Below are 114,928 nucleotides of genomic sequence, written 5' to 3' on the forward strand. Positions count from 1 at the left end.
TCAGCCTGTTCGGGCTGGTCCGTCTTGCTGTCAGACGGGTGGAGGCCGTACTTCCTGAGGAGCTTGTAGAAGTCGGCCCGGTACCGGCCGGCGATCTGTGCCGCGCGCGAAATGTTCCCGCCGGTGAGGCGCAGGATCTCCTTGAGGTAGTTCTTCTCGAACTCCTCCTTGGCCTCCGTCAGCGGCTTCGGCCCGGATTCGCCCTGCGCCGGGGCATAGTCGGGGATCAGGTCCGGCACGATCTGATCCTGCGTCGTCATGATCACGGCCTTCTCGATGGTGTTCTCCAGCTCCCGCACGTTGCCGGGCCAGGTGTGGACCATCAGCTTGTGCATCGCGTCCGGCAGGAAGCCGCGCACCTGCTTGTTCAGCCGCTTGGCGCTTTGCTGAAGGAAATGCTGCGCCAGAACCGGGATGTCGTCTCTCCGCTCGCGCAGCGGGGGAATCGCCAACGGGACGACCTGGATGCGATAGTACAGATCCTCGCGGAAGGCCCCCCCCTTGACCGCCTGGCCGAGGTCTTTGTTCGTGGCGGTGATGATGCGCACGTCCACCTTGGTCGGGCGCGTCGAGCCCACCTCAAAGACCTCGCGTTCCTGGATGGCCCGCAGGAGCTTGACCTGCAGGGACAGGGGGGTTTCCCCGATCTCGTCGAGGAACAGCGTGCCCCCGTCCGCGCTCTGGAACAGCCCGCGTTTCGCCTGGATGGCCCCGGTAAAGGCGCCCTTCGCGTGGCCGAAGAGCTCGCTCTCGATGAGCGTCTCCGGGATCGCTCCGCAATTGACCGGAACGAAGGGGCCGCGGGCGCGCCGGCTGTTGCAGTGGATCACCCGCGCGATGAGCTCCTTGCCGGTGCCGGTCTCGCCGGAGAGCGAGATCGTGGCGTCCGTGTCCGCGACTCTGGCCACCTGCTGGAGCAGGGTCTGCATCGGCGCGCTCCGGGCCACCACGTTCTCGAGCCCGTAGAGCTCCTTGACCAAGAGCTTGAGCCGCTGGATCTCCCGGCTCATCCGTTGCTGGGTCAGGGCCTTCTCGAGGTAGACCTTCAATTCCTTGTCGTCGAACGGCTTCGTGAGATAGCCGAAGGCGCCCTTCTGCATCGCCTCGACGGCGTTCGGGATGGAGCCGTGGGCGGTCAGGATCAGCACGGGCAGGTTGGGGTGGAGCCGGAGCAGCTCCTCCATCACCGTGAGCCCGTCCATGTCCCCGAGCCGCAGGTCGGTGATGGCGAGGTCGAAGACCGTGCGGCGCGCCTCGGCGAAGGCTTCTTCACCTTTGGTGCAGGCCGTGACCGAGAACCCCATAGCCGCCAGCCTCATCTTCAAGAGGGGCAGGAGGCCCTCGTCGTCGTCAACCAGAAGAATGCGTTCCCGTTCCGTCATAGAGGCCCTTACGGGAGACCGTCCTTCCCGGGATGGGGATGGAGGTCCGGCTTGGTGGACGGCTTTTTGGACCGGGCCTTTTCCTTCAGCTCCTGATCGATTTGTTTGAGGGCTTCGAGCTGCCTGGTCAGGTCTTCCACCTTTTTCTCCCTCGCCTTGACCTCTCGCTGCAACGTCTGCGCCGACGCGGCATCCGCCTCCAGGAAGTCCCGGACCAGTTGCTCGGTAGCCCGGCCGTAGGGGGTGTCCGGCCTTGCCATCGATGCTTCTTTCAGCAACCGCAACCAGGTCCGGCTCGAGTCGGCGAGAGGTCCGTTGGGGGCAATGGCCAGGACCTCCTGGAAGTGGCGTGCCGCTGACTCCCGGCTTTCATGGAGCGCGACCAGCGCCCGTGCGAAATGGGCCCGGTCGCAGGACCTGGTCTTGGCGCAGGTCGCGAGCCTGGCGTCCTGCTCGTGGGCGGCGGCCTGGTAAAACGCCGCCTCGCGCTGGCTGGGTATGAGGAAAGGCGCATTCGGGCGAGGAACGGTCTTCACCTCGCAGGCCGGGAGGCTGCCGGTCGCGGCTGCCAGCATGAACAACCAGACCACTCGCACCGGCTTCGCGCACCCCGGCTTTGCGTAACGGATCATGCAACGCTCCGCGGCTGGGTCAACGGCAGGGTAAACGTGACGGTCGTGCCCTTGCCGGGCTCGCTCTCGGCCCAGATCCGTCCCCCGTGCGCCTCCACGACCCGCTTGGCAAAGGCCAGCCCCAGTCCGCTGCCGGCGAGCTGGCTCCTGGCGGACGTGCGGCCCTGGTAGAACCGGTCGAAAATGTGGGGGAGGTCCTCCGACGGGATGCCGGCGCCCGTGTCCGACACGGACACCAGAACGAGGTTCTTTTTCCTGTCCATCTCGATGTGCAAACCCACGCAGGCCCCGTCCGGACTGAACTTGAGGGCGTTCGAGAGCAGGTTGTCCACGACCTGCTCGATTCGGGCCCCGTCCATCGGGACCCAGGTCCGCTCGTGCGGCGCCTCCGTGAGCAGTTGAATCCGCTTTCCCTCGGCCAGCAGGCGCACCTTGCCGACCGAATTCTCAGCCACCTGGGCCAGGTCCGTGAGCACGATCTGGTACTGCATCAGCCCGGCCTCGATCTTCGACAGGTCGAGCAGCGTGGAAATGAGACGGATCAATCGCTGGCTGCTGTCCTGCATGATCTGCAGGGTCTCGCGCTGGTTGGGGCTGAGCGGGCCGGGGATCTCGTCGAGCAGCAGATGCGTTCCCTCCCGGATGGAGGCCAGCGGGGTCCGCAGCTCGTGGGAGATATGGGCGAGGAAGTCGGCTTTCATGTCGTCCAACTCCTGCAGCTTCTTCCCCATCCAGTTGACGGTCTCCACCAACTCGCGCAGGTCGCTCGGGGCCTCGACCTGCACGGTCTCGCCGAACTTGCCCTGGCCGATCTGCCTGATGTGGTCCTGGACCCGGCGGAGCGGCCGCAGGATGCTGTAGCTGGCGACGGCGGCCAACCCCAGCCCCAGCAGGATGGCGACGACGACCAGCCGGCGCATGATGGCCTCCGCCTGAGCGGACCTGGTGCGAGACTCGTTCACGACGGTGCGCATCAGGGCCTCGTGCAGGCCCACGTAGGCGTCGAGGCTGTCGGCGACGCCGTCCACGAGCGCATCCCGGCGGCTGGTATACCGGTCGTCGGGCAAGGAGGCACGGGGCAGGGGCCGCGGCGTCGCTTCGCGCAGGAGGCGCCGGTAAGCCTCATACAGCCGTTGCGTCTTGCCGAGCAGTTGCTGGCCCTCTTGCGCCGGGTCCTGCTGCAGCAGGGTTGAGAGGTTCCTGGTGAACTCCGCCGCCTCCTCGTCGAATTCCCTGAGAAAGACCTCGTCGTGCAAGACCCAGAACTTCTTCTCGCTCCGGAGCTGAGCGTACAGGCTGGAGGTGAGGCGCTTGGCCGACTCGATCGCTGGCGTGTGGTAGGCGACCAGATCCGTGCTCAAGGAGGTCAGTTGCCGGAGTTGGAGCAGGGCGTAGACGTTGACCCCTGCCACCACCAGAATAATGGTCAAGGAACCGAGGGCCAGACGCCAGAAGAGCGAAAGGCGCATCACGTACCCCCGAACGGCAGCGAGAAGGGGAAACAATCTGACTGTTCCGCTCTCCTTGATGTAGGAAAATCCATACATTCCATCGCCTTTGGAAATCAAGTGGTTCCTGTTTCTCGAATCGAAAGCACTGTAGGCTTTGACCTTCATAATCCCTTCAGTCTTTGGAAGTATCCCGATGAGGGATTACTCAACAAACAGCATAAACATCAAATACTTGAAGAATTTTTCTCCCTGCATGAACCATCGGCATCTCACTTGCTGACCACTAGGAAAGCGCATGCCCAGACCATGACGGTCATCCACAATAGACCCGATTGGCAGATGTTTGATAACCGCCCAGAATAAAAAGCGGATGAGTCGAAACAAGCAGCGGGCCAGCTGTCGAGGAATGGTAGCGGATGTGCCTCGCTACCCGGATGCCGCCTCCTCCTGGGGCATTCCCCCGCACAGCCTGGCTGTGAAGGGAGGAGAAGGATGAAGCTCGCGTCCATCATGATGAGCGTCAGCCTGTTCCTGCACGTGACCCTCCTGGGGCTGTTGGGATTCGTGGTCGTGCCGGACGGTCCCTGGCCCGATGCGGCCATCGCCGGATCGCCGGCGGAAAGGTATCTGGCCGGCCTGAACCCGGAGGCTCAGGAAACCATGTTCGAAGGGACGATCGAGGCCGTTGATTGGGACAGCCTGAGCATTACCGTGAAGACGGACTTCGGGCGGGTCCTTGTCCTCTCGGCCACGAGCACCGAAGCCCTGGCCCAACTGAGCCAGGGAGACCGGGTGCGGCTCGAAGTGGACCTGAAGGGAAGCCTGCAGGTGAGGAAGCTCGAGCCAGCCACAGGCCACAGGTCCCAGAGGGCCGGTCCCGTGAGGCGGTCATCCGTGGTGGTGATGCCCTGCGAAGGGGCGGTGGCATGACCGTCGAACAATGGATCACCGTCGGCCTGCTTGGCTGGATGATCTTGCGGGCAATCCTGATCGGCCTTGATCTCTGAAAGACGGTGCGGCCCATTCCTGCCGGTCCGATCAGGGTCCGTGGTGGGGACATGGGTTTTTTGAGGAAACGGAGGTGATGAGCATGAGAAGAGCTGGAAGGCTCTCAGCGTGGTTCCTTGTCATGGGGCTGGCGGGCTGGCTCCTCGCACCGTTGGCTCATGAGGCGGCTTTAGCCGCCGAGGAGCAGGCTGGCGCTCAGGCGCAAGGTCCAATCAAAGAGTGGTCGGGAGGGGCGGCGATCGGGGTCATGGGCGGAACGCCGGACGGTTCCGCCTTCGGGCTCAATTTCAACGCGGATCGGTTCCTGGATCGTAACGTGTCGTTGGGGCCGCTGCTCCAGATGGGGTTCACCGGGGACATGACGCTCGTCGGGTTGTCCGGTCAGGCCAAGTACTGGGCGGACCTTCCCGATGTCTCGGACCGGCTGAAGCTCGTGCTGCAGGGAGGGGTCGGATTCGCCCACGCAGACCTGCGAGGGTCCGATACCTCTTGGCTGATCCCGCTCGGTATCGGGGTGGACTATCAGTTGGACGAGAAGGTCTTCCTCACGAGCACGTTCATGCTCAACTTCACGGACCTGGACCTGGGACGAGGCAACACCGCGACCGTGATGCCGGCCTGGACGGTCGGGGTGCGATTCTAGTCCGTGCATGAGACGACGTGGAGCTGTGCCGCGGATACGGTGGCTCGCGGTTCCGCCGGAATTTCCGCTGATCCTGGCTGGCCCGCTCCCGTGCCGGGGCGCCGACGGGGATCGCGCTGGCTGCGTGCCTCCTCCTGGGGCCGTGGGTCTGGCCGGGCATCTTCCTAGGCGCGTTCCTGACCAACGTCACGACCGCCGGGTCGGTCTTCACCTCCCTCGGCATCGCGACCGGCAACACGCTGGAGGGGCTCATCGGCGCCTATCTGGTGACTCGGTTCGCCAACGGCTGCCGTGCCTTCGAGCGCACGCAGGACGTCTTCAAGTTCGTCGGGCTGGCCGGCCTCGCGAGCACGGCGGTCAGCGCCTCCGTGGGGGTGACCAGCCTCGCGTTCGGGGGCTATGCCGACTGGGACGAGTTCGGCATCGTCTGGCTGACCTGGTGGCTGGGCGACGTCGGGGGCAGCCTCGTCGTGGCACCCCTCCTGATCCTCTGGAGCCAGTCGCCGATCGTTCGCTGGGGCCGGGAGCAAGCGCTGGAAGCGGCGGCCATCCTTGTCGCGCTGGTCGCGGTCGGGCTGGCTGTGTTCGGCGGGTGGTCTGGCGGGAGCGTCTCAAAGGATCCGCTCGAATTCCTGTCAATCCCGATCCTGGTATGGGTGGCCTTTCGCTTCGGCCAGCGCGAAACCGCCGCGGCCACCGTCCTGCTCGCCGGCATCGCCGTCTGGGGGACGTTGCAAGGGGTCGGACCGTTCACGAGACCGTCGGTGAACGAGTCTTTTCTGCTGCTGCAGGCGTTTCTGAACGTGGTCGCCGTGACCGCCATGGCTCTGGCCGCCGGTATCTCGGAGCGCAGACTGGCCGAAGAGGGACTGCGCGAGAGCCGGGAACGGCTGCAGTTGGCCCTTGCCGCCGGCCGCATGGGCATCTGGGACTTCGACTTCGCGAGCGGCGAGGTCCTCTGGCCGCCGGGCCTGGAGGCCATTCATGGGATGGAGCCCGGTACCTTTGGCGGGACGTTCGCTGCCTATGAAAAGGACATCCATCCCGAAGACCATGACCGGGTACTGGAGGCCATCGCCCGCAGCATCGAGCACAAGCAGGAATACGACGTCGAGTATCGTATCACCAGGCCGGACGGGGCGACCTTGTGGGTCAACGGGAAAGGGCACGTCGTCTGTGACCGGTCGGGACGACCCGTCCGGATGACGGGCGTGTGCATGGACGTCACGTCCCGCAGGCTGGCCCAGGAGGCGTTGCGCAACGCGCACGACGAGCTCGAAATGCGGGTGACGGAGCGGACCGAGGAACTGACGGAGGCGATCCGGGCGTTACGATCGCAGATCAACGAGCGCGATCGGGCGGAGCAGGACTTGAAGGCGAGCGAGGAGCGTTTTCGCCTGTTGATGGAGGGCGTCGAAGATTACGCGATCTTCATGCTGGATCCGGGCGGCTGCGTGACGACGTGGAACGTCGGCGCGGAGCGGATCACGGGCTACCGGACGGACGAAGTCCTGGGGCGCCACGTCGCGTGCTTCTATCCCCCGGAGGGCGTCGCTGCCGGCAAACCGGATCTCGCGCTCAAGATGGCGGCGAGTCGCGGCCGCTTTGAGGATGAGGGCTGGCGGGTCTGCAAGGACGGCACGCAGTTCTGGGTCCAGGGCGTGATCACGGCGCTGTGGGACCAGAGCGGAGAATTGCGCGGGTTCGTTCAGATCACACGGGACATCACGGAGCGGAAGCGGGCCGAAGCGGTCCAACGTCAGCTCCTGGAGCAGGTGCTGAGCGTCCGGGAGGAGGAGCGCAAGCGGATCGCCCGCGAGCTGCACGACGGTCCGGGACAGACGCTCACCTCGCTGCTGGTGGGGCTTCGGGCGGCCGAGGAGATGCCGACCCGGGAGGCGATGCGGGCGCGCGTGGAGGATCTCCGGAAGGTCGCCGCGCTGGCGCTCACCGAGATCAGGCGGCTCGCCATGGGGCTCCGCCCGAGCGTGCTGGACGACCTCGGCCTCGACGCGGCGCTCAGGCGTCTGGCGGCCGATTTTACCCAGACGCACGGGCTCTCGGTGGAAGTCTATGCGGACGGCCTGGCTTCGCGTCGGCTGCCGAGTCCGGTCGAGACCGCCCTGTACCGCATCGCGCAGGAGGGGTTGACGAACGTCGCCAAACACGCGGCCGCCAGGACCGTCAGTCTCCTGCTCCGTTCTTCCGGGTCGGATGTCCAGATGATCATCGAGGACGACGGGGCCGGTTTCCAGGTCGAGGCGGCGTTGCAGTCAGCGGACGGGAGACGGCATCTGGGGCTGCACGGAATGAGGGAACGCACCGCGCGGCTGAACGGATCCCTTGAAATCGAGTCCAGGCCGGGAGGCGGGACCAGCCTGTACGTCAAGATTCCGCTCTAAGGAGGGATGGACGTGAAGATTCGCATCGTCATCGCGGACGACCATGCGGTCCTGAGGGCCGGTCTCCGGCTGCTCATCAACGGCCAGCCAGACATGGAGGTGGTGGGGGAGGCGGCAGACGGAAGCGAGGCGGTGATCAGGGCTCGAGAGACGCAGCCCGATGTCATGCTGCTCGACCTGTCCATGCCCGGACAGGGCGGCACGCAGGCGATCACGGGAATCCGGCAAGCCGCACCCAACACCCGGGTCCTGGCCCTCACGATGTACGACGATCCGGCCTATCTCCGTTCCGTCTTGGCCACGGGGGGCGCCGGCTACGTGGTGAAGAGCGTGGCGGACATGAAGCTGTTGACGGCCATCCGGGCGGTCGCGAACGGGCGCACGTTCGTGGACCTCCCGGGCTTGGACCGGTCGCCCGCGGAGCAGGGCGTGCAGGGATCGGACGGAGGGGCGGCGCAGACCGAACGTTCATTGAACCTGTTGAGCGACCGGGAGCGGACGGTTCTGAGCCTCGTCGCCCAGGGCTATACGAACCAAGAGGTTGCCGACCAACTTGAAGTGAGCGTCAAGTCCGTGGAGACCTACCGGGCCCGTCTCATGGACAAACTCGGATTGCAGAACCGCGCGGACCTCGTCCGCTATGCGCTGGAGTGCGGACTGCTCATCCCGCCGACTCCGCCGATCCCTTCTCCCTAAAGCAAGCGAAGAGGAAATGTCGTCAGGATTACCCCGACGGTAACGGAAGCCACTTCAGGTATTCTCCTGATTCCCTGACCGTCTCCCCCGATGATAGAGGACTGATCGGATTCATCTCTCACGGTCCGATGATTCAAGGCACCGCTGTTGCAGTAACTCCTTTCCGTCTGTTGCTACTCGAAGACATTGCCGGACGGTCCGCAAGCGGCTAACTGACCAGTGCGGTGGAGCTTTGATCGGGCATCCGCTCAATCGAGGATCTTCGTGACGGAAAATTGTCTTCCCTCAGGACGGACGTCGGCACTTTCGGCCTGCTCAAGGCCATGCTCCTCGCACAGGCCGGCATGAGGATGCACCCATGGCGAACCCAACGATGCACATCCCGCCATCGTTTTCGGGCGCGGCGTGGCGTCTTCGCCCCCTGGCCCGATTCGGGCTGCTCGGTTTGGGGCTCGGACTTGCCGCGGTGCTGTTCGAGCCCGCTGTCTGGAGGACCGATTTCGCCTCCGGGCTCCTTTCTCACGGCCACTGCTACCTGTGGAGGCCGGGTCTGGTCTGGCTCCACGTGGTGTCCGACAGCCTGATCGGGTTGTCCTACTTGGTCATCTCCATCACGCTCACCTATCTGGTCTATCGCGCGCGCCAAGACGTCCCGTTCGGCTGGATGCTCCTGGCTTTCGGCTTCTTCATCGTGGCCTGCGGCGGCACGCACCTGATGGAGGTCTGGACCGTCTGGAATCCGCTCTACTGGTTGGCCGGCAACGTGAAGGCGTTGACGGCGGCGGCCTCGGTGGCCACGGCCGTCGTGCTGCCTCCCGTGGTGCCGAAGGTTCTGGCGTTGATCCATGAGGCCAAGCTTTCCGAAGAGCGGCGCAGGCAGGTTCAACAGGCCAACGCCGAACTGAGGGCGCTCAACGAGAAGCTCACCGAGTACAACCGGCTCAAGACGGAGTTTTTCGCCAACGTCAGCCATGAGCTTCGGACGCCCCTGACCCTGGTGCTGGGGCCGACCGAGAAGCTGCTGCGATCCGGCGGGCTGACCGAGCCCCAACGTCAAGACCTTCAGGTCGTCGAGCGGAACGCCCGCATCCTGCACAAGCAGGTCAACGACCTGCTCGACGTGTCCAAGCTGGATGCCGGGAAGATGAAGCTGGCCTACGTCGAGACCGACCTGGCGCGGCTGATCCGCGCGACCGCCGACGATTTTATGGTGCTGGCTCGGGAGCGGCAGGTTGCGTTTTCGGTTGAGACCCCGCCGACCGTCATGGCTCAGGTGGACATCGAGAAGGTCCAGCGCGTTCTGGTCAACCTCCTCTCCAACGCCTTCAAGTTCACCCCGGCCGGCGGGTCCGTGATCGGTCTCCTCCGGACGGGCGGGGATGAGGCGGTCCTGGAGGTCCAGGACGGCGGGCCAGGAGTACCTCCGCACCTCCGCGAGGCGATCTTCGAGCGATTCCGTCAGGGGGAGGGAGGACCGACCAGGACGTTTGGCGGTACGGGGCTTGGACTGGCCATCGTCAAGGAATTCATCGAACTGCACGGCGGCTCCGTCTCGGTCGGCGACGCGCCGGACGGAGGCGCGCTGTTCACCGTCCGGTTGCCGCTTATGGCGCCGCCGGGAGCCGCGGTGCGTCGCGCTGCGGATCGGCCGGATGAGGCCGACGCGCTCCTCCGCGCGGCGGTCGAAGAGCTGCGGCTGCGGGCCGAGGCTGCCCCGGCCGTTTCGGGGGCGGATCGTCCGCTGGTCCTCGTCGTCGAGGACAACCGGGACATGAACCGGCTCCTCGTCGAATGGCTGGCCCCAGACTACCGGACCGTGTCCGCATTCGACGGTCTGGAAGGGCTCGAGAAGGCCCTCGAGCTGCGTCCCGATCTGATCCTGAGCGACGTGATGATGCCGAAGATGAGCGGCGGTGAACTGATGCGCGCCGTCCGGGTCTCCCCCGAGCTCTGCGACGTTCCCATCATCATCCTGACGGCAAGGGCCGATGATGAGCTGCGCGTGGGGCTTTTGCGCGAGCGCGCCCAGGACTATCTGACCAAGCCGATCCTGATGGAGGAATTGCGGGCGCGGGTCGGCAATCTGGTCGCCGTCAAACGCGCGCGGGACCTGATGCAGCGGGAGCTGTCGAGCCAGGAGCAGAACGTCGCCGCCCTGGCCAACGAGATCGTGCTGGGCAAGCGCCAAATCGAGCGCTCACTGCAGGCCTTGAAGGAATCCGAGAAACAGCTCGCGGAGGCCCTGAGAGAAAAGGAGGTGCTCCTGAAAGAGGTCCACCATCGGGTCAAGAACAATCTCCAGATCATCTCCAGCCTGCTCAAGCTCCAGGCGGCTTCGATCCAGGACCGGCAGGTCCTGGATCTGTTCCGGGAAAGCCAGCGACGGGTCAAGGCCATCGCGCTGCTCCATGACATGCTGTGCGGCGGTCGGGAAGGCCAGGTGGACATGGCCCTGTACATCCGCCAGTTGGCGCGTCACCTCCGCGAGGCCTACGGGATCGGAGCGGATGGGCCGAGAATCGGCATCGAGGTGGACCAGGTTTCCTTCAACATGGACATGGCGATGCGGTGCGGGCTCATCATCGGGGAGCTGCTCTCCAATTCCCTCCGGCACGCTTTTCCAGACGGTCGAAGCGGGACGGTCACGGTCGCGCTGGCCGTCGAGGCCGGTGGGCGTTTGCGGATCAGCGTCGGCGACGACGGGGTCGGATCGAGTCAGCCGCTCGATCCCGCCCAATCTCAAACTCTGGGGCTCCAACTGGTCTCCATGCTGGTGAGGGACCTGGAAGGAACGGTGGAGATGCGCAGCGCCCGCGGGACGACGATCACGATTCTCCGTCCGTTCTCCAAAGGGGAGGGCGCCGGCCATGCCCAAGAAACAAATCCTCATCGTTGAGGACGAACCGGTCATTGCACTGGACATTCAGTACAGCCTGACCAAGGCCGGCTATTCGGTGACGGGGATTGCGGTCTCGGTTGACGGCGCGCTCAGCAAGATCACCGACGATGCGCCGGACCTCGTGTTGATGGACATCGTGATCAAAGGGGACACGGACGGGATCGAGGCCGCCCGCCTGATCAGGGAGCAGCACGACATTCCAGTGGTCTTTCTGACGGCCTACGGCGACGATGAGACTCTGCAGCGGGCCAAGCAGGCCTGCCCGTTCGGGTTCGTGCTCAAGCCGTTCGAGGACCGGGACCTGCGTGCGGCCGTCGAGGTGGCGTTGTCCAAGCACGAGGCCGACCAGCGGGTCAAGGAGCGGGTGCGGTGGCTGGACGCCACGATCCGCGGCCTCGGCGATGGCGTGATCGCCACGGACCGGCAGGGGCGCGTTTCGTTCATGAACTCCGTCGCGGAGGCCATCACTGGCTGGTCCCAGGCCGAGGCCGTCGGAAGGGCGATCGCGAGCGCATTTGATGTCCGGCGTGCCGGATCCCGGATCGTGGTTGAGGCGTTCGTCGCCGAGGCTGTGGAAGAGCGTCGCCCGGTGGGGTTGCCCGGCCGGACCTCGCTCATCGCCAGAGACGGCGTCGAGCATCCGATCTCCGGCAGCGTCACCCCGGTTTGGGATGCGCGGGGAAACGTCGTCGGCGCGGTCGTCGCGTTCTACGACGTCCTGCTGCGCAGCCAGGGAGAGGGGAACGTCGAGGGCCAGACGCGGGAGTTGCAGGACGCGATGCGCGTTCTCAGAATCCTGAAAGGCCTGCTCCCCATCTGTGCGTCCTGCAAGAGGATCAGGGATCAACACGGTGACTGGAAGACGATCGAGACCTATTTTGGCGAACGCTCGGAGATCCAGTTCAGCCACGGGATCTGTCCGATGTGCCTCGACAGACTGTATCCGGGAATCGGGCGAGAACCATGAGGGCGCTCGCCGATCAAAAGGGGAATCGGCCTCCCTTGCCCGCGGGGACGGATTGTGCTTTGATTCGCGCCGAGTCGGTTGGCCGCCACGTGCGCGCGCCCTTTCGATCGGGAAGCTTTGTAGGACGAACACCGATTCTCAACGAGCCGGTTTTGGCGGATTCTATGGGGTTGTTATCCGTCGGGTGTACGGACTGCGGACGACCGGAACGCGATGTTCAAGATACTCATCGCCGACAGCCACGAGGTGTCACGCCTCGGGTTAAGGCAACTCCTCTCGCACGAACCTGACCTGACAGTCGCGGCCGAGGCGCTCACGGCTCAGGATCTCCTCAAGCTGGCCGCGAAGCAGGACTTGGACGCGGTCGTGCTCGATTTGAACCTGGGGAACAAGGGCGGACTGGATCTGTTGAAAGAACTCAGGCGCGTCCGCCCGGACCTGCCGGTTCTGGTTTTCACGGGGCATCCGGAGCAGCAGTATGGCCTGCGCGCGATCAAGGCCGGCGCCAGGGGCTATGTTTCCAAGGCGAGACCGGCCAAAGAGATCGTCAAAGCCCTCAGGACCGTCTGTTCAGGCGGCAATTCCGTGAGCGAGTTGCTGGCTGATCGCCTGGCGATGGAGCGGAGGGCGGGCGCCTACGAACACCTCCATGACGGACTGTCCAACCGAGAGTTCGAGGTTCTCCTGTTGATCGCCTCGGGCTACACGGTCACCGAGATTGCCCGTCGCCTGGCCCTGAGCGTCAAGACCGTGAGCACGCACCGAACCAGGATTCTGGAGAAGATGGGGATGAAGAGGAACCAGGAGCTGATCCGGTACGCGTTCAGCCAAGGCCTGGTGAACTGAGCCGGCTTCGTTCGGCGTGGTAGCGCCAAAGCGGGGAGTCCGAGGCCTGCGCAGGGACGATCCGGGCGGGGAGGCCGCGCGAGCGGCTAGGTGCTGTACCGGAGGCGGGTGCCGAGCTCCACGGAGAGCTTGATCTCCTCGGCAGACAGACACTTGGGAAAGTAGGCGCCGGAAACCTGAGCCCCGTTGAGACTGGCGCCTTCCAAACAGGCGCCCCGGAAGTCGATCCCGCGAAGATCCGCCTGGCGGAAGTAGCAGTCGCTGAAGTCCAGCCCGTCCGCATCAATCCCGCGCAGGTCCAGGTTCCGGAAGTCGCAGGCCGTCAGGTCCGGCTTGTCGCCAGCGGCCTTTTTTCTGTTGAACTCCGCGAGGTTTCCCGCCCGGAGCAGCTGGTACATCGGGTCGTCGGAGATCCGCAGTTTCTTCGGTTCCATGGGGCACCCTCCGCGAGCGGCCGTACACCGCGCACGTCCTCTATCGGAGGAATCCAGAAATTTCTTGAGGCGCGCCGGGCAGGCCCGTTGATTTGCACGGACCGGCGGCGGTATCGTGTGGCTCGGTCATAACGGGCTGAGAACCAACACCGCCAGCGTCCCGGAGGTGTCCCATGGGACCGACCAAGGTGATCGTGAAAAGCGGCGCCCTCTACGATGCCAACACCGGCAGGCTGATCAAGGACGGTCTGGCGACCCCGCAGGCGGTTCGGGACTACGCGGCCCGGCATTACGTCGCCGTCCCCGAGACGGATCAGGCTGGCCGGCCTTGGGAGTTCGAGGGCCAACCGGTCTACTGCCTGCGTGGAACGCAGTACGAGACGCTCGACGGTCGCCGGCTGCCCCTCGCCCGCTGTCCGGACTGCGGCGGGATGGGAGTGCGGATTGAGGAGGCGACGGTGGATTCGGATTGCATCCGGTGCACGGCCTGCGGGCATGAGTTCGACGCCAGGCTGGAGATGATGGAGAGCTGAACGGCCGATGGCTCGGCGAAGAGGCGCGACCCTCAAATCGGCCAGGCGGGCAAAGGCCGGGAAGCGAGCGGGGCGCCAGGCGCCCGTCTCCATCGAGCCGGGCCTCAAGCGCCGGTTCCAGACCAGGCTTCTGAAGTGGTACCGGCAGCATGGCCGCGACCTGCCCTGGCGCAAGACGTCCGATCCCTATGAAATCCTGGTCTCCGAGGTCATGCTTCAGCAGACCCAGGTGGACCGGGTCGTCCCCAAGTATCACGAGTTCCTTGAGCGTTATCCGAGCTTCCGGCACCTGGCCGAAGCGCCGGTGGAGGAGGTTCGGGCTGCCTGGTATCCCCTCGGGTACAACGTCCGGCCCTACCGCCTTCACAGCATCGCGCGAGAGGCCGTGGCCCGGTATGGAGGGACGCTGCCGAGGGACCCGGATGCGCTGCTCTCATTCAAAGGGATCGGCCGCTACACGGCCGGGGCGGTCCGGTCCTTCGCCTTCAACGAAGACGCACCCATCCTGGACACGAACGTCATCCGGGTGCTGCATCGGGTGTTCCTGGGAAGCGGGGACCCGAAAACGCAGAAGTCCCGTCTCTGGGCCCTCTCCGAGGCCTTGATCCCGAAGGGGAAGGGCTACGACTTCAACCAGGCCATCATGGACTTCGGCGCCATCGTCTGCACCGCCCGCCATCCCTACTGCCTGCTCTGTCCCATGCGGGACTTCTGCAAGAGCTACCCGTTCGATTCCGGACGTGACAAGTGACGGGTGACACGTGATGAGACGGAAATGAGCAGGATGAGACAGACCGATCACTCGTCACGTGTCACGCGTCACGACATCATTCAAGTCGCGGCCGGCTTGATCCGCCGCGACGGCCGGTACCTCATCACGCGCAGGAACCGGGAGGCCCACCTCGGAGGGCTCTGGGAGTTTCCCGGCGGCAAGCGGGAGCCGGACGAGTCGCTCGAGGAATGTCTCCGCCGGGAGCTGCGCGAGGAGCTGGGGATCGAGATCACGGCACCGACTCTTTTTCGGGTCGTCCGGCATGACTATCCGGAGAAGCGCGTCGAGCTGCACTTCTTTCTCTGCTCGATCGAGACCGGCCTGGAACGCCCGCTGGGCTGCGCCGACCTGCGCTGGATGACGCCGGCGGAGATGCCCCGGTTCGACTTTCCGCCCGCTGACCGGCCGGTGATCGAGTCGCTGCAAAAAGACGTCGTGCGTCGTCCGCAAAGGCAGATCCGACCCGAGTGACGAGCGACGAGTGGCGAACGACGAATAACGGATGACGGCGTTGCGATGCTGCGCTTTCCGCTGGATGCGAAGCTCAAGGACGGGACGCCCATCCAGCTCGTGCTGGCCGATCAGGACGACGTGGAGCCCTTGCGGAGCCTGTACCGGATCATCGTGGCGGAGGGCACCTCCTATCCGCACGAACGGCCGCCGGATCGCGAGGACTTCCTGGACTACTGGTTCCGGGGGAAGAGCACCGTCGCCGCCTACGTCCGGACCGGAGGCCGGAACGGCGAGAGCGAGCTGATCGGGGCCTTCTATCTCAAGCCGAACTGGCCGGGGCGGGCCAGGCAGGTGGCCAACGCCGGATTCGTCGTGGCGCCTCAGTGGCGGAACAGGGGGCTGGGCTGGCTGCTGGGCGCCACCATGCTGCAGTATGCCAGGGATCTCGGCTACAAGAGCGTCATCTTCAACCTGGTCTTCTCCGAGAACCTGATCGCACGGCACCTCTGGCGGAAGCTGGGATTCGAGGAACTGGCCGTGATTCCCGGGGCCGTCCGCAAGGACGACGGGACCTACCAGGACGCGGTCGTCATGTGGAGATCGTTGCTGGAGCGGTGATGGGTGAAGGGTGATGTGTGATGAGTAGCAAGGGATCAAGCTCCTCCAGGAATTTGCCCCCCATCACTCGTTGCCCATCACCCATCACGAAGCCTCTATGAAAGTCGTCCTCGACATCGAGACCGTCCAGCCCTCCCGCGAGGAGTGGGCGCGGCTCGTCGGGCTCGGAGAGCCGGGCGAGGCGCTGCTCGAAGCGGCGGACAACCTGTTCGACCGGGCCGAAGCCTCGGAGAAGAAACGGCTGGAGGACGAGCAGTATGCCCGCTCGGCCTTCGACGGGACCTTCAGCCGCATCGTCTGCATCGGACTCGTGCTCCTCTCCGACTCGCTGGAGCCGCAGGGGGCCGTGGCCTGGTACGGGGGCAACGAAAGGGAGTTGCTCCAGCAGTTCTGGGCCAGGCTGGGGCAGGCCAGGCCGGTTCTCTACGTCACCCACAACGGGCTCGGGTTCGATCTCCCGTTCATCAGAAAACGCTCCGTCATCCATCAGGTCAAGCCGAGCCTGGAGATCCCCCTGGCCAAATTCCGCACCGACCCGGTCTACGACACGATGGCGGTCTGGAGCAACTGGGAGCAGCGGGGGTGGGTCAAGCTGGACGTGCTGGCCAGGGCGCTGAACGTGGAGACGAAGTCGGGGAGCGGAAGGCAGGTGGCGGACATGTGGGCGAGGGGGCAGGGGCGCGAGATCGCGGAATATTGTTTGCAGGATACCTACGTCACCTATGCCTGCTATTGCCGCATGAACTTCCGTGAGCCGCTGTCCCGCGAGGTCGTGCTGGCGAAGAAAGAGTTGATCGAAACGCGGTGAGGCGGACCGGTCTGCAGGGCGTCACCGGGCCTGGGCTGGCGCCGGCTGCTTTTTTCTCTTCTTGTCCTTCTGCTGGTCTATCTGGCGCTGCGCGTCCTGCTCGGCCAACTGTTTCTTGATCGTCTGCAGCTCCTCCTTCAGCGCCTCCATCTCCTTGTCCTTCTTGAGCATGAGCTCCTTCACCGACTGGATGTCCTGGGCGGGCGTCCCCTGTGGAGCCGGCCTCTCTTGAGCCCGTTCAGGGGTGGGCTGAGCCGGCGCGGGCGCCGGGGGCTTGCTCCCTTCCCGGTCTGGCGGCGGACCCGGCTGGGGAGCGGGCGGGAGGCGGACGGGCAGTTTGGCCAGGAGCTCGTAATCCAGGATGATCGGCGTCAGGTGAGGCTCCCCGAAGAACCCCCGTTCCTGGTAGGACTCGGGACGCAACGCGGCCTTCGGGGCGAAGAGGAACTCCACCCGGTCGAGGCTGCTCGCGTCGGGGAGACGGCGGTTCGGCATGTTGATGTTGTCGGGGCGGATCTGCTTCTGTCGAAACTCGGTGACGGTCAGGTGCAGAGAGAGGCCGTAGACGAAGAGCGCGGCGGAGGTGCTCTCCAGCTTGGGGCCGTACGTGGGGAGTTCGGACGAGCCGACCGCGGCTCCGCCGGTTTCCGAGAAGGTCAACAGCTTGCCCGGGGATCTGGGGCGATGGGCGACGCGGAAGCGGACCTGCTGGGTCGGCTTCGCCTGCGAGAGCGCCGTGACGATCAGCGGGGCAAGGAAGGCGACGTCCTCGTCAGAAAAAACCCGCTGGATCTTGTCTTCGGATTCGAAAAGCGTCTGCACCGTGGTCTGACGGCCCTGCACCAGAACCCCGCGCAGGGCACGGGCGATCGTCTCTTGCGGCATTGAAACCGGATGAGCCGCCTCGAGGTAGGGGTTGGCCATCGGCTCCAGGTAGACGCCTCCCCGCTGGCTCTCGTGGACGACGAGGTCAGGGCGGGGAGACGTGGCGCAGCCGGCGACGAGGAGGCAAGCCGCGACGGCCAGGCTGAACCCCTTCCAAGCCGGTGCGGGTCTGTCCATTCCTTGCTTGTTCACGTGAGGCTCGCGCCTGAGCTCCGGACCTGGGAAAGGCCGACAGTGTATCACAAGAAGCGAGGGACACAAACCGGGGGTTGACAGAGGGGCGGGTTTTGCTCTACAAACATCGCCATTGAGCTTGGCGCGGGGACGGTGCGACAACGGCGTCGCGTCCCGCTTGGCGACTTAGGACAACGGCGTCCTCTTGGTCCGGCATTCGGACCGGGAGGGCGTTTTTTTATGCTCGGAGAGCGGCCCGAAGGGTCTTTTGCAGAGGCCGCCGCGGAGCATCAGTGGAGAGCAGGCAATGAGTCCCAGGATAGCGGTGATCCTGTTGCTCGCAGGGTTGCTCTGCGGCTGTGCCGCGTCATTTCGCGATGAGGCTCTGGTGAGAGACGCGATGCGGGAACGCGAGGCGGCCTATGCGGAACTCACCCAGGCCATGACAACCTATTGCTCGGCGAGACATGCCTCGTTCGAAGCCAGACAAGCTTGCGAGATTGATAAGCGCCTGGAATTCTCGCGCTTCAATCCGGTGGAACGGAAGGCGGAAGAACCGCTCCCGACGGCTTCTGGCCTGAGGGGGAACGGGGCCCTTCCGTTCGTCAGATGTGAGCATGCCGGGGGGCGGGTGACCTGCCAACGGCTCTTCGCGGCATCACCGGGCGACCTGCACTAGCCATCCGCCCCGTCGGGCAATCCCTCAGTACACCTGGTTGTGCGGCAGTTGGCTCCGATACTCGCGCGCCATCTGGTCCGCTTCGTCTGCCGCCGAACGCATCTCCTTGGCCATCTCCCGGCTCCGCTTCGCCTGCTCGGAATCCTGCCCGCCCTGCTTGGCATGCCACCCGGCCTCCAGTTCCAGGCGCGCGGCCATGTTCCGAAACATCGCCGCCTGCCGACGATATTCGAAAGCCAGGTCGGCGGGCGACTTGGAGAGAGAGACATCCGGCGTCGCCTTACGCTCCGGCGGTCCTGCCGGACAGCCGGCCACGATCACGGCGCTGAGGAGCAAACCGCTTCCCAGGAGGAAAGATAGGGGCTTCATGGCATGACCCTCCTTTCTGGGCAGGCTCAAGGTTCCCCGATCCCGGCGATCTACTACGGAAATAATAGCATTATACTCCTGCGGTTCCCCAAAGGGGTAGCCAGCCGGGAGGACCGCCTTTCGGCTGAACCGGGGACGCGCCGAGAGATCCTGCGAAATCTCCCTTGACATGCTCGAAGCAGGAGGATTATAAGCGGTTCGTCGCGCAGGGCCGACGGGCGGAGACAAGGGCGTCTCCGTTCGGAAGCGCGGCATCACAGAGGCACAAGGACAATGGCGTCCTTTTGGTCCAGTGGAGGACCGGAAGGGCGCCTTTCTTTTTTCTACAGGCCGCCCGCCGGTCGTGGTGTGCATTGGGGCGATGTTTGCCCAAAGACAGGAGGAGGGCGGCGAAATGGAACGGGAAGGATGGAAGGGCAGCCGGGTGTGGCTGCTCGCCGTCGCGTTGGTCCTGCTTGCGGGACCGGTCGTTGCGGCGGAGAAAAGCGCGGAAGAGGCGGAGGGGGCCGGGCGGCTGCTGCGGAAGGAGCAGTCCCCGCCCAGCGGCCCGCAGCCGGGGGTTCCCGCAACGGGACAGGAGGTCGCGCCGCAAAAGGCGGAAGGAGCCGGGCAGCTCATCCGGGAGGAGGAGCACGGCCAGCACCTGTGCGCCGGCTGTTTGAGCACCCTGTACGAAGAGGGCAGCAAGGGGTCGCTCGAACCCTACGGCCGCGTCGAATTGGACGGGATCTACAGCAGCCGGAACAACAACCCCTTGGACCCGGGACAGTTCAACGGGTACGCCACCGCGGCGGGCAAGAACGCCAACGCGTCGAGCACGCTCAATCCCCGTTACAGCGTGTTCGGCGTCAAGGCCGAGCGGACGGACGGGAAGCACAGCCTGACCGGCGTGGTCGAAATCGACTTCTACGGGCAGACGGACAACGCCGGCAACCTCCCGCCGCGTTTGCGCTTGGCCAACGTGAGGTACACCTACGACAAGACCAGCGTCACGGCCGGCATGGACTGGACGCCGATCATGTCGCTGCACCCGGATCTGATCGACTTCTCGATCATGGGCTACGGCGGCAACCTCTGGCAGCGTCTCCCGCAGGTCACGGTGCGGCACCAGTTCAGCGAGAACGTCGAGGGGTTGCTCACGGTCCTGCGGTTCGAGCGCGGCCTGTCCGCGATCCAGACGAACCAGCAATCGAGACCGAGCCCCGGCGGGCCGTCCTGCACCGCGGGGAGCTTCGCGTCGAGCAACTGCGTCTTCAGCGATCCCGTGCAGCATCCCTACTATGGCGGCCGGTTGGCCTATACCGGGACTGGGAACATGCAGGGCTTCATGATCGCCGGCAGCGTAGCCTACCGGTACTACCGGTCCGCTCCCATGCCCAGCAATGCGGCGTTTCAATCGGGCCGGGACATCAACTCCTACCTGATCGGCGGTGAGCTCGTGGTGCCGATCACCAAGACCTTGAAGTTCTCCGGCGAGATCGCCTATGGCCAGGCGCTGGGGGTCGAGTTCTTCCGGTACAACCAGGAGCTGAACCTGACGACCGGCAAGCCGATCCGGGCGATGATGGGCTGGGGCCAGCTCAGCTACGCGCCGGCCAAAGGCTATACCTTCCTGGCCGGCTACGGATTCGACAATCCGAACAAGGACGACCTGCAGGGCAGCACGACCAGCGTCGACGTCCAGTACCTCTCGAACCAGCGGATGTACGCGACGATGGTCAAGCAAATTTGGGCCGACTTCTACCTGGGCGCCGAGTTCCAGAACCTCTGGACGCAGTGGGCGGGCACCTTCGAGCGGTTCTCGGGACAGCAATACAACCTGTCGGTCTGGTACAACTTCTGAGCCGGGCCGAAGGCCTGGAAGGAGCGACAACCATGAGCGAGATGGAACCGAAGAGCGCGAGCGAGCGAAACGACGGGCAGGGCGAATCCCACGGGCAGGGCCAATCCCGGCGCGAGTTCCTGGTCGCCGGCACCAGGACGGCCGCGGGCCTGGGCGTGGCGGCCCTGCTAGGGAACCTCGGAAACTGGGCCCTGTCCTACGCGGCGGACAAGGCGCCGATCAAGATCGGCGTGCTCCACTCGCTGAGCGGGACGATGGCGATCAGCGAGGTCTCGCTGCGGGACGTGGTCCTGATGGCGGTGGAGGAGATCAACGCCAAGGGGGGCGTGCTGGGCCGCAAGATCCAGCCGGTCGTGGTGGACCCGGCCTCCAACTGGGATCTGTTCGCCGAGAAGGCCAAGCAACTGCTCCTCGTGGACAAGGTGGCGGTGGTGTTCGGCTGCTGGACTTCGGTGAGTCGGAAGTCCGTGCTGCCGGTCTTCGAGAAGAACAACGGGCTGCTCTTCTACCCCGTGCAGTATGAAGGGGAGGAGTGCTCCCACAACGTGTTCTATACCGGGGCGGCGGTGAACCAGCAGGCCGTGCCGGCGGTGGAATACCTGATGAGCAAGGAGGGGGGCGGGTACAAGAAGTTCTACCTCCTCGGCAGCGATTACGTGTACCCGCGCACGACGAACAAGATTTTGCGGGCCATGCTGCTGGCCAAGAAGGTGCCGCCGGCCAACATCATGGAGGAGTACACGCCGTTCCACCACCAGGATTACCAGACCATCGTCGGGAAGATCAAAAAGTTCGCGGCGGGCGGCGGGGCCTGCGTGATCAGCACGATCAACGGCGACAGCAACGTGCCCTTCTACAAGGAGTTCGCGAACCAGGGGCTGCGGGCGGAGGACGCGCCGATCATGGCCTTCAGCGTGGCGGAAGACGAGCTGCGCGGGATGGACACGACCGCGCTGGTCGGGCACCTGGCGGCCTGGAATTACTACCAGAGCGTGGACACGCCGCAGAACAAGCAGTTCGTGGCCAACTTCAAGGCCTACTGCAAGAAGAACAACCTGCCGGACGGCGACAAGCGGGTCACGGACGATCCGATGGAGGCCGCCTATTTCGGCGTCCATATCTGGAAGCAGGCGGTGGAGAAGGCCGGCTCCACGGAAGTGGACAAGGTCCGCAAGGCGGTCTACGGGCAGAAGTTCCTGGCTCCCGGCGGGGAAATCAAGATGGATGAAGCGAACCACCACACCTGGAAGCCGGTGCTGATCGGGGAGATCCTGAAGGACGGCCAGTTCAAAATCGTGTCGCGCTCGAAAGGCCTGGTGAAGCCGGAGCCCTGGAGCGAGTACACGAATCCGGACAAGGGGTGCGACTGGATCAAGCACCAGGGAACCTATCAGAAGAAGAAGTGAGTCATGGGGACGGGGGCGCCTCGCCTCGGCGGCGACGGCGCCCCGGGTCCTTTCGCTGCGCGGACCAGGCGATGACACGCATTTTCAGCACGTTGTTCGGAATGCTGCTCCTCCTCCTGGCCTGTTTCCCGGCCGGGGCGGAGGAGACGGCGACGGAGACGGAGATCGAGCAGGCCTTGGCCGACCTCTCCGGCCAGGACCAAGTCGCGCAGGAAGCGGCGGTCCGGACCCTGGTCGAGAGGGGGGAGGCAAGCCTCCTGCCGAGGCTGGAGGAACTCCGGCTCAGCGCCGACCGGAGCCTGCGGCTTCTCATCAAGCCGGTCATTGATCTGCTGAAGAGCCGGGCCAATCTCGCGAGCGAGGATCCCGACACGAGGCGTTCCGCTGCGACCGACCTGGGGATGATGGGGAAGCCGGCCGCCATTCCCTGGCTGGAGGCGGCGCTGAAGACGGAGCCGGACCGGTGGGTGCGCTATACGATCGAAGAGGCGATCGGTCTGCTCAGGCTGGCGAGCGACGATCCGGCGACGAAGGTCGCGGCGGCCACCAGGCTGGGCGAGCTCCGCAGCCAGAACGCCTTGCCGGCCTTGAAGGAGCTGGTGAGCGCGTCGGCGGTTCCCGTCGAGGGCCCTGCGCTCGGCGGGCAGGCAGCGCCACAAGGGCAAGGGGAAGTGGCGAAGGCCGCGGCCCAAGCGGTCGAGCGGATCGAAACCTGGGGAAGCTGGGTCAGCGCCATCGAGACCCTGTTCCGCGGGATCAGCCTGAGCTCGATTCTCCTGCTCATGGCCCTGGGCCTGGCCATCATCTTCGGCCTCATGGGCGTGATCAACATGGCCCACGGCGAGCTGATGATGCTGGGGGCCTATGCGACCTTTCTCACCCAGGAAGGGTTCAAGGTCTATCTTCCGGCCGGTCTCTTCGACTATTATTTTCTCGCGGCCATGCCTTGCTCGTTCCTCGCGGCGGGGCTGTTCGGCCTGTTTCTGGAGGCGACGCTGATCCGGTTCCTCTACGGTCGGCCGCTGGAGACGCTGCTCGCGACCTGGGGCGTGAGCCTGATCCTCATTCAGGCGGCGCGGGTGATCTTCGGGGACTTGACGTCCGTGGTGGCGCCGAGCTGGCTGAGCGGCGGGGCCCAGGTCCTCGTGGGGGTGCAGTTGCCCTACAACCGGCTCTTCATCATCGCGCTCTCCGCGCTGTGCGTGGCCGGGATCTACCTGTTCCTGTTCAAAACCGGGATCGGGCTCAAGGTGCGCGCCGTCATGCAGAATCGCAGCATGAGCGCCTGCCTGGCCATCCCGACGAGAAAAGTGGACGCGTACACGTTCGCCTTCGGCTCCGGCCTGGCCGGTCTGGCCGGCTGCGCGCTGACGTTGATCGGCAACGTGGAGCCGGGGCTGGGCCAGAACTACATCGTGGACTCGTTCATGGTGGTCGTTACCGGCGGCGTCGGCAAGCTGGCCGGCACGATCGTCGCCGCGCTGGGCATCGGGGGGCTGAACAAGCTGCTCGAGCCCAGCTTCGGGGCCGTGTACGGCAAGGTCCTGATCCTCGTCCTCGTGATCCTGTTCCTCCAGCGACGGCCGTCCGGTCTCTTCACGATCAAGGGACGGCAGCTCGAAACGTGATCGGCAGCGCTGGTCATGCGTCATCCGTCACTGGTCGTTCGCGGGAAAGCGACGCTCTGATTTGCGAATGACGGATGACGCATGACGATTCCCCCGAGAACGGCATGACACAGTCGGATCTGAACGCCCGGGCCCAGGATGGCGAACGGCACCGAGAAGGCCTGTCCTTCTGGCTGGCCGGCTTCCTGCTGCTCCTCGTCCTGCCCCTGTTGAACGTGCTGCCCGGACCGGACTCCTGGCTGTACGTCTCGGATTTCACGCTGAACCGGTTCGGCAAGTTCCTGGCCTTCGCGATTCTCGCACTCGGCCTGGACCTCATCTGGGGCTATACGGGCATCCTGAGCCTGGGGCACGGAGTGTTCTTTGGGCTGGGGGCCTACGCGATCGGCATGCACCTGATGCTCTCGATCGGCACCGAGAGCGTCTACGGCAGCACGTTGCCGGACTTCATGGTCTGGAACCAGGTCAAGGATCTGCCGCTCTTCTGGAAGCCCTTCTACAGCTTCGGGGTCGCCGCAGTCGCGGCGATCCTGCTGCCGACGTTGTTCGCCCTCGTCTTCGGCTTCCTGGCCTTCCGCAGCCGCATCCGCGGCGTCTACTTCTCGATCATCACCCAGGCCCTGGCCCTCTCGGCCTGGCTGGTGTTCAACCGGAACGAGACGAACTTGGGCGGCACCAACGGGCTGACCGACTTCAAAACCGTGCTCGGATTCCGTCTGAGCGATCCGGGAACGCAGCGGGCCCTCTACGTCCTGACCGTCCTTTGCCTGGGCGCCTCGTATCTCCTCTGCCGCTGGATCATCCGGTCCCGGACCGGCAAGGTGCTGGTGGCGATCCGAGACAGCGAGCAACGGGTGCTCTTCTCCGGGTATTCGCCGGCCAACTTCAAACTGTTCGTCTTCGTGGTTTCGGCGGCGCTGGCCGGTCTGGCCGGCGCGCTCTACGTGCCGCAGGTGGGAATCATCACGCCGGCTCAGATCGGCGTCCTCCCGTCGATCGAGATGGTGATCTGGGTGGCGGTCGGCGGGCGCGGCACCCTGGCCGGCGCGGTGCTGGGCGCGGTCGGCGTGAACTGGGCGCGGAGCGTGCTGACCAACTCGTTCCCCGACCTCTGGCCGTTTTTCCTGGGCGGGCTCTTCGTCGCGGTCGTCCTCCTGTTTCCGGAAGGGCTCGTGGGGGTGATCCGCAAGCTTGGCGCCGGCTGGATCGGCTCCAGCCGTTCGGTGGTGCCGGCCGCTGAACGGCAGTCATGAGTGAAGGGTCGGTAGCGTTTAGTTGCCCGACGACTCAAAACTGAGAACTGACAACAGAAAACTGAAAACCGCCCATGACCGAACGGGGCTCGATCATCTATCTGGATGGCGTGACCGTTGATTTCGACGGCTTCAAAGCCCTCCGGGACCTGAACTTCATCGTGAACTATCACGAGCTCCGCGTCGTGATCGGCCCCAACGGGGCCGGCAAAACCACGCTGCTCGACGTCGTCTCGGGCAAGGTCAAGCCCGTCTCGGGCCGCGTCATCTTCGGGAAGGACACGGACCTGGTTCCGCTGCGGGAGCACGAGATCGCCGGCTTGGGGATCGGGCGCAAGTTCCAGACCCCGTCGGTCTACGGCAACCTCACGGTCTGGGAGAATCTGGATCTGTCCCTCCGCCGGACGAGCAGAGGGGTCTTTGCGACGCTCTGGGCCAGGTCCAGCCGGGCGGAGGGCGAAAAAGTCGAGGAAGTGTTGGAGACGATCGGGCTGACCGAGAAGCGGCACGTCCGGGCCGGGGCCTTGTCGCACGGGGAGAAACAGTGGCTGGAGATCGGCATGGTGCTGCTTCAGGACCCGGCGCTGCTCCTCGTGGACGAGCCGGTGGCCGGCATGACCGACCAGGAGACCGAACGGACCGGGCAGCTCCTCCAGTCGCTGGCCGATCGCCATTCGATCATCGTGATCGAGCACGACATGGAGTTCGTGCGGCAGATCGCCAAGACCGTCACGGTCCTGCACGAAGGGGCCGTGCTGTGCGAGGGGCCGGTGGAGACGATCCAGTCGGACCCGCGGGTGGTGGAGATCTACCTGGGCCGCCAAAAAGAGGCGCATGCCCGAGCGTGAAACGTGACTCGTGAAGCGTATCTCGTCCTCGAATTCTGACGCTTCACGAAATACGAGATGCGAGCGACGAGAGCCCCGTGCTTAAACTCGATAACCTGAACGTCTATTACGGGGAGAGCCACATTCTCCGGAATGTCTCGCTGGGGGTCGGGCCGGGACAGGTGGTCTGCCTCATGGGACGAAACGGGGTCGGCAAGACCACCCTGCTCAAGACGATCATGGGGCTCCTGCCATCCCGGACCGGACGCGTCCAGTTCGACGGGACGGACGTTTCGCAGGAATCCCCGGATCGCCGGGTCCGACGGGGCATCGCGTACGTTCCGCAGGGGCGCGAGATCTTCCCGCACCTCACGGTCCGTGAGAACCTGCGGCTCGGCTACGAAGCGGGCGCGACGAAGAACGGGAATCAGGAGAAGGACGCGTTCGACGAGGTCTTCGCCCTGTTCCCGGCCCTGGCCTCGATGCTGGACCGGGCGGGAGGCGTCCTCAGCGGCGGGCAGCAGCAGCAATTGGCGATCGGGCGGGCCCTGCTCTCACGGCCCAAGCTGCTCCTCCTGGACGAGCCGACCGAGGGGATCCAGCCCTCCATCGTCGAGCAGATCGAGCAGGTGATCGAGGGCTTCAAGGAGCGGCGGCGGTTCGCGATCCTGCTGGTCGAGCAGTACATGGAGTTCGCGGCGCGGCTGGCCGATTCCTACGTCATCATGGCCAAAGGGGCGGTGGTGGCGTCGGGGCGGACGTCGGAGTTGAGCGAGGAGCAGGTCAAGCGGCATTTGATCGTGTGATGGCGGTGGGTAGCTGACGAAGAAAACCGGAGGCAGAATCCATCTTCACATTGACCGCGAATGTCGCTATGATCCCGTACCGTATTGCTCCGAACCGCCGTTCGCCATCAGCCGATTGCCCTTGGTGAGCCCATGCACCTGACGCCGCGTGAACAAGAAAAGCTGTTGATCTATGTGGCCGCCCAACTGGCCAGGGAGCGGAAGGCGAGGGGGCTGAAGCTGAACCATCCGGAAGCGGTGGCGTATTTGACCGCGGCGATCCTGGAGGGGATCAGGGACGGCCGTTCCGTGGCCGACCTCATGAGCCACGGAGCGACGCTCCTGACCAGGGACGACGTGATGCCAGGCGTTCCCGAAATGCTGCCCGAGCTGCAGGTGGAGGGGACCTTTCCTGACGGGACAAAATTGGTCACGGTTCACCAGCCGATTCGGTAGGAAAGTTCCAGTCATTCTTTAATTTAGGAGCGACCGTGGCGGCGAGACGAGGGCGAAGAAGTTCCGGCAAGGTCAAGGCCCGGCCGAAGGCCGGTGCGAGGTCGAAGGTTCGGGTTCGGAAAGCCGCCCTCTCCCGGAGCTCCCTCCAGCCTGCCGCGGTGATCCCAGGCGAGCTGTTCCTGGCCAAGGCCGACGTCGTCGCTTTCGAAGGTCGTGCCACCATCGAGCTGACCGTTGCGAACGCCGGCGATAGGCCGGTCCAGGTGGGCTCCCACTGTCATTTCTTCGAAGCGAACCGGGCGCTCAAGTTCGATCGGGAAAGGGCCTACGGGTTCCGGCTTCAGGTGCCGGCCGGCACGGCCGTGCGGTTCGAGCCGGGCGAAGAAAAGAAGGTGACGCTCGTCGCGATCGGCGGGAACCGGATCGCTTACGGGATCAACGGCCTGGTCAACGGCCCGCTGGACGATCAGCAGGTAAAGACGGCCGCGTTGCGCCGCGCCGAAGAGCAGGGATTTTCCGCTCAACCGTGAAGCGAAATACGCTTCACGAGCGACGATTCACGGGAGCACCATGAAGATTCCGCGCCGCCAATATGCGGACCTGTACGGTCCGACCGTCGGCGACCGGGTCCGGCTGGCGGACACGGAGTTGATCGTCGAGGTCGAGAAGGACCTCACGACGCCGGGCGAGGAGGCCAAGTTCGGCGGAGGCAAGGTCATCCGCGACGGGATGGGCCAGTCCCCTGCAGCGACCAGGGCCGGCGGAGCGCTCGATCTGGTGATCACCAACGCGGTCATCCTGGACTACTGGGGAATCGTCAAGGCGGACATCGGGATCAGGGACGGGCGCATCGTCGGGATCGGCAAGGCGGGCAATCCCGATTTGATGGCGGGGGTGACTCCCGAGCTGGTGATCGGCCCAGGCACCGAGGTCATCTCGGCCGAGGGCAAAATCGTGACGGCCGGCGGGATCGACAGCCACATCCACTTCATCTGTCCCCAGATCATCCATGAAGGGCTGGCTGCCGGCCTGACCACGTTGATCGGCGGCGGCACCGGTCCGGCCACCGGCACGAACGCGACGACCTGCACGCCCGGCACCTGGAACATCCACCGGATGCTGGAGGCGGCGGACGGGTTCCCGATCAACCTCGGCTTCCTCGGCAAGGGGAACGCGGCGCTCCCGCTCGGGCTCAGCGAGCAGGTCGAGGCCGGCGCGATCGGCCTCAAGCTCCACGAGGATTGGGGAACCACGCCGGCGGCCATCTCCACCTGCCTCGACGTCGCCGAGCGGTACGACGTGCAGGTGGCGATTCACACGGATACGCTCAACGAGGCCGGGTTCGTGGAGGACAGCATCAAGGCCTTCGCCAGCCGGACGATCCACACCTTCCACACCGAAGGAGCCGGCGGCGGCCACGCGCCCGACATCCTTCGCGTCTGCGGCGAGCCGAACGTCCTGCCCTCCTCCACTAACCCCACGATGCCCTTCACCGTGAACACGATGGACGAGCACCTGGACATGCTGATGGTCTGCCACCATCTCAACCCGCGGGTGCCGGAGGACATCGCCTTCGCCGAGTCCCGCATCAGGCGGGAGACGATCGCCGCGGAGGACATCCTCCACGACATGGGGGCGATCAGCATCATGTCCTCGGATTCGCAGGCCATGGGCCGGGTGGGGGAGGTGATCGTCCGAACCTGGCAGACCGCCCACAAGATGAAGGTGCAGCGGGGGCAGTTGGCCTGGGACGGAAAGACCCTCTCCAAACAGCCCAACGACAACGTCCGGGCCAAACGCTACGTCGCCAAGTACACGATCAACCCGGCCATCACGCACGGCATCTCGCACGAGGTCGGCTCGGTCGAGAAGGGCAAGCTGGCCGATCTCGTGCTCTGGCGTCCGGCCTTCTTCGGGGTGAAGCCGGAGATCGTCGTGAAGGGCGGTTTTCCCATGGCGGCCGCGATGGGGGACCCCAACGCCTCGATCCCGACGCCCCAGCCGGTCCTCACGCGCCCGATGTTCGGCAGCTTCGGCCGCGCGCCCTATGCGACGAGCCTCACGTTCGTCTCCCAGGCGGCCCTGGAGCGGGAGGTGCCGCGCAAGCTGGGCCTGCAGAAGCGGGTTTCGGCAGTGAAGCGCTGCCGCGGGATCGGAAAGCTGGACCTCAAGCTGAACGACGCCTTGCCCAAGATCGAAGTGGACCCGGAGACCTACGAAGTGCGCGCCGATGGCCAGTTGCTCAAGTGCGAGCCGCTGGCGGTGCTGCCGATGGCTCAACGGTATTTCCTCTTTTAATGGCTCGAGGCACGAGGCGAGAGGCTATGGGCGGGAGCAAAGAAAAGGGCCTGCGTATCTCAACCCCCTCGCCTCTTGCCCCTTGCCCCTCACCCCTTCTTTCACTTCTCCGCGGGCTCCGGTTCGTGGACAGTTTTTTCCCGTCCGGCGGCTACGCCTTCTCCTCCGGTCTGGAAGCGGCCGTGCAGGGCGGTGCCGTGCGCGACGCGCGCGAGCTGTCACGCTACGTCGAAGACCTGCTCGGGAACGGGCTGGGCCGGTGCGAGGCAGTGGCGGTGGCGAGGGCGTGGGATGCCCAGGCGCGAGGCGCGGGGCACGAGGCGATAGGGGCAGACGAAGAACTCGATGCGATGAAGCTGTGCCGCGAGACCCGCAAGGCCAGCCGGCAGATGGGCCGGCAGGTGATCCGGATCGCGGCGGAGCGGATGGTCGAATCGGCGATCCTGCGAGGCTACCGGGAGGCGGTCGCTGCAGGTCGCACGCCGGGACATCTGGCCGTGGCCCTCGGTCTGACCCTGGCTGCCTGCGGCTGGCAGAGGGAGGAGGCGGTCGCCGCCTATCTGTATCAAGGGGCGGTCGGACTCGTCTCCGCTTCCTTGAAGCTCCTGCCGATCGGGCAGAAGGAGGCCCAGCGGCTGCTGGACGACTGGCTCCCGTTGATTGACGAGTTGAGTCGGGCTTCGGGCGGCGCCGACACGATGATCTCCTGGACGCCGGTCCAGGACATCTACGCGATGCGCCACAGCCGACTGGCTTCCCGGCTGTTTCGCTCTTAGCGAAACAGCCGGGAGCGTATAGCTGATAGCCTATGGCTTATGGTAGGAGCGGAGACGGGGCCGGATTTCTTGTCATCGGCCATCAGCTTTAGCTCCGGTTGTCTGCCATACGCCGTACGCCATACGCTGTAAGCCATAAGCTCTTCTCATGCACGATCATCACCACCATCATGAAGGCAACGGAAAGCCGACCAGGGCCAGGGAGGCGGGCGTCCCGGTGATCGGAATCGGCGGGCCGGTCGGGTCGGGGAAGACCGCGCTCGTGGCGGCCCTCTGCCTGGCGCTCCGGGACAGGTACAGCCTGGGCGTCGTGACCAACGACATCTTCACGAAGGAGGATGCGGAGTTCCTCACCAAGCGCGGGGTGCTGCCGGCGGAGCGGATCATCGGCGTCGAGACCGGCGGCTGTCCGCACACGGCGATCCGGGAAGACGCCTCCCACAACCAGGAGGCGGTGGACGAGCTGGTGCGGCGGATCCCCGACGTGCGCCTGATCTTCGTGGAGAGCGGGGGGGACAACCTGGCTGCCACCTTCAGTCCCGAGCTGGCCGACCACGTGATCTACGTGATCGACGTGGCGGCGGGAGACAAGATTCCCCGCAAGGGCGGTCCGGGGATCACCAGGTCGGATCTCCTCGTCATCAACAAGGTGGACCTGGCGCCGCACGTGGGCGCGGACCTGTCCGTCATGGACCGGGACAGTCGGCTCATGCGGGGGGAGCGGCCCTTCATCTTCACCAACCTCCTGACCGGCGAGGGGCTCGCCCGCGTGGTCGAGTGGGTCGAGCTCAGGCTCCCGCAACGGGCGAGGCGACCATGATCGTCACTCGTCATCCGTCATTCGGAGCGGGCCGGTCCGGGCGACGAGTGACGAATGACGAGCAACGGGCCACGCCGTCCGATGTGGGGCGGGTGGGGGAGCTGGTCCTGGACTATGACCGGCACGGTCGGGAGACCCTCCTCGCCCGCTCCCATTGCCGCAGCCCCTGGCATCTCCTGCCTCCGATCCAACTGGACGACACAGGCGCATCCTATACGTTGCTCGTGAATCCTTCAGGCGGCCTGGTCGGCGGCGATCGCCTGTCCGTTAAGGCCAGGCTGGGGCCGGGGACCCACGTCCTCGTTTCCACCCCCTCGGCGAACCGGGTCTACCGGTCCCTGTCCGAACCCTCCGTCCAGACCGTCGAACTGACCGTCGGGAGCGGGGCGGTGCTGGAATGGGTGCCGGAGGTGACGATCCCCTTCGCCGGTTCCCGGCTCCACCAACGGATTCACGTCACGCTGGCCGAAGGGGCGACGCTGCTGCTCTGGGACGTGCTGGCCTCCGGCCGCATCGCGAGGGGGGAGCGATGGGCCTTCACCGACCTGGCCAACGAGATCCGGATCGAGACAGCCGACGGGAAGGTCTCACTGGAGCGGGTTCACCTGGTTCCCGGCGACGAGCCGGACTGGGTCGGACTGGCCGGAGACTGGAACTATGTCGGTTCGTTCTACGTGGTGGGGGATCAGATCGGTGCGGAGGTCTGGAAGAAGCTGGAAGACCGGATGGGCCTGGTTCTGGAAGAGAAAGGTCCGGCAGTTCTCGGCGGCCTGTCCGAACCGCCCGTGCCCGGCCTCCTGGTGAAGCTGGTGGCCAAGTCCGCTCCGGCCCTGACCGACACGCTCGAGCCCCTGTGGAGCGAAGTTCGATCCTGCCTGTGGAACCGGCCCCTGCCAGCCCTGCGCCGCTCCTGAACTTCAACAAGAAGCGAGGCGGTGGCAGAAAGGCGCGTGATGCGGACCTACCAGATGTCCAGGCCCATCAGGATCAGCCCGATCATCAGCCAACCGAACAACCCGACTGAAATGATCCGCTCCAGGCTCATCTGGTGACTCCGGCCACGTCCGTTGGTTGACCCATACGGAATCCCAAGCAAGGCCGGTGCCCGGATGAGTCCTACTTGGGCCTCTGCAGATCCCCAAGTAAAAACCTGGTTTGGCAGGGGTCTGAGGGAGCCAGGAGTCGGTCGGTGTACAAAGTTCGTTCGCCGGTGTTCAATTCCCGTCACTGGAAACCGGCTCTGGGGAATAACCTGACAGACGGGAATTACGAAGGGGAAGTCGCCGGCTGGCCGAATAGAGTGGTCGCCGATGCGCTTGCGATCCTGATCGGGAGGAGATCGCCCGGGCCGGTGGCCAAGCCGTTCTTGTCCCAGACGGCCGTCAGGTTTCCGTCCGTCTTCCCCATCCACTGGGCTTCCGACTTCTTCGCGTTGCCCTCCACCAGCACCTCGACGGTTCGACCGACCAATTCCCGGTTCTTCCGCAGCGAGATGGCCTTCTGGAGCTCGACCAGCCTGGCGACGCGGGAAGACTTGGCCTCCTCCGGGACGTCGTCCGGATATTTCCTGGCGGCGATCGTGTTCTTCCGCTCCGAATACTTGAAGATGAAGGCCGAGTGGTAGCCGACCTCCTCCACGATCCGGCGGGTGTCCAGGAATTCCTCCTCGGTCTCGGAGCAGAATCCGCAGATGATGTCGGTCGTCAACACGATCTCGGGGCAGCGGCGGCGGATCTCGTCCACCAGATCCAGATACTCCCGGCTGGTGTAGGTGCGGTTCATCAGCCCCAGGATCCGGTCGTTGCCGGACTGGAGCGGGAGGTGGATGTGCTTGCAGACCTTCGGATGGCCGGCCACCGCCTCCAACAGGGCCGGAGGAAAGTCCTTGGGATGGGGAGAGGTGAACCGGACCCGCTCGATGCCCGGCAGGTCCGCAACGGCCGTGAGGAGGCGGGCGAAGTCCCAGTCGCCAGATTGATAGGAGTTCACGTTCTGGCCCAGCAGCGTGACCTGCTTGTACCCTTGGGCGATCAGGTGCTCGGCCTCCCGGACGATGCCCTGCGGGTCGCGGGACCGCTCGCGCCCCCTCGTATAGGGCACGACGCAGAAGGTGCAGAAGTTGTCGCAGCCGCGCATGACGGCGAGCCAGGCGTTCACCCCCTCGGTCCGCTCGGGCAGGATGTCCTCGTAGGTCTCGTATTCGGAGAGGTCCGTCGCCAGGCCCTTCTCCGAAAGCCCCTGCTCCTGGACCTCGATCGCCCGCTTGATCAGGGAGGGCAGGCGGCGATAGGAGTCCGGCCCGGCCAACAGGTCCACGACGGACTCTGCCTCGAACAGGTCCTGTTTCAGGTTCTGGGCCATGCAGCCGAGGACGCCGACCACCAGGGCGCGCTGCCGCTTGACGGCCTTCAGATCGGCCAGGTGGCCGTAGACCCGATTGTGCGCGTTCTCCCTGATCGCGCAGGTGTTCATCAGGACCACGTCGGCCCGCTCGCGGTCTTCCGTGAAGGCGAACCCATCGGCCTTGAGCAGCGAGCGCACCAGCTCGGTGTCGTACTCGTTCATCTGACAGCCGAAGGTCTCGATGTAGACCTGATGGGGGCGCTTGCCATCGCTCATGTCACTTCCGCCGTTCCAGCGTCCAGCTCTTCTGCCCGTCGCCGCATGAGAGGGTCCCGTCCTGTTTCAGCTCGCCGGTGACCGTCCGCCAGGTCCCGTCCGGCATCCACTGGCGGGCGGTGAATCGGCTTCCCTCCTCGGAGATCAGCCGGAGAATCGGGTCTCCGTCGCGGAGGCCTCTGCCCTCGGCCTCCTGGCCCCGCACGTGGACCGCACGACCCAACGAGCCGTTCAGCTCGATGTCGTAGGGGAGCTGGGCGCTGCTCCACGTGCCGTCGAAGGTGCCGGTCGGGAGGACCGGCTGGTGCACGCAGCCTGCGGCGAGGGCCGCCGATCCCAACAGGATGCCCGCCAAAGCCATCAGGCCCGATTTCGATCTCCGGTGTGGCATTTCATTCATCGTTCAGCGTTCATCGGTCAACGTTGGGCATCTCCCCCACCGCCAGTCCGTCCATCGCGCCGGTGACGTCCACCTCGGCAAGCCGGTTGGAGAGGTCTCGATCGGCGCTGACGCCGACCCGAACGTAGTTGCCGGTCAACCCCGTCCAGAATCCGTTGGCTTCGCGGGTCTCGAAGAGGACCGAGACGGAACTGCCGATGTGCCTCTGGTAGAAGGCCAGCCGCTTGGCCCGCGAAAGCTCGGACAGGGTGCGGCTGCGGGCCTTGACCAGGGCGGGGGGCGCGGGATCGGGCAGGCGGGCCGCCGCCGTGCCAGGCCGCCCGGAATAGCTGAAGACGTGGAAGTACGAGAAGGGCAGGTCCGTCGCCACGGCCAGGGTGTTCGCGAAGGCCCGCTCGTCTTCGCCGGGAAAGCCCACCATCAGGTCCGTGCCCAGGGCGATGTCCGGCACCAGGCGAGCCGCCCGTTCGACCAGCTTCGCATAGTCCCGCACCGTATAGCGCCGGTTCATGGCCTCCAGGAGGCCGTCGTCGCCGCTCTGCAGCGGGACGTGCAGGTGGCGGCAGAGCTTCGGGGAGGAGACCAGGTGCTCCAGCAGCCCGTCCGGAATCGTGGTCGGCTCGATCGAGGAGATCCTGATCCGTTCGATGCCCGCGACCCGCTCCAGAGCCCGGATCAGGTCGAGGAGCGAGCGGCCGCCGCAGTCGTACCGGCCGATGTTGACGCCGGTGAGGACGATCTCCTGGTGTCCGCGGGCGGCCAGCTCTTCGGCCTCGCGGAGGGCGTCCTCCCACCGGCGGCTGCGCTCGCGCCCGCGGGCGAAGGGGATGAGGCAGAAGGAGCACATGAAGTTGCAGCCGTCCTGAACCTTGAGGTTGGCCCGCGTGGATTCGTAGTCCCCCGCACCGGCCAGCGCGAACTCCTCCCGCTCGATCTGTCTCGTGTGGAGGAGCTGCGGGTCCGGCTGCTTGGCGAGCGCTCGCGGCGCCGGCAGGTAGTCTGCCAGGTTCATCTTGAACTGGTTGCCCACGATCAGGTCAATGCCGGGAGTCCGGCGCAGCGCTTCGGAGCCGGTCTGGGCGTAGCAGCCGGTCACGGCGACGAAGGCGTGGGGGGAGTGGCGCAGGGTCCGGCGGACCAGATAACGACAGTCCTTCTCCGCCTCCTCGGTGACCGAGCAGGTGTTCAGGACGAGCAGGTCGGTCGGCTGCCCGAACTCGACCAGCCGGTACCCGTCCCGCTTCAGCCGGTCGGCCAGCAGCGCGGTCTCTGCCTGGTTGAGGCGGCAGCCGAGGGTGTGCACCGTGGCCCGGGGCCGTTGGAGTTCCGCTTCCATCGTCGGTGAGACCGTCATGGCGGAAGGCATTATATGAACGGGGAATGAGAAAGGGCAAGCAGGCCCGGCGATCCCTGTCCGTGACGATTGACTCCGGTTCCCCGGGCCGGTAAGATGCCTTCCACTGTGCCGGCTGCCTGGTACGGCGCCGTGCTGGTGATCTTCTCGTCGGCTTCAAGCGAGGAGGGACGGAATGAAAAGAACGGGACCGTGGCTGCTCGCGTTGCTCGGACTGACCCTCATGGTGCCCCGCGCCGCCTGGACCAAGGAAAGCCTGCCGATCGAGCCGGAACTCGGCACGCGCGTGGACGAGCTCTACGACCATGAGGCCCGCCTCTTCATCATGCTCTACTCCCTGAAGGGCGACGGCCAAGTGGATTACATCACCGGCCGGGCCGTGGTCGAGCACGCGCGGAGCCACTACGGGAACCCGGTCTATTACACCGAGCCGTTTCCGTTGTTCTACTGGTGGAACCACACGATGTGGAACGATCCGGAGCAGGACGGGGTGAACGGGAACGAGCGAGTGTATCTTGAGAACGTCGAGTTCGACCAGAGCCGCTACAAGCCGTGCCTCTTCAACGGCCAGCCCTGCTGAGGCTTGACTGGCCAGGCTGCCCCCATCTCTCAGCTCGTCTCCCGTGACGGCTCGAACCCCATGCAGACGCCCGCTCGCCGGAAGCCGCGCCGTTGCCGCAAGCCGGCCGTCGGCCTGACATGTGGCGCTCCCTCCTCGGGGTCTTTGCCTCAGGCCGCGTCGGCGTCATGCTGCCGCTGGGATTCGCTTCGGGCCTCCCCCTCGCCCTGACCTCCGGCACCCTTCAGGCCAGGCTTACGACGGAGGGAGTGGACCTGCGAACGATCGGCGTGCTCACGCTGGTGGGGCTGCCCTACACGCTCAAATTTCTCTGGGCGCCGGTGATGGACCGGTTCGTGCCGCCCTGGCTGGGACGGAGGCGGGGCTGGATGCTGCTGACCCAGGCCGGTCTCCTGGCCGGCATCCTGGCCATGGCCTGGACGCCGGCCGGCACGGTCCCCTGGCTGGTGGGGGCCGTCGCGCTGGCCGTGGCCTTCGCCTCCGCCTCCCAGGACATCGTGTTCGACGCCTACCGGACCGACCTGCTCCGGCCGGCCGAGCGGGGAGCCGGGGCAGCCCTGTCCGTGACCGGCTACCGGATCGGCCTGCTCGTGTCCGGCGCGCTGGCGCTGATCCTCTCCGACCACCTTGGCTGGCGGACCACCTACCTGCTCATGGCCGCCTGCATGGGGATCGGGCTCGTCGCGACCCTGATGAGTCCGGACCTCCTTGAGGAGGCGGCGACGCCGAAGAGCCTGGCCGAGGCGGTGCGCGGGCCCATGCGGGAGTTCTTCGCCCGTCCGGCGGTCCTCGGCCTGCTGCTCCTGATCGTGCTCTACAAGCTCGGCGACGCCTTCGCCGGCAGCCTGACCACGGCCTTCCTGATCCGGGGGGTGGACTTCTCCCCGACGGACGTCGGGCTCGTCAACAAGGGGATGGGGCTGGCGGCCACGATCCTGGGCGCGCTGGCGGGAGGCGCGCTGCTGGCGAGGATCGGGCTCTTCCGGGCGCTGCTTTTCTTCGGGCTGCTCCAGGCCCTGTCCAACCTGGCCTTCATGGTTCTGGCCTGGACGGGCAAGAACTATGCGGGCATGGTGGCCGCCGTCGCGGTCGAAAACCTTTCGGGCGGGATGGGGACCGCGGCCTTCGTGGCGCTCTTGATGGCCCTGTGCGACCACCGGTATAGTGCCACCCAGTTCGCGCTCCTGTCCGCCCTGGCCGCGGTGGGACGGGTCTTCGTCGGGCCTCCGTCCGGCTTCCTGGTGGAGGCGGTCGGGTGGCCGACCTTCTTCTTCCTGACGTTCCTCGCCGCGCTGCCGGGACTCTGGCTCCTCTGGGTCTTGCAGGATCGTCTCCTCGCGATCCAGGGAGGGGGGAGGCCGTGAGATGAAATCGTCGGGGCTGACCGAGGCCATCGCCCGCCCGATCCGGGACCGGCTCCTGACGGTCCGGCTCCTGCCGGGGCAGATCGTGGCCCTGGCCGGGATGGCCGTCATCCTCGTCGGGGCGCTCCTGCTGATGCTGCCCTTCGCGACGGTTCCCGGCGCGCACCTCCGGTTCATTGACGCGGTGTTTACCGCCACCTCCGCGGTCTGCGTGACCGGCCTGGTCGTGCTGGACACGCCCAAGGACTTCACGACCTTCGGCCAGGTCGTGATCATGCTGCTGATCCAATTGGGCGGGTTGGGCTATTCGACGATGGCGACCCTGCTCCTGCTCGCCATCGGGCAGCGGATCGGCTTGCGCGAGCGGATGCAGATGGCGGAAGCGCTGAGCACGATCGACCTGGAGGGGCTGGTCCGGTTCGTCAAGGTCATCGTCCTCTTGACCGTCAGCGTCGAAGGGATCGGCGCCCTCCTCCTGGCCGTCCGCTTCTGGGCCGACATGGACCCGGCGTCGGCGCTCTACTTCGGTCTCTTCCACTCGATCTCGGCCTTCAACAACGCCGGCTTTTCCCTCTTCTCCGACAGCCTGATCCGCTACCGCTCCGACCTGACCGTGAACCTGGTCGTCACGACTCTGATCATCCTGGGCGGGATCGGCTTCCTGGTCTTCCGGGACGTGCTCGACAATCTGAAGGGCTCGCGGTTCCGCCTCCAGACCCACACGAAGCTGGCGGGGCTCGTGACGATCATCCTGCTGGTCGTAGGGACGGTCGGTATCTGGACCCTGGAGCTGGGCAACGCAAGGACGTTCGGATCTCTTCCGCCGGGGGAACAGGGGCTGGTTTCCTACTTCCATTCGGTCTCGGCCAGGACGGCCGGCTTCAACACGGTCGACCTGTCCGGGATGCGGGACGCGACGCTCTATTTCGTCATCCTGCTGATGGCCATCGGAGGGTCGCCGGGAAGCTCGGCGGGCGGGATCAAGACGACCGCCTTCGGGATCGTCTGTCTCTCGACCTGGTCCATCCTCCGCCAGCGGGAGGACGTGGAGGTCTTCCACCGGCGGATTCCCCACGACCTCGTCGTGCGGGCCACCTGCCTGGCGATCCTGGCCATGGGGACGGTCACCCTCTTCACCCTGCTCCTGGCCCACGTCGAGGGCCGGTCCTTCCTCGCCCTCATGTTCGAGGTGACCTCGGCGATCGGGACCGTCGGTCTGTCGGTGGGGGATGGGGGCGTGCGGAGCCTCTCGGCCCTCTTCACGGACCTGGGCAAGACGGTGATCATCGCGACGATGTTGCTCGGGCGGTTCGGCCCCCTGATCGTCGGGCTCTTCGCGATCAGGACCTCGGCCCAGATCCGCTACCGGCTGCCCGAGTCCAAGGTCGTGATCGGCTAACGGAAGGCCGTGATCGGTGATGGGTGATGAGTGACGCGTCACGGTCATTTCAGCCTCCGCTGCAGGTAGAGGATGAACACCGTCAGGGTCGGGAGGGGGGCGAAGAGGAAGGGGAGCAGCCACAGCCAGACGTTCTTGCCCCTGACCCGAGCCTGGTCGATCATCCAGACGAAGACCCAGATCACGAGGCCGGTGAAGTTCAGCAGGATCCAGAAGGTCGTGTGGGCCTTGAGCAGGCTGGCCTCGGCCGGGGGCCTCTGGGCCAGAAAGAGCAGGAGCAGGAGAACGAAGGCGGCAAGCAATCCGAAGACGAGGCGTTTGCTCCAGACGTACATGGCAAGCTCCCTTAGCCGGTTCACCGCGGATGATCGGAACGGACGCAGCAGCCTAGGCGACGGAGGGTCCGTTGTCAAACCAGCCGGCATGCCGGCTGGGTGAGAGGCGCCAACCGTGAGCACCGGAACTCTCGCGCTCATCGTCCTGCTCCTGGCGGTCGCGGTCGGCCTCGCCGCCACCAACCCTACCATGGACGACTACGGACGGTTCCTGGAGACCACCCTGGGCCAGGCGCTGAGCCGGATCGAGCAGGACCAGAACCGCCAGGGGGACCTCGTCAGGGAGCTGCTCCGGTCGCGGGGCAAGCAGGTGATCGACTCCCTCGTCAAGCCCAACACCAGCCGGAGGAGCTACGGGCTCTTCACGGTCTTCGAGACCAGGGTCCTGGATTCACGGGTCCTGGTGCTCGGGGTGGCGAGGACTTTCGTCCCGCTCGAAGGGGTAGAGGAGCTGACCCTGAGGGTCGGCCGGCTGGAGCTCTGGCCGGTCCGGTAAAAAACCCTGCCCGATTTCCCCATTCCCCCTGTGCATAACCTGTTTGATCCAGACGAGGAAACCGCTCCCTGAGCGGAAAACATGGTTATCCACAGGCTGTTCATAATAACCACAACATTTAGTATTGACAAAGCCTAAAATCCGCCATATATTGCGGCCCGTCGGTCTTCAGCCCTTGCCCTTGGCACCGGTTCGAGAGGCTCTCAGATGGCCCAATCTGATCCTCAGGACATGCACGTCGGGCAGTCAGACAACGAACCATCCAACAGTCTATGAGCGGGGATTGCGGACAGTCGGTGTTCGCTTTTTCTTTTTTGTGCCAACCAGCAGGAGGGAGATGACGTGAGGATTGAGCGCCGCTTCACGCAGAAGGGGCAGGGCCCCTATGCCGGCATCAGCTTCGTGAAACGCTCCTCGGAGATCAGGAATCCCGATGGCTCGGTCGTCTTCAGGCTGGATGACATCGCGGTTCCGGAGCACTGGTCCCAGTTGGCGGTTGACATCCTGGCGCAGAAGTATTTCCGCAAGGCCGGGGTCCCCCAGGTTGGCCCGGACGGCAAGCCGCTCGTCGGCTCCGACGGCAAGCCGGTGCTCGGAGGGGAGCGGGACGCGCGGCAGGTCTTCGATCGGCTGGCCGGCTGCTGGACCCACTGGGGCAAGAGCCACGGCTACTTCAAGACGGAGGAGGACGCCGCCGCCTTCTACGACGAGCTCTGCCACATGCTGGCCAGGCAGATGGCGGCACCCAACTCCCCCCAGTGGTTCAATACGGGCCTGCACCATGCCTACGGCCTCTCCGGCCCGGCCCAGGGCCACTACTACGTGGACCCGAAGACGAAGAAGATGGTCAAGGCCTCCAACGCCTTCGAGCATCCTCAGCCCCACGCCTGCTTTATCCAGTCCATCGCGGACGACCTCGTCAACGAGAACGGGATCATGGACCTCTGGGTGCGGGAGGCGCGGCTGTTCAAGTACGGATCCGGCACCGGGACCAACTTCTCGCGGCTGCGCGGGGAGAACGAGCCCCTCTCCGGCGGGGGCAAGTCCTCGGGCCTCATGTCCTTCCTCAAGATCGGCGACCGGGCCGCCGGGGCGATCAAGTCCGGCGGCACCACGAGGCGCGCGGCCAAGATGGTCTGCCTGGACCTGGACCATCCGGACGTGGAGGAGTTCATCAACTGGAAGGTGATCGAGGAGCAGAAGGTGGCCGCCATGGTCACCGGCTCCAAGATCTGCGCGAAGCGGCTCAACGAGGTGCTGAAGGCCTGTCACGTTTCGGACGGGAACGGCGGCGCGAGGGTCGAGACCGATCCTGAGCGGAACCCCGGCTTGAAGCAGGCGATCCATGCCGCCAGACAGTCGGCGGTGCCGGAGGCCTACATCCAGCGGATGTTCGCCTACGCGCACGAGGGGTTCACCCACTTCGTCTTCCACGAGTACGACACGAACTTCGAGGGCAGGGCCTACCAGACCGTCTCCGGCCAGAACTCCAACAACAGCATCCGCGTCCCGGACGGGTTCTTCGAGGCCCTGGAGAAGGACGGGGACTGGGAGCTCAGGCGCCGGACGGACGGCAAGGTCGCCAAGAGGGTCAAGGCCCGCGACCTCTGGGATCAGATCGCCTGGGCCGCCTGGCTCTGCGCGGACCCGGGCCTGCAGTACGACACCACGATCAACGAGTGGCACACCTGCCCGGAGGACGGCCGGATCAACGCGTCGAATCCCTGCGTAACCGGCGATACGCTGGTGGCCACGGCCGAAGGGTGGCGGCGGATCGACGAGTTGGTGGGCAAGACGGCCCGGATCATCGGAGCCGACGGCCAGCCCCACCTGGTGACCAGGGTGTTCCCCACTGGCCGGAAGCCGGTCTTCACGCTTACGACCCGATCCGGCTATCGGGTGCGGATCACCGGCGATCACCTGGTCCTGACCGTGGACCGTGGCGACGTGCCGGTCAGCGATCTGACGACCGAAGACCGGCTGTTCCTCCAGGGACCCGGATTCGGCCGCCGTACGATGCCAGCCGACCTGGCGCTCGGAATCGGCGTGGCGGTCGGGGACGGATGTCTCACCCGCTCCGTCATCCGTGGGCACGAGGAAGAGAACGTCATCCTGACGATGCATCCCAACGAGTCCGCTGTGCTGGCCTCGATCGCCGGGGCGGTCAACCTCCAGAAAGCCGCGCTCAAGGCTGTCGGGTCGGGCGGGCGCAACGACGGGGTGCATGTGACGCGGAGCGCGACCGGTGCCAGGCTCTCCTTCGGTTCTCGCCCCGTGGTGGACCTGTTCCGCCAGTTCGCGGTTCTGGACGAGGGATCGGAAAACAAGCGTTTCACGCAGGCAGTCTTCGACCTGGATAAGCCAACCCTCGCACCGCTACTACGTGGGCTCTTCACGGCGGACGGGACCGTCGCCAATTACGGCGAGAAGTCCCAGGACGTCTCCCTGCACTCTACCTCGCTGGAGTTGCTCCGGCAGGTCCAACTGCTGCTCCTTTCGTTCGGGATCAAGTCCAAGTTGTACGAGAACAGGAGAGGCGGGGAAGGCGCCTCGGTCCTGCCTGACGGGAAAGGCGGGACCAAAGCCTATCCGGTTCAGGAGGTCCATTCACTCCGCATCAGCCGCTCCTCGCGTTTTCTGTTCGAGCGCGAGATCGGGTTCCACCCGGAGAGCCCCAAGTCGGCCGCGTTGGCGAAGCTGAACGCCGAGGTCGGGGCCTATCGGGACGAGTTCACGGATGCGGTGGCGTCGGTGGAGTCGGCCGGCGAAGAGGAAGTCTTCGACCTGGCCGAGGAGGCCACGCGCCACTTCGTTGCCGCAGGTCTCGTCGTTCATAACTGCTCCGAGTACATGTTCCTGGACGACACGGCGTGTCTGGCTGGAGACATGCGGATCGCGACGCGCGAGGGGCTTGTACCGGTCGCCGAGTTGTACCGTCGCCAGCAGGAAGGTGAGGCGATCTTTATCAAGACTGAGCTGGCGACCGAAGCGGCTGACCACCGCCAGCTGGCGTACCATCCGGCCATCGTCGTCAAAACAGGTCGCAAGCAAGTTTATCGAGTCAAGCTCTCGACTGGCCAGGAGTTGCGGCTCACGGACGACCATCGAGTGCTTACCGAAAATGGCTGGAAAGAGGTCCGCCATCTCGTCATCAACGAGGATGCCATCGAAATGCAGCGCGAGTCGGCCCCGATCGATTTCGGGGCATGCGGGGAGGCTGAGATTGAGCGCGCGCTTTTCCTCGGATGGCTGCTGGGGGACGGGGTCTTCACCGAGGAGTCCGGCGCGCATCTGGTCTTTGGCCCGGAGGACGTTCATGCGCGCGAGCGGCTTGGAACTTACTTCCAGCGGCTCCACCGCGAGCATGGAGGCCAGGAGCGCGGCATCCATATTCATGAACAGAAGGACGGTGTCTGCCAGATCGGAACGACCGCCAAGACAGTCGCGGGGTACCTGAAGTCGCTCGGAATGAAGCCCGCCACGGCGATCTCCAAGCGGGTGCCCGACCCCCTCTTCACGGCCCCCAAGGCTGTGCAGGCCGCTTTCATCGGCGCCCTGTTCAGCGCCGATGGCTGTGTGGACGTCAAGGAGACTCCGGATGCTTCGTTCTTCTCCGTCCACCTGGCGTCCAGTTCACGCGAGCTGCTGCGCGATGTGCAGGTCCTCCTCGCGGACTTCGGTATCCGGTCCTATATCGGCTGGTATCATCCGGCGAGCCGGAAAAATGCCCAAGGCCAACTCCGGATCTACGGATACCAGGCGTACAAGTTCTGCCATCTCATCGGGTTCCCGCTGTCCCCAAGAAAGGCCAAGGAGGCGATGACCGTTGCCGAGCAGCCCTGGCGCGGGAACGTGAACGAAGGACGGCGGGCTCGAGTGGTGGACATCGTCCAGGAAGGGATCGAGGACGTCTACGACGTCTCTGAGCCGGTGACCCATTCCCTGATCGCCGAGGGCTTGATCGTTCATAACTGCAACCTGGCGAGTCTCAACCTGGGCGAGTTCTACACGGAGGACGGGCAGTTCCTGCTCGAGGACTTCCGCCACGCGGTGCGGCTCTGGACGATCGTGCTGGAGATCAGCGTGCTGATGGCCTCCTTCCCGAGCAAGGCGATCGCGGAGAAGAGCTACGTCTTCCGCACGCTGGGGCTGGGCTATGCGAACCTGGGCACGATCCTCATGCGGCTCGGCATCCCCTACGACTCGCCGAGGGCGCGGGCCATCTGCGGGGCGCTCACCGCGATCCTGACCGGGGAGTCCTATGCGACCTCGGCGGAGATGGCGGCGGAATTGGGTCCCTTCGAAGGGTACAAGAAGAACCGGGAGCCCATGCTGCGGGTGATCCGCAACCACCGGCGGGCCGCCTACAACGCGATGCCGGAGGAGTACGAGGGGCTCACGATCACGCCGCAGGGCATCCAGGCGGAGCACTGTCCGCCGGACCTGCTGCTGGGGGCCAGGCGGGCCTGGGACCGGGCGGTGGAGCTGGGATCGGCCTACGGGTTCCGCAACGCGCAGGTGACGTGCATCGCGCCGACCGGGACGATCGGGCTCGTGATGGACTGCGACACGACCGGCATCGAGCCGGACTTCGCGCTCGTGAAGTTCAAGAAGCTGGCCGGCGGCGGCTATTTCAAGATCATCAACCAGAGCCTGCCGCCCGCGCTGGCCACGCTGGGCTACAGCGAGGCGCAGATCCAGGACATCGTGACCTACTGCACGGGGCGCGGGACGCTCAACGGCGCGCCCTTCATCAACCACGAGTCGCTGCAGGCCAAGGGCTTCGACGGGGCCGCGCTGGACCGGCTGGAGGCGGCGCTGGGCCAGGCCTTCGAGATCCAGTTCGCGTTCAACAAGTGGACGCTGGGGGAGGCCTTCTGCCGGGAGAAGCTCGGCTTCACCGACGCGCAGCTCAACGACCCGGCCTTCACCATGCTCAAGGCCCTGGGCTTCACCCAGGAGCAGATCCTCGCGGCCAACGACTACTGCTGCGGGACGATGACGGTGGAGGGGGCGCCGCACCTCCTGCCGGAGCACCTGCCGGTCTTTGACTGCGCCAACCGCTGCGGCCGGACCGGCAAGCGGTTCATCCCGGTGGACGCGCACATCCGCATGATGGCGGCGGCCCAGCCCTTCATCAGCGGGGCGATCAGCAAGACGATCAACATGCCCGCCGAGGCGACCGTGGAGGACGTCAAGGCAGCCTACCTGCTCTCCTGGCGGCTGATGGTCAAGGCCGTGGCCCTCTACCGCGACGGGTCCAAGCTGAGCCAGCCGCTGAACGCCTCCTCCGATTCGGGGGCGCTGGCGGAGGCGGTCGTGGCCGGGGACGTGCTGGCCACGGCCGAGAAGGTGACCGAGAAGGTCCTGGTGCGGTTCCTGGCCAAGCGCCGGCGGATGCCGGAGCGGCGGGTGGGGTACACCCAGAAGGCGATCGTGGGCGGCCACAAGATATACCTCCGCACCGGCGAGTACGCCGACGGCACGCTGGGGGAGATCTTTCTCGACATGCACAAGGAGGGGGCGGCCTTCCGGAGCCTGATGAACTGCTTTCACGGGGAAACACGATTCTTCCACAAGAACCAGTTAGTGGCACTCCAGGACGCTGTTGGGGAAGAGGTACTCGTCACATGTGCCGATGGCAAGCAACGCCATGCCAAGGTTGAGCATTTTGGCCAGCAGAACTTTGTGGAGGTAGTCCTCAAGCCCGTTGATGGCCGAAGCACGGGCTTCCGACGCGTGTTTAAGGCTACGCGCGACCATCGTTGGATACTCGCAGACGGAACGGTCACGACACAGCTTCGAGTGGGCGATGTCTTGGCAGCCATGGCCGAAGTGCCCATAGAAGATACTAACGACGAAGGGTTTATGCATGGCTTTGTGTTCGGTGATGGATGGCGCCACACCTATTACCCGGAACGTCACATGTTGCAGCTCTGTGGCGACAAAGACCACAAGCACTTCGAGCGCCTGAAGCGCCAGGCAGATTGTGTCAGTTATCCTCCGTCTATGGGGGGCAATGCCCGCTTGACCTTCATCCGCGACGCGAATCTGAAAGCCCTACCGGATGACTCCAAGGTCGGGCACGACTACATCACGTCGTTCATTCAAGGCTGGATCGCGGCAGATGGTGGCAAGGGCAAATACGATAGCATCCTCCTCTGCACCCAGAACCAAGAGGCTGCCGAATGGTTGCTGGCGCGGGCACCGTTTTATGGGTACACAGTCGTAGGCTACAGCGTGAACGACGCCGATACGAATTACGGTTCACGCAAGGCCCCGCTGCATCGCATCACGATGCGGCCAGGGACAATGGGGTATCGAGTGACGGAAATCATTGACAGGGGGGAGGTCGGCAATGCGTTCTGCGTGGTGGAGCCGGAGACAAAGACCTTCTTGCTGGAAGGCGGCGTGGTCACAGGGAACTGCTTCGCGATCGCGATCTCGCTCGGGCTCCAGCACGGGGTCCCGCTGGAGGAGTTCGTCGAGGCCTTCCTGTTCACGCGCTTCGAGCCGAACGGGCCGGTCAAATTGAACGACCGGATCAAGATGTCCACCTCGATCATTGATTACGTGTTCCGCGAGCTGGCGATCACGTACCTGGGCCGGAGCGACCTGGCGCAGGTCCAGCCCGACGACCTCCGCATGGACACGGTGAAGAAGGACGAGCCGGTCTGCGAGGACAGCGAGCCGGTGGACGTGCACGATCTGGAGCCGGCCGGGATCGCGCCCCTCATGCCGGCGCGGCAGGGGAACGGCACGAGCCCCGGGGCCAACGGACAGGGCAACGGCCACGGCAACGGCGGCGTGGCGCTCGAAGTCCGGCGCGAGACGCTGACCTACACGACCGAAATCCAGCGGGCGCGGCTCAAGGGCTACGAGGGCGACCCCTGTCCTGAGTGCAAGGAGTTCAAGCTGGTCCGCAACGGCACCTGCCTCAAGTGCATGGGCTGCGGGGCGACCAGCGGCTGTTCGTGAAGTCGGAGGAGAGGACGATGAGCACGGTTGTACGTGAAGTTCCCAGGCAATCGCCCCACGACTACATCGTGAGCCTGGTCGCGCAGCGCTGGGCCAAGGCGGTGGAGTCCCGGATCACGGTCAACATCGGCGCCCCGCCGAACGGGCTGGTCGGGGAGCGGCGGAAGTACCCGGACATCGTCGGCTGGCGGTTCCGGCCGGACCAGAACAACGAGGTCGAGTGGATCGCCGAGGTGGAGACCGAACAGTCCCTCTCCCAGCCGGGCGCGCGGGAGCGGCTCAAGGACTATGCGGCCCTGAACGTGCCCTTCTACCTGTTCGTCCCCAAGGGCTACCGGACGGTGGCCCAGGTGCTGGGGGTGCGGGCCGGGATCCAGCTCAACGGCATCTACGAATACACCCTGGTGAACGATGCGCTGCAGATTTCGTGAGCGGAAAAACTGGTGCGGCAGGCCCAGGGCGCCCCGCAAGGCGGGCTCGCGCCCCTACAACCCCTTCTGCCTGCTCATGCGGCAGAAGATGCCGCGCCGGATCGCCCGCCGCCTCGTGAAGTAGGGCGGCCGGAAACAGCGCTCGCGCCAGTCCAGGGGGGGATGCCGGCCGACCGTTTGTTTGCGATCCGCACCGTCGTCTTTTTGACTGGGCTATTGGGTAGAAAGATGGTTGGTGACATGGTTAGGCCGGTATCTTGAGTATTTGGGAGGAGAAGGAGGTGAGACCCCATGGCTCACCGGAAGGTGACGAGCGCTGCTGCTGCCAGCAAGGCGGCCAGGATTCTGCGGAATCCCAGAGCCAGTAAAGCCGCCAAGTCCGCTGCTGGCAGTGCCCTCAGCCAAAGACCTGGTAGGAGGCACTGAGCATATCTAATCGTCCAGCGCACGGGCGATAGTGGGGGATGCTGGTTATCTGTATCCCCCTTCTCGACCTAGGGTAGGAGTATGGGTAGAATAGCTTCCGCGCATTTGGTGCAGGACACTGTGAAGCGAAGTGGAAAGATAGAAAGTGACCCTAGACGCAACAAGTGCGTCCAGCGCGTCAGCCTGCGCAATAATCCACGCAGTTTCTGGATGTGCAGTGAAGGAGGATTGACCACTCTTCCAGCCTTCAGTCATCTCCCAAAACCATATTATCGTACAGAACTAGGAACAGCGTACCTTGGGAACGCGCTGGAGCTTGTCCGCAAGGTTCCTGATAACTCTGTAAACCTGATTCTGACCTCGCCGCCGTTTGCGCTAACTCGGAAGAAAGAATATGGAAATTTCTCGGCTGATGAATACGTGGAATGGTTTGTGGAATTCGCAAAGGAGTTTCGCAGAGTTCTCAGTGAAGATGGTTCTTTTGTGCTTGATCTTGGGGGAGCTTATCTGCCCGGATTCCCCGTACGTACGATTTATCAGTACGAGTTGTTGATTCGCCTCTGCAAGGAAGTCGGGTTCTACCTGGCTCAGGAGATGTTTCACTATAATCCTGCCAGGCTTCCAGCTCCTGCCGAGTGGGTTAATGTGCGACGTGTGCGCGTAAAAGACAGCGTCAACGTCGTGTGGTGGTTGTCGAAAGGAAGGGCCCCTAAAGCTGATAATCGCAAGGTCTTGCGGCCCTATGGTGACAGCATGAAGCATCTTCTCCGTAACGGTTACAAAGCCAAGTTACGACCAAGCGGTCATGACATTTCAACAAAGTTTTTGAAGGACAACCAGGGAGCTATTCCTCCAAACCTTCTAGAGCTTGCGAACACAGAGTCGAATAGTTCCTACTTGCGCAGTTGCAAAGAGAATGGCGTGAAGCCACATCCAGCGAGATTCCCGGCTGGGTTCCCGGAATTCTTTGTTAAGCTAACCACCGATGCCTTTGATGTTGTGCTTGACCCTTTTGCAGGATCGAACACCACAGGTTGGGTTGCAGAGAGGCTTAAACGGAAGTGGATTGCCTTTGAGCTTCGCGAGGACTACCTTTTTGCAAGTCAGTTCCGCTTTGAGTCGCCCAATGGTCTGTTCCCTCTTTTGTCCTCCTCGTGAACCTCGTGTGAGATCGCAGTCTGATGCCTCGGCTGAGGAAGCCTGAACTGCTGGAAAAAGTACTTGCTGCGATCAGGTTGTGCGGTTGGCAGTTCATCGTCTTAACCCCCGGCCATCCCTTTCGCATTCGAATCTACCGAGACAGCGAGGCATACACATTTCGAGTCTATATCTGGAATCTGACCCATGGTGGTGGCCCTGCACGACCGCCAGATGAGTATAGAATCCAGATCACGGGCATCACTCGGTTTGAGCGCGAACCCTATGGAAAGACGCTCATTCTCGGATGGTGGGCTGAAGCTGATGTGTTTGCCGGGTTCGACTACAGGAAGCACTCCGGTCCGCTCGGCGCATCGCCGTCGATCCAGATAAGGGAATCTTTCCTTCGAGAGGCCTATGAGAGGGGCTTTTCGCCCTGCGACAAAGGAAATAGGGAAGTTGCCATCGCCTTTAAGCCGAGCCTTTTTTGTGAGTATGTGCGTTCTTTGGAGGACCTGCACGATGCTGGCAGGGTCAGAACTGATCTCGACGCTCTTAGGGCGGTTGCTGAAAATCCCCTGGTCGTTAACGATTCGGATTTAGAGAATGTAACAGCAGCACGTAGGAAGGCTATCGCCTCTGTTCTTCGAAATCTCCGGGACACCTCGTTTCAAGACCGTGTTCTTACAAGTTACTCGCATCGTTGCGCGATGTGTGGGCTGCAGATGGATCTCGTAGAGGCCGCGCACATCGTCCCTGTTAGAGCTCCCAACAGCACGGATGAGACCTGTAATGGCCTAGCACTATGTGCGCTTCACCATAAAGCGTATGACAGATCCGTCCTCGATGTCTCCGACACCTACAGAGTCGTCGTAAGCAACAGAGAAAAAGACCGGCTTACGAGTATAGGACACGATGGTGGATTAGATAGTTTTGTAGAAGCCCTGCGACCTCTGATACTACTACCACCTGCAATTGGTGACCGCCCACGTATTGAATACCTCAGGAGGAGTCGAGAAATTAGGAGATGGGTTCCATAAGGCATGCCCCTAAGAGAGGCCGGTGGTCCCCCGACGAAAGGATTTTGCGATGGGAAGAAAGACAAAGGTCATGAGGAGGACGTGGAAAGTGGTGCTGGAGAGCGAACCATACGGAAGGGAAGAATTCGACGAAGACTCTTCCTTCGCTTCCGCACTCGCCAAGTTTAACAGACTTGCTGGTTCTGCGGAGGAAGAGTTCAGAAAGGATCGGATCCAGCGCGAAGTCTCCCTTGTGTGTGTGTGTGTTATTGGCTGAGGCGAGTTTAAATATGCCGGCAGACTTGGAAGTTCGCATGATCAGTTGCCAAGACCTGAGTAATCTGGCTACCATGTCCTTGCTGGCGGTGAGCTCTCAGAATCAGCCCTGCAATGAATCCGGATCGGGCACAAGTGGAACGGGACTGGCGGACCCGCGGGTTCAGTTGCGGGCTTTGGACCGATCCGCCGGGACAGGTCTGGGAGGATTATGTCCACGGGGTGGATGAGTTGCTGATGGTCCTGGAAGGGGAGCTGGAGCTGGAAATGCAAGGCCGGACGTTCCGGCCGAAGGTGGGGGAGGAGGTCTTCATCCCGGCCCGTGTGACCCATTCGGTGCGGAACGTGGGCGGCACGACCGCCAGGTGGCTGTACGGATACAGGCACGAGGCGAGGGGCTAGAGGCTAGAGGGCGGCCTGGGAAAGCGGAGAGAAGACGATGCCGAAGACGACGCAGATCGTGATCAGCGAGGAGAGCAAGCCGGGCATTCTGGCGAAGGTGGCCGCGACGCTTGGGGCGGCCGGGGTGAACATCAAGGCCTTCTCGGCGCCGGAAGTGACCCAGAGCGGCAAGGGGCAGCTACGGCTGATCGTGGACCATCTGGAGAAGGCCCGGGCCGTGTTCAAGGCGGAACAGATCGAGTTCCGCGAGGAGCCGGCCCTGGTCTTGAGTCTGGAGAACAAGCCCGGCGCCCTGAGCGAGGTAGCCCAGCACCTGAAGCAGGCCAGGATCAACATCGAATGTGCCTACCTGACCCCGTCCCGCGAGGGCCGGCGCGCGATCGTGATCATGACCGTTTCCGACACGGACAAGGCGCTGGCGGTTCTGCGGGACCAGTCGCTCGACGAGATTTAAGGATGATGTCCCGCCGGGGAACCAGCAGCCTCCTCGTCCTTCTCTTTCCAGTCCTCCTCTGGCTGGTCCACGGCTGCGCCGGCCGCCCAGCCGCCCGAGCCCCCTATCCGGCCGGTTACCCGATCGGCTATGTGGAACGGGGCGTCGCCTCCTGGTACGGACCTGGGTTCCACGGAAACAAGACCGCCAGCGGGGAGCGGTACAACATGCACCAGTTGACCGCGGCCCACCGGACCCTGCCCCTGGGCTCCGTCGCAGTCGTCCGCACCCTCTCCAACGGCCGGACCGTCACGGTCCGGATCAACGACCGGGGTCCCTTCGCCAAGGGGCGGATCCTCGACCTCTCCTTTGCCGCGGCCCAGGCTCTTGGCCTGACCGGGCCAGGCACCGACGAGGTGGAACTGCGTGTCATCCGATACGAGGGCCGGCCCGGCGCGATGGGTTACCTGCGGGTCCAGGTTGGCTCCTTCGCGGAACGGGCCAACGCCCAGGGGCTGGCGGCCAGGCTCAAGGACCAGTATCCGGACGTGCGGATCATGGAGGTGGAGCTGCCGTCCGGGAGACGCTACCGGGTGCTGGTCGGGCAGTTCACCTCCGAGAGCCAGGCCGAGGGGGTGGCCAGGAGGCTGGGTTCCCTTCTCGACCTAGACCCCCTGGTGCTCCGGGACGACACCTGAAAATTTTCATATCCAATTGTTTTTATTTAACTTTTAACTATCGGCATTGATTGGATTCGGAACCTATGGTACAACTATGGCCCCATGGATGACGGTGGGCCCATAGGATCCCAGTCGGTCGTTCCACCCCTCAGTTCCCCTGTTTCCGCCCTTTCCGCCGGCCGGAGGAAGACCGGGCCTCGGCCCAGCCTTTCCTCCTTGGTCGTTCTCCCGTAAACGGAACTTTATGGAGTTTCTGATCCTCTTCACCCTGATTTTTCTGTCTGCCGTGATCTCGGCAGCCGAGATCGGCTTTTTCTCGGTCAACGAGACCAGGCTCCGGGCCCTGGCCGAGCAGGGGGGCAAGCGTGCGGCCACGGCCCTCTTTCTCCGGTCCAACCCGCAGCGGCTTCTCTCGACGATCATGATCGGGGACAACTTGGTCAACATCGGGGCCGCCTCGTTCGCGACGATCCTGACGATCCGGTACTTCGGCTCGGAGGCCGTGGCGATTGCCACGGGCATCCTGACCTTTCTCATCCTCATCTTCGGCGACATCGTGCCCAAGACCCTCGCGGCCAAACACTCGATCCCGATCGTGCTCACCATGGCCTATCCGGTCTACTGGATCGAGCAACTCCTGTCGCCGGTCCTCTTCGTGCTGGAACCGATGATCGCCAAGCTGACGGGGGGCAAGGGCCTGACGGTCCCGTTCGTGACCGAAGAGGAGCTCAAGATCATGCTGGACGTCGGGGGGAAGGCGGGGGTGATCGAGACCGAAGAGGTCAAGATGATCAAGAACGTCTTCCACCTGAACGACATCATGGCGGAGGACGTGATGACCCCCCGCATCTACGTCTTCGCGCTGGACGGGAGCCTCAAGCTCAAGGACGCGCAGGAGCGGCTCTTCGCGTCCAAGTACTCCCGCGTGCCCCTCTACGACGGGACTCTGGACAACATCACCGGCATCCTCTACAAGACCAAGGCGCTGATGGAGCTGGCCCAGGGCCACTGCGACGTCCAACTCAAGGCCATCGCCCACCCGGCCATCTTCGTTCCCCGGAGCAAACCCGCCGACGACCTGATGAAGCAATTCCAGCAGGAGAAGCGCCACATGGCGATCGTCGTGAACGAGTTCGGTGGCGTCATGGGCCTGGTCACGCTGGAGGACCTGCTCGAGGAGGTGGTCGGGGAGATCATGGACGAGACCGACATCACCGAGGAGCTGATCAAGCGGATCGGGAAGAACCAGATCCTGGTCCACGGGCGGACCGAGGTGCGCCGGATCAACGAGTTCCTGAAGGTCGGCCTGAACGAGGAGGCGAACACGATCAGCGGCCTGATCCAGGAGCAGCTCGGCCGGATTCCGGCCGTGGGGGAGGAGGTCCGGGCCGGCCAGTGCCGGCTGATCGTGCACGAGGCCGATCCCCGGTCCATCAAGAGCGTGATGATCCTGAAAGAGGAGCGGGCCGAACGGGTGGAAGCGCCGGAGGAGTCAGTGGAGGTCCGCCTGTCCGGCTGAGTGCAGCCGCTTCATGTCGTACATCCGCTTGTCCGCGACCCGCAGGAGGTCGGCGGCCGAGGTGACGGGCGGGAAGCCGGGCACCGTCGCGGCGCCGAAGCTGAGCGAGATCGTGACCGGCCCGGCGGCCGTGACCAGACGCAGCTTTCCCACCACCTCGCGCAGCTTCTCGATGACCGGCCCGCTGCCCTCCGTGTCCGTTCCCGGCAGGAGGGCGGCGAACTCGTCCCCGCCGATCCGCGCCACCAGGTCGCTTTCCCGGAGGGTCGAACGGAGCGCGGTGGCGACCTTCTGGAGGGCCCGGTCGCCGGCCTCGTGCCCGTACTCGTCGTTGATCCCCTTGAAGGCGTCCAGGTCCATGATGATGACCGTGAAGGCCTCGCCGGTTCGCTGAAACCGCCGCCATTCCCGGGCCAGCACCTCGTCGAAGAACCGGCGGTTGTACTGGCCTGTCAGCGGATCGCGGATCGCGAGCTGGTCCAGCTCCTGGTTCTTCGCCTCCAATTCCTTCAGTTGCTGCTCCTGGGCCCGCTGCGCCCGCTTCAGCACCGTGACGTCCTGCACGACGCTCTGGACGCCGCGGATGGTCCCGTCCTCGCCCCGGTCCGGGTAGTATTCGGAGAGGAGAAAGCGGGTTCCGCCCGGCGTCTTCGGATCGGGCAGCTCCTCCTCGAACTCGTAGACCGGCACGCCGGTCCTGCCGACCTGGTTGTAGATCGGCTTGAGTCTGGCCCACCGTTCGGGCGGGACGAGGTCTGGGAGGCGCCGGCCGATCTGCTCCGCGACCGGGCATCCGTGGAGCTCCGCGATCAGCGGGCTGGCGTGCTCCACCACGAGGTCCGGCGTCACATACAGGAGCCCGATCGGGATCGTGGCGTACAGGGTGTCGAGGCGCGCCTGCGCCCGCGCCGCTTCCTCCGCGGCTTTCTTGTGGGCTCGCTCGGTCAGCTTTTGCTCCGTCCTCTCCGTGTGGGACAGCAGGACGCCGCCCGTGCCCGTCTCCGGCACGGCCGACAGGAGGAACCAGCGGGTCGCGGCCCTGGCCTGCCAGACGTAGTCCAGGCGATAGGAGGGGAGGAGCCCGTTCATCACCGCCCGGATGCCTTCCAGGGCCTCCCGTTCGTGATCGGCCGGCCCCTTGAGCGAGCGCCGGCAGGCTTCCAGATAGTCGGTTCCGACTTCGGCCCCCTGTAGGAACGGGTGGGAAATTTCACAGGCCAGCCGTTCCCAAGCCTGGTTGACGGCCACGACGATCCCTCTCCGGTCCAGCAGGGCGACCGGGACGGGCAGGGAATTCAACAGGGAGACGCGGTCGGTCGGCGGCGCCTGCGGGCGAGCCGGAGGCTTGGCGAGGCTGGTCGGCCTGCGGGAGGGAGGTTTCCTCTTCCGGGGAGGCTTCCTCATGACTCACCGAGCAGGCGGAGAAACTCCGCCTCGGTCAGGATCCTGACTCCGAGCCGTCCGGCCTCCTCCAGCTTGGAGCCTGGGTCCGTGCCGGCCACCACGTAGTCCGTGTGCTTGCTGACGCTGGACGTGGCCCTGGCCCCCAGGGCCTCCACGCGGCGCTTGGCCTCGTCCCGGCTGAGCGAGGCGAGGCCGCCGGTGAACACGAAGGTCTTGCCCTCCAGGCGCCGCCCCTCGGGGCCGGCTTGCTGGAGCCGTTCGATCCTGAGCCCCAGCTCGATCAGCCTCCGGATCACCCGCCGGTTGTGCCCTTCCCGGAAGAAGGATTCCAGGCTGGAGGCGATCTCCGGCCCGATCTCGTGGACGCTCTCGAAGGTGGCCCGGTCCGTTTCCATGATCGCGTCCAGGGTCCCGAACCGGCGCGCGAGCACGCGGGCGATGTGCTGCCCGACCTGACGGATGCCCAGGCCCATCAGGAACCGTTCGAGCGGGACCCGCTTGCTCCGCTCGATCGCGTCCGTGAGGAGGGAGGCGGATCGGTCCGCGAACCCCTCCAGCGTCAGGATCTGGTCCCTGGTCAGGGCATAGAGGTCGGCCAGGTCCTTGACCAGCCCCCGGTCCACCAGTTGCGCGACGGTCTTCCGGCCCAGACCGGCGATGTCCAGCGCATGCTTGGAGGCGAAGTGCTCGACGGCGCCCTTCAATTGGGCCGGACAGGACGTCTGGCCCGTGCAGTAGTAGTAGGCTCCCTCCCGCGCGACAGCCGAGCCGCACACGGGACAGGAGTCCGGCATGCAGAAGGGCTCGGCCCGCCTCTCGCCCGGCACGGGGACTCGCTCCGCGATGGCCGGGATCACGTCCCCGGCCCGCTCGACCTTGACCGTGTCGCCCACCCGGATGTCCTTGCGGGCCACCTCGTCCGCGTTGTGCAGGGTCGCCCGGCTGATCGTGACGCCGCCCACCTCGACCGGCTTCAGCAGCGCCAGCGGGGTCATGGTGCCGGTGCGGCCGACCGACACGACGATGTCCTGGATGACCGTGACCTCCTTGCGCGGCGTGAACTTGAAGGCGATGGCCCAGCGCGGGCTGCGGGACTTCTCGCCGAGCGCGCCCTGCCAGTCCCGTCGGTTGACCTTGACCACGATCCCGTCGATCTCGAACGGCAGGTTCTCGCGAACCGCCTCGGTCTCGGCGTGGAAGGCGATCACCGCTTCGATGTCCTTGCAGCGGCGTTTCTGGCTCGGAACCGGCAGGCCCCACCGTTCGAGGGCGTCGAGCTCTTCCCAATGGGTCGGCGCCTGGGCGCCGGACTGGGCCATGATCTCGTAGCAGGTGACGACGAGCGGCCGCTCGGCCGTGATGCGCGAATCGAGCTGGCGCAACGAGCCGGCTGCCGCGTTCCTCGGGTTCGCGAAGGCCTCCTCGCCCCGCTCGGTGATGCGGCGGTTCAGGGCCTGGAAGTCCTGGAGCCTCATGTAGACCTCGCCCCGGACGGCCAGGTGGGCCGGCAGGTGGTCGCCGGCGCCCAGTTGCAAGGGGAGGGATCGGAGGGTCCTGAGGTTGACGGTCACGTCCTCGCCGGTCGTGCCGTCGCCCCTCGTGGCTCCGCGGACGAACCGCCCCTTCTCGTAGATCAGCTCGACCGAGAGCCCGTCGTACTTGGGCTCCACCGTATAGTCGATCGGCTCCCGCTCCATGTCGCGCCCCAGTTCCTTGCCCAGCTCGCGCCGCACGCGCTTGTCGAAGGCCCGCACCTCCTCCGGGTCCGCCACCGAGTCCAGGCTTAACATGGACCGCTCGTGCTGGACCTTCTGGAGCTCTTCGAGCGGCGGGGCCCCGACCCGCTGGGTCGGAGAGTCGGGGGTCAGGAGATCGGGAAAGGTCTCTTCCAGCCGGACCAGCTCCCGGAAGAGCCGGTCATATTCGGCGTCGGAGATCTCCGGCCGGTCCTTGACGTAGTAGAGATAGTCGTGGCGGCGGATCTCCTCGCGCAGATCCTCGATGCGTTTCTGCGCCTCCCCGTGGGTCATCTGGTGCTTGGCGTCTTTGGCCGACTGGGTCGTCATGGCCCGGAAATCCTTACCCTGCAGCCGTCAGCTTTCAGCAATCAGCGGACTTTTGCAAGCTGACCTCTGAAAACTGACAACTTAAAACTGATAACCGATGGTCCCTCATCCCTCCCTGATGAACTTCGCCGCGTAGCTCCGGATCTCGTGGCCGTTCAGAACGTGGAACCGGCGCAGCCGGTCCACGGTCTGTCCCGAGAACCGGTTGAGCGGGATCACGATCAGCCGGCGGTTGAAGGACCGGACGATCCGGCGCCAGATCGCCTTCGGCTGGATCGGGGAGACCAGGACGATGTGCGGCTCCTGCGAATGGAGTGCCGCGCCGGCGATCAGCCGTTCTTCCAGCGTCTGGGCGAAGTCCAGCCGGGCGTCCTCCCAGATGTTGGGAATCTGGCGGGGCGGGTAGAGGAACAGGGCTCCGCCGTACCGGGACTGACCGATGCCGGGCCCGACCATTTGATCCTGGAACGGACTGGCATAGAAGCAGAGGGTGGACTCCTCTTCATGCTCCGCATACCAGGTGGCCCGCCAGGGGTAGACCTCCGGGTCGGCTGGCGTCTCGAAGAGAAAGGCGACCACCTCCACCGTGCCCCTGGCCGGGGGAATCTCCTTCACGTAGATGTCGAAGCGGAGGCGCCGCCCGATCCCGGGCCCGGCGCGAGGCGCCGCTCCTGCCGCGGACCGGATCGCTTTCATTCCCCCGTGCCAGTTTCTCATGGTTTCGCGCAGATCAATGCCGTCCTTCACGGAGCTCGTGAACTTTTCCACTCGGGCGAGGTCGGCTCCAAGGAGCGCCCGGGCCTGTTCCCGCACGTGCCGGGTGAAGCTTTCGATCCGATCGTCCTCCGGGGGCCAGGAACATTGGCGGTAGGGATTCCAGAGGTAGGCCCACCGGCGGCTCCTCGTCCGGTTCGGCGTCGGCTTGAGGGGGAGGGAGCGCCAGACGAGCGGTTGGCCCTGGAGCCGGTTCTTGGCCAGGGCGACCGTGCCGTCGGGGAGTTCCAGCTTTCCGAGCCCGGCAGAGACGGCCGGCTTGGCCAAGGGGCCCTCCTGGTCCGGCTGGAACGAATAGGACTTGGCCGTCTCCAGCAGGGTGATGGCGAATTCATCGCCGGCCGTTTGCTTGGCGGCCAGCACGAGGCTGTAGAGATCCGGGGTCAGGCGGCGGTCCAGCAGCGCCAGGTTCCGGACATACTGGAGGTAGAGCTGTAGAAGCTGGGGCGTGACCCAATTCAGGACCGGCTGGCTTTCGGAGCCCCGTTGGGCCAGCCACCGGGAGCGGGCTTCCAGCAGCAACTCTTTGACTCCGTCAATCGAGAGGTGCCGGTCGGAGCGGAGCTCGGCGCGCCGCTTCTCGTAGAGTTCGGTCAGGTACGGCAGCTCTCCGAGGACGAAATAGAGGGTGGAGGGCTCGACCGGGTAGGCGGAGGGACGGGCCCGGGCTGCCTCAGGCGCGACGTAGGGGGCCCGTTCCCGGTAGGCCTCCCGCAGCCAGGGCCAGTCCGCGACGTGGCAGAGGCAGAGGATGGCCTCGTGGTCCAGCTCCAGTTCGTGGAGACGAAAGGCCATCCAGGCGAGGCGGTCCCACCGCTGGCTGGGTCTGGCCGGAGCAGGCAGGCCGGGCAGCATGGCCGAGGCGAAGGCCGCCAGCGGCACCTGCTTGAGCGCATAGGGGTCCGGCGCGGGGAAGGAAGTCGGCTCGAAGCAGGCGACCTCCCGGTCAATGTAGGCCCGTTCGATGTCCTCCCCCATGGCGACGCGCAGGCCCATGATGACGGCCTGGCAGGGGTCCACTGGGACGAAATTCACGACCGGCGCGCCCTCCCGATCTTCCTCCGGTTGGAGGATCAGGCCGATCCGCGGCAGGTCCTCGACGGCCGCCTCGAGGGCCGGCTCAAACGAGGGAGGCAGGGGCAGGGCCAGGCAGTCCCAACGGCGGGCGATCAGGGTCTCGCGCACTTCCTGGGCCAGGTCGCCGCTCCCGTGGAGGATCGGCAGCACCTGGATCCTGGGCGAGAGCTGCAGCACCCGGTTCGTGATGTCGTCGTCGGCAGGAAGCATGGGAGCGACCGTTCGCTGCGATTCCACCGCCGGCGGGCGGCCTGGCCTCATCGGTCGGGATGCAGCGGATCATCCCCTTCGAAGAAGAAATCCCCCAGCCCGCGGGGCAGGGCCTGGTCGCCGAGCGCCCGCTTCCTGCGCCGGGCCAGCCCCTCCAGATCCAGGGCTTCCTCGCCCAGGACCTTCACCACCGCCTCCCGCCAGGCCTCGTCCTTAGCCAGCGGGTGGGTCTGGTCCTGCGCCAGCCGCTTGAGCGCGTACTGCAGCAGGTGGAGCCCGTCCCGCACCGAATAGTCGAGGGCGAGCTGATGGGCCTCCTGCAGGAAGTCCACGGTCAGGGCCAGCATCTCGGCCGGGGCAAAGGGCAGGTGATAGCGCAGGATGGCCAGCTCGTCCTCCCGGCGGGGAAAGCCCATGTGCAGCGTGGGCTGGAGCCGGGACAGGATGTAGTCCGGCACCTCGTAGGTCGAGGCGTCCTCGTTCATCGTCACGCAGCAGCGGAACGACGGGTCGGCCTTGATCACGATGCCCGCGACGATGGACTCGACGCAGCGCCGGTGGTCCAGCAGGGGGGCGAGCGAGGCCCAGCTCTTCTCGTTCATGCGGTTGCCTTCGTCCAGCACGCAGACCCCGCCGGTCAGGATCGCGGACACCAGCGGAGAGGCGTGGTAGGCGATCGTGCCGGATTCCGCCAGGACCGGCGTGACCAGCAGGTCTTCGGGCCGCGTGTCCGCCGTGCACTGGAAGATGTAGAGGTCCTGCTTGCGCTCCTTGGCTCCGGCCATCGCGAGGGTGGTCTTCCCGATGCCCGGGTGGCCGGTGATGCGGGGGGAGAGCGCCGAGTCCCGGGCGTCGATCACGAGCCAGCAGGCCAGCAACTGCTTGAGGATCTCCCGCTCGCCGATCCATTCCTGGCCGGTGTCCATCGGCTGGGCCAAGCGGAGCGTGACGCCGTCCACGACGACCGTTCGCTGGGATCCGAGCTCGGACTTGCGGGACATGGGGACCGACGCCGCTCCTTTCCAGCGCGCCGCGCGCGCTCGGCTGAAACCGTAACATACCCTCGCGGGAGGGTCAAACGCGGAAACTCCCGTCCGGTGTGCGGTTCGAGCGCCTTTCGCTTTGACATTCGACGGCGCCGGTTCTATCCTTGGGGTTCCCGATCGGAGCGCACCAATATCACGAAGAGGAGACGGATACACGTATGAAACGGCTTACCGTGAAGTCCCTTGCCCTGTTCTGCGCGAGCTGGGTCCTGCTGGCCGGCTGTGTGATGACCGAGAAGTACGAGGCGGAAAAGGCCCGCGCGATGAACTTCCAGCGGCTCCTGGCCCAGGAGGAGAAGCGGACGGGCGAGATGGACAGCGAGCTCAAGCGCCTGAAGCGGGAGAGCGCCGACCTCGAGGCCAGGAACCGGGAGTTGACCGCCCAGCTCCAGGCGGTTCGGGAGCAATTGGCCAGGGTGCAGGAAGAGATGGCCTTGCGGGAAGCCGCCATGACGAAGAAGGCCGCGGAGTCCGCCAAAGCTCCCAAGGGCAGGCGGGCGGACAGGGGCGACAAGGACTTGCTGGGGACCTTGGAGGAGCCGCCGGCCGAGGTTGCGACACCGGAGCCGAGCGGCACGGTCACGGTGGGCGGGACCGCACGTTACCACGAGGTCAAGCCGGGCGAGACCCTCTTCAGCATTGCCAAGCGGTACGGGACCGACGTGAAAACGCTCAAGAGCTGGAACAGCCTGCGCAGCAATTCCATTGAAGTGGGCCAGAGGCTCGTGGTTGGGCGCGAATAGGTGAATGGTGATCCGTGAACCGTGAGAGCGGGGAGCGAGCACCTAGACAGGCGCGGCTGGCCTCAATTGGTTGACTTCTGGGGACGAGGGTGTAACTTACGGAAAACAACGGTCCCACGGATGCTCCTCCTCAATCCTTCGGCAAGACGCGAAAAGGCCTATGCGGACGGCAATTGGGACAAGGTCATCTCGATTGCCCTCAAACAGCTCAAGAGCGATCCGGAGGACATCAAGGCCCTGAATGACCTCGCCGATGCCTATTACCAGAAGGGCATGATCGACGAGGCTTACGAAACCTGCCGGCAGATCAACTCCTCCCATCCGGTGTCCGATTTCCAGCGGCAATTCGCCACCCTCGGCCTCCGGTACATGCGGTATCACCTGGTCCTGGGGACGATCCTGTACAAGAAGGGGCGCTACGACGAGGCCCTCCAGCTGCTCAACCACCTGAAGTTCCTCAAAGGGCATCTCTCCGACAAATTCCACCTGTCCGCTCAAATCCACCTTGCCCGAGGCAACGTGGACCAGGCGGTCGCCGAATACGAGCAGATGTGGAAGTGGCGCCCCGACCGGACGCCGAAGGTCCTCAAGAACCTCGGTTTGCTCACGACGAAGCACCCGCGGCACGCAAAAGCCCAGCGGCTCTACATCGAGATCCTCAAGAAGAGCGATCAGCTCAACGCCCGCGTCGCCCAGTGGGAAAAGTCCGCGCAGAGCGGCAAGGCCGATCCTTCCGACTTGTACCGGCTGGGGTACTATTATCAGTCCGAAGGGAAGGATCAGAAGGCCGTCGAGCTCTTTCTGCAGTACCGGCAGAGCCGTCCGGACGACCCGGAAATCCATTGGCACCTCGGCGACCTCTACGGAGAGCGCGGTGAGGGCGTGAAGGCGATGCAGCAGTACCGGAGGGTCGTCGAACTCAGTCCGGAAAAGCTGGACATGGTCGTCGCCAAGCTCGACGGGCTGGTCCGGTACGCGAACGAGCGGGAGAAGCCCGCGATCGTCTGCGAAGTCATTTCGCTGCATCTCAGCACGGGCAAGCTGAAGGCCGTCCGCGAGAAGCTGGAGCAACTGGCCCCGGCCGTTCAGGTGGACCGGGAGCTGAGGGGGAAGGTCGCGGCGATGCTGGTCGCCAGCCTGGAGCGCTACATGGAGACGGGCGAGCTGGACGCGGCCAGAACGGTCCAGGAACAGTTGCTCCTGCTCGATCCGACGAATCCCGGCTTTCAGGCGCGCTTGCGCGAGATGGACGAGCTCCTGGGTCAGAAGAGGATCCAGGAGATGGAAGAGATCCTCCGGATGGGGCTGCTGGCCCCTCACGAGACGACCCGGGTCCTCTTCGAGCTCGGAGAGGCCTATCGCAAGCGCGGGGAACCGGACGAGAAACAGCTCTCGGTCTACCAGCAATTGGCTCGGTCCGAGTCTCCTTACCAGGCCGACGCGCTGTTGCGGCTCGGCCTGATCTTTCTGCGAAAGGGATTGGACGATCTCGCCGAGGGCCAGTTCGCGAAGCTGCAGCAGATGGCAATTCCCAACGAGAAGCGGGCGCAGTGCTTCTACCAGATCGGCCTGGCCTACGAAGGTCAGGACGTTCTGGACAGGGCGCGGGAGTATTACAAGAAGACCCTGGAGATCGACGCCACCTACCAGGACGTGGCCAGACGGCTGGAGCACTTTCCCAGGCTCACCCCGTCCCTGGCCTCGACGCAGACCGTTTCGCAGAAGGATCCCACCGCCGTCCTCCAGGAGCGCTACGAAGCGGTCACCAGGATCGGGACCGGCGGAATGGGGACGGTCTTTCGCGCGGTGGACCGCGTGCTTCGCCGCACCGTGGCCCTCAAATTCATGAAAGAGGACTTCCAGCGCGACCCCGAGGCGGTGGCGCGATTCATCCGGGAGGCCCAGGCGGCGAGCAACCTGCGGCATCCGGGCATCGTGGCGATCTATGACATCCACGTCCAGGAACCGATCTACATCGCCATGGAGTATGTGGAGGGCGGAACCTTGCGCGACCTCTTGCGGCAGCGGAACCTGCCCGTGGAGGAGATCAGGGCGATCGCGCTCCAGCTCTGCGACGCGTTCGGGTACGCCCACGGCAACGGGGTGGTGCACCGGGACATCAAGCCGGACAATATTCTCATGGCTTCCGACGGGAAGGTGAAAATCGCCGATTTCGGGCTGGCCCGGGTTGCGGAGGGAAGCACGGCGATGACGAGGACGGGGACGGTCATGGGGACCCCCAAGTACATGGCGCCCGAGCAGATCCAGGGCAAGGCCGCCGACGCGCGAACGGACATCTACGCCTTCGGCGTGATGCTGTACGAGCTGCTGACGGGAAAGGTCCCGTTCAGCGACGGGGACGTGGCGTACCGGCAGATCCACGAGATGCCCCTGTCGCCGCGCCTGCTCAACGCGGACGTCCCGGAGCAGTTCGACACGGTCGTCATGACCTGCCTGCAAAAGAAGCCGGAAGGCCGGTTCCCGTCCATGGAGGAGGTCGGCCGGGCCCTCCAGGGCCCGTGACCCGAGCCGATTCTTCTCGTCGCATGTCGGGGCCCTCTCGTCCACCCATTCCGAAAGCCAGCGGGGAATACCAGCGATGACGTCCTGCCCCCACTGCGGTCAGGAGCAGGCCGGCGCGACCTATTGCGACCACTGCCGGGTGCACATCGGGCTGTACCGCGACGTGAAGCAGGCCCTGGCCTCGCTGGAGTCGGGGCTCGGCGAGGTCCGGCAACTCTCCTCGGCCCCGAAGCCGGGCGTGGCTCCTTCCACGGACCCTCTGAAGAAGCTCGTCGAGGCGTACCAGACGTTGCGGAAGAGCTTCGAGGGCCTGAGCCGAGCCCAGCGGGAGATGGCGACGCTGGCGGAGGTCGGCCGGATGGTCAACTCGGTCCTCGCGATGGACCGGCTGCTCGACCTGATCATGGACATGGCGGTGAAGGTGATGAACGCCGAGCGAGGGTTCCTGATGCTGGAGGACCCGGAGACCGGCGAGTTGGCGATCGTGGTCGCCCGGAACATGGAGGCGGCGCTTCAGGACAAGCAGCAGTGGAAGATCAGCAGCAACATCTGCAGCCGTGTGGCCAAGGAGGGGCAGCCCATCCTTGCCACCGACGCGCAGAAGGAGGACCAATTCCAGGGGATGCAGAGCGTGATGGCGCAGCACGTCCGCTCGCTCCTGTGCGTGCCCATGCAACTGAAGACGGGGGAAGTGATCGGGGTGATCTACGTGGACAACCGCATGGTCTCCGGCGCCTTCTCGGCCGAGAGCCTGGAGTTCCTCACGGGATTCGCCCACCAGGCGGCCATCGCGGTCGAGAACGCCCGGCTCTACGAGAACGTCCAGAAGGAGACGAAGGCCCGCCTGAACCTCCAGCGGTACCTCTCGCCCAACCTGGTGGACGACGTCATGAGCCGCAAGGAGGTGCTGGCGCTGGGCGGGCAGCGGGTCGTCTGCTCCGTGCTCTTCGCCGACCTCTGCGGGTTCACCCCGCTCTCCCAACGGCTCGATCCGGAGAAGGTCGTGCAGTTTCTGAACGAGTACTTTTCCGCGATGGCCGACGTCATTTTCGAGCACCACGGGACCCTCGACAAGTTCATCGGCGACGCCATCATGGCCGTCTTCGGGGCGCCGGTGCCGACCCCCGCCCACGCCTCGAACGCCGTGTCGGCCGCGCTCGCCATGCAGCGGGAAGCCAGGCGGCTCCAGGAGAAGGCCGGCCGGGAGGGAGGCCAGACGCTGGAGCTGCGGATCGGCATCAACAGCGGGGAGGTGATCGCGGGCAACATCGGATCGCCTTCCCGGATCGAGTACACGGTCATCGGCGATCAGGTGAACCTCGCGGCCCGCTTGGAGCCCCTAGCGCCCGCGGGCGGGATTCTGATCAGCGGCTCGACCTATCGGTACGTGAAGGATCTGGTGAAGGTGCAGAGGCTCCCGGATGTCGAGGTGAAGGGCCGGACCGGGCTGGTGGAGGTGTATCAAGTCCAGGATCTGCTGGCCCAGGAGGCGAAACCCGAGGCGAAGGACCTCCGGCGGCACGCGCGGCAGGACGTTTCGCTCTTCGCCATCTATCGGGATCGGCGACAGAGCCGGATGTTCCAGGGGTCGGTCAAGAACATCAGCCTGGGGGGAATCCAGCTCAGCACGAGGGAGGAATTCCCGGCCGGGTCGGAAATCGTCCTGTCGTTCAGCCTGCCCAACGGCGAAAAGCTCGGGGAGATCGAGGCTCGCGTGGTCCGGACTCAGCAGTTGGTGGACGATCGGGGAAAAAGCTATTTCAAGCTGGGCGTTCAATTTACCAAGTGCGCGGAAGAGGATCGGGAGAAGATCGGCCGAGTGAGCCGCCAGCCTTCCTGAGTTCCCGCCCTCCGACCCTGAGCATCCTCACATGGCCTCTCCGGTCGGTTCGTTGACTTTTTCCAAATGCGCATGCTAGCTTTCCGCATGGAAAAGCCTGCCTTTTCATTGAGTTTCGATGAGTTTCGGGCCCTCGCTTCCCGCGGGAACCTGATTCCCCTCTATCGCGAAATCCTGGCCGATTTCGAGACACCGGTCTCGGCCCTCACCAAGATCGATCACGGCCCGTCCGCCTATCTCCTGGAGAGCGTGGAGGGCGGGGAGAACTGGGCCCGCTACTCCTTCCTGGGCAGCGGGTCGCCGGTTGTCATCCGGGAAGACCGCGGCTCGTTGCTGGTCACGCGGGGCTCCAGGACCGAGCGGATCCCGCTTCGAGAGAAGACCGGCGAGACTCCGCTCGATCGCCTGCGCGACATCATGGCCGAGTACCGGCCGGTCACGGTGCCGGGCCTCCCGCGGTTCGTGGGCGGGGCGGTCGGGTACCTGGGCTACGACGTCGTCCGGTACTTCGAGGACCTGCCCCAGCGCCGCAAGGACACGCTGGGCCTGCCGGACCTGGCGTTCCTGCTCACCGAGACCCTGCTGATCTTCGACAACGTGGCGCAGAAGATCAAGGTGGTCGCGAACGCCCACGTGCCGTCCGGCCGGGAGCCGGAGCTGAAGCGCGCCTATGCCGACGCGACGGCCCGCATCGAGAAGATGATCGCGCGGCTCAAGCGGCCGCTGCGCCGCCTGGCCCCCGCGCGGCGCCGGCCTCCCGCCGCCAGCCAGGCTGGCCCCCGGTTCACTCCGAACATGAGCCAGGCGGATTTCGAGAAGATGGTGATGCGGACCAAGGAGTACATCCGGGCCGGCGACATCATCCAGACCGTCCTGTCCCAGCGGTGGGAGACCAGGATCCGGACGAAACCGTTCGAGATCTACCGGGCGCTGCGCGTGGTCAATCCCTCTCCGTACATGTACTACCTGAGAGTCGGCGGGGTGGAGCTGGTGGGATCCTCGCCGGAGACGCTGGTCCGTTGCGAGGACGGCCGCGTCTCGGTCAGGCCGATTGCGGGCACCAGGCGCCGCGGCGCGACCGAGGAGCAGGACCGGGCGTTGGAGCGGGAGCTGCTCGCGGACGAGAAGGAGCGGGCGGAGCACGTGATGCTCGTGGACCTGGGCCGGAACGACATCGGCCGGGTGGCCAAGAGCGGCACGGTCAAGGTGGACGCCCTGATGACGATCGAGCGCTACTCCCACGTGATGCACATCGTGTCCGAGGTGAACGGGGAGCTGGCTCCGTCCCGGTCGGCCTACGACGTGATGAAGGCCTGCTTCCCCGCCGGCACCGTCTCGGGCGCGCCCAAGATCCGCGCGATGGAGATCATCGAGGAGCTGGAGCCGACGAGGCGCGGGCCCTACGCGGGCGCGGTGGGATACTTCGGCTTCTCGGGCAACATGGACACCTGCATCAACATCCGCACGGTCGTGATCAAGGGGCGACAGGCCTACATCCAGGCCGGGGCTGGGATCGTGGCCGATTCGGACCCGGAGCGGGAGTACGAGGAGACCTGCAACAAGGCGCGGGCCATGATGCAGGCCATCGAGCTGGCGGAACGGGGCCTGGAATGAGACAGTGATGGGTGATGGGTCATGGGTGATAAGTAAAGGCGGAAGCCGACGCGGGGAGCCAGATATTCTGGCTCATCACGCGTCACGCATCACTGATCACGGTTTCTGACATGCTGTTGATGGTCGACAACTACGATTCCTTCACCTACAACCTCGTCCAGTATTTCGGCGAGCTGGGGGAGGACGTCCGGGTGTACCGGAACGACAAGATCACGGTCGAAGAGATCGAGGCCCTGCGGCCGCAACGGCTCGTGATCTCGCCAGGCCCCTGCACGCCCAAGGAGGCCGGCGTCTCGGTAGAGACGATCCGCCATTTCGCCGGCCATCTGCCGGTGTTGGGCGTCTGCCTGGGGCACCAGTCGCTCGCCGTGGCCTTCGGCGGGGAGGTGATCCGGGCCGACCGGCTGATGCACGGCAAGACCTCCATGATCCACCACGACGGGAAGACCATCTTCCGGGATCTGCCGAACCCTTTCGAGGCGACCCGCTATCACTCGCTGCTGGTCAACCGGGCCAACCTGCCCGATTGTCTGGAGGTGTCGGCGGAGACGGCGGAAGGGGAGATCATGGGGCTGCGCCACAGGACCCTCTGCGTCGAGGGCGTCCAATTCCACCCCGAATCCATTCTCACGGCGGCCGGCATGGATCTCTTACGCAACTTCTTGAAGCTGTGAAACTTAGGCGCGGGGTGCGAGGCGAGGGGCGCGAGCTCGTCCGCGGCATCTTGTCCACGCCTCTAGCCCAGCGCCTCGCGCCTCGTGCCTGACACCATGATCAAGGACGCCATCGCCAAGCTCGCCGACCGGAACGACCTCTCGGACAAGGAGGCCGAGGAGGTCATGCTGGAGATCATGGACGGGGCCGCCACGCCCGCGCAGATCGCCGCCTACCTGATGGGGCTCCGCATGAAGGGCGAGACGGTGGACGAGATCGTCGGCTCGGCCCGGGCCATGCGGTCCCGGGCCGTCCGCCTCCGGGCGGCCGATCCGTTGGTCGTGGACACCTGCGGGACCGGCGGCGACCGGGCCCACACCTTCAACATCTCCACCACCGCGGCCTTCGTCGTGGCCGGCGGCGGGCTGACCGTCGCGAAGCACGGGAACCGTTCCGTCTCCTCCCGCTCCGGCAGCGCCGACGTGCTGGCGGCGCTCGGCGTCAAGATCGATCTTCCGCCCGACCGGGTGACGGACTGTGTGAACGAAGTCGGGATCGGATTCCTCTTCGCCCCGCTCTTCCACGGAGCCATGAAACATTGCGCCGCGCCTCGCCAGGAGATGGGGATCCGGACCCTGCTGAACATCCTCGGCCCTTTGACCAATCCGGCCGGGGCCACCATCCAGGTGCTGGGGGTCTACGACGGGAACCTGACCGAGCTGCTGGCCAAGGTGCTGGTCCGGCTGGGCACGCAACATTGCTTCGTCGTGCACGGGATGGACGGGCTGGACGAGGTGACGCTGACCGAGCGGACCCGCGTGTCGGAGGGGAAGGCCGGGGTGGTTTCCAGCTATGTCGTGGAGCCGGAGGACTTCGGGCTTAGCCGTGTGCCGCTCCGGGACCTGACCGGGGGCACGGCGGAGGAGAACGCGGAGATCACCAGGGAGATTCTGCGGGGACGGAAGGGACCCAAGCGGGACATCGTCTGCATGAACGCGGCGCCGGCCTTCGTGGCCTGCGGCAAGGCCAAGACCCTACGGGAAGGGGTGGAGCTGGCCGGGAAGGTCATCAACGGCGGGGCGGCCTTTGAAAAGCTGGAGCGGCTCATCGCGTTCACAAATAGGCGTGACACGTGATAGGTGACGCGTGACGAGTAAAGAAGGGACATACAGCGGCGATCTACGCGCTGACTTCCTGTCACGTGTCACGCGTCACGCGTCACGGTTCCAATGATGATCCTGGATCGGATTCTGGAGCACAAGAGGGCGGAGCTGCGGCACAAGCAGAGCCGCGGCTACCTGGCCGAGCTCAAGGCCCGGATCAGGGACCGGGCAGTGCCGCGCGGCTTCGAAGCGGCGCTCCGGGCGACCCGTCCGCCGGCCAGCCCCTCCCTCATCGCCGAGGTCAAGAAGGCCTCCCCCAGTCTCGGCCTGCTCCGCCCTGAGTTCAAGGACCGTTTCGAGCCGGTGAAGATCGCCGAACAGTACAAGGAACACGGAGCCTCGGCCGTCTCCGTGCTGACCGACGAGACCTTCTTCCAGGGGAGCTTGGAATATCTCAGGACGATCAAGGATCAGGTCGGGCTGCCCGCCCTGAACAAGGAGTTCATGGTCGGGGAGGTGCAGTTCTACGAGGCGCGGGCCTACGGGGCCGATGCGGTGCTCCTGATCGTGGCCGCGCTTGAGCGGAGGCAGTTGATTGACTTCTTCGCCCTCGCCCAGGAATTGAGGCTGGACGTCCTGATCGAGACGCACCGTGAGAAGGAGCTGGACACGGTCCTGGAATGGCTGCCGGACGCGCGGCTGATCGGGATCAACAACCGGGACCTGAAGACCTTTGCGACTGACCTGGGCGTGACCGAGCGGCTGGCGAAGCGCGTCCCCTCCGGCAAGCTGATCGTGTCCGAGAGCGGCATCCACAAGCGCGACGACGTGAAGCGGCTCCTGGACGCCGGCGTCCACGCGATGCTGGTCGGGGAGTCGCTGATCAAGGCCGAGGACACGGGCGCGAAGATCAAGGAGTTGCTGGGAAAAGGTGAACCCCCCGAAAGATGATCCTCGGCGTTGACCATGTGCTGATCGCGGTGGAGGATTTGGAGAAGGCGATGGAGGTCTATCGCCGGCTGGGGTTTCAGGTCCTTCGCGGCGGGGAGCATCCTTCCGTCGGGACGCACAATGCGCTGGTTCCGCTGGCGGACGGAAGCTATTTGGAGCTGATCGGGGTCAAGAAGCCGGAGCTGGCCCGGGAGTTTCCGTTCGGCAGACAGGTGCTGGAGGCCTTGGCGCGGCCGAACCGGCTCGCCGGGTTTGTCCTGGAAGTCACGGACTATCACGGCGACGTCCAGGCGATCAGGGAGCGCGGGCTGGCGATCGCCAAAGCGCCTCCGGGCGGCCGAGTCCGGCCAGACGGGCAGCAGGTCTCCTGGCGGACGGCCCATCCGGAAAGCGCGACGCTGCCGTTTCTGATTCAAGATGCCACGCCGCGCGAGCTCCGTGTCCCGCCTCCGACTGAGGGCCTCGGCCGTTCAACGAAGATCGGCTGGGTGGCAGTCGGGGCGGCGGATCTCCAGCCGGCCATCACGGCCTATACCCAGCTCCTTGGAGAGCGGCCGGTGGAAAGCCGATTTCTGCTCCAACGGGGGGCGATCCATCTCTCCCAGAGCTTTTCCGGCGACGGGGTGCAGATGGTGACGTTGCTCGCCGAGGATCTGGCGCGTCTCGCAGGCGAATGGCAAGCTCAGGCCATTCCCTTTTATGACGAGGGCCTCCGCGGGAGCGGGCGGGTGCTGGTTCCGCGGGACACGGGCGGGGCGCGACTCAGCTTCTGCCAGGCCCGCTAGAGCGGTATCGAGGCAAGAGGGTGGACAGGAGAGAGACCTACACGCCCGGGTACAGCGACATCGCCGTCCGGTACATGCAGCGGCGGTATGCGGCCCGGGACGCCGCGTTCCTGCTCCCGTGTCTCAAGCCGGGGATGAGGCTGCTCGATTGCGGCTGCGGACCGGGCACGATCACGGTCGGGCTGGCCGAGGCGGTCGCGCCTGGCGAGGTGGTGGGAGTGGACATCGAGGAGAGTCAACTCGCCGCAGCCAGGCAAGTGGCCAAGGCCAAGGGGCTGGGCAACCTCCGGTTCGAAACAGCCAGCGTCTACAAGCTGCCCTTTCCGGACCGGTCCTTCGACGCGGTCCATTCCCACGCCCTCTTCGAGCATCTGGGCGACCCTCTGGCTGCCGCAAAGGAATTGCGCCGGGTCTTGAAGCCCGGCGGCATCGTCGGGATCGCCACCCCAGATTGGAGCGGGAACCTCATGGCGCCCAGGGATCCGGCCATGGAAAAGGCGATCGAGGCCTACCGGCAGCTCCAGCGGAAGAACGGCGGCAATCCGTTCATGGGGAGGGAGCTCGGCAAGCTGCTGAAGGAAGCTGGCTTTGCCCGGATCAGCCTGTCCGCCATGTATGATTGTTACGAGACGATGGAGGCGATCACCGAGCTGCTCGCCCAGCGGCTGGAGGCCGAGCGGAGCCGGGTGCCGGACGTGGAGCGACACTGTCGGGCCATGAGGGAATGGGCGAAGCAGCCGGACGCCCTGTTCGCCCAGAGCTTCGTGGAGGCCATCGGCTACGCGGACTCATGAGCGTCGTCAAGGTCAAGATCTGCGGGATCACGAACCGGGAGGACGCAAGGGCCGCGGTTGAGGCTGGCGCCGATGCCCTGGGGTTCATTTTCCATCGGGAGAGCCCCCGGTACGTGGAAGCCGATGTCGTCTGCCGGATCGTGGCCGGGCTGCCGCCATTCGTCCTGCCGGTCGGGGTCTTCGTGAACGAGGACCTCAAGAAGGTTCGCGACCTCATGGATGGTTGCGGGCTGGCCCTGGCCCAGTTGCACGGAGAGGAGACCTCGGCCTACTGCGAATCCCTGGGCCGGCCGGTCATGAAGGGCCTGAGACTTCGCGACCGGGGGAGCCTGCTCGCTCTCGCGGAATACAAGGGCCGCGCGCTTGTCCGGGCCTTCGTCGTGGACGCCTTCTCCCAGGCCGCCTACGGGGGGACCGGGCAGGTGGCTGACTGGAACCTGGCCGCGGAAGTTGCGCGGAGCGCGCCGGTCCTGCTGGCCGGCGGACTCACCGCTCAGAACGTAGGAGAGGCGATCAGGCAAGTCCGGCCCTACGGGGTGGACGTGAGCAGCGGGGTGGAGGCCAGCCCGGGCAGGAAGGATCCGGCCAGGATCGCGGCGTTCATCCAGGCGGTAAAACTTGCGTCCACCTGACCGCGGGTCTATACTGCGCCTACACTTTCAGGCCTTTTTCTAAGGTATCCTCCCGATGCACGCCTTGCCGGACAATCGAGGCCGTTTCGGCCAGTACGGCGGTCGCTACGTGCCCGAAACGCTCATGCCGGCCCTCCTGGAGCTGGAGGAGGCCTACCTCGCCACCCGTCGGGACCGGAAATTCCAAGCCGAGCTGGCCCATTACCTGAAACTCTACGTCGGCCGGCCCACGCCCCTCTATTTCGCCGAGCGGCTGACCAGGCGTCTGGGCGGCGCGAAGATCTACCTGAAGCGGGAGGACCTCTGCCACACCGGCGCCCACAAGATCAACAACACGATCGGGCAGGGGCTCCTGACCAGGCGGATGCACAAGGAGCGCGTGATCGCCGAGACCGGCGCCGGCCAGCACGGGGTCGCCGTGGCCACCGTGGCGGCCCTGTTCGGCCTGACCTGCGAAGTCTACATGGGCACGGAGGACATGCAGCGGCAGGCGCTGAACGTCTTCCGGATGCGGCTGCTCGGCGCGACCGTGACCGGCGTGGACGCGGGGAGCCGCACGCTCAAAGACGCGATCAGCGAAGCCATGCGCGACTGGACCACGAACGTCCGCACGACCCACTACATCCTCGGGTCCGTCCTGGGCGCCCATCCCTATCCGATGATGATCCGCGACTTCCAATCCGTGATCGGGAAGGAGGCCCGGATGCAGATCCTGGCCGCCGAGGGCCGGCTGCCGGACTATCTCGTCGCCTGCGTCGGGGGCGGGAGCAACTCGATCGGGCTGTTTTATCCTTTCCTCAAGGACCGGCGCGTGAAGATGGTCGGGGTGGAGGCGGGCGGGACGGGGATCGAGAGCGGGAAACACGCGGCCCGGTTCGCCACGGGCCGGCCCGGAGTCCTGCAGGGCACCATGACCTACCTGTTGCAGGACGACGACGGGCAGATCAACCTGACCCATTCCGTCTCGGCCGGGCTGGACTATGCGGCGGTGGGACCGGAGCACAGCTTCTATCGGGACGCCGGCCGCATCCAGTACACCTGGGCGACCGACGAGGAGGCGCTGGCGGCCTTCGACCTGCTGGCCAGGGAGGAGGGGATCGTGCCGGCGCTGGAGAGCGCCCACGCGGTGGCGGAAGCCGTCAAGCTGGCGCCCAGGCTCAGGAAGAGTCAGGTCGTCATCGTGAACCTCTCCGGCCGCGGCGACAAGGACGTGCAGCAGGTGGCCCGCATTCGCGGCGTCACCCTATAAGGACGTGACAGGTGACACGTGACAGGTGTAAAGCAAAAAAAATCTACGCCCCGTGACTCCCAGAACTCGTCACGCGTCGTGGATCACGCGTCACGTGAGCCGAACCGCTTAGAGAAAAAGTTCGGCGAACTGCGGGCCAAGGGCGAGAAGGCCCTGATCGCCTACGTCATGGCGGGCGATCCGTCGCTCCAGGAGACGGAGACGCTCGTCCTGGCGCTGGAGCAGGCCGGGGCGGACATCATCGAGCTGGGCGTGCCCTTCTCCGATCCGATCGCCGACGGGCCGGTGATCCAGAAGGCCGCCGAGCGGGCGTTGCGCGGCGGCGCCTCGCTGCGCCGGATCCTGGAGACGGTGGCGGGGCTCCGCTCCCGAACCCAGGTCCCGCTGGTCCTCATGGCCTACTACAACACGATTCGCGCCATGGGAGAAGCCGCGTTCTGCCAGAAAGCGGCCGAAGCCGGCGTGGACGGGCTCGTCGTGCCGGACATGCCGCCGGAGGAGGCGGGCGAGTTGGAGCCGGCCGCCTCCCGGACCGGACTTCGTCTCGTCTTTCTGCTGGCTCCGACCAGCACGGCGGCCCGCCGGACCCTGGTGGCCCGCCGGTCGAAGGGCTTCGTCTATTACGTCTCGCTGACCGGCATCACCGGCGCCAAGCTTACCGACGTGGAGGACGTCCGGCGGAACGTGGAGAAGATCCGGAAGGTGAGCGGGGTGCCGATCGCGGTCGGGTTCGGGATCGCCACCCCGCAGGATGCGGCGCGGGTCGCCGGCATTGCCGACGGCGTCATCGTGGGCAGCGCGATCGTGCGGCAGATCGGCGACCATCAGCACGACCCAGGGCTGCCCGGTCGGGTCGGCGACTTCGTGCGGACGCTCAAGGCCGCCGTTGCCGCCTCGCCGTCGCCCGCCGGCGCCTAGGAGCAGGAGCAGCCCGATGGCAGCACCCAAGCGGGCGTCCCCGAAGCGAGCGAACGGTCGGAACGGGCCCGTCGAGGGGCGCCGCGCCAGACCTCCCGTCTCGGTTTCCGCGAAGCCACGCGCCGGCTCCGGGGCCTCTGCGTCCGTCGCGCTTCCCCAAGACACTCTTCCCCAGGTCCCCCAGCAGCTTCGGGAACAGCTCCTCGAAACCATCAGCGCGTCGGTCGAAAGCGGCCGCTCGCCGGAAGAGGTCGCCTCGGCCTGCCTGCGCGTGCTGCTCGAGCTGAGCGAGGCCCAGGGGGCGGCGGTCTATCTCCGGGACGAGGTGACCAAGGAGATGCGCTGCGTCGCCGTCCAGGGGGAGCCGGTCGGGAGCAACGAGGACGAACGGGTCAGGCTGATCCGGCAGGTCATGCAGGACGGCCGGGTGACGACCGAGGGGGACATCCTGGTCTGTCCGCTGAGCCGTGCCCAGCACCTCGAAGGGGTGCTGCTCGTAGCGGGCCTGCCGGTCGAAAAGCGGAGCGGGAACGGGGTCGGGGACCTGATGGACTTCGTCGCCGCCCGGCTGGCGGTCGGGCTGGACCACAGCCGGCTGGCGCAGAAGTACGCGCAGAAGATCGTCCGGATCAGGCATTTGGAGGAGGTCAGCGAGATCCTCAACTCCTCGATGGACGCGCAGGAGGCGCTCCTGCGGGCGGTGACCGCGGCCATCAATCTGGTCGAGGCGGAGGCCGGGGCCCTGTTGCTGGTGGACGAAAGGACCGGGGCCCTCACCTTTGCCGCAGCCGTGGGGGAGAAGGGCGAGCTGCTGAAGAACGTCAGGCTCAAGCCGGGCGAGGGCATCGCCGGGCTCGTGACCAAGTCCGGCCAGCCGCTCCTCGTCAACGACGCCCAGCGCGACCCTCGGGTGGCCCACGAGGTGGACAGGCGAACCGGCTTCGTCACCAGAACGCTGCTGGCCGTGCCGGTGCTGGCCCACAGCAAGACACTGGGCGTGCTGGAGGCGGTCAACAAGCGGGGCGGCCGGCCCTTCAGCAACTGGGACCTGATCGAATTCGCCAGCCTGGCCAACCAGGTGGGGATCGCGCTCGAGAATTCCCGGCTGTTCCGCAAGCACCAGGAAAAGATCGCGAGGCTGCAGACGCTGCAGGAGATCAGCGGGCTGCTCAACTCCACGCTCAACCAGGCGGAGATTCGCAAGCGCGCGATCGAGGCCGCGACGATCCTGATGGAGGCCGAGGCCGGCTCCATGCTGTTGCTGGACGAGAAGGCCAACGAACTCTATTTCGAAGTCGCGCTGGGCGAGAAGGGCGAGGGGGTGCGCCAGATCCGCCTGAAGGTGGGGCAGGGCATCGCCGGGCACGTTGCGCAGACCGGTCGGCCGGAGATCATCAACGACTGTTACAGCGATCCGCGCTTCAACCGCGAGGCGGACAAGAAAAGCGGCTTCAGAACCAGGAACATGGTTTGCGTGCCGGTCAAGGCGCGAGACAAGCTGCTCGGGGTCCTGCAGGCCATCAACAAGAAGGACGCCGGCCTGTTCAGCGAGGAGGACCTGCAAATCTTCGTCAGCTTGGGGCACCAGGTCGGCATCGCGATCGAGAACGCGAACCTGTACGCGGAGATCAGCAACCTGTTCGAGGGGTTCATCTCCGCGAGCGTGCTCGCGATTGAAAGCCGGGACCCGACCACCAGCGGTCACAGCGGGCGCGTGGCGACCCTGACCTGCGGGCTCGCCGAGATGGTGGACCGGCTCGATCACGGTCCCTACGCCGGGGTCACCTTCGACTACGACCAGATGAAGGAGCTGCGGTACGCGGCCGTCCTGCACGATTTCGGCAAGGTCGGCGTGCGCGAGCACGTGCTGGTCAAGGCGGACAAGCTGATGCCCGGCGACCTCGCGCTGTTGAAGTCCCGCTTCGACTACATCAAGCGGACGCTCGAGGTGCAGGCGCTGAAGTGGAAGGTGGAGATCCTGATGTCAGGGGATCGCAACGCCACCGCCGCCATGCTGGCCGAGGTGGACGAGGACCTGGCCCGGCAGATCGCCGAGACGGACGGGATCCTGGAGTTCCTCCTGAAGTGCAACAAGCCGACGGTCCTGCCCCAGGGAGGGTTCGAGCGGCTCCACGACATCGCCCACATGAGCTACAACTACTTCGGCGAGCCGCGGCCCTACCTGAACCCGCAGGAGGTGATCACGCTCTCGATTCCCAGGGGGAGCCTCACAGCGGAGGAGCGGCTCGAGATCGAGAGCCACGTGACCCACACCTACCGGTTCCTCTCCACGATTCCCTGGACCAAGTCCTTGAAGAACGTGCCGCTCATCGCCTACGGCCACCATGAGAAGCTCGACGGGAGCGGCTATCCGCGGCAGGTCCCCGGCGACGTCATCCCGGTCCAGACTCGGATGATGACGATCAGCGACATCTACGATGCCCTGACCGCCGCCGACCGGCCCTACAAGGCGGCCGTGCCGATCGCCAAGGCCCTGGACATCCTGCAGGACGAAGTCAAGCATGGCAAGGTGGATGCCGACCTCCTGCAGGTCTTCGTCGAGAGTAAGGTCTACCTCCGCGTCCACCACTCCTCCTGAAGTTCCCGCTCCGTCCCGCACGTTCCGCGTGAGAACCGGGGGCGCGTTCAGGCCCGCGTGCGACGCCGTCCGCTGTTCAGAAGGTCGCGTCCAGCGAGAACGAGGCGAGCCCCTGGCGGAAACGGAAGTCGTAGCCGGCGCCGATGTCGAGGGAAAATGCACCGACTTTCGGTCCGAATCCCGCGGTCGGCATGACGACGGATTTGAGGAGAGTCTTGTCCTGCGAAGGTGCGGAAGAAGGCCCGGCGGTCAAGTCGGCGGAAGCGTCCTAATGCCCGCAAGCGGAAACGAATTGGCGGAAGGCGCTACCGGCCGGCGATTTGGCCGTCCTCCATGTGGAGGATGCGGTCGGCTTGGGCGGAGAGCTTGTCGTTGTGGGTGACGATGACGAAGGTGATGCCGCGCTCGCGGTTCAGCTTGTGCAGGAGCCCGAAGAGCGCCTCGCCCGTGTGGGTGTCCAGGTTCCCGGTCGGCTCGTCGGCCAGCACGAGATCCGGCCGCTGCATCAGCGCGCGGGCCACCGCCACCCGCTGCTGTTCCCCGCCGGACAGCTCCCCGGGCTTGTGGTGCAGACGATGCTCCAGACCGACGTCCTTGAGCAGCGCCGTGGCGTCGGCCAGCGCCTGCGCCCGGGACTGGTTCTGGATGAAGGCGGGCAGGACCGCATTCTCCAGCGCGGTGAATTCCGGCAGCAGGTGGTGGAACTGGAAGACGAAGCCGACCCGGCGATTGCGGAACGCAGCCTGCTCGTCATCCGACAGGCGGAACAGGTTCTGCCCCTCGAACAGGACGGTGCCGCTGGTCGGGCGGTCCAGGGTCCCGATGATCTGAAGCAGGGTGCTCTTGCCGGCTCCGGAGGCCCCGACGATCGCCAGCATTTCGCCGCGCGCGATGTCGAAGCGGACGCCGCGCAGGGCCGTGACTTCTTGCCCCCCCATCGGAAAGGACTTGCGCAGGTCCACGACCTGGACCATGGGCTTATCGGTCATGGCGTGAAAGGGGAAACGTAAAACGTGAGACGCGAGACGTGAAAAATGGCAGATCGTCTTACGTTCGTTGCGTTGCGATTCACTGTTTGTCCTTCACCGTTCACGGGTCCGGTCACTCGTAACGGAGGGCGGCGGCCGGATCCAGCTTGGCCGCCTGCCAGGACGGGTAGAGGGTGGCGGCGAAGCTGATCAGGACGGCCGAGAACGAGACCAGGAAGACGTCGAGGGCCGTCACGTGGACCGGAATGCGGGAGATGTAATAGACCGTCGGATCGAAGGTCCAGTAGTTCTGGATCAGCCAGAGGAAGGTGTAGCCGAGCGGGATGCCGATGACGGTGCCGGTGAGCCCGATCACGAGCCCGTTCAGCATGAAGATGCGCATGATGGCCCGCCTGGTGGCACCCATGGCCTTAAGGATCGCGATCTCGCGCTGCTTCTCGGTCACGATCATGGTCAGCGTGCTGACGATGTTGAAGGAGGCCACGACCGTGATGAGGACCAGCAGGAGGAACATCATGGTCTTCTCCAGCTTGAGGGCCGAGAAGAGGTTCCGGTTCAACTGCATCCAGTCCCGCGCCCAGTAGGGGAAGCCGAGGGTCGCCTCGATGTCCTTGGCGATCTGGGCCGCCTGGAAGATGTCGCCGACCTTCACTTCGATCCCCGTCACGGTATTGCCCATGTTGAAAAACTTCTGGGCTTCCGGGATCGAGATGTAGGCCAGGGACGAGTCGTACTCGTACATCCCGGATTCGAACACCGCCACGACCTTGAACGTGCGGATCTTGGGCGTCATGGCCAGGGTGCCGATCGCGCTAGACGGCCCGACCGGGGAGACGACGTTGAGCTGGTCGCCGACGAAGGCACCCAGCCGGAGCGAGAGCTCCTTGCCGAGCACGATGCCGGGATGCGCCGGTTCGGGCTGCGTTCCCGGCTCTCCGCCGGCCTGCGGGGCCAGATCGGCCAGCCGGCCGCTCCGGATGTTCTTCGCCAGTTCGGTGACCCGCGCCTCCCGCTCCGGATCGATGCCCCGCAGCACGATCCCCTGCACGGCGGACTGGGAGGTGAGGAGCACCTGCCGGAAAACGAACGGGGTGGCGGCCATGACGCGCGGGACCTGCTCCACGCGCGTCACGAGCTGGTCGTAGTCGGGGATGCCCTCGCGCGTCCGGTCGTGGATCACGATGTGGGAAGTCGTGCCCAGGATCTTGGCCTGCAGGTCCTCCTTGAAGCCGGTCATGATGCCGAGCGTGCCGATCAGCGCGGCGACCCCGAGCGTGATGCCGGCCACGGAGACGACGGTGTTGAGCGAGATCGTGCGATGGCGGCGCTTGGCCCGCAAGTAACGGAGGCCGACGAAGATCTCGTAGGGCAGCGGCACCGTCACCTCTCCGGACGCAGGTGGGGGAACAGGATCACGTCGCGGATGGACGCCTGGTTCGTGAACAGCATGACGAGCCGGTCAATGCCGATCCCTTCGCCCGCGGTCGGCGGCATGCCGTATTCGAGCGCGCGCAGGAAGTCCTCGTCCAGGTGGTGGGCCTCCTCGTCGCCGGCGGCGCGCTGCGCCGCCTGGGTCTCGAACCGGCGACGCTGGTCGAGCGGATCGTTCAACTCGGAGAAGGCGTTGGCGATCTCCCGTCCGGAGATGTACAGCTCGAACCGGTCCGTGAGGGACGGGTCCGAGTCCTTCCGTCGGGCGAGCGGCGAGAGCTCGATCGGATAGTCGGTGATGAACGTCGGCTGGATCAATTGCGGCTCGACGGTCTCCTCGAAGATCTCGTTCAGGATCGCCGCCAGCTCGGCCGTTCCGTCCACCTCCACGCCGAGCTTCTTGGCCACGGCCAGCGCGGCCTGGCGGTCGCGCAGCACCGACTCGTCCAGCTTGTTGACCTCCAGGATCGCCTGGCGATAGGACCAGCGCCGCCAGGGAGAAGCCAGGTTGATCTCCCGGCCCTGATACTCGACCGTTGTGCTGCCGATCACCTCGCGCGCCAGCCGCGAGACGAGCTCCTCGGTCAGCGCCATGAGATCGGTGTAGTCCGCATAGGCGACGTAGAACTCCAGCATCGTGAACTCGGGGTTGTGGATGGTGGAGATGCCCTCGTTCCGGAAGTTGCGGTTGATCTCGAACACGCGGGGAAAGCCGCCCACGATGAGCCGCTTGAGGTACAGCTCCGGCGCGATCCGGAGGTACAGGTCCACGTCGAGCGCGTTGTGATGGGTGACGAAAGGCCGGGCCGTCGCGCCGCCCGGGATCGGCTGCATCATCGGGGTCTCCACCTCCAGAAACCCCTTCTCGACGAGGAAGGAGCGGATGCCGGCGATGATCCGGCTCCTGGCGGAGAAGATCTCCTGCACCGACGGGTTGGCGATCAGGTCCACGTACCGCTGGCGGTAGCGGGTCTCCACGTCCGTCAGCCCGTGCCACTTCTCCGGCAGGGGGCGGAGCGCTTTGCTGAGGAAGGTCAGCTCCCGCACCTCGACCGTGAGCTCGTTCGTCTTGGTCCGGAACAACGCACCGCTCACGCCGATCCAATCGCCCAAGTCCAGCTCCTCGCAGATCCTGAAGCCCCGCTCGGAGAGCAGGTCCTTCTTGAGATAGACCTGGAGCCGGTCCGCTCCGTCCTGGAGGACCGCGAAGGCCGCCTTGCCGAACCGGCGCAGGGCCACGATGCGACCGGCCAATTGGCAAGGGACCTTCTCCTGATCGAGGGCTTCCTTGGGCTTCTCTCCGTGGAGCCGGAGCAGGTCTCCGGCCCGGTCCTTCACCTCGAACCGGGTCCCGTGGGGCTGGACGCCGAGGCTGCGGAGCGTCTCCAGCTTCTTGATGCGCTGCTGCCGCTGGTCGTTCAGTTCATCCATACGCTTCGCACAGGTACGAGGCGCGAGGTTCGAGGCTAGAGGGCTTTTCCCGTGGTTTCTTTTCCCGTGCCCCGCGCCCCGCGCCCCGCGCCCATCTGTCTTTTGAGATATGCTTCGATGAACTCGTCCAGCTCGCCGTCCATGACCGAACCGATGTCGCCCACCTCGTGATCCGTCCGGTGGTCCTTGACCATCTGGTAGGGCTGGAACACGTAGGAGCGGATCTGGCTGCCGAAGCCGATCTCCTTCTTCTCGCCCACGATGGACTGGAACTGGGCCTCCTTCTTCTGCTGCTCCAGCTCGTACAGACGGGCCTTCAGGATCTTCATGGCGCCGTTCCGATTCTGAAGCTGCGACCGCTCGTTCTGGCACTGGACCACGATCCCGGTCGGCAGGTGCGTGATGCGGATGGCGGTCTCCACCTTGTTCACGTTCTGCCCGCCGGCCCCCCCGGAGCGGAAGGTGTCGATCCTCAGGTCCTTCTCGTCAACGACGATGTCCACGTCCTCCGCGAGCTCGGGATACACGAAGACCGAGGCGAAAGACGTGTGGCGCCGCTTGTTCGCGTCGAACGGCGAGATCCGGACCAGACGGTGCACGCCGGCCTCGGCTTTCAGGTAGCCGTAGCTGTAAGGACCAGTGATGGACAAGGTCGCGCTCTTGACGCCGGCCTCGTCGCCCGGCTGCAGGTCCAGGGTCTCCACCTTGAAACCCTTGCGCTCGGCCCACCGGACGTACATCCGCAGGAGCATCTGGGCCCAGTCCTGGGACTCGGTGCCGCCGGCGCCTGGATGGATGGCGAGGATCGCGTTGCTCGGGTCGTGCTCGCCGGAGAGAAGCAGCTCGACGCGAAGCTGGTGGACCGACGTTTCGAACCGGCCCAGCTCGGCGGTCAGCTCGGCTTCCAGCGCCGCATCCTGGCCCTCCTCGGCCAGCTCCAGCATGGCCCGGAGATCCCCGTGCTGACGTTCGATCTCGGACCAGCGGCGGATTTCCCGCTCGAGGGAGGCCTTTTTCCGGCTGACGCGGGCGGCGGCCTGCGGGTTCTTCCAGAAGTCGGGCTGCCCGGTTTCCCGTTCCAGATCCTGGAGCTCCGAATTCAAGCGGGGGAGGTCAAAGATGCCCCCGCAGCTCGCTGACCTGTTCTCCGATCGTCTTCAACCTGGCGCGCAATTCGTCGAGCATGATTTCTCCACTCGCCTCTAGCCCCTCGCCCCTTGCCCCCGTCGCCGCGAAGCGGCGACGGCTAAAAGTCCGGTGATTATAGCACAGGCGTACGCAAAGGCATCACCGTACCTGGTGTAGAAGGTCACGGTCTGGTCCAGCGGGATTCGGCCGGTGACCGCCGCCTCCTCGAAGATCGGCGTCGCCTGGATGATGCGTCCCTGCGGGTCGATGAACCCGGAGACGCCGGTGTTGGCGGCTCGGGCGAAGGCCCGGCGGTTCTCCACGGCCCGGAGCACGACCATGCCGAAATGCTGGTACGGGGCTGCGGAGCGGCCGAACCAGGCGTCGTTGGTGATCGTCACCATGAACTCGGCGCCGCGCTCGGCGAACTCGCGCACGAGGTTGGGAAAGATGACCTCGTAGCAGATTACGACCCCGAACTTCGGGACCGGGCCGCGGGCCTGACCCGGTTGGTGGGCTTCCCGGCCCGGGGCTTCCAGAATCGTGGCGACGGTCCCCGCCTCGAAGTCTCCGATCCCCTCGACCAGCTTGTCGAGGAAGAACAAAACGGAGGAGTGCAGGGGAATGTACTCGCCGAACGGGACGAGATGCTGTTTGTCGTAGCGGCCGAGGATCGTCCCGTCCGTCGCATGGAGGAAGGCGCTGTTCAGAAGAAAGATCCGGCCGTCCCGATGGTACCGCAAGGCCGGGCTGCCGAAGAGGAGCGGAGCGCCCTGTGCGCGCACGAGCGAGGCGACCTCCTCCCTGTACCGGGGCTCCCGTTCGAAGAGAAACGGGGTGGCCGCCTCCGGCCAGACGATCAGGTCGCTCCCTGCGGCAGCCTGCCGGGTGAGGCGGGCGTAGCGGTCCAGCGTCTCGCGGCGGTAGGCCTCGTCCCACTTGTGGGCCTGGTCAATGTTGGCCTGGACCAGGCCGATGCCGACGGTGCGGTCCGATGATGCCGGCTGGCCCGCAAGCCTGTCCTGGCCGTACCAGACCGTCACGGCCAGTCCGGCGACCGCCGCCGCCGGCACGATCCAGGGGAAGGGATGGGCAGCCTGGCCTCGGAGTCGCCCGGCGAGCCAGACGGCCGCGTCGGCCAGTGCGACGTTCGCGAGGACGAGCAGGAACGAGATCCCGTAGACTCCCGTGTGGTCCGCGATCTGGATCACGGGAAGCCACCGATACTGGGAGTAGCCCAGCAGCGCCCAGGGCAGCCCGGAGAGCAGGTGCGTGCGGAGGAGCTCCAACGCAACCCAGAGGAAAGGGGCGCCGAGGAGCGCCAGGTGAGGCAGCGAGCGACGCAACCAGGCGAGCCCCCAGGCATAGACCGCCACGTACAGGCCGAGATAGGTGGCCAGCAACAGCATGACCGCGTAACTGATCGCCACCGGCACCTTGCCGTAGAGGTGCATGGCCGTCACGACCCAGGCCATGATGCCGACCGAGCCGACCGTCCCGGCCAGCCAGCCGAGCCAGAACGAGCGGCGGGGACCGGTTTCGGGAAAGGCGAGCAGGGCCAGGTGGAGCGGAAGCAGGACGAGCCAGGCCAGCCAGCCGAGATCGAAGTCCGGAAAGCAGAGCGGAGAGAGGAGGCCGGTGAGGGCTGCAAGGGCGAGCTGGAGCTTGGTCATACGAGGCTGGGGCATCGGCGGCGTACCTTATCGGAACCGGTGCGGGAGTTGCAAGGCTGGCGGTTTTGTGATCGTTCGGCTATGCTAGCACCCGGCTTTCAGCGACCAGCGATCAGCTTGTGGGGGAAGGTGAGCGCTAAAGTCTGGAGATTCGGTCTCGTGCTCTGGGTTGTCCTGCTGGGCAGCGGTCAGGCGTGGGCGGAAGAGGAGTCCGTTCCGCTGGGGATCGCGACCAAGCTCGCGCGGGGGGCCGCCAACTTCGCGACCGGCTGGGCGGAGCTTCCCAAGCAGATCTACGTCGTGGGACGGAACGAGGGCTGGCTGGCCGGCACGCTCCGCGGCCCGGTCGACGGACTCGGGATGTTCGTCGCCCGCACCGTGGCCGGCATGTACGAGGTGCTGACGTTCCCCATCCCGATCCCGGCCCGCTACCAGCCGATGATCAAGCCGGACTTCGTCTGGGAGGCGGAGCCGGTCGAGGGCAAGGCGACCCAGGTCGGGGCGGCCGGGCAGGAGCCCGCGACCGGAGCCGCGCCATAGCCTCTTAGCGTTTGAGCAGCAGCAGGACGCCGGCGGCGATCGCCAGGACGGGCAGAATGATGGTGCTGAACGGAATCGGGATGCCGATCAAACTGATGAGCCCCGATGCGATGAGCCAGATGCCGAGCAGGAGCGTGCCGAGGTTCTTCATCGCGACCTCCAGTGTAAGGCGGTGAGGGGCGGCGCCGGCGAGGGAGCGGCCGGTTGGCTAGGTATAGGCTTCTACATTCGTATTGTCAAACAGTCGGCCAAGGCCCGGGTCTGGCCGATCTTGTTTGCCTCTTTGGCGCGATGGTATGATCCGATCATCCCCCTGAAGGAGCGGAACGATGCCGAACGTGACCTTGCTCTACTCACGGACCTGCGGGGCCTGTCCGTCGGCCAAGAGTCTGTGGAAAGAGCTCCGGGTGAAATACAGCTTCAACTATCGTGAAGTGGACATCGGCTCCCCGGACGGGCAGGAACTCGCCGAGCGGCATTCGATCCGTGCGGTCCCGGCGACGCTCATCGACGGCCGGCTGACCTTCATCGGCGTGCCCAGCCGCCAGAGCGCCGAGAAGGCGCTGCAACTCAAGATGCGGCCGCGCGACACATAAGTGAAACGCCGCTCGTGAGGCGGCCTCGTGGAGCGTGAAGCGTCCGAATCCGAAAAGAGCCATGCTTCGCGAACGACGCTTCGCGAGCAACGAGAGACGATCCCATGTCCCCCGACGACGATCTCGATATCGAGCTTCCGCTGCTGCCCGCCGTTGACAAGGGCCCGCCGCCTGACTGTCCCCTCTGCGGGGAGCCCATGTCGTTCGTGGACGGAGACTGGGCCTGCGTAGACTGCAACGGCGAGGTCCTGGGGCCGGAGACGGGTTAGCGGTGGGTGATTGGTGATGAGTGATGGGTGAGTGAGCCGGTGTGGACAGAGATCGAGTAGTTTCCTGTCTCTTACCCGTCACGCGTCACCGATCACTTATCACGGTGTCTGATGCTCCGGATCGTCACCGGGCCTTTCCAGCCTGACCTCGAACAGGCGCTCGCCGAAGAAATCGGGCAGTTTAAGCGCGACGACCCCTTCGCATCCCTCGCCGTCGTCGTTCCGTCTTCGTTGCTCCTGACTCGCCTCCGCGATCTCCTCGTCCTCGAACGTCGTCAGCCGCTCCTGAACGTCCACTTCCTGACCTTTCACCAGTTGGCCCTCCGCCTGTACGAAGAGCGGAGCCTGCGCGACGGGGGACGCGGCGTCTCCCGGCTTGAGGTCGTCCCGGATTTTTTCTTCGAGCAGTTGCTGGGCCACGTCGCCCGTCGCGGTCTGGACGGGACGGAGGCGCTCCGTCTCGCCGAGTTGGGGCCGGGGGCCTGGGCGGTCCTCTGGACGACCTTGCGGGACCTCAAGGACGCGATGGTGGATCCGGGCATCGCTATGCGCGGGGTGGGGGAAGGCCTGTTCGATACCGAGGAGGCTCCCAAGCTCCGGGCCCTGTTCACGCTCGACGCGGCTTTGAGGGAGGCGAGCCGCTCCTTGGGGGTCGGATCGGTTGACGATCTGGCCGCGGCCGTGACGCCCTGGGTGCCGGAATCCCGGTTCCTCGCCCGGTTCCGGCGCCTCTGTTACTACGGGTTCTACGACTTGACCCAGGTCCAGCTCTCGCTGTTCCAGACCGTCGCGGAAGCCGCGCCGGTGACGCTCTACTTCCCCCCGTGCGAGGGGGAGGCTTTTGTCTTCGCCAGGCGGTTCTACGATCGGCACGTCCAGCCGCTCGTTCGCTCCTCCGAACAGGTCCGTCGGTTGCCCGCCATGACGGCAACGGCCTGGCCTCCGGTACGGATCATGAGCGCCGTAGGGGCGGAGGACGAGTTGGCGCTCGCCTGCAAGGAGATTCTCACGCTGGTCGAGACGCACGGGTACCGGTTCGGCCAGATCGGCCTGGTGGCCAGGACCCTGGAGCCCTACCGGACGGCTCTCCGACGGTCGTTCGACCAGCACCGGATTCCTTTTACGACCACCGCGACGTGTCCGGCGATCCAGGAGCCGGCGGTCAAGGTGCTCCTGCAGTTGGCGGCCTTGCCGCTCGCCGGGTTCTATCGGTCGGCCGTGATGGATGTCTTGACGTCGCCTTTCTATCGAATGGAGGAGCGGGAAAAGAGACGAGGCTTCGTCCGGCCGGACCTTTGGAGGCTCGCGGTCCAGGCGCTGGGCATCACGCGCGGCGAGGAGGAGTGGCGCCGGCTGGCGTCGGCCGGGCGGATCGAGGTCTGGCCTGGAGCGGAGGACGAGCCCGAAGAGGAGCAGGGGAGGCCCGTCACGGTCGAGGCGCCCCATCTGCGTCTGCTCTGGCAGCTCGTCTCTCGGATGATCGAGGACTGCCGAGCCTTGCCCGCGGAAGGCGGGTTCGGCGACTTGACCGACGCCTTCATGGCCCTGGCGTCCAAGCATCTGACCGTTCCCGGATTCGACGGGGAGTCGGGGGTGGGAGAGGAGGAAGAAGAGCGGCTGGCGCCGCTCGGCTCCGTGATCCGCGACGCCTTGGCGCGGCTGCGGCAACTGGACCGGATCGGCGGGACGGTCACGTGGGAGGAGTGGGTGCGTCTGCTCGCGCGGACCATCGAGCAGGCGACCGTCACGGTCGGGTCCGAGAACCACGAGGGCGTGTTTGTGCTGGACGCCATGGCGGCGCGGGGCCTGCCGTTCCGGGCCCTGTTCCTGCTGGGGATGAACGAAAAGGTCTTTCCGCGCTTCATTCGCGAGGACGCCTTTCTCCGTGACCGGTCCCGTCTGGTGCTGGACGCGACCCTGGGCTACAAAATCGACCAGAAGCTGGCCGGATACGACGAAGAGCAACTCCTGTTCGCCCTTCTTCGGCAAGCGGCCTCCGACCGGCTCTACCTGCTCTACCAGCGAGCCGACGCGGAGGGCCGCCCGCTTGCCGTCTCGCCGTACCTGGATCCGTTTCAACTTCACCGAGCGGAAGGAGCGGAGTCCGAGCTGCGCCTGCCCCGGCGGTTGGCCGATCGTACGGCGCTGCCACAGTGGTCGCCGGCGCTCCTCACCCGCGAGGAATTGGCTCAGTGGCTGATCCTGAAGGGCGACGATCCGTCCAGGCTGCTGGAGACGATGGGGAGGGAGGGTCTCCTGTTCCGGAAGGGGCGAGAAGTCTTGGATGCCCTCGAAGGCGACGCGTCCGGGCTCGGACCTCATGACGGCCTCGTGGGCCGGCTCGATGCGTACTGGGAGCAGGTGATGGACAGGGGGCTGGCGCCGACTCCGCTGGAGCAGTACGCCCGCTGCCCGTTCCAGTATTGGGCCAGCCAGGTGCTCCGGCTCGAGCCGGCGCGGGAACAGCCGGGCGGCGAGCTCCCGCCCCGCGTGCTGGGGGAGCTCTGCCACGACTCGCTGCGAATCTGCTATCAACGGCTTTCGGCGACTGGCTGGCCGCAGGAGCCCCTTGCTTCGGACCCCGCTCGCGCGCTGGCTGCCTCGGCTGTGGAGCGGGCGTTTACGGCCTATGCGGCCGAACACGGCACCGGCTACGCGCTGCTCTGGCAACTGGCGCAAGACACAGTCGTCGGGTTGGTCCTGGCCGCGATCCAAGCGGACCAGGAAGAGGCTCGCTCCAGCGGATTCAGGCCGGTGGGGTTCGAGGTGGAAGGAGAGGGCCGGATTGAAGGGCTCGCGGCTCGCGGACCGCTCAAGATCCGCGGTCGGTTCGACCGGGTTGACCAGCGGCTCGTCCCCCCGGGGCTCAGGATCGTGGACTACAAGTATAAGCAGAGTCGTAAAATGAAGCCGGAAGACCGGGACCTGCTGGCGGCGGCCGTTCGCGGCTATCGCCTGCAGCCGCCCCTCTATACGCTCATGACCGTACCGGGGCAGGATCGAGCCGGAACCGCCGGCTCGGCCCGGCCGGAGCTCGTCGAGTTCATTTACCTGACACCCAGGCGAGAAACGCCGGTGGATCGTCGTTCGTTCGAGGCGGGAGCCTGGGACGGACCGGCCGGAAATCAGCTCAAGCGATCATTGAAGAATATAGCAGAAGGCATTGAGAAAGGATCGTTTTTCATCGTTCCAGATGGCTATTGCGATCACTGTGACTTCTCCGCTGCCTGCCGCCGTTTCCACGGGCCGACCTGGATGCGGGCCTACCGAGCCGATCCGGCCAGAGCCTTGCGTCAGCTTCGCAAGCAGAAGGTGGCGAAGAACGGTGACCAGTGACGGGTGACGAGTGGCGAATGACGAGTCACGAGAGAACGATTCCTGACGCCCAGGCCCGCCATCTCGCCGCGACGACATTCGATCGCAACGTCGTCGTAGTGGCTGGCGCCGGGACCGGCAAGACCACCTTGCTCGTGAACCGGCTCGTCCATCTGCTGATGCGCGAGCCTCGTCCGGCCCCCATCACCCAGGTGGTCGCGCTGACGTTTACGAACAAGGCAGCCACCGAGATGAAGGTGCGGCTCCGCGAGCGGCTGATGAGGCTCCTGACGCCAGACGGGGGCGAGGGGCAAGGGGGAGACCCGGGCGCCGTGAACGTGGCCGAGCTGCAGGAACGGTACGGCCTTTCTGCCGACCGGATCGCGGAGCGGGCCGGCGCGGCGCTCCGTGAATTGGAGAAGGCCCAGATCGGGACGTTGCACAGTTTCGCCGCCCACCTGCTGCGCCTCTATCCGATCGAAGGTGGGGTAGACCCCAACTTCCAGGAGGACGACGGACTCCGGTTCCAGGAGCACTTTTCGGCTCAGTGGGACCTGTGGCTGGACCGGGAGCTGGGCACTCAAGGCTCCGACCACGCCATTTGGCGCCGGGTGCTCGGATGGGTCGGGCTCGACCAGATTCGTGGTCTGGCTGAAGCCCTGTGCAGCGAACTGGTCCCGTTGGACGAGCTGGCCGAGCAGGTCCGCGACAGGCGGCTCACGCCGCCGATCCGCGCCTGGGTCTCGCACAAGCTGGCCCGAGCCACGGCGCTCCTGACCGCCCACGACCGTCCCAAGCCGCGCAAGGCCGAGTCCATGTTGGCTGCCGCACGGGACTTGTTCTCGCTGGTGCTGGAGGAGGGGATGGAGTGGGGCGAAAGGCTGGAGGCCGAGGCCAGGGATTGGCTGGAAAAGGAACTCGGATCCAGCCCGGCCGGGTGGAGCGAAGATGACTTTGCGGAATTGGACGGATTGATCGGGATCGCCCGCCGGCTTCTGGACGTGAATCACGGGTTGATGGGTGACCTGCTCTCGCTGCTCCTGCCGTTCGTCCGGCTGGTGCGCGTGCGGTTCCTGGCCGAGGGATGGATCTCCTTCGACGGCCTGCTCGCCCGGGCCCGAGCCCTGTTGCGCGACCATCCGACCGTCAGGGAGCGGCTGAAGGAGGAGTACCAGGCCGTGCTGGTGGACGAATTCCAGGACACCGATCCGGTGCAGTACGAAATCGTCCTCTACCTCTCGGAGCGTCCGGGCCGCTGCGCGTCCGCCTGGCGCGAGGTGGACCTGGCTCCGGGCAAGCTCTTCATCGTCGGCGATCCGAAGCAGTCCATCTACGCCTTCCGCCGCGCCGACATCGAGGCCTTCGAGCAGGTGGTGAACAAGATCGAGACGGCGGGCGGAGCCGTGTACCGCTTGGTCACCAACTTCCGCAGTCACGGGAAAGTCCTGGCGGTGGTCAACGGCGTCTTCGACCGCTTGCTCCGCTACAGGGAGAACGTCCAGCCGGAAAACGTGCCGCTGGCCGTGCGGCCGGACCGACGGGACATGACGGCTCATCCGGGCGTGGAGCTGCGACTGCTGCAGGCCAAGCCGGACGAGCAGGAGGAGTTCGACGCCGCGGCGGCGACCAGGCACGAGGCCGATGCGCTGGCTCGGTGGCTGAAGGAGGAACTGCTGGGACGCGAGACCCTGCTCGGCGCCAAGGGCCGGCCCGCGCCGCTCCAACCGGGGCACGTGGCGATCCTGTTCAGGAAGCTGACCCAGGCGCAGGACTATCTCGATGCGCTCCGCCGGCACGGCATTCCCTACGTGACCGACGGGGAGAAACATTTTTACCGACGGCAGGAGGTGATTGACCTGGTGAACCTGCTGCGCGTCGTGGAGAATCCGCATGACACGGTGGCGCTGGTCGGCCTGCTCCGGTCCCCTCTGGGCGGCCTGACCGATCGGGAGGTCTACGAGCTCTCCCGGAGGGAGGCGCTGGACTGCCGACTGGCCGCGCGATTGGCTGGCTGGGACAGTCCAGGTGCCGAGGCCGTGCGCCGGCTCTATGGCCGGCTGGAGGCCCTGTCGCGGACCCTGCCCCTCCGGTCTTTGCCGGAGGCGCTGGATCTCCTCTTCACGGAGCTCCCGGTGCTCGAGCTGGCGGCTGCATCGCTCCATGGAGAGCAGGCCGTGGCGAACCTGGCCAAGGTCCGCCAGATGGCGATCGAGCTGGCTGACCGGCCCCACCTGACCCTGACCGGGTTCGTTGATCTCATGATCTCCCGGCTGTCGGAGCAGCCGGAGGAGGCGGAAAGCGCGCTGGCCGAGGAGTCGCTGGAGGCGGTGCGCGTGCTCACCATTCACAAGGCCAAAGGCCTCGAGTTCCCCGTGGTGATCCTTCCCGGGCTCCATCATGGGGGCAACGTGGGACGGGACGGGCCTCCGGTCTCCCACGATTGGACGACCGGCCTGTTCGGATTGGCCGTCGGGGAACGGTGCAGCCTGGGCGCCGTCCTGGTCGGCGAGAAGCTCCGGGCTCGGGAGGAGGCGGAACGACGCCGGGTCTTCTACGTGGGCATGACGAGGGCGAAAGAGCGGCTCATCCTCTCCGGCGGCCTCCCGAAGCGTCCCACGCGAGGGTCGCTCCTGACCCTGCTCCGGGAAGCCGTTGACGGCGAGGTGGGTCAGGCTGGTCAGCAGACGGTCACGGTTGGACCGGCTTCCCTGCCGCAGACCGTGACGACGGCGCCTGGTCGGATTCCGCGGGGCCGGAAGCGGTTGAGACCGAGCCGCCGCACGGCTGGCCTGTGGACAGAGGTGGCCGGACTGTGGGAGAAGCGGGACCGAGCCTGGGTTGAAGCCCGCGAGACTCCCCGGCACCTGAGCCCATCCCGGCTCGTGCAGGAGCGAGAGGGGGAACCCCGACGGACAGGATCGGCTCCCGGCGGAGCGGAGGCGGCCCGTCTGATCGGGGTGTTGGCCCACCGAGTGCTGGAGGAATGGGACTTTGCGGCGGACCCCGGCCGGCTGAGCCATCTCGTGCGGGCTGTCGTCCGGCGGAGCAGCCAGCCGGGGCGGACGGACGACCTCGCGCGGCTCGAAGGCGAGCTGCAGACGTTGCTGGCGGCCTTTGCCGCGTCCGAGCCCTATGCCGAGCTGAAACGGGCTGAAATCCTGGCCCGCGAGGTGCCGTTTTGCATCCCGTGGGGTGAGGGCGGGCAGGTGATGGAGGGGGTCATGGATCTGGTCTACCGTCTTGACGGAAGGGTCTGGATCGCCGACTATAAAACCGACCGGGTCGAGCCGGACGAGCTGGCCGACCGCGCGGCCCGCTATGGTCCCCAGGCGGCGGTCTATCGGGCAGCCGTGGCTCGCTGCCTCGGGCTCGCGGACGTGGGCTTTCAGTTCATCTTTCTGCGGAACGGGGTCGCGGTACAAGTCTGAATCGGTGGAGGACGCTTATGCACAAGACACTGGTCATGCTGTTGCTCGGATTACTGGCGAGCGGGTGCGCGTCTGGCGGGATGTCTTCGGCCCAGACGCGGACGCTCAAGGCTCCCGCCGGGACGCAGGCGAAGGCCGCCGCATCGGTGGAGGAGGGGAACCGGTTCTTCGCGGCAAGCCAGTGGGAACAGGCCAAGACACAGTATGAGGCGGCCATCGCCGCACAACCGACGTTGGCGGAAGCCCACTACGACTTGGCGCTCACGCTCGAAATGTTGGGCGACGCGAAGGCGGCCCGCAAACATTACATCGAAGCGGCCAATCTCGCGCCCGGCCACAAGGTCATCTGGAGCTCGCCGCCGCTCCGCAAACACGACGTTCCGGGCGGCCCCTTCAAGCAGAAAGATTCCTTTTTGGACGCCAAGCCTCAATGATCGAGTCCCATGACGCGACGGCGCCGGACATTGGTGCTCAGCGCAGAGGAGTTTTCGAAGCTCGTGCAACAGGCTGTAGACGGGCTGCCGGAGGAGTATGCGCGGCTGCTCAAGAACGTGGCCGTGATGGTGGAGGAGGAGCCGCCGCGTGACGTGCTCGACGATCTGGGGCTCGAATCCGAAGACGATCTCTTGGGCCTCTACACGGGCACTGCGGTGGACGAGGAATCCTTTTTCTCGCCGGGGGGACAACTGCCGGCCCGCATCTCGATCTACCGGGGGCCGATCTTGAGGATCTGCCGCACGCCAGCCGAAGTGGTGCAGGAAGTCCGGGACACGGTCGTGCACGAGATCGGGCACCATTTCGGGCTGGACGACGACGAGATGCCCTATTGAGAGGATGCTGAAGGATGATCGGGGAGAGAAAACCATGAGTCGCGGAGCGAGATGTCTTTTAACCGTGGTCGGTTGTGTCACCGTCCTCTCCGGATGTTCCAGCTTTCCGACGATCTCGCATCTGCACGAAAAGGACGGCGAGCTCGCCTATGAAGAGTGTAAGGTCACCATCCTCAATACCGTCTTGCTCGGGCCGATTGCCTGGACAGAGGACTGTCAGGACAAGACCGTGAAGCTCAGGTGAGGGATCGGACCATGAGGCATCGCGGCATGATCTTCCTCGATCTGCTGGCGTTGGCAGCTTCGCTGGCGGGCTGTACGACGTTTGGCGTGACCGATCTCGTGAGAGTGAGGGAGGGGGAAATTCATTTTCGCGAATGTCAGATGACGGTCTGGACCGCCGTCGTCGCAACAGGCTATCACGTGCATGATTGTGAGGACAAGTTCTTCCGCTACGCGCCTCGTCCTTCCGTGGCCCGTCCTTGACGGGCCAGCTTCCCGCCCTGTATAACGGGCGAGCCTTCAGCCGCGCGCGCCCGTAGCTCAATGGATAGAGCATCAGACTACGGATCTGAGGGTTGGGGGTTCAAGTCCCTCCGGGCGCGCCACCTCCCTCTCGCTCCGCCTCAGGTTTTTGAGGATTCCACGATCAGCGTGCCGGTCATGCCGCCGTGGCCGCGGACCTTGCACCGGAACAGGTAGGTGCCGGCCGGTGCCAGGACGGCGACGTCGGCCGATCGGCCCGGCCGCACCAGGATGCGGCCCGTCGCGCGGGCGGTGCCGCTGTCGTCGGCCAGGATGCGGACCTGGGGGTCGGTGAGGAGCGGACTGGCGAACTCGTGCGGCTCGCGGCCTTCGTTCGTCAACGTCAGGCGGAACGGGGAGGCGGCGCTGAGGCGAATCTCGGCTGGGACGAAACGATGGTCTTGGGCGGTGATGCGGGCCGTCTGCTCCCGGACGTTGCAGGCGGTCGCTATGACCAGATGGCACAGGGCAAGCGAAGAAAGGAGGGATTTTCGCAGCACTAATCCCGCCCTCTGACTGGATACTAAACCTCGTTACGCGTCACCCATCACGCATCACGGACTTTTTGGCGGAGAGGGCGGGCATTTGAAGTCGCGCTCACAGTTTCAGCTCGCGCTCCTACTGAGGGGGCCAGCCCCCTCGTAAGCTCCCCACGCGGGGGAGCCTCTCCCCCGCGCCCCCCTGTTCAAATCCCGCCCTCTTGTGTGGCTGTTTCCTATCCGACAGCTACCGGCTGCCAGGCTCTGCGCAGTTGATGGATGGCGGAGAGGGCGGGATTTGAACCCGCGACAGAGCTTTTAGGCCCTGTGACGGTTTAGCAAACCGTTGCCTTCGGCCACTCGGCCACCTCTCCCCCGAGCTTGCTTGGCGGGCATTTTCAATCTATATGCCCGCTACACACCACCAGTAAATTACTCTTGCTTGGCCGGTCTGTTCCGAATGACATGCCGGCTATATGCCGTTTCCCGAAAGCGAGACGCATCCAAGTAACTTTCTTCTTATATCACGGTTAAATCAAGGACGGAAGCGCAGATTATGCCAACCCCGGTTTTACTGCCGCTTGAATTACTACGAGGACGGGGACGAGCGTTTACTTGAACCGGGCCTCCAGGTCTTCCTCCAGCGTGAAGACGATGACGCGCTCGCCGATCTGGGCATCGACGTCCGTGTACAGGGCGGTGACTTTCGTGCCGGTCATCTCCGCCATCTCCTCGCACAGTCGCTCTCTGCCCTGCGCGATCAGATTTTGTCTCAGCCGCTTCACCATCTCGATCCCGTCCGCGGTCTTGGCCAACTGTCGCTCGGCTGGGGTGAGAACCCCGCGCAACCGAACGAGGACGATGTCGCGGACGATGAAAGCCCGAACGTCCTCGGGTCCGCGCCCCATGAAGTCCTGCTCGAACTTGATCACCGCGTTGCGGATCGCGGCTTCCACCTCGCCCTTGGTACGGCTGTTCTTCATGGGTCCTCTGCTCGGCCGGGATAGGGCTAAAGTCTCACCCCGCACGCTCAATGGGAGCTTGTGCCGAGAGCGGCGCTATGGTATGACAGCACGCAGCGAATTGCAATTTCGGGGGGGCGGCGGTCCTGCCGCGCGAGCGGGGATCTCGGACCCTCTGAGAGATACAGCGGCCTGTAGGGTGGACGGCTTTCCAGACTGGAGGGCCGGAGCAGTACAAGCCAGCCGACGCTCCACGGAAATGGAGAGCCGGCTGGCTTTTTTTGTGTGCAAACGGCCCCCGAGCCGATGCCCCGAGCGCCGGTGCTGCCGCCTTCTGCGCTGCGAAGAGTCTGAGGCCGGCATGTCTTCCACGATTCTCGTCCCGCTCCTGCCTCTATTGGCGGCGCTCATCGTCGCGGTCGGTCCGCGCAGTTCCGTGGACCGGCGCGCTATGATCGGCGTATGTCCCCTCGTCGCGGCGCTTCTCGGCGCCATCGCGACGCTGGTGTCGGTCGCATCGCATGGGCCGATCAGCCTCCGCTGGTACGAGCCCGGGCCCGCCATCCCGTTCGCCTTACCGATCGGCTTGTATGTCGATCGCCTCAGCGCGGTGATGATGGTGCTGATCACGGCGATCGGCATCCTCATCTACACCTATTCCATGCGGTACATGCAGCAGGAACGGGGCTATACCCGCTTCCTAGCTTTGATGCTGCTGACAATTGTCGTGCTCTTATGCATGGTGTCGAGCGCCAATCTCGTGATGCTGCTTGTCTTCTGGCAGTTGCTCACGCCGCTGCTCTCCCTCTTGGCGCATCGTCACGAGCATCAAGCCACGCTCGACGGCGCCTTCAAGACCTTCACCTTGCTGCGGACGGCGGACATGGCCTTCCTGGCCGGCATCGTCCTGGCCTTTGCCCTGTACGGCACCGTCGAATTCCAGGAGCTCGCCGCCCGCGCCGCCTCGAGGGCGATCGCGCTCCCGCTCTGGCCGGGGGGCGGACTGGAGATCAGCGGGGCCACGGCCGTCACGCTGCTGATTTTCATCGGGGCCATGGGGAAATCGGCCCAGTTTCCGCTGCATGTCTGGCTGCCCAGTTCCCTGTACGCTCCGACGCCGGTCCACGCCCTGCTGCACGCCGGGATCATCAATGCCGGCGGGTTCCTGCTGAACCGTCTGGCCCCGCTGTACGGGCTGAGCTCTCCCACGCTGCACATGGTGTTCGTCGTCGGCATGCTCACGGCGGTGCTGGGAGCCTGCATGATGCTCACCCAGAACGACATCAAGAAGACGCTCGGATTTTCCACCATCGGGCAGATGGGCTACATGATCATGGAATGCGGCCTAGGCGCCTTCGCGCTGGCCGTCTTTCATCTCATCGCGCACGGGCTCTTCAAGGCCACCGTATTTCTGAACTGCGGCAACGTGATCCATAAGGCCCGCCAGGAGCCGGTCTTCCCGCACATACCCCATGCCGTTGAAGAACCCGGGCTGTCGCGCCTCACGTGGAGCACCGGGTTTGTCACGACGCTTCTGCTTCCGCTCGTCATCCTGCTGGTGACCCACGGCGTGCTTCGCATCCCGCTGCTGGAATCCCAAGGGACCGCGATCTTCCTCTTCTTTACTTGGGTCACGTCCTCCCAGGCCATTTTAACGCTCACCCGCCTGCGCGCGGTCGCGTCGTGGAAGGTCTCCGCGGCCATGCTCCTGACTCTGCTCTTCGTCGTCTTCACCTATCTGTTTGCGGCGGAAGCGTTCACGTCGTTCCTGTACCCGGATCCCAGGGACGTGGCGTTCTACTTTCAGGCGGCGGCGTTGCCCGGCTGGCTGTTCGACGGGCTCATCGTCGGAACCGTCCTGCTGACGATCCTAGGCTGGGTCTATCTCTATGCCCAGGCCCACGGGCGCACGGTGCAGGTGCCCGCGTGGGTGGACGAGCTGCGGGTGCGTCTGTACGTGCTGCTCATGAATCGTTTCTATGTGGACGCGCTGTATGCCCGGTTCGGCCGTGGCGTGATGCGCGTGGCCGACTACGTCGACAAGGGCTCGTTTGGAAGGTTGTCGTGATGGCTGAAGGATTCTCTCTTGCGCTACCCGTCGTTGTCCCTCTCGCTGGGGCGGCGTCGGGGGTTGCGATCTGGTCCAAGCCCCGGGCGCTAAAGGTCTGGGCGCTCCTGGTTTCGCTCGCGAGCTTCGTGACGCTCGTGGCGCTGTCCGGAAACCCGCCCGCGTCGGCGGCAGGAATGCCGTTCCTCGCCCTTGTTCCGGTCGCCGCGTTCCTGTCGTTGTTGGGGCAATCGCCGCACGAGGACAACCGCGCAGCGTGGGTGATGACGTTGCTGCTGCTTGGCTTGGGGCTTGGCGTGTTGGTCGGACGGGACGGCATCGGACTGATCCTGCTGGCGCTCATCCTGAGCCTCGTCAGCCTCGTGATCCACCGGTATCGTGCTAGGTCCGTTTCCCATCCGTGGTGGGGCATCGGGACATGTGCCCTCGGCGCCGTCTGCCTCATCGTGGCGCTGCTGGCGACCCCACCGGCCGCCACGGTCGCGCAGCTGGTGGCCTGCGCAATCCTACTGCCGCTGGCGCCCTTGCACGGAGGCTATGTCGCGGCGCTCGCGGGATTGCCGGGAAACCTGCCGGCATTTCTCGCGTTCCTGCTGCCCGTTCTCGGGTATAGTGGGTTGCTGATCCTGTCCCCTGGCATGCCGGAAGCCGCGGTGAACGCGCTGATCATCCTGGGGCTCGCGGGCGCGTTCTACGGGTCCCTCAAGGCGCTGACTCAGTCGCGCGTGCGGTTACTCCTGGCTTACGCCAACCTGTCGTTCTTTTCCATCCTGTGGTGGTACGTGGCTGCCACCCGAACCGCCCCTCCGCAAGCCAGCATCTACCTCGTCGCCGTCGGCCTGGTGACCAGCGGGTTTCTGCTGGCCTGGCACGCCGTGCAGGCCCGATACGGCGACTCGGACCTGCGCGCGATCAGAGGGTTGGCCCATCCCATGCCGCTGTTCGCCACATTGTTGTTCCTGCTGGCGCTGGCGGCCATGGGGCTGCCTCCCTTCGGCGTGTTCTCCGGCTTCATGGGGCTGCTCCTCACTCCGGCCCTGCCGCTGTCCGGGGCGCTGGTCGCGGTCCTCGTGTGGCTCGTTGCCTCCTGGTATATCCTCAGTCTCGTGCATCGGCTGCTCTTCGGCCGGCACCGGCCGGACCTCCGCTACGAGGATCTCCGACAGGCCGAAGCTTGGCCGCTAGTTCTGATCGTCCTGATGCTGACCGCGCTGGGCCTTGTGCCGCCCCGTGGCGCGGAGCCTGGAACGCTGGCGCCGCCGGCCCGCACGGCGGCGGAGTCTCTTCTATGGAACCGGTGAACCGTCCATCCTACAGTGAAATGCAGCGGATGGAGCTCGGGGGGACGATCCGTCTCGCCAGCGAGGTCATTGCCCAGTACTGGCCCATGCGGACGTTCGTGCATCACAATCCGCTGCACAGCCTCGAGTATCTCCGCTTCGACGAATCGGTCAGGCGGGGCCGGCAGTTGCTGGGAGGGAACGGATACCTTTCCGGCGACCTCTATCGGGAATATGTCGGAACGGGCCGGATTCGTCTCGACCATCTTGATGAGGCTCTGAAACCGCTGGTGCGTGACAAGCACGTGTTCCTGGGGGCGCATCGCGTCACGCATGGCGAAGTGCTGCGCGCCTGTCTGACACACGGGCTCTGCGCTCCCGTAGAGGAGCCGGCTGATGCGATGCCGGCGCACGGGCCGGGTCGGCATGCGGTCGAGGCCCTGGCCGACCACCTCGCTACCGCGTGGAGATATGCGGCCGTGAGTAACCGGGTGGCGGAGGCGGTGCGGGAGGACCAGGCCGCCCTGGGCCGCTCGGTCACGCTCTCGAGTTGGTGCGACTGCACCCTGGGGACCGGGATCGTCGAGCAGGTCAACGACGAACTCATTAAGTGGTGCGAGGCGTTCCTCGACGAAGGGCACGCCGCCTGGCCCATGCCCGGGCGGGAAAAGGATTTCTACGGGACCTGGAAGTCCCTCGCGCGACACGAATGGTCTCCCTGCGGCATCGCGGACAGCCGCGGAAAGATCGCGCGGCTGCCCGAGCACCCGGAGGACGCGGTGCTCGACAGTCTCGCCGCCCTGGAGATTCCCGACGCATTTCGGCAGGACTATCTCTCGCTCCAGCTCGCCGCGCTGCCGGGATGGGCCGGGTTCGTCAAGTGGCGGGCTGAACAGCGGGAATATGTCTGGCAACGTGTCTATCCCGTCGGCCTCGTGAAGTTCCTCGCCGTCCGTCTGTGGTACGTGCGGGAGCTGGTTCAGAAGGCCTGCCGCGAATCGCTGGGAATCGACGGTAACTACCGATCGATTTCAACGTACATGCAGCACCATCCCGATGCCTATTTCCTGAGGCGGGAGCGGGTGGCCGGGCGTCTGCCGGCCACCTATGCCGAGCAGGTTGATCGGCTCTGCTACCGGGACGGGAGTGTGCGCGAGGCGGTGAGGCGGAGCGCCCAGAACGGATGGAGCCACCTGGCCGACCGCTACCGGGCAGAATTCGGCCCAAGTCTGGATCGGGCCGCGCGACGGGCCGCAGCCAGACGGCTGCGCTCGCTGGCTCAGGCCCTGGAAATTGCCCCGGAGACCCTGCTGGACGCCTCGCCGGAGGATCTCGCAGGGCTCGTGGAGTGGATGGAGGCCTTTCCGGAATCGGACCATGGTCCGGTCTGGCTCAAGGCGTTCGAGGCCGGCTATCACGAGCGCCTCCTAGGGCAGCTCGCGAGCAACCTGGGTTCGCGGGATGCGGCCAGGCCGGATGAGGGAGAGGCAAAGCCGTCGAAGGTTCTCTCCGAACGCGAAGAGCCATCACCTGCGCGGCCGGCTCAAGCGAAGCTTGGTATGGAGGAGGCGACGCAAGCCCCGGCAAGGGTTCGGCCGGATTCCCAGTCGGTCTTCTGCATGGACGTGCGTTCCGAGCCGTTCCGGCGCCATCTGGAGGCAACCGGGGCGAGCGAGACCCACGGATTCGCGGGGTTTTTTGCCGTCTTCATTCGGTACCGGGCCTGGGGCAAGGAGCATGACACCGAACAATTCCCGGTGATCATGCGGGCCAAGCATGAGGTGCGGGAAATTCCGCGCAGCTACTTCGACCACGTCGTCTCCAAGCACGAGTCCGGGGCCAGGCTGGTCCACGCAGGACATACGCTCCTGCACGACCTGAAAGAAAACGTGGTGACGCCTTACGTCATGGTGGAGTCGCTCGGGTGGTTTTACAGCCTTCCCATCGTCGGAAAAACGATCCTGCCCGCCCTGTACCGGTGCTGGACCACCTGGCTGCGGCGCCTCCTCGTGCCGTCCCTTGCCACCTGCGTCACCGTTGACAAGCTGCCCCCCGCTGACATCGAGGAGATGCTTGCGAGCGAGCAGCGCGCGCTCATCAGGAAGGCCCTGCGGGAGCGGCTCGGCCTCCATGGGTTGCGGGTCACCCCGGAATTCGTCGAGATGCTGAGGACGCGGGCGCTGAACGGGGCAGGAGAGGCGGACCCCTCCCTGGTCGAGGCGGCCCGGCAGGTTCATGTATCGTCAGGAGAACTGGCCGCCCTGGTGGACGATCTGCGGCGGGTCTACCGGATCGATCGGCGCTGGGCTTCGGCGCAGAAGGAGCGCATTACGCGGACCGGGTTCACGCTCGAGGAGCAGGTTCTGACGGTGGATACGGCGCTCCGCATGATGGGGTTGACCCGCAACTTCGCGCGGCTGGTCCTGTTCTGTGCGCACGGGAGCACCTCGGAGAACAATCCGTTCGAGTCGGCGCTGGACTGCGGGGCCTGCGGGGGCAACGAGGGCGCGCCGAACGCCCGCGTGCTCGCCACGATGGCGAACAAGCCGCGAGTCCGGGAGCGGCTGGCGCGTAGCGGCATCGCGATCCCCTCCGACACCCACTTCCTGGCCGGTCAGGTCGACACGACGACGGACGAGGTGCAGCTCTTCGATCTGGAGGACGTGCCAGCGACGCACGCGAAGGATGTGGCACGGTTGCTCGAGAACCTGAGGGAGGCCGGCCGGCTGACCAGTCTGGAGCGCTGCGCCCGTCTGCCGGATGCGCCGGTCGCGCTCACGCTGGCCCGGGCCGTCTCGCACGTGCGCCGGCGCAGCGCCGACTGGAGTCAGGTCCGGCCGGAATGGGGGCTGTCCGGCAACGCCGCCTTCGTGATCGGCCGGCGCGCGGTCACCAGGGGACTCGATCTGGGCGGGCGCGTCTTTCTGCACTCCTACGATTATCGGGAGGACCCGACCGAGCGCCTCCTCGAGGTGCTGATGACCGCGCCGCAGGTTGTGGCCCAGTGGATCAACATGGAACACTATTTTTCGACCGTGGATAATGAGGTCTATGGCGGAGGCAGCAAGGTGTACCATAATGTCGTAGGACGGGTCGGCATCATGTCGGGGCCTTGGAGCGATCTCCGTCTCGGCTTGGCCTGGCAGACCGTGATGAACGGTGAAGTTCCCTACCATGAGCCGATGCGCCTGCTCACGATCATCGAAGCGCCCCGCGCGCGCATCGAGAGGCTGATCGGGCGGCACGAGGTGCTACAGCGCTTCTACTATCATGAATGGGTGCACCTGGTTGCGCTGGAACCGGAGGAAGGGGCGCTGTACCGGTATCTGTCGACCGGCGAGTGGAGCCGGGTTACCTGTACGCAGACTCGCGACAAAGCCGTGTAACGCGTGAAAGGAGTTCGGATATGGGCGGGTTGACCTTGCATCCCATGAAGGAAGTCCGCGTGATCGTCGCGGGCGAGCATCGGGCGTTTGTGACGGAGTTGCTGGATAAGATCCAGGCGACCGGCTACACGATCATCGGCAACGTCTCCGGAAAAGGCCATCACGGGCTGCACGAATCCCATTTCATGTTCAGCGAGCTGGAAAGTCTGGTGATGATTATGACGGTCGTGCCGCAGGAAAAAGTGGAGCCGATCCTTGCCGGGCTGCGGCCACTGTTCGATCGGCACTCCGGCGTGATGTTTGTCGCCGACGTCGCGGTGAGTCGGCGGGAGTATTTTGGCACGCCGACCGCCGGTTCGTGATCCGCCGCGCGCAAGAACCCTTCCTCAATCAGGCCTCAGGGGCCGGGGGCCCGTTGCATTCCCCAAGAGCAACGGATGCCCCCATCGCGGAATTGTTACGCACCCCCCTCGTTCGCATCCCACTCCCTCGTGTGGCTCATTCGATCCTTGCTGCTCCATGTCGAATCACTTATGCAATTAGAGTCGCGCAGCGCGACACCGTATTTCGGCACACAGCCTAGCTGCCTGCTGGTACGTGTGGCGCGCCACTGCCTGTCGGGAGGAGAGAGATTCGCTGCGGATCGCGCTTTCGCGCTCCCGCCAAGCAAGCTCGGTGTGGCGGAGGGGGTGGGATTCGAACCCACGGTCGAGTTGCCCCGACTCCGGTTTTCAAGACCGGCCCGTTCGACCGCTCCGGCACCCCTCCACGCAAGACGGTGATGCGTGATCGGTGATCTGTGGTGCGCAACTGGCAGCAGTCGAGCGCGGCCAATTTTCACCTATCACCCGTCACCAATCACTGCTTTATGATCCGATCCACGCCGCCCATATACGAACGGAGCACGTCCGGAACCTGCACCGACCCGTCCGGCTGCTGGTAGTTCTCCAGGATGGCCACGAGGGTCCGGCCGACGGCGAGGCCGGAGCCGTTCAGCGTGTGCACGAACTCGGTCTTCCCCTCTCCCTTGCCGGCAGCCGCCCGCCGAAAGCGGATGTCGGCTCGTCTGGCCTGGAAGGCTTCGAAGTTGCTGCAGGAGGAAATCTCCCGGTAGGCGTTCTGCGAAGGCAGCCAGACCTCCAAGTCGTAGGTCTTGGCCGCGCCGAAGCCCATGTCCCCCGTACAGAGGGTGACGACCCGGTAGTGCAAGCCCAGCTCCTGGAGCACGGCCTCGGCCGCGTTCGTCAGCCGTTCCAGTTCCTCGTAGGATTCCTCCGGTTTCGCAAAGGCCACCAGCTCCACCTTGTTGAACTGATGCAGGCGGATCAGGCCGCGGGTGTCCTTGCCGTAGGAGCCGGCTTCCCGTCGAAAGCAGGGGGTGTAGGCCGTGTACCGGATCGGGAGCCGGTCTCCGGCCAGAATCTCCTCCCGGTGCAGGTTGGTCAGCGGCACCTCCGCCGTCGGAATCAAATAGTACTCGTCGTCCCTGAGGCGGAAGAGATCCTCCTCGAATTTCGGGAGTTGCCCCGTGCCGGTCATGGCGTTCCGGTTGACCATGAAGGGCGGGAGCACTTCCCGGTACCCGTGCCGGGCCGTGTGCAGGTCGAGCATGTAGTTGATCAGCGTCCGTTCCAGCTTGGCGCCAAAGCCGGTCAGGACGGCAAACCGGGCCCCCGTCATCCGGGCCGCCCGATCGAGGTCCAGGATGCCGAGCGCCTCGCCCAGATCCCAATGGGCCTTGGGAGCGAACGAAAAGGACGGAGGCGTGCCCCACCGCCGGACCTCGACGTTGTCCGCCGAGTCCTTGCCAGCCGGAACGGACCGGTGGGGGACGTTGGGAATGCGAAGGGCCAACTCCGCCAATCGTTCCTCCACGGTCCGCAGATGCTCTTCTCCCTCCTTGATCCGGTCGCGCAACTCCTTCATCCGGGCCATGGCCTCGTCCGCCGGCTGCTTCTCCCGCTTGAGACGGCCGACCTCTTCGGATCCCTTCTTGAGCTGATGGCGCAGGTCTTCGACCTTCGTCATGGCGGAGCCGCGCTCCTGGATCAGCTTGCGCAGATCGTCCCAGGGCACGTCGGCCCCGCGGGGTCCCAGGGTCCCCCGGATCGTCTCGAAGTTGTCGCGGAGAACGCGGAGGTCGTGCATGGTGCGCGATGTTACGTGAGGACCGGACGCAGGTCAATGGCGGAATGGTTGATGGACGAGGCGGGCGGGGAGGCCGCGAGCGGCTTCTTGACAAGGCGATCGGGGAGGGAGACTATACCCGTCATGCGAACCGTCGCCAACCCGCCCAACCCGTTCGAATCCCGGCAGCGCGAGCGGCTGGAGCCTTCCCCTCAAGTGAAGCTTGAAATCTATGACGATACGACCAGAGAAATCCTCAGCAGGAACGACTCTCCCGATCTCCCCTTCCGCTGGAGCTTGAACCCCTACCGCGGCTGTTTTCACGCCTGCGCCTACTGCTACGCCAGGCCGACCCATGAATACTGGGGATTCGGCTCCGGGACCGACTTCGATTCCAAGATCATCGTGAAGCGGCGGGCGGCGGAGCTGCTGCGGGAAGCGTTCATGAAGCCCTCCTGGAAGGGCGAGCTGATCGTGTTCTCCGGGAATACCGACTGTTATCAGCCGATCGAAGCGACGCTGGGGCTCACCCGTTCCTGCCTGGAGGTCTGCGCCGAGTTCCGGAATCCGGTCGGCCTCATCACCAAGTCCTCCGTCATCGGACGGGACCTGAATCTGCTGAAACGGCTGCACGAAGAGGCCTGGGTGCAGGTCTATCTCAGCATCCCGTTCGCCGACGACGAAGTGGCGCGCAAGGTGGAGCCCCAGGCCCCTTCGACCACCAAGCGGCTGGAAACGCTGAGGCTCCTCTCTGAGGCGGGCATTCCCACCGGCGTCTCGATCGCGCCGGTGATCCCCGGGCTCAACGACGAAGACATCCCGGAACTGCTCGTGCGGGCCAGGCAGGCGGGCGCGGCCGGCGCCACCTACGTCCTGCTGCGGCTGTCGGACAACGTGGAGCCGGTCTTTCTGGAGCGGATGGCCCAGGCCTTTCCGGATCGGCTCAGGAAGATCACCAACCGGCTCCGCGAGGTGCGGGGCGGGAAGCTGACGGACGGGGAGTTCTTCAAGCGCCACCAGGGCAGTGGCACCTACTGGCAGATGATCGAGCAGCTCTTCGAGGTGAGCCGCCGGAAGGCCGGTTTCCCCGATGAAGCCGACCGGCCGATTCCCCGGACCTTCCGCAGACCTGATTGCGAGCAGACGAGTCTGTTTGAGATGAGCTGACGGCCGAGCCGAGAGCCGACGGCTGATCGCTTCCGAGGCGCATGCATGAAACACAACCCCGGATTTCTCAAGCTCGTCGAGCAGGCGAAGCGGAGCGTCAAGGAATGTACGATCGGCCAGGTGAAGGCGAAGCTGGACCGGGGCGAGCGCTTCCATCTGGTGGATGTCCGGGAGGATCACGAGTTCTCGAAAGACCACATCGTTGGGGCCAGGCACCTGGGCCGTGGGATTCTGGAGCGGGACATCGAGACGGTCATTCCGGACAAGCGGGCGGAGATCATCCTCTACTGCGGCGGCGGCTACCGGTCCGCCCTGTCGGCAGACAGTCTCCAGCAGATGGGCTACACCAACGTGGTCTCGATGGACGGAGGCATCAGGGCCTGGCGCGAAGCCGGTTATCCGCTTGAACAGGGCTGAGGAGTGGTCAAATGGTCATTGGTCATTCGTGAAAGGGGCTCCTTCCAGGCGACGAGCGACCGATGACGAATGACGGATTTTTCTCCTTTACACGCCGCGACTTGCTGAGCCGCCTCGGATTCGGCCTGGCCTTCCTGCCGGCCCTTGCCGCCGCTCCCCGTTCGGTTCTGGGCAGCCTTTTGTTCGATCCGGAGGGTCCGCTCGTTCCGGCCAAGCCGGTCCCTCCCAACCCGTTCACGCGGGACGGCAAGGCCCTGGTCGCGCTGGTGCACGGGCGGGATCCGGCGACGATGCTGAAGGCCGGTCTCGACCTGTTGGGCGGGCTCGATCGGCTGGATCTCCGGGGAAAGCGGGTGCTGATCAAGCCCAACCTCGTCAACGATCGGCCGCCGCCTACCACGACCAGTCCGCAAGTCGTGGCGGCGGTCGCCCGGGCGATCCGGGTGGCCGGAGCCTCGGACCTCGTCGTGGCGGACAGTTCCGGGATCATCCGGTTCCCGACGTCCGAGAATCTCGTCGCGACCGGCATGAAGGCTGCGGCTGAAGGGGAGGGGGCGCGCGTCCTGGCGCTGGAGGACGAAGCCTGGGTGCGGGTCGAGCCGCCCCAGGCCGTCTCGCTGCCGCGGTATTACGTCTCCAAGCCGGCCTATGAAGCGGACGTCCTCGTCAACCTGCCGGTGGTGAAGACGCACCGGTTCGCCCACTATTCCTGCAGCCTCAAGAACCTGGTCGGGATCACCCACCCCCGCTACCGTCCCTCCGTGACGTTTCTGGCCGGGGACTGGCACGAGCGGATCGCCGAGCTGAACCTGGCCGTGCACCCGCAGCTCACCATCGCGGACGCGACGACGGTCATGATCGCGGGCGGGCCGACCAGCGGGACCCCGGCTCCGGCCGACCTGCTTCTCTTGAGCGGGGATCGCGTGGCGCTGGACGCGGTGGCCGTCGCGCTGGTCCGCTCCTTCGGAGCCTGGCCCAAGGTGGCGGAACGGGGAGTCTGGGAGCAGCGCCAGATCAAGAAGGCGATCGAATTGGGGTTGGGCGTCAGCGGGCCGGAACGGGTGGACCTGGTGACTCAGTCCGTCTCGGGATCAGACGAGAGGTTCGAGCGGCTGGTCGGGACGCTCCGCCGCGACCTCGGCGTAGGATGAGGGGAGAAGGGAAGGTGGTCGGTGGTCTGGGGGCGGTGGACGGTGGTCAGTGGATCGTGGTCAGGTGGCGCGGTGACTGAAGCCCTGTCCTCGCTGATCGCCGACCACTGACCACCGTCCACGGCGTTACTTGTTCTGCTTGTCGAATTCCTTGATGACTTGGTCGGTGAGATCGATGGTGTCCTTGTTGTAGATGACGATGCGGAGCGTCTGCTCGCTGCCCTTGTCCACGATGAGGCTGAACCCGTTCTTTTCCGCAACGGATTTAGTCGCAGCGGCAATTTTCTTCATGTACTCGTCGACCATTTCCTTCTGCTTGACCGCCAGCTCCTGGTTGAACTCCTGTGCGCGCTTCTGGTAGGCCTGGATCTTCGCGCGGAACTGCTCCTGCTTCTCCTTCTTCTGGGCCTCGCTCAAGGCGGCTTCCTGGTCCTTGAGCTGCTTTTCCAGGGACTTCAGATCCTCTTCGTCGCTGGACAGCAGCTTTTGCCTGGTCCGCGCATAGTCCTTCAAGGCATCCAGCGCCCGCTTGCCGGCCTTGGACTTCTCCAAAACCTCCTGCGGATCAATGACCCCCATCTTGAACGTCTCGGCGGCGAGTCCGGGCGATGCCGCCAACAGGAGGGGCGCCATGAGGATCGCCGCGAGGGCCAGCAGGGCTGGGCCCGTTCCGTTCCGCACCATACGATCGTTCTCCTTTCTCGGTCGGCGTGAGGCCGTCATCTCGGTCGTGAAAGCTGGGCGAGAATAACCGTCGGGGCCGGCTCTGTCAAGGCCGTCGGCGGACCGTCCCGCAGCCCTACGCAAGGCGCGCCCACCGGGTCTTTACGGATTTTTTACGTGCCTCCCGCCCTTTTTGATGCCGTCCTGAGGAATGGGAGGATAAGGTCAAGCCGAGGAGTCCTTATGGCAGGCTCGTCATGATGGATTTTGTGACCCTCTCCACAGGCCTCCTGTTCTTCGTCCTGTCGGCGCTTCTGCTTCGGCTCTGCGATCGGCTGTGAGGCTGGCATGAACCTGCTCTATCTCCTGTCCGGAATCGTGGCGCTGGCCTCCTCGTCTACCTGTTCGTGGCCCTCTTGCGGCCGAAGCGCTTCTGATGACACTGAACGGGTTGTTCCAAGTCGGCTTGTACTTCCTCGTGCTGCTGGCTCTCGTCAGACCCCTGGGCTGGTACATGGCCAGGGTCTACGAGGGCCGGCCGATCTGGCTCAACTTCGTGCTCGGCCCGGTCGAGCGGCTCATCTACCGGGCCTGCGGCGTTCGCGAGAGGGAGGAGACGGACTGGAAGACCTACGCGTCGGCGATGCTGTTCTTCAACGCCGCGGTCAGCTTCACGTCCAACACGAACTGGCAGGCCTACGGCGGTGAGACTACCCTGAGCCATTTCACGCAGACGGCCGGCTTGACCGTCCAGAATTTCGTCTCGGCCGCGACGGGCATGGCCATCCTAGCCGCGCTCATCCGGGGATTGGCCAGGCGGAACGCCCAGACGATCGGCAACTTCTGGGTAGATTTTGGTGCGCGGCACCCTCTATATCCTGCTGCCCCTCTCGCTGCTCCTGGCGGTTGCGCTGGTCGGCGAAGGGGTCGTCCAAACTTTCGATGCCTCTCGGACCGTGTCCTTGCTCCAGCCTGTGTCCTATTCCAAGCCGGTCGCTGCGCCGGATGGGCAGCCGCTCCTGGATGAGCCGCGCTATCTGGTCACGGAGCTGGGCGTCGGGTACCGGCTGCGCACCGAGTGACTCGTCCCGCCCGTGCTCGTGCGCTCACGGGGAATCGAAGGTCCAGAGCAGTCCGAAGATCAGCAGATGCTGGCCCGGCGTCAGCATCGGCTGACCGTTGGAGAAGTTCCCGTTCTTGAAAAATCCGCCCTGCTTGCCCGTGGACTCGTCGTACCGATACTCCAGCCGGAGCAAGGTGTTCGTCCATTTATAGGGAATTTTATATTCCAGGGTGTTCGTGACGGCCTTGACGAGCTGCTGGTTCCCGGTCCACCGCCCGTTCCGGTCCCAGTAGAACTCCGGCCGCACGGCCACGCTCCACGGCCCGGCGATGTGCCAGCGGGTGAACAGGGCTCCAGCCGTCACGAAGGCCCGCGGGCTTCCCGGCTGGCCGGCGATGTTTTCCGTCCCGAAGTCGTAGGACAGGGCGACCGTGACGTCATCGCCTTTCCATTCGGCGATGTAGTTGGAGTACAGCCGCCAAAACTCCATCGACGTGTTGGCCTGGGCGGGGCCGTAGTAGATGGTTTCCGTCACCGTGATCCGCGACGTCGGCTTCCACTGCACTTGCCCTCCATAACTGGGCTGGTCGTTGGGATGGGCCAGGTGGGAATAGGAGTTGATCACGTAGAGGGCTACGGCGATGTCGTCGCCCACCGGATAACGGGCGTTGACCCCGAACATCTTGTAGGGGGTGTTGTCGGCCATCCAGGAGCGGGTGTAGTTGAAGTTGTCCTTGGCGTACAGCGACTCGTAGCCGATCAGGCTGTTGAAGAGGCCGGCGGTGACGGTCAGGTTCTTGCCCCCCGCCGGCGCCAGGTACGAGACGTTCGCGTTCGAGAAGTGACGGAGCGTATCGTAGCCGCCCACCTTCGGCTCTCCCCGGAGGAACGCGAAGTCGATCGTGTCATAGCCGTCCTGGAGGCCAAACTCCATTCCCCAGCGGGAGTCGGGCGTGGCGTCCTTCCGTACGTAGGCCAGGGCCATGTTGGGGGCCAGCTCGTTCGTCCGGTTGGCGGTGCTCCTGCTGCGGAACAGGTGATTGTTCGGGAAATTGAAGTTCAGATCGTAGCTCAGGTCCACGTAGGCGCCGTAATGCCAGAGCGAGGTCTCGTCACTCGCGCTCTTGGAGCCTTCCGCCGGAGGCTCGCCCGGGGCTCCGCCTGGCTCCTGTGCAGCCGCGGCGGCCGCCGTCCATGCGAGCAGGGACAGGATCCGGCAGGCGCAAAACAAGGACCTGGTGAGAATCGCGCGTCCGTGCCCGTGTGCCTTTCCGGGCGGGCACTCCGTTTCAGACGGGACGCGGCTGGTCAGCCTGCTTTCCGACACCGATGACTCCTTTCTCCGGCAGTCCGATCCAGGTTGGGTCCGGGGTCCTGATCGGTGGAGGAATTCCCGGATCGTTCCCATGACCCCACGAGCCATTCCATGACGGCCATCCAGAACAGGCCCACGATGACAAGCGGCGCACCCCAGATGAGCAACGCCATTGCAGCGCTCCGTTCAGCACGTCGTGAAATCGGCTCGCCCACTGTCCCGGTCTCTTCTTCGGTTGATCCAGCGTGGACTCTACACAAACGGACGTGAAAGGGGTGTAAAAAGAGAACGGCGCGACATCAAGAAGTCGTAAAAGCGATCAGGGCTGGAAAGCTGCGCGATTTATCCCAGGAATTGGTCTGGGGGTTCCAGCCTGTCGTCCTGCGAAGCGGTTTGATTCCTGTCCGGCAAGTTGGGTAGGCTAGACGCAGGGTCGCAATCGTGGCAAATCAATCGCGTCCAGCTCGCCTGTTCGGCCATCGAGAGTTCGTCCAAGCGCTTCAGCGGGAACCCCTCGCTTGTCCCGCTCCAAACTGCTCCGGGCCGGTGGACGTGACCGACCTCTCCCGGCACGATGATCGGGTGAAGGTCTTCGGCCTGCACTGTCCCCGCTGCCGTTGGGAAGGCCGGCTGACCGGGCGCGAGGCCCTGACCCCTCCCTGGGACGAGGCGGCGCTCCTGGTCATGGCCGACGAGCACCTCATGCACCAGCAGCCGAGCTGTCCCCACGACGGGACGCCGGTGGTCTTCACCTCCTTGCCCAATCCCCGCCGCCAGGCCCGCTACCGGCTCTCGTGCTACTACTGCGGGCGGCAGGCGGAGATGGACTGGCCGCCTCCCGAGTCGAGACGATAGCCCACGGCCACAGTGGTGTGAAAGCCTAGAACCGTTCGAAGGCGTCCCCGGCCGCCTGCGGCTGCTCCTCCGGGGCGGGGGGGGCCTCCAGCGGGTGATAGCAGACGCGATTCCGCCCGGCCCGCTTGGCCTGGTAGAGGGCGAGGTCGGCCGCCTTCAGCATCTGGGAGGGGGTGGGAGGCAGGTTGCTGCCGGGGTTGTAGGTGGTCACGCCGATGCTGGTGGTGAGCCGGAACGACACGTCGCTGTAGCCGAACTGAAACCGCGCCACGGCTTCGCGCAGGCGCTCGCCCGCCGCGATCGCACCGTCCTTTTCCACCCGCGGCAGGATCCACACGTACTCGTCCCCGCCCAAACGGCCAGCCAGGTCGTATCCGCGGGATTGCACCGCGAGGATCGAGGAGTAGTCCTTGAGCACCAGGTCGCCGACGTCATGGCCGTAGGTGTCGTTGATCTCCTTGAAGTGATCGACATCCAGCACGGCGCAGGACAGGGGGGACTCGAACCGTCTGGCTTCCTCCAGCGAGCGGCCCAGGGTTTCCATCAGGTGGCGGCGGTTCGGCATGCCGGTCAGCTCGTCGTGCATGGCCTGGTGGACCAACTGCTCTTTGTGCGACTTTTCCCGCTGCGCCAGCTCCGCGAGCGCTCCGTAGAAGAGCGTCATGATCAGGAGGAACGGCAGGCGCAGCAACAACGTCCCGATCGGAATCGTCTCCTGGTCGGTGGCGATCATGAACGCGCCGTAGCCCAGATAGGCGACACAGGTCACGGCGGCCAGGACCAGCGCGCGTTTCAGGTTGCCGGCAGCGCCGGCGATCATGATGATGCCGAAATAGACCACGAACAGATCGCTTCTGCTCGTGCCGGTCCAGTAGAGCGTGGAGGGAACGAGCAGGGTATCCACGACCACGAGCGTGGTCGCGATCGCGTTCGTGCTCATGAGCCTGGGGAGACCGTAGAGGAGGAGCAGGTTGCCGGTCAGGACGGCCAGGACGAAGAGGGCGGCGTTCCCGTTCTCCAGTGAGTCTTGGTGGGTGACGACGTGGGCGCAGAGCACGACCACGACCAGCCACTGCATGATCGGGATCGGCCGGATGAACCTCTCGAGGGAGTCGGTCATGCGGAGCGCTCTGCCAGGAGAAGCGGGTCTCATTCTCCGCCCAACGGCGCGGTTTGTCAATGAGGAGCGGGGAGGATACAATTCCCGTTCAATGCGCGCGCAGGATAGGCTCCCGCTCATCCTCTGTTTCGGGGACAGCTTGACGGCCGGGTATCAGTCGCCCACGCCGGAACGGCCGGAGATGCGCGAGACTCCCTATGGGATATTCCTGCAAGAGCGGCTGGGGAATCGGGCGCGGGTGGCGGTCAGCGGGGTCTGCGGGGAGCTGACCGGGGAAATGGTCATGCGGTTCCGGCGGGATGTCCTCGCCCATGCTCCGGCCTCCGTCGTGATCCTGGGCGGGACGAACGACCTGGGCTGGAACGCGGGTCCGGCGGACATCATGCGGAACCTCCTGAACATGTACGAACTGGCCCTCGGCGCGGAGATCAGGCCGGTCGCGGTGACGGTGCCCTCCATCAGAGCCCCCTGGCCCGACGGCGACTGGTCCGTGCCCGCTGGGCCCGACCAGGACAGCGGGGGACGGCGGTGGCTGCAGGATCACATCCAACGGCGCCTGGCCCTGAACCGGCTCATCGGGGACTATTGCAAAGCCCGGGGGGTGGCCTGTCTCGACCTCTTTGCCGCCACGGTCGAGCCGGACACGCTGGCCCTCGCCGCGCCCTATTCCAACGACGGGCTTCATCTCACGACCGACGGGTACCGGCTCCTGGCCACGCTGCTCTACGAGCGGGTCTTTGCCGAGCAAATTGGGCTCGTGGCACGGGGCTAGGGGCGCGGGGCCAGGGGGGGGATGACACGGGGACTGGGGGATTCTGGAGACGCGGGGGCACGGAGATCGCTGCGTCGCTTCTTCCCCACGTCTCCGCATCGGTTCCCTCAAGCTCTGTGCCTCGCACCTGAATCAGAGCGTCCGCCAGCTCCGTCCGTCGCTCTGGATGAGCCGGTCCGCTTCGACCGGGCCCCAACTGCCGGCCTGATATTCAGGCAGCCATCTGACCCGCTGCGCTCCCCAGGCTTCCAGGATCCCGTCGATCCAGGCCCACGACGTCTCCACGGCGTCCCGCCGCATGAACCGCGAGGCGTCGCCGGCCATCACGTCCAGTAGGAGCCGTTCGTAGGCCTCGGGGGAGGGCGTCCCGAAGACCTCGCTGTATTTGAAGCTCATTTCGACCGGGTGCGTCTCCGCGCGGGTGCCCGGCACGCGGGACATGATGCGCAGGGAGAGCCCCTCTTCCGGCTGGATCCGCAAGGCGAGCAGGTTCGGGGCTTGCGGCTTGTCCGGATCGACGTTGAAGAGGATCTGGGGAATGTCTTTGAACTGGACCGCCACTTCGCTGGCGCGCTTGGGCAGGGCTTTCCCGGTCCGCAGATAGAACGGGACGCCGGCCCAGCGCCAGTTCTCGACGAAGCATTTCAGGGCCACGTATGTCTCCGTCGTCGAGTCGGGGTTCACGCCCGCCTCCCGCCGATAGCCGGGCACGTCCGCGCCGTGGACTTTTCCGCTGCTGTACTGGGCCCGGACGACGAACCGCTCGGCGTCCTTCCCCGTGATGGGACGCAGGCAGCGGAGCACCTCGATCTTGGCGTTCCGGACCACGTCGGGGTCAAGGGAATAGGGGGGCTCCATGGCGACCAGGCAGAGAAGCTGAAGCAGGTGATTCTGCACCATGTCGCGCAGGGCGCCCGATTCCTCGTAGTAGGTGGCCCGGCTGCCCACCCCCTCGGCCTCGCTGACCGTGATCTGCACGTGGTCAATGTACTTGTGGTTCCAGATGGGCTCGAAGATGCTGTTGGCGAAGCGCAGCACCATGAGGTTCTGCACCGTCTCTTTCCCGAGATAGTGGTCGATCCGGAAGGTCTGGGACTCGGCGAAGACGCTGCCGATGGTGGCGTTGATCTGTCTGGCGGATTCCAGATCGCGACCGATCGGCTTCTCGACGATGACCCGACTGTAGGGGTTGGTTCCGTCCGGGGGATGAACCAGCCCCGCGCGCTGGAGTCCCTCGCAGACCGGCGTGATCGAGGTGGGCGGAATGGCCAGGTAATAAATCCGGTGCCCCGGAAGCTTCAACTCGGTCTCGACGCGTTCGGCCGCTTGACGCATGTCCGAATAGGAGCCGGAATCGTCGATGTCCGCGGAGCGGTAGAAGAGGTGCCGTTCGAACTCGGCCCACTTGGGCTCGAGCAGGGCCTGGCGGGAGAAGGTGAGCACGCCTTCGCGCGCGATCGCGCGGAAGTCCTGATCGGTGAGGGATTTGCGGCCGAGGCCCAGGACGGCGAAGTTGCTCGGGAGCAGGCCGTCCAGGAGCAGGTTGTACAGCGCCGGAAGCAGGCGTCGGCGGGCGAGATCGCCGGAGCCTCCGAAAATCACGATCGTGCACGGCTCGACCGGCACGCCCCGTCCGACCTCGAGTCCTACTGCAGGCCCTCTGCCTGGTTGTTCCATCACGACTCCCCCGGACTTATTTCCGCACCGCATGCCCGCCGAACGCGTTCCGCAGGGCCGCCAGCAGCTTTTCGGCGAAGGTCTCCTGCTGCCGCGAGCGGAAGCGCGTGAACAGCGCCGCCGTCAGGGTGGGGACGGCCACGTCCTTCTCGATCGCGTCCAGGATCATCCACCGGCCCTCCCCAGAGTCTTGCACATACCCCTTGAGCTTTTCCAGGCGGGGGTCCTCGGCCAGGGCGCCGGCGGCGAGCTCGAGCAGCCAGGAGCGGACGACGCTGCCGTGCATCCAGACGGACGCGATCTTTCCGAGGTCGAGGTTGTACTCGCTCTTGGCCATCAACTCGAACCCCTCGGCGTAGCCCTGCATCATGCTGTACTCGATGCCGTTGTGGATCATCTTGACGTAATGTCCCGCTCCGTGCGCGCCCATGTAGGCCCAGCCGTCTTCCGGCGCCAGGGTCTTGAAGATCGGCTCCAGCCGCTGCACGACGGCGCGATCGCCGCCGATCATCAGACAGTACCCGAGCTTCAGGCCCCAGACGCCTCCGCTGGTGCCGACGTCCACGTACTGGATGCCTTTGGGCTTCAGCTCGGCCGCCCGGCGGATGTCGTCGTGGTACTTCGTGTTGCCCCCGTCGATGATCGTGTCTCCCGATTGGAGCAGCGCGCTCACCGACTGGATCGTCTCCTCGGTCGGCGCGCCGGAGGGCACCATGATCCAAACCGTGCGCGGAGGGGTCAGCTTGGAGACCATCTCGGCCAGCGAAGAGGCGCCGAGGCAGCCGAGGGCTTCGGCCTTCTTGACGAGATCGGTGTTTCGGTCATGGGTTACCAGACGATGGCCGCCGCGTTGCAGGCGGGTGACCATGTTCATGCCCATCTTGCCTAATCCGACGAAGCCCAGTTCCATGGCGGTCCTTTCCCCACTCGGGCCGCGCCGCCTGCGGCCTGTCCGGCCGACTGCCCGGCGGCGAAGAGCGGCGTAACCAGTGGATACCAACGGGCAAGAACGGAGAGTTCGAACGGCACGATTCTAGCACAAGTCTCATCGGTTAATCGCGTCAAGCCGTTGAGCGTTTTTTCTTCCTTTTTGGACCCGCCGGGGGGACACTCGCGGACGATTCTGGGAGAGGACTACGTGGGACGCTGGGACGGTGGTCACCAACAGAGGCAGAAGGGACCGAGCGAGAGGTCCGTCAGTCGATGCGCGCCGGGTTGGGGACGTCGCGGAAGATCACGTCGGCCAGCTCCTTCCCCACGGCCAGCCGTTCTTCCAGGGTCGGAAGGGTCAACAGCCGCTCCAGCAGGCCGCCGACCGTCGCATCGCGTGACGAGACGAAGCGCAGGGTGTCGGCGGGGGAGGTGGGCCAGAAGCCCCGCAGGCGAAAGAAGGCCTGTACCAGGCTCTCGAAGAAGAGGCCCAGCAGATACTGCGCGGTCGCGGGATACTGGGCCAAATCCTCCGCCTTCCCCAACCAGTGAAAGCATTCCGCCTTGAGGCGGATCTTTTCGTTCAGACTGGCCGGCGGCGGGCCTTGGCGGAACCGCTGCCCGGCCTTCTCGATGAGCCGGCTCCCGGCCGCCTCCTGCTCGTAGAGGATTCGGCCTTTGCGGAGTAGCGGCGGCAGGCGCGGCACGTGACCGATCTCCTGCTCGACCGTCTTGTGGCCGCGATACCGGATTTCGACCAGACGGTCGGCGATCCGGACGATCTCCTGCCCCTCGTCCTGTCCCTTCACGACCGCGATCAGATCCAGGTCGCTGTGCGGCGTCAGGGCCCGTCTGGCCCCGGAGCCCACGAGGATGACCGCCAGCAGGTCCCCGCCGCGCTTGCCCCGCACGTGGCGGAGCGAGGCGGCCAGCACCTGGTCGAAGCCGGATGCCTCCGCCGGCCTGCGCGGCGCCTCGGACGGCTCCGGGATGTTCAGCAGCTCGGCCTGCAGCTCCTCCTTGGTCGGAAGACCGGTGGAAGATTCGCCGGGCTGGGACGGGGAGGTGGGTTCCATCGGTTTGAAGGCGCGCGGCCGAATCGGGGCAAGCCGGTTAACGGCCGGCCACCTGTCTGATCTGCGGTTCGAGGGAAGTCAGCCACTGGTCGAACGGAACCTCGGCGTCCACGACGATCTCGATCTTCCCGTTCGCCAGCTTGTGGACCAGGCCTGGGCTGGCGGGGGAGAGGGGAATTTCGACCCACTCCCGCGACAACCCGAGCCGATCGGTGAGCTCGAGAATCTGGCTGATCTGCTTGAACGAGACCATCTGCAACATCGCCAGCCATTCTAGGGAGGGCCTGAAGAGCCTGTCAACCGAGCGGTTCACGAGGCCAGCACCCGCGCCAACACCCGTCCGGCTTCCTCGATGTCCTTCGCGCTGACGTCCAGGTGCGTGACTGCGCGAAATTGTTTGTCGCCGACGCTGTTCACCAGCACCCCTTCCCGCTTGAGCGAGGCCAGGATGTCCGCCGTCGAACGTGCCGAGCGGACCTCGAAGACCACGATGTTCGTGTCCACGCAGGCCGGGTCAACCGAGACGGTCGGGATGCGCGCGAGCGCCTCGACCAGGCGGCGGGCGTGCTCGTGGTCCTCCTTCAGCCTGGCGATGTTGTGCTCCAGCGCGTAGATGCCGGCCGCGGCCAGGATGCCGGCCTGCCTCATCCCGCCTCCGTACATCCGCCGGAGGGGCCGGAGCTTCGCGACCG

101 protein-coding genes, 3 tRNA genes and 2 pseudogenes (2 of these 106 only partly in view) are annotated in these 114,928 nt (G+C 65.4%); 73 read left to right on the top strand and 33 right to left on the bottom strand.

All coding sequences use genetic code 11. The features are described 5' to 3' along the window. The 3 genes in view from AB1411_06625 to AB1411_06635 are tightly spaced (at most 8 nt apart) and all read right to left on the bottom strand, a layout consistent with a single transcriptional unit that may run on beyond the window. Positions 1-1,382, bottom strand: partial view of a sigma-54 dependent transcriptional regulator gene (locus AB1411_06625; GenBank protein MEW6543270.1) — the 5' portion only. It extends 19 nt beyond the left edge of the window; only the first 1,382 of its 1,401 coding nucleotides appear in the window; its start codon is at positions 1,380-1,382; its stop codon lies beyond the left edge, outside the window. Between the two features lie 8 nt (positions 1,383-1,390). Beyond that, positions 1,391-2,014, bottom strand: a complete 624-nt coding sequence (locus AB1411_06630; protein ID MEW6543271.1) for a hypothetical protein — start codon at positions 2,012-2,014, stop codon at positions 1,391-1,393. Next, entirely contained in the window at positions 2,011-3,426 is a 1,416-nt protein-coding gene (locus tag AB1411_06635) for an ATP-binding protein (protein MEW6543272.1), read from the bottom strand. Before AB1411_06635 ends, AB1411_06630 begins: the two co-directional genes overlap by 4 nt. Between AB1411_06635 and AB1411_06640 the strand changes: the two genes are divergently transcribed. The 8 genes from AB1411_06640 to AB1411_06675 all read left to right on the top strand — a co-directional run bounded on the left by AB1411_06640 (position 3,385) and on the right by AB1411_06675 (position 12,926). Further along, positions 3,385-3,828, top strand: a complete 444-nt coding sequence (locus tag AB1411_06640; GenBank protein MEW6543273.1) for a hypothetical protein — start codon at positions 3,385-3,387, stop codon at positions 3,826-3,828. The genes AB1411_06635 and AB1411_06640 overlap by 42 nt on opposite strands. A gap of 129 nt (positions 3,829-3,957) precedes the next feature. Beyond that, positions 3,958-4,395, top strand: coding sequence for a hypothetical protein (locus tag AB1411_06645; GenBank protein MEW6543274.1), 438 nt, complete (start codon positions 3,958-3,960; stop codon positions 4,393-4,395). Between the two features lie 199 nt (positions 4,396-4,594). Next, the gene (locus AB1411_06650) at positions 4,595-5,116 is read left to right on the top strand and encodes a hypothetical protein (protein ID MEW6543275.1); all 522 of its coding nucleotides are present in this window, start codon (positions 4,595-4,597) and stop codon (positions 5,114-5,116) included. A gap of 110 nt (positions 5,117-5,226) precedes the next feature. Then, a complete protein-coding gene (locus AB1411_06655; protein ID MEW6543276.1) occupies positions 5,227-7,518 on the top strand; it encodes an MASE1 domain-containing protein in 2,292 nt (763 codons plus the stop codon). A 6-nt stretch (positions 7,519-7,524) separates the two neighbouring features. After that, positions 7,525-8,214, top strand: a complete 690-nt coding sequence (locus AB1411_06660; protein MEW6543277.1) for a response regulator transcription factor — start codon at positions 7,525-7,527, stop codon at positions 8,212-8,214. Positions 8,215-8,572: 358 nt separating this feature from the next. After that, on the top strand, positions 8,573-11,110 hold the full coding sequence (locus tag AB1411_06665) for an ATP-binding protein (protein ID MEW6543278.1): 2,538 nt from the start codon (positions 8,573-8,575) through the stop codon (positions 11,108-11,110). After that, positions 11,082-12,080 (top strand): response regulator, encoded by a 999-nt coding sequence (locus AB1411_06670; protein MEW6543279.1) that lies wholly within the window; start codon positions 11,082-11,084, stop codon positions 12,078-12,080. The genes AB1411_06665 and AB1411_06670 overlap by 29 nt, the downstream gene beginning before the upstream one ends. A gap of 213 nt (positions 12,081-12,293) precedes the next feature. Further along, the gene (locus AB1411_06675; protein ID MEW6543280.1) at positions 12,294-12,926 is read left to right on the top strand and encodes a response regulator transcription factor; all 633 of its coding nucleotides are present in this window, start codon (positions 12,294-12,296) and stop codon (positions 12,924-12,926) included. A gap of 86 nt (positions 12,927-13,012) precedes the next feature. Here AB1411_06675 and AB1411_06680 read toward each other — a convergent pair whose 3' ends face one another. After that, positions 13,013-13,360, bottom strand: a complete 348-nt coding sequence (locus AB1411_06680) for a pentapeptide repeat-containing protein (protein MEW6543281.1) — start codon at positions 13,358-13,360, stop codon at positions 13,013-13,015. 173 nt (positions 13,361-13,533) lie between these two features. Here AB1411_06680 and AB1411_06685 point away from each other — a divergent pair, with 173 nt between their 5' ends. The 5 genes from AB1411_06685 to AB1411_06705 all read left to right on the top strand — a co-directional run bounded on the left by AB1411_06685 (position 13,534) and on the right by AB1411_06705 (position 16,544). Continuing rightward, the gene (locus tag AB1411_06685) at positions 13,534-13,893 is read left to right on the top strand and encodes a hypothetical protein (GenBank protein MEW6543282.1); all 360 of its coding nucleotides are present in this window, start codon (positions 13,534-13,536) and stop codon (positions 13,891-13,893) included. Positions 13,894-13,900: 7 nt separating this feature from the next. After that, on the top strand, positions 13,901-14,644 hold the full coding sequence (locus AB1411_06690) for an A/G-specific adenine glycosylase (protein MEW6543283.1): 744 nt from the start codon (positions 13,901-13,903) through the stop codon (positions 14,642-14,644). Positions 14,645-14,668: 24 nt separating this feature from the next. Beyond that, positions 14,669-15,136 (top strand): 8-oxo-dGTP diphosphatase MutT, encoded by a 468-nt coding sequence (mutT, locus tag AB1411_06695; protein MEW6543284.1) that lies wholly within the window; start codon positions 14,669-14,671, stop codon positions 15,134-15,136. Between the two features lie 45 nt (positions 15,137-15,181). Then, the gene (locus AB1411_06700) at positions 15,182-15,736 is read left to right on the top strand and encodes an N-acetyltransferase (GenBank protein ID MEW6543285.1); all 555 of its coding nucleotides are present in this window, start codon (positions 15,182-15,184) and stop codon (positions 15,734-15,736) included. A 97-nt stretch (positions 15,737-15,833) separates the two neighbouring features. Then, positions 15,834-16,544, top strand: a complete 711-nt coding sequence (locus tag AB1411_06705; GenBank protein MEW6543286.1) for a 3'-5' exonuclease — start codon at positions 15,834-15,836, stop codon at positions 16,542-16,544. A gap of 21 nt (positions 16,545-16,565) precedes the next feature. Here the strand turns inward: AB1411_06705 and AB1411_06710 are convergent, their stop codons facing one another. Further along, on the bottom strand, positions 16,566-17,606 hold the full coding sequence (locus AB1411_06710) for a hypothetical protein (GenBank protein MEW6543287.1): 1,041 nt from the start codon (positions 17,604-17,606) through the stop codon (positions 16,566-16,568). A gap of 304 nt (positions 17,607-17,910) precedes the next feature. Here AB1411_06710 and AB1411_06715 point away from each other — a divergent pair, with 304 nt between their 5' ends. Then, the gene (locus AB1411_06715; protein ID MEW6543288.1) at positions 17,911-18,282 is read left to right on the top strand and encodes a hypothetical protein; all 372 of its coding nucleotides are present in this window, start codon (positions 17,911-17,913) and stop codon (positions 18,280-18,282) included. A 24-nt stretch (positions 18,283-18,306) separates the two neighbouring features. On the opposite strand, the gene AB1411_06720 is transcribed toward AB1411_06715, so the two are convergent. Next, positions 18,307-18,651: a hypothetical protein gene (locus AB1411_06720; GenBank protein MEW6543289.1), complete on the bottom strand. Its 345-nt coding sequence runs from the start codon at positions 18,649-18,651 to the stop codon at positions 18,307-18,309. A gap of 394 nt (positions 18,652-19,045) precedes the next feature. On the opposite strand from AB1411_06720, the gene AB1411_06725 reads away from it, so the two are divergent. The 12 genes from AB1411_06725 to AB1411_06780 all read left to right on the top strand — a co-directional run bounded on the left by AB1411_06725 (position 19,046) and on the right by AB1411_06780 (position 31,657). Further along, on the top strand, positions 19,046-20,494 hold the full coding sequence (locus tag AB1411_06725) for a hypothetical protein (GenBank protein ID MEW6543290.1): 1,449 nt from the start codon (positions 19,046-19,048) through the stop codon (positions 20,492-20,494). 32 nt (positions 20,495-20,526) lie between these two features. Further along, the gene (urtA, locus tag AB1411_06730; GenBank protein ID MEW6543291.1) at positions 20,527-21,900 is read left to right on the top strand and encodes an urea ABC transporter substrate-binding protein; all 1,374 of its coding nucleotides are present in this window, start codon (positions 20,527-20,529) and stop codon (positions 21,898-21,900) included. 71 nt (positions 21,901-21,971) lie between these two features. Then, entirely contained in the window at positions 21,972-23,528 is a 1,557-nt protein-coding gene (urtB, locus tag AB1411_06735; protein ID MEW6543292.1) for an urea ABC transporter permease subunit UrtB, read from the top strand. A gap of 104 nt (positions 23,529-23,632) precedes the next feature. Continuing rightward, a complete protein-coding gene (gene urtC / locus AB1411_06740; protein ID MEW6543293.1) occupies positions 23,633-24,781 on the top strand; it encodes an urea ABC transporter permease subunit UrtC in 1,149 nt (382 codons plus the stop codon). A gap of 74 nt (positions 24,782-24,855) precedes the next feature. Beyond that, positions 24,856-25,629, top strand: a complete 774-nt coding sequence (gene urtD, locus AB1411_06745; GenBank protein MEW6543294.1) for an urea ABC transporter ATP-binding protein UrtD — start codon at positions 24,856-24,858, stop codon at positions 25,627-25,629. Between the two features lie 77 nt (positions 25,630-25,706). Then, on the top strand, positions 25,707-26,414 hold the full coding sequence (urtE, locus tag AB1411_06750) for an urea ABC transporter ATP-binding subunit UrtE (GenBank protein ID MEW6543295.1): 708 nt from the start codon (positions 25,707-25,709) through the stop codon (positions 26,412-26,414). A 132-nt stretch (positions 26,415-26,546) separates the two neighbouring features. Then, entirely contained in the window at positions 26,547-26,849 is a 303-nt protein-coding gene (locus tag AB1411_06755; GenBank protein ID MEW6543296.1) for an urease subunit gamma, read from the top strand. Positions 26,850-27,007: 158 nt separating this feature from the next. After that, positions 27,008-27,379, top strand: a complete 372-nt coding sequence (locus AB1411_06760; GenBank protein ID MEW6543297.1) for an urease subunit beta — start codon at positions 27,008-27,010, stop codon at positions 27,377-27,379. 40 nt (positions 27,380-27,419) lie between these two features. Beyond that, positions 27,420-29,147: an urease subunit alpha gene (locus AB1411_06765; protein ID MEW6543298.1), complete on the top strand. Its 1,728-nt coding sequence runs from the start codon at positions 27,420-27,422 to the stop codon at positions 29,145-29,147. A gap of 125 nt (positions 29,148-29,272) precedes the next feature. Then, complete coding sequence (locus AB1411_06770) at positions 29,273-29,923, top strand: urease accessory UreF family protein (GenBank protein ID MEW6543299.1); 651 nt, start codon at positions 29,273-29,275, stop codon at positions 29,921-29,923. Positions 29,924-30,071: 148 nt separating this feature from the next. Next, positions 30,072-30,743 carry an urease accessory protein UreG gene (gene ureG, locus AB1411_06775; GenBank protein ID MEW6543300.1) on the top strand — a complete coding sequence of 224 codons (672 nt, stop codon included), beginning with the start codon at positions 30,072-30,074 and terminating at the stop codon, positions 30,741-30,743. A 47-nt stretch (positions 30,744-30,790) separates the two neighbouring features. Beyond that, complete coding sequence (locus AB1411_06780; protein ID MEW6543301.1) at positions 30,791-31,657, top strand: urease accessory protein UreD; 867 nt, start codon at positions 30,791-30,793, stop codon at positions 31,655-31,657. 352 nt (positions 31,658-32,009) lie between these two features. Here the strand turns inward: AB1411_06780 and miaB are convergent, their stop codons facing one another. The 3 genes from miaB to mtaB are packed head-to-tail and all read right to left on the bottom strand — an operon-like array spanning position 32,010 to position 35,116. Next, the gene (gene miaB / locus AB1411_06785; GenBank protein MEW6543302.1) at positions 32,010-33,362 is read right to left on the bottom strand and encodes a tRNA (N6-isopentenyl adenosine(37)-C2)-methylthiotransferase MiaB; all 1,353 of its coding nucleotides are present in this window, start codon (positions 33,360-33,362) and stop codon (positions 32,010-32,012) included. Between the two features lies 1 nt (position 33,363). Further along, a complete protein-coding gene (locus AB1411_06790) occupies positions 33,364-33,723 on the bottom strand; it encodes a hypothetical protein (protein ID MEW6543303.1) in 360 nt (119 codons plus the stop codon). Between the two features lie 49 nt (positions 33,724-33,772). Then, entirely contained in the window at positions 33,773-35,116 is a 1,344-nt protein-coding gene (mtaB, locus tag AB1411_06795; GenBank protein MEW6543304.1) for a tRNA (N(6)-L-threonylcarbamoyladenosine(37)-C(2))-methylthiotransferase MtaB, read from the bottom strand. Positions 35,117-35,291: 175 nt separating this feature from the next. Here mtaB and AB1411_06800 point away from each other — a divergent pair, with 175 nt between their 5' ends. The 3 genes from AB1411_06800 (at position 35,292) to AB1411_06810 (ending at position 38,459) form a co-directional block, all read left to right on the top strand. Then, complete coding sequence (locus AB1411_06800) at positions 35,292-35,696, top strand: hypothetical protein (protein MEW6543305.1); 405 nt, start codon at positions 35,292-35,294, stop codon at positions 35,694-35,696. A gap of 119 nt (positions 35,697-35,815) precedes the next feature. Further along, positions 35,816-37,060 carry an MFS transporter gene (locus AB1411_06805; protein MEW6543306.1) on the top strand — a complete coding sequence of 415 codons (1,245 nt, stop codon included), beginning with the start codon at positions 35,816-35,818 and terminating at the stop codon, positions 37,058-37,060. A 1-nt stretch (position 37,061) separates the two neighbouring features. Continuing rightward, the gene (locus tag AB1411_06810) at positions 37,062-38,459 is read left to right on the top strand and encodes a TrkH family potassium uptake protein (GenBank protein ID MEW6543307.1); all 1,398 of its coding nucleotides are present in this window, start codon (positions 37,062-37,064) and stop codon (positions 38,457-38,459) included. 44 nt (positions 38,460-38,503) lie between these two features. Here the strand turns inward: AB1411_06810 and AB1411_06815 are convergent, their stop codons facing one another. Further along, positions 38,504-38,794, bottom strand: coding sequence for a hypothetical protein (locus AB1411_06815; GenBank protein MEW6543308.1), 291 nt, complete (start codon positions 38,792-38,794; stop codon positions 38,504-38,506). 115 nt (positions 38,795-38,909) lie between these two features. On the opposite strand from AB1411_06815, the gene AB1411_06820 reads away from it, so the two are divergent. The 10 genes from AB1411_06820 to AB1411_06865 all read left to right on the top strand — a co-directional run bounded on the left by AB1411_06820 (position 38,910) and on the right by AB1411_06865 (position 52,591). Then, positions 38,910-39,290 carry a DUF4359 domain-containing protein gene (locus AB1411_06820; GenBank protein MEW6543309.1) on the top strand — a complete coding sequence of 127 codons (381 nt, stop codon included), beginning with the start codon at positions 38,910-38,912 and terminating at the stop codon, positions 39,288-39,290. Between the two features lie 342 nt (positions 39,291-39,632). After that, positions 39,633-46,268 (top strand): LAGLIDADG family homing endonuclease, encoded by a 6,636-nt coding sequence (locus AB1411_06825; GenBank protein ID MEW6543310.1) that lies wholly within the window; start codon positions 39,633-39,635, stop codon positions 46,266-46,268. Between the two features lie 17 nt (positions 46,269-46,285). Beyond that, positions 46,286-46,699 carry a hypothetical protein gene (locus AB1411_06830; GenBank protein ID MEW6543311.1) on the top strand — a complete coding sequence of 138 codons (414 nt, stop codon included), beginning with the start codon at positions 46,286-46,288 and terminating at the stop codon, positions 46,697-46,699. Positions 46,700-47,206: 507 nt separating this feature from the next. Further along, on the top strand, positions 47,207-48,283 hold the full coding sequence (locus AB1411_06835) for a site-specific DNA-methyltransferase (GenBank protein ID MEW6543312.1): 1,077 nt from the start codon (positions 47,207-47,209) through the stop codon (positions 48,281-48,283). Positions 48,284-48,306: 23 nt separating this feature from the next. Continuing rightward, positions 48,307-49,302 (top strand): HNH endonuclease, encoded by a 996-nt coding sequence (locus AB1411_06840; GenBank protein MEW6543313.1) that lies wholly within the window; start codon positions 48,307-48,309, stop codon positions 49,300-49,302. 49 nt (positions 49,303-49,351) lie between these two features. Continuing rightward, a complete protein-coding gene (locus AB1411_06845; GenBank protein ID MEW6543314.1) occupies positions 49,352-49,558 on the top strand; it encodes a hypothetical protein in 207 nt (68 codons plus the stop codon). A gap of 113 nt (positions 49,559-49,671) precedes the next feature. Then, positions 49,672-49,959, top strand: a complete 288-nt coding sequence (locus AB1411_06850; GenBank protein MEW6543315.1) for a cupin domain-containing protein — start codon at positions 49,672-49,674, stop codon at positions 49,957-49,959. Positions 49,960-49,996: 37 nt separating this feature from the next. After that, a complete protein-coding gene (locus AB1411_06855; GenBank protein MEW6543316.1) occupies positions 49,997-50,413 on the top strand; it encodes a hypothetical protein in 417 nt (138 codons plus the stop codon). A gap of 2 nt (positions 50,414-50,415) precedes the next feature. Next, positions 50,416-51,090: a septal ring lytic transglycosylase RlpA family protein gene (locus AB1411_06860; GenBank protein ID MEW6543317.1), complete on the top strand. Its 675-nt coding sequence runs from the start codon at positions 50,416-50,418 to the stop codon at positions 51,088-51,090. A gap of 226 nt (positions 51,091-51,316) precedes the next feature. After that, positions 51,317-52,591 carry a hemolysin family protein gene (locus AB1411_06865; GenBank protein ID MEW6543318.1) on the top strand — a complete coding sequence of 425 codons (1,275 nt, stop codon included), beginning with the start codon at positions 51,317-51,319 and terminating at the stop codon, positions 52,589-52,591. Here AB1411_06865 and AB1411_06870 read toward each other — a convergent pair. The 4 genes from AB1411_06870 to AB1411_06885 all read right to left on the bottom strand — a co-directional run bounded on the left by AB1411_06870 (position 52,565) and on the right by AB1411_06885 (position 59,123). Then, positions 52,565-53,995, bottom strand: coding sequence for a diguanylate cyclase (locus AB1411_06870; protein MEW6543319.1), 1,431 nt, complete (start codon positions 53,993-53,995; stop codon positions 52,565-52,567). The two genes, AB1411_06865 and AB1411_06870, sit on opposite strands and share 27 nt — an antisense overlap. Further along, positions 53,992-56,025 carry an NAD-dependent DNA ligase LigA gene (ligA, locus tag AB1411_06875; protein ID MEW6543320.1) on the bottom strand — a complete coding sequence of 678 codons (2,034 nt, stop codon included), beginning with the start codon at positions 56,023-56,025 and terminating at the stop codon, positions 53,992-53,994. Before ligA ends, AB1411_06870 begins: the two co-directional genes overlap by 4 nt. 141 nt (positions 56,026-56,166) lie before the next feature. Then, positions 56,167-58,122, bottom strand: coding sequence for a hypothetical protein (locus AB1411_06880; protein ID MEW6543321.1), 1,956 nt, complete (start codon positions 58,120-58,122; stop codon positions 56,167-56,169). A gap of 47 nt (positions 58,123-58,169) precedes the next feature. Next, positions 58,170-59,123 carry an AAA family ATPase gene (locus AB1411_06885; GenBank protein ID MEW6543322.1) on the bottom strand — a complete coding sequence of 318 codons (954 nt, stop codon included), beginning with the start codon at positions 59,121-59,123 and terminating at the stop codon, positions 58,170-58,172. A 203-nt stretch (positions 59,124-59,326) separates the two neighbouring features. On the opposite strand from AB1411_06885, the gene AB1411_06890 reads away from it, so the two are divergent. From AB1411_06890 to AB1411_06950, 13 genes are all read left to right on the top strand, one after another. After that, on the top strand, positions 59,327-59,911 hold the full coding sequence (locus tag AB1411_06890) for a LysM peptidoglycan-binding domain-containing protein (protein ID MEW6543323.1): 585 nt from the start codon (positions 59,327-59,329) through the stop codon (positions 59,909-59,911). 120 nt (positions 59,912-60,031) lie between these two features. Beyond that, positions 60,032-62,434 carry a protein kinase gene (locus AB1411_06895; protein MEW6543324.1) on the top strand — a complete coding sequence of 801 codons (2,403 nt, stop codon included), beginning with the start codon at positions 60,032-60,034 and terminating at the stop codon, positions 62,432-62,434. A gap of 76 nt (positions 62,435-62,510) precedes the next feature. After that, entirely contained in the window at positions 62,511-64,274 is a 1,764-nt protein-coding gene (locus AB1411_06900; protein MEW6543325.1) for an adenylate/guanylate cyclase domain-containing protein, read from the top strand. Between the two features lie 87 nt (positions 64,275-64,361). Continuing rightward, the gene (gene trpE, locus AB1411_06905; protein ID MEW6543326.1) at positions 64,362-65,888 is read left to right on the top strand and encodes an anthranilate synthase component I; all 1,527 of its coding nucleotides are present in this window, start codon (positions 64,362-64,364) and stop codon (positions 65,886-65,888) included. 110 nt (positions 65,889-65,998) lie between these two features. After that, a complete protein-coding gene (gene pabA / locus AB1411_06910) occupies positions 65,999-66,562 on the top strand; it encodes an aminodeoxychorismate/anthranilate synthase component II (GenBank protein ID MEW6543327.1) in 564 nt (187 codons plus the stop codon). A gap of 96 nt (positions 66,563-66,658) precedes the next feature. Beyond that, positions 66,659-67,678 carry an anthranilate phosphoribosyltransferase gene (gene trpD / locus AB1411_06915; GenBank protein ID MEW6543328.1) on the top strand — a complete coding sequence of 340 codons (1,020 nt, stop codon included), beginning with the start codon at positions 66,659-66,661 and terminating at the stop codon, positions 67,676-67,678. A gap of 96 nt (positions 67,679-67,774) precedes the next feature. Then, the gene (trpC, locus tag AB1411_06920) at positions 67,775-68,596 is read left to right on the top strand and encodes an indole-3-glycerol phosphate synthase TrpC (GenBank protein MEW6543329.1); all 822 of its coding nucleotides are present in this window, start codon (positions 67,775-67,777) and stop codon (positions 68,594-68,596) included. Beyond that, entirely contained in the window at positions 68,593-69,381 is a 789-nt protein-coding gene (locus AB1411_06925) for a VOC family protein (GenBank protein ID MEW6543330.1), read from the top strand. The genes trpC and AB1411_06925 overlap by 4 nt, the downstream gene beginning before the upstream one ends. A 20-nt stretch (positions 69,382-69,401) precedes the next feature. After that, positions 69,402-70,175: a methyltransferase domain-containing protein gene (locus tag AB1411_06930; protein MEW6543331.1), complete on the top strand. Its 774-nt coding sequence runs from the start codon at positions 69,402-69,404 to the stop codon at positions 70,173-70,175. Further along, positions 70,172-70,807 (top strand): phosphoribosylanthranilate isomerase, encoded by a 636-nt coding sequence (locus AB1411_06935; protein ID MEW6543332.1) that lies wholly within the window; start codon positions 70,172-70,174, stop codon positions 70,805-70,807. Before AB1411_06930 ends, AB1411_06935 begins: the two co-directional genes overlap by 4 nt. Positions 70,808-70,862: 55 nt before the next feature. Continuing rightward, the gene (trpB, locus tag AB1411_06940; GenBank protein ID MEW6543333.1) at positions 70,863-72,056 is read left to right on the top strand and encodes a tryptophan synthase subunit beta; all 1,194 of its coding nucleotides are present in this window, start codon (positions 70,863-70,865) and stop codon (positions 72,054-72,056) included. A gap of 78 nt (positions 72,057-72,134) precedes the next feature. After that, entirely contained in the window at positions 72,135-72,974 is an 840-nt protein-coding gene (trpA, locus tag AB1411_06945; GenBank protein ID MEW6543334.1) for a tryptophan synthase subunit alpha, read from the top strand. A gap of 16 nt (positions 72,975-72,990) precedes the next feature. Next, positions 72,991-75,573 carry a GAF domain-containing protein gene (locus AB1411_06950; protein MEW6543335.1) on the top strand — a complete coding sequence of 861 codons (2,583 nt, stop codon included), beginning with the start codon at positions 72,991-72,993 and terminating at the stop codon, positions 75,571-75,573. A 305-nt stretch (positions 75,574-75,878) separates the two neighbouring features. Here AB1411_06950 and AB1411_06955 read toward each other — a convergent pair whose 3' ends face one another. The 5 genes from AB1411_06955 to lnt form a co-directional block, all read right to left on the bottom strand. Further along, positions 75,879-76,562 carry an ABC transporter ATP-binding protein gene (locus AB1411_06955; protein MEW6543336.1) on the bottom strand — a complete coding sequence of 228 codons (684 nt, stop codon included), beginning with the start codon at positions 76,560-76,562 and terminating at the stop codon, positions 75,879-75,881. 112 nt (positions 76,563-76,674) lie between these two features. Continuing rightward, positions 76,675-77,940 carry a lipoprotein-releasing ABC transporter permease subunit gene (locus AB1411_06960; GenBank protein MEW6543337.1) on the bottom strand — a complete coding sequence of 422 codons (1,266 nt, stop codon included), beginning with the start codon at positions 77,938-77,940 and terminating at the stop codon, positions 76,675-76,677. 2 nt (positions 77,941-77,942) lie between these two features. Beyond that, positions 77,943-79,424, bottom strand: coding sequence for a lysine--tRNA ligase (gene lysS, locus AB1411_06965; GenBank protein MEW6543338.1), 1,482 nt, complete (start codon positions 79,422-79,424; stop codon positions 77,943-77,945). Between the two features lie 35 nt (positions 79,425-79,459). Beyond that, positions 79,460-80,609 (bottom strand): peptide chain release factor 2 gene (gene prfB, locus AB1411_06970; protein ID MEW6543339.1). Its coding sequence is split into 2 segments (ribosomal slippage): positions 79,460-80,551 and positions 80,553-80,609, totalling 1,149 coding nucleotides; the frame shifts between segments, so codons are not numbered across the junction. A gap of 17 nt (positions 80,610-80,626) precedes the next feature. Then, a complete protein-coding gene (gene lnt, locus AB1411_06975) occupies positions 80,627-82,240 on the bottom strand; it encodes an apolipoprotein N-acyltransferase (GenBank protein ID MEW6543340.1) in 1,614 nt (537 codons plus the stop codon). 144 nt (positions 82,241-82,384) lie between these two features. On the opposite strand from lnt, the gene AB1411_06980 reads away from it, so the two are divergent. Next, positions 82,385-82,765, top strand: coding sequence for an exosortase system-associated protein, TIGR04073 family (locus tag AB1411_06980; GenBank protein MEW6543341.1), 381 nt, complete (start codon positions 82,385-82,387; stop codon positions 82,763-82,765). A 4-nt stretch (positions 82,766-82,769) separates the two neighbouring features. Here AB1411_06980 and AB1411_06985 read toward each other — a convergent pair whose 3' ends face one another. Then, positions 82,770-82,916: a hypothetical protein gene (locus AB1411_06985; GenBank protein MEW6543342.1), complete on the bottom strand. Its 147-nt coding sequence runs from the start codon at positions 82,914-82,916 to the stop codon at positions 82,770-82,772. Positions 82,917-83,094: 178 nt separating this feature from the next. On the opposite strand from AB1411_06985, the gene AB1411_06990 reads away from it, so the two are divergent. The 9 genes from AB1411_06990 (at position 83,095) to AB1411_07030 (ending at position 91,811) form a co-directional block, all read left to right on the top strand. Further along, positions 83,095-83,361 carry a thioredoxin family protein gene (locus AB1411_06990; protein MEW6543343.1) on the top strand — a complete coding sequence of 89 codons (267 nt, stop codon included), beginning with the start codon at positions 83,095-83,097 and terminating at the stop codon, positions 83,359-83,361. A 104-nt stretch (positions 83,362-83,465) separates the two neighbouring features. After that, the gene (locus tag AB1411_06995) at positions 83,466-83,630 is read left to right on the top strand and encodes a hypothetical protein (GenBank protein ID MEW6543344.1); all 165 of its coding nucleotides are present in this window, start codon (positions 83,466-83,468) and stop codon (positions 83,628-83,630) included. Between the two features lie 111 nt (positions 83,631-83,741). Beyond that, complete coding sequence (locus tag AB1411_07000; GenBank protein MEW6543345.1) at positions 83,742-86,966, top strand: PD-(D/E)XK nuclease family protein; 3,225 nt, start codon at positions 83,742-83,744, stop codon at positions 86,964-86,966. A gap of 17 nt (positions 86,967-86,983) precedes the next feature. After that, positions 86,984-90,373: a UvrD-helicase domain-containing protein gene (locus AB1411_07005; protein MEW6543346.1), complete on the top strand. Its 3,390-nt coding sequence runs from the start codon at positions 86,984-86,986 to the stop codon at positions 90,371-90,373. A 17-nt stretch (positions 90,374-90,390) separates the two neighbouring features. Next, complete coding sequence (locus tag AB1411_07010) at positions 90,391-90,807, top strand: tetratricopeptide repeat protein (GenBank protein MEW6543347.1); 417 nt, start codon at positions 90,391-90,393, stop codon at positions 90,805-90,807. 9 nt (positions 90,808-90,816) lie between these two features. Next, on the top strand, positions 90,817-91,203 hold the full coding sequence (locus AB1411_07015; protein MEW6543348.1) for a metallopeptidase family protein: 387 nt from the start codon (positions 90,817-90,819) through the stop codon (positions 91,201-91,203). Between the two features lie 4 nt (positions 91,204-91,207). Continuing rightward, the gene (locus AB1411_07020; GenBank protein ID MEW6543349.1) at positions 91,208-91,447 is read left to right on the top strand and encodes a hypothetical protein; all 240 of its coding nucleotides are present in this window, start codon (positions 91,208-91,210) and stop codon (positions 91,445-91,447) included. A 26-nt stretch (positions 91,448-91,473) separates the two neighbouring features. Beyond that, the gene (locus AB1411_07025; GenBank protein ID MEW6543350.1) at positions 91,474-91,689 is read left to right on the top strand and encodes a hypothetical protein; all 216 of its coding nucleotides are present in this window, start codon (positions 91,474-91,476) and stop codon (positions 91,687-91,689) included. Between the two features lie 46 nt (positions 91,690-91,735). Continuing rightward, positions 91,736-91,811, top strand: a tRNA-Arg gene (locus AB1411_07030). An 18-nt stretch (positions 91,812-91,829) separates the two neighbouring features. Here AB1411_07030 and AB1411_07035 read toward each other — a convergent pair. From AB1411_07035 to AB1411_07045, 3 genes are all read right to left on the bottom strand, one after another. Beyond that, on the bottom strand, positions 91,830-92,228 hold the full coding sequence (locus AB1411_07035; GenBank protein MEW6543351.1) for a cupredoxin domain-containing protein: 399 nt from the start codon (positions 92,226-92,228) through the stop codon (positions 91,830-91,832). A gap of 259 nt (positions 92,229-92,487) precedes the next feature. Beyond that, a tRNA-Ser gene (locus AB1411_07040) sits at positions 92,488-92,581 on the bottom strand. Between the two features lie 237 nt (positions 92,582-92,818). Continuing rightward, positions 92,819-93,190, bottom strand: coding sequence for a DUF2294 domain-containing protein (locus AB1411_07045; GenBank protein MEW6543352.1), 372 nt, complete (start codon positions 93,188-93,190; stop codon positions 92,819-92,821). A 340-nt stretch (positions 93,191-93,530) separates the two neighbouring features. Here AB1411_07045 and AB1411_07050 point away from each other — a divergent pair, with 340 nt between their 5' ends. Genes AB1411_07050 through AB1411_07065 form a run of 4 tightly spaced genes read left to right on the top strand, consistent with a single transcriptional unit; the run spans position 93,531 to position 100,265 of the window. Next, the gene (locus AB1411_07050; protein ID MEW6543353.1) at positions 93,531-95,237 is read left to right on the top strand and encodes a proton-conducting transporter membrane subunit; all 1,707 of its coding nucleotides are present in this window, start codon (positions 93,531-93,533) and stop codon (positions 95,235-95,237) included. After that, the gene (locus AB1411_07055; GenBank protein MEW6543354.1) at positions 95,237-96,538 is read left to right on the top strand and encodes a proton-conducting transporter membrane subunit; all 1,302 of its coding nucleotides are present in this window, start codon (positions 95,237-95,239) and stop codon (positions 96,536-96,538) included. The genes AB1411_07050 and AB1411_07055 overlap by 1 nt, the downstream gene beginning before the upstream one ends. Continuing rightward, a complete protein-coding gene (locus AB1411_07060; protein ID MEW6543355.1) occupies positions 96,526-99,903 on the top strand; it encodes a DUF2309 domain-containing protein in 3,378 nt (1,125 codons plus the stop codon). The genes AB1411_07055 and AB1411_07060 overlap by 13 nt, the downstream gene beginning before the upstream one ends. Before the next feature lie 20 nt (positions 99,904-99,923). Then, positions 99,924-100,265, top strand: a complete 342-nt coding sequence (locus AB1411_07065; GenBank protein ID MEW6543356.1) for a P-II family nitrogen regulator — start codon at positions 99,924-99,926, stop codon at positions 100,263-100,265. 316 nt (positions 100,266-100,581) lie between these two features. On the opposite strand, the gene AB1411_07070 is transcribed toward AB1411_07065, so the two are convergent. Together AB1411_07070 and serS are read right to left on the bottom strand one after the other, a co-directional pair. Beyond that, positions 100,582-100,671, bottom strand: a tRNA-Ser gene (locus AB1411_07070). A 90-nt stretch (positions 100,672-100,761) separates the two neighbouring features. Further along, positions 100,762-102,051, bottom strand: a complete 1,290-nt coding sequence (serS, locus tag AB1411_07075; GenBank protein MEW6543357.1) for a serine--tRNA ligase — start codon at positions 102,049-102,051, stop codon at positions 100,762-100,764. 123 nt (positions 102,052-102,174) lie between these two features. Between serS and AB1411_07080 the strand changes: the two genes are divergently transcribed. From AB1411_07080 to AB1411_07090, 3 genes are all read left to right on the top strand, one after another. Next, complete coding sequence (locus AB1411_07080; GenBank protein MEW6543358.1) at positions 102,175-103,197, top strand: PA0069 family radical SAM protein; 1,023 nt, start codon at positions 102,175-102,177, stop codon at positions 103,195-103,197. Positions 103,198-103,242: 45 nt separating this feature from the next. Continuing rightward, positions 103,243-103,614 (top strand): rhodanese-like domain-containing protein, encoded by a 372-nt coding sequence (locus AB1411_07085; GenBank protein ID MEW6543359.1) that lies wholly within the window; start codon positions 103,243-103,245, stop codon positions 103,612-103,614. Between the two features lie 101 nt (positions 103,615-103,715). Beyond that, positions 103,716-104,765: a DUF362 domain-containing protein gene (locus AB1411_07090; GenBank protein ID MEW6543360.1), complete on the top strand. Its 1,050-nt coding sequence runs from the start codon at positions 103,716-103,718 to the stop codon at positions 104,763-104,765. Between the two features lie 126 nt (positions 104,766-104,891). Here the strand turns inward: AB1411_07090 and AB1411_07095 are convergent, their stop codons facing one another. Beyond that, positions 104,892-105,449 (bottom strand): OmpH family outer membrane protein, encoded by a 558-nt coding sequence (locus tag AB1411_07095; GenBank protein MEW6543361.1) that lies wholly within the window; start codon positions 105,447-105,449, stop codon positions 104,892-104,894. Positions 105,450-105,811: 362 nt separating this feature from the next. Here AB1411_07095 and kdpF point away from each other — a divergent pair. Together kdpF and AB1411_07105 are read left to right on the top strand one after the other, a co-directional pair. Continuing rightward, positions 105,812-105,865: pseudogene (gene kdpF, locus AB1411_07100) on the top strand (K(+)-transporting ATPase subunit F). After that, a pseudogene (locus AB1411_07105) lies at positions 105,865-106,405 on the top strand (potassium-transporting ATPase subunit KdpA). The pseudogenes kdpF and AB1411_07105 overlap by 1 nt, the downstream one beginning before the upstream one ends. A 129-nt stretch (positions 106,406-106,534) precedes the next feature. Here the strand turns inward: AB1411_07105 and AB1411_07110 are convergent. Next, complete coding sequence (locus AB1411_07110; protein ID MEW6543362.1) at positions 106,535-107,818, bottom strand: outer membrane beta-barrel protein; 1,284 nt, start codon at positions 107,816-107,818, stop codon at positions 106,535-106,537. Between the two features lie 429 nt (positions 107,819-108,247). Between AB1411_07110 and AB1411_07115 the strand changes: the two genes are divergently transcribed. Continuing rightward, entirely contained in the window at positions 108,248-108,661 is a 414-nt protein-coding gene (locus tag AB1411_07115; GenBank protein MEW6543363.1) for a hypothetical protein, read from the top strand. A 25-nt stretch (positions 108,662-108,686) separates the two neighbouring features. Here the strand turns inward: AB1411_07115 and AB1411_07120 are convergent, their stop codons facing one another. Further along, positions 108,687-109,781 (bottom strand): GGDEF domain-containing protein, encoded by a 1,095-nt coding sequence (locus tag AB1411_07120; GenBank protein ID MEW6543364.1) that lies wholly within the window; start codon positions 109,779-109,781, stop codon positions 108,687-108,689. A gap of 91 nt (positions 109,782-109,872) precedes the next feature. On the opposite strand from AB1411_07120, the gene AB1411_07125 reads away from it, so the two are divergent. Beyond that, entirely contained in the window at positions 109,873-110,553 is a 681-nt protein-coding gene (locus AB1411_07125; GenBank protein ID MEW6543365.1) for a GDSL-type esterase/lipase family protein, read from the top strand. Between the two features lie 132 nt (positions 110,554-110,685). Here the strand turns inward: AB1411_07125 and zwf are convergent, their stop codons facing one another. From zwf to AB1411_07150, 5 genes are all read right to left on the bottom strand, one after another. Continuing rightward, positions 110,686-112,230, bottom strand: a complete 1,545-nt coding sequence (gene zwf / locus AB1411_07130) for a glucose-6-phosphate dehydrogenase (GenBank protein ID MEW6543366.1) — start codon at positions 112,228-112,230, stop codon at positions 110,686-110,688. 16 nt (positions 112,231-112,246) lie between these two features. After that, positions 112,247-113,140 (bottom strand): phosphogluconate dehydrogenase (NAD(+)-dependent, decarboxylating), encoded by an 894-nt coding sequence (gene gnd, locus AB1411_07135; protein MEW6543367.1) that lies wholly within the window; start codon positions 113,138-113,140, stop codon positions 112,247-112,249. 286 nt (positions 113,141-113,426) lie between these two features. Continuing rightward, on the bottom strand, positions 113,427-114,236 hold the full coding sequence (locus tag AB1411_07140) for a hypothetical protein (protein MEW6543368.1): 810 nt from the start codon (positions 114,234-114,236) through the stop codon (positions 113,427-113,429). A 37-nt stretch (positions 114,237-114,273) separates the two neighbouring features. Beyond that, the gene (locus tag AB1411_07145) at positions 114,274-114,549 is read right to left on the bottom strand and encodes a hypothetical protein (GenBank protein MEW6543369.1); all 276 of its coding nucleotides are present in this window, start codon (positions 114,547-114,549) and stop codon (positions 114,274-114,276) included. Then, positions 114,546-114,928, bottom strand: partial view of a GntG family PLP-dependent aldolase gene (locus AB1411_07150; GenBank protein MEW6543370.1) — the end only. The gene runs 643 nt beyond the window's last position; 383 of the gene's 1,026 nt are visible here — the last part of the coding sequence; the start codon falls outside the window, past its right edge; its stop codon occupies positions 114,546-114,548. The genes AB1411_07145 and AB1411_07150 overlap by 4 nt, the downstream gene beginning before the upstream one ends.

This window comes from Nitrospirota bacterium (assembly GCA_040757595.1).
GTDB lineage: Bacteria > Nitrospirota > Nitrospiria > Nitrospirales > Nitrospiraceae > JBFLWP01.

Excerpts from the sequence above, each read along its gene's own strand:
- AB1411_06630 (MEW6543271.1), bottom strand. The coding sequence starts at position 2,014 with ATGATCCGTTACGCAAAGCCGGGGTGCGCGAAGCCGGTGCGAGTGGTC.
- AB1411_06645 (MEW6543274.1), top strand. The coding sequence starts at position 3,958 with ATGAAGCTCGCGTCCATCATGATGAGCGTCAGCCTGTTCCTGCACGTG.
- AB1411_06650 (MEW6543275.1), top strand. The coding sequence starts at position 4,595 with ATGGGGCTGGCGGGCTGGCTCCTCGCACCGTTGGCTCATGAGGCGGCT.
- AB1411_06660 (MEW6543277.1), top strand. The coding sequence starts at position 7,525 with ATGGACGTGAAGATTCGCATCGTCATCGCGGACGACCATGCGGTCCTG.
- AB1411_06665 (MEW6543278.1), top strand. The coding sequence starts at position 8,573 with ATGGCGAACCCAACGATGCACATCCCGCCATCGTTTTCGGGCGCGGCG.
- AB1411_06670 (MEW6543279.1), top strand. The coding sequence starts at position 11,082 with ATGCCCAAGAAACAAATCCTCATCGTTGAGGACGAACCGGTCATTGCA.
- AB1411_06675 (MEW6543280.1), top strand. The coding sequence starts at position 12,294 with ATGTTCAAGATACTCATCGCCGACAGCCACGAGGTGTCACGCCTCGGG.
- AB1411_06680 (MEW6543281.1), bottom strand. The coding sequence starts at position 13,360 with ATGGAACCGAAGAAACTGCGGATCTCCGACGACCCGATGTACCAGCTG.
- AB1411_06685 (MEW6543282.1), top strand. The coding sequence starts at position 13,534 with ATGGGACCGACCAAGGTGATCGTGAAAAGCGGCGCCCTCTACGATGCC.
- AB1411_06690 (MEW6543283.1), top strand. The coding sequence starts at position 13,901 with ATGGCTCGGCGAAGAGGCGCGACCCTCAAATCGGCCAGGCGGGCAAAG.
- mutT (MEW6543284.1), top strand. The coding sequence starts at position 14,669 with ATGAGCAGGATGAGACAGACCGATCACTCGTCACGTGTCACGCGTCAC.
- AB1411_06700 (MEW6543285.1), top strand. The coding sequence starts at position 15,182 with ATGCTGCGCTTTCCGCTGGATGCGAAGCTCAAGGACGGGACGCCCATC.
- AB1411_06705 (MEW6543286.1), top strand. The coding sequence starts at position 15,834 with ATGAAAGTCGTCCTCGACATCGAGACCGTCCAGCCCTCCCGCGAGGAG.
- AB1411_06710 (MEW6543287.1), bottom strand. The coding sequence starts at position 17,606 with ATGGACAGACCCGCACCGGCTTGGAAGGGGTTCAGCCTGGCCGTCGCG.
- AB1411_06715 (MEW6543288.1), top strand. The coding sequence starts at position 17,911 with ATGAGTCCCAGGATAGCGGTGATCCTGTTGCTCGCAGGGTTGCTCTGC.
- AB1411_06720 (MEW6543289.1), bottom strand. The coding sequence starts at position 18,651 with ATGAAGCCCCTATCTTTCCTCCTGGGAAGCGGTTTGCTCCTCAGCGCC.
- AB1411_06725 (MEW6543290.1), top strand. The coding sequence starts at position 19,046 with ATGGAACGGGAAGGATGGAAGGGCAGCCGGGTGTGGCTGCTCGCCGTC.
- urtA (MEW6543291.1), top strand. The coding sequence starts at position 20,527 with ATGAGCGAGATGGAACCGAAGAGCGCGAGCGAGCGAAACGACGGGCAG.
- urtB (MEW6543292.1), top strand. The coding sequence starts at position 21,972 with ATGACACGCATTTTCAGCACGTTGTTCGGAATGCTGCTCCTCCTCCTG.
- urtC (MEW6543293.1), top strand. The coding sequence starts at position 23,633 with ATGACACAGTCGGATCTGAACGCCCGGGCCCAGGATGGCGAACGGCAC.
- urtD (MEW6543294.1), top strand. The coding sequence starts at position 24,856 with ATGACCGAACGGGGCTCGATCATCTATCTGGATGGCGTGACCGTTGAT.
- AB1411_06755 (MEW6543296.1), top strand. The coding sequence starts at position 26,547 with ATGCACCTGACGCCGCGTGAACAAGAAAAGCTGTTGATCTATGTGGCC.
- AB1411_06765 (MEW6543298.1), top strand. The coding sequence starts at position 27,420 with ATGAAGATTCCGCGCCGCCAATATGCGGACCTGTACGGTCCGACCGTC.
- ureG (MEW6543300.1), top strand. The coding sequence starts at position 30,072 with ATGCACGATCATCACCACCATCATGAAGGCAACGGAAAGCCGACCAGG.
- miaB (MEW6543302.1), bottom strand. The coding sequence starts at position 33,362 with ATGAGCGATGGCAAGCGCCCCCATCAGGTCTACATCGAGACCTTCGGC.
- AB1411_06790 (MEW6543303.1), bottom strand. The coding sequence starts at position 33,723 with ATGGCTTTGGCGGGCATCCTGTTGGGATCGGCGGCCCTCGCCGCAGGC.
- mtaB (MEW6543304.1), bottom strand. The coding sequence starts at position 35,116 with ATGACGGTCTCACCGACGATGGAAGCGGAACTCCAACGGCCCCGGGCC.
- AB1411_06800 (MEW6543305.1), top strand. The coding sequence starts at position 35,292 with ATGAAAAGAACGGGACCGTGGCTGCTCGCGTTGCTCGGACTGACCCTC.
- AB1411_06805 (MEW6543306.1), top strand. The coding sequence starts at position 35,816 with ATGTGGCGCTCCCTCCTCGGGGTCTTTGCCTCAGGCCGCGTCGGCGTC.
- AB1411_06810 (MEW6543307.1), top strand. The coding sequence starts at position 37,062 with ATGAAATCGTCGGGGCTGACCGAGGCCATCGCCCGCCCGATCCGGGAC.
- AB1411_06815 (MEW6543308.1), bottom strand. The coding sequence starts at position 38,794 with ATGTACGTCTGGAGCAAACGCCTCGTCTTCGGATTGCTTGCCGCCTTC.
- AB1411_06830 (MEW6543311.1), top strand. The coding sequence starts at position 46,286 with ATGAGCACGGTTGTACGTGAAGTTCCCAGGCAATCGCCCCACGACTAC.
- AB1411_06835 (MEW6543312.1), top strand. The coding sequence starts at position 47,207 with ATGGGTAGAATAGCTTCCGCGCATTTGGTGCAGGACACTGTGAAGCGA.
- AB1411_06840 (MEW6543313.1), top strand. The coding sequence starts at position 48,307 with ATGCCTCGGCTGAGGAAGCCTGAACTGCTGGAAAAAGTACTTGCTGCG.
- AB1411_06845 (MEW6543314.1), top strand. The coding sequence starts at position 49,352 with ATGGGAAGAAAGACAAAGGTCATGAGGAGGACGTGGAAAGTGGTGCTG.
- AB1411_06850 (MEW6543315.1), top strand. The coding sequence starts at position 49,672 with ATGAATCCGGATCGGGCACAAGTGGAACGGGACTGGCGGACCCGCGGG.
- AB1411_06855 (MEW6543316.1), top strand. The coding sequence starts at position 49,997 with ATGCCGAAGACGACGCAGATCGTGATCAGCGAGGAGAGCAAGCCGGGC.
- AB1411_06860 (MEW6543317.1), top strand. The coding sequence starts at position 50,416 with ATGATGTCCCGCCGGGGAACCAGCAGCCTCCTCGTCCTTCTCTTTCCA.
- AB1411_06865 (MEW6543318.1), top strand. The coding sequence starts at position 51,317 with ATGGAGTTTCTGATCCTCTTCACCCTGATTTTTCTGTCTGCCGTGATC.
- AB1411_06870 (MEW6543319.1), bottom strand. The coding sequence starts at position 53,995 with ATGAGGAAGCCTCCCCGGAAGAGGAAACCTCCCTCCCGCAGGCCGACC.
- ligA (MEW6543320.1), bottom strand. The coding sequence starts at position 56,025 with ATGACCCACGGGGAGGCGCAGAAACGCATCGAGGATCTGCGCGAGGAG.
- AB1411_06880 (MEW6543321.1), bottom strand. The coding sequence starts at position 58,122 with ATGCTTCCTGCCGACGACGACATCACGAACCGGGTGCTGCAGCTCTCG.
- AB1411_06885 (MEW6543322.1), bottom strand. The coding sequence starts at position 59,123 with ATGTCCCGCAAGTCCGAGCTCGGATCCCAGCGAACGGTCGTCGTGGAC.
- AB1411_06890 (MEW6543323.1), top strand. The coding sequence starts at position 59,327 with ATGAAACGGCTTACCGTGAAGTCCCTTGCCCTGTTCTGCGCGAGCTGG.
- AB1411_06895 (MEW6543324.1), top strand. The coding sequence starts at position 60,032 with ATGCTCCTCCTCAATCCTTCGGCAAGACGCGAAAAGGCCTATGCGGAC.
- AB1411_06900 (MEW6543325.1), top strand. The coding sequence starts at position 62,511 with ATGACGTCCTGCCCCCACTGCGGTCAGGAGCAGGCCGGCGCGACCTAT.
- trpE (MEW6543326.1), top strand. The coding sequence starts at position 64,362 with ATGGAAAAGCCTGCCTTTTCATTGAGTTTCGATGAGTTTCGGGCCCTC.
- pabA (MEW6543327.1), top strand. The coding sequence starts at position 65,999 with ATGCTGTTGATGGTCGACAACTACGATTCCTTCACCTACAACCTCGTC.
- trpD (MEW6543328.1), top strand. The coding sequence starts at position 66,659 with ATGATCAAGGACGCCATCGCCAAGCTCGCCGACCGGAACGACCTCTCG.
- trpC (MEW6543329.1), top strand. The coding sequence starts at position 67,775 with ATGATCCTGGATCGGATTCTGGAGCACAAGAGGGCGGAGCTGCGGCAC.
- AB1411_06925 (MEW6543330.1), top strand. The coding sequence starts at position 68,593 with ATGATCCTCGGCGTTGACCATGTGCTGATCGCGGTGGAGGATTTGGAG.
- AB1411_06935 (MEW6543332.1), top strand. The coding sequence starts at position 70,172 with ATGAGCGTCGTCAAGGTCAAGATCTGCGGGATCACGAACCGGGAGGAC.
- trpB (MEW6543333.1), top strand. The coding sequence starts at position 70,863 with ATGCACGCCTTGCCGGACAATCGAGGCCGTTTCGGCCAGTACGGCGGT.
- AB1411_06950 (MEW6543335.1), top strand. The coding sequence starts at position 72,991 with ATGGCAGCACCCAAGCGGGCGTCCCCGAAGCGAGCGAACGGTCGGAAC.
- AB1411_06955 (MEW6543336.1), bottom strand. The coding sequence starts at position 76,562 with ATGACCGATAAGCCCATGGTCCAGGTCGTGGACCTGCGCAAGTCCTTT.
- lysS (MEW6543338.1), bottom strand. The coding sequence starts at position 79,424 with ATGGATGAACTGAACGACCAGCGGCAGCAGCGCATCAAGAAGCTGGAG.
- lnt (MEW6543340.1), bottom strand. The coding sequence starts at position 82,240 with ATGCCCCAGCCTCGTATGACCAAGCTCCAGCTCGCCCTTGCAGCCCTC.
- AB1411_06985 (MEW6543342.1), bottom strand. The coding sequence starts at position 82,916 with ATGAAGAACCTCGGCACGCTCCTGCTCGGCATCTGGCTCATCGCATCG.
- AB1411_06990 (MEW6543343.1), top strand. The coding sequence starts at position 83,095 with ATGCCGAACGTGACCTTGCTCTACTCACGGACCTGCGGGGCCTGTCCG.
- AB1411_06995 (MEW6543344.1), top strand. The coding sequence starts at position 83,466 with ATGTCCCCCGACGACGATCTCGATATCGAGCTTCCGCTGCTGCCCGCC.
- AB1411_07000 (MEW6543345.1), top strand. The coding sequence starts at position 83,742 with ATGCTCCGGATCGTCACCGGGCCTTTCCAGCCTGACCTCGAACAGGCG.
- AB1411_07005 (MEW6543346.1), top strand. The coding sequence starts at position 86,984 with ATGACGAGTCACGAGAGAACGATTCCTGACGCCCAGGCCCGCCATCTC.
- AB1411_07010 (MEW6543347.1), top strand. The coding sequence starts at position 90,391 with ATGCACAAGACACTGGTCATGCTGTTGCTCGGATTACTGGCGAGCGGG.
- AB1411_07015 (MEW6543348.1), top strand. The coding sequence starts at position 90,817 with ATGACGCGACGGCGCCGGACATTGGTGCTCAGCGCAGAGGAGTTTTCG.
- AB1411_07020 (MEW6543349.1), top strand. The coding sequence starts at position 91,208 with ATGCTGAAGGATGATCGGGGAGAGAAAACCATGAGTCGCGGAGCGAGA.
- AB1411_07025 (MEW6543350.1), top strand. The coding sequence starts at position 91,474 with ATGATCTTCCTCGATCTGCTGGCGTTGGCAGCTTCGCTGGCGGGCTGT.
- AB1411_07045 (MEW6543352.1), bottom strand. The coding sequence starts at position 93,190 with ATGAAGAACAGCCGTACCAAGGGCGAGGTGGAAGCCGCGATCCGCAAC.
- AB1411_07050 (MEW6543353.1), top strand. The coding sequence starts at position 93,531 with ATGTCTTCCACGATTCTCGTCCCGCTCCTGCCTCTATTGGCGGCGCTC.
- AB1411_07055 (MEW6543354.1), top strand. The coding sequence starts at position 95,237 with ATGGCTGAAGGATTCTCTCTTGCGCTACCCGTCGTTGTCCCTCTCGCT.
- AB1411_07060 (MEW6543355.1), top strand. The coding sequence starts at position 96,526 with ATGGAACCGGTGAACCGTCCATCCTACAGTGAAATGCAGCGGATGGAG.
- AB1411_07065 (MEW6543356.1), top strand. The coding sequence starts at position 99,924 with ATGGGCGGGTTGACCTTGCATCCCATGAAGGAAGTCCGCGTGATCGTC.
- serS (MEW6543357.1), bottom strand. The coding sequence starts at position 102,051 with ATGCACGACCTCCGCGTTCTCCGCGACAACTTCGAGACGATCCGGGGG.
- AB1411_07080 (MEW6543358.1), top strand. The coding sequence starts at position 102,175 with ATGCGAACCGTCGCCAACCCGCCCAACCCGTTCGAATCCCGGCAGCGC.
- AB1411_07085 (MEW6543359.1), top strand. The coding sequence starts at position 103,243 with ATGAAACACAACCCCGGATTTCTCAAGCTCGTCGAGCAGGCGAAGCGG.
- AB1411_07095 (MEW6543361.1), bottom strand. The coding sequence starts at position 105,449 with ATGGTGCGGAACGGAACGGGCCCAGCCCTGCTGGCCCTCGCGGCGATC.
- AB1411_07120 (MEW6543364.1), bottom strand. The coding sequence starts at position 109,781 with ATGACCGACTCCCTCGAGAGGTTCATCCGGCCGATCCCGATCATGCAG.
- AB1411_07125 (MEW6543365.1), top strand. The coding sequence starts at position 109,873 with ATGCGCGCGCAGGATAGGCTCCCGCTCATCCTCTGTTTCGGGGACAGC.
- zwf (MEW6543366.1), bottom strand. The coding sequence starts at position 112,230 with ATGGAACAACCAGGCAGAGGGCCTGCAGTAGGACTCGAGGTCGGACGG.
- gnd (MEW6543367.1), bottom strand. The coding sequence starts at position 113,140 with ATGGAACTGGGCTTCGTCGGATTAGGCAAGATGGGCATGAACATGGTC.
- AB1411_07140 (MEW6543368.1), bottom strand. The coding sequence starts at position 114,236 with ATGGAACCCACCTCCCCGTCCCAGCCCGGCGAATCTTCCACCGGTCTT.